The 115343-nt window shown below is 53.2% G+C and carries 108 protein-coding genes, 2 tRNA genes and 1 other RNA gene (2 of these 111 running past the window's edge); 57 read left to right on the top strand and 54 right to left on the bottom strand.

All coding sequences use genetic code 11. From position 1 onward, the window contains the following. The 6 genes from rlmE to KE671_RS12210 form a co-directional block, all read left to right on the top strand. A protein-coding gene (gene rlmE / locus KE671_RS12235; protein ID WP_042291855.1) for a 23S rRNA (uridine(2552)-2'-O)-methyltransferase RlmE crosses the window boundary here: on the top strand, positions 1 to 296 show its final stretch. 334 nt of this gene lie to the left of the window's left edge; only the last 296 of its 630 coding nucleotides appear in the window; its start codon lies off the left edge, out of view; it ends in the stop codon at positions 294 to 296. A gap of 99 nt (positions 297 to 395) precedes the next feature. Then, positions 396 to 2327, top strand: a complete 1932-nt coding sequence (gene ftsH, locus KE671_RS12230) for an ATP-dependent zinc metalloprotease FtsH (RefSeq protein WP_042325087.1) — start codon at positions 396 to 398, stop codon at positions 2325 to 2327. 89 nt (positions 2328 to 2416) lie between these two features. After that, the gene (gene folP / locus KE671_RS12225) at positions 2417 to 3265 is read left to right on the top strand and encodes a dihydropteroate synthase (RefSeq protein WP_206163179.1); all 849 of its coding nucleotides are present in this window, start codon (positions 2417 to 2419) and stop codon (positions 3263 to 3265) included. Then, complete coding sequence (gene glmM, locus KE671_RS12220; RefSeq protein ID WP_206163178.1) at positions 3258 to 4595, top strand: phosphoglucosamine mutase; 1338 nt, start codon at positions 3258 to 3260, stop codon at positions 4593 to 4595. The genes folP and glmM overlap by 8 nt, the downstream gene beginning before the upstream one ends. 227 nt (positions 4596 to 4822) lie before the next feature. Next, on the top strand, positions 4823 to 5155 hold the full coding sequence (gene secG / locus KE671_RS12215) for a preprotein translocase subunit SecG (RefSeq protein WP_206163177.1): 333 nt from the start codon (positions 4823 to 4825) through the stop codon (positions 5153 to 5155). Positions 5156 to 5164: 9 nt separating this feature from the next. After that, positions 5165 to 5251: transfer RNA gene (locus tag KE671_RS12210), tRNA-Leu, on the top strand. Between the two features lie 144 nt (positions 5252 to 5395). On the opposite strand, the gene KE671_RS12205 is transcribed toward KE671_RS12210, so the two are convergent. From KE671_RS12205 to KE671_RS12195, 3 genes are read right to left on the bottom strand one after another with little or no spacing between them, the layout of a single operon-like run. Further along, positions 5396 to 6619, bottom strand: a complete 1224-nt coding sequence (locus KE671_RS12205; protein WP_206163176.1) for an MFS transporter — start codon at positions 6617 to 6619, stop codon at positions 5396 to 5398. Between the two features lie 12 nt (positions 6620 to 6631). Then, complete coding sequence (locus tag KE671_RS12200; RefSeq protein ID WP_206163175.1) at positions 6632 to 7756, bottom strand: mandelate racemase/muconate lactonizing enzyme family protein; 1125 nt, start codon at positions 7754 to 7756, stop codon at positions 6632 to 6634. A 16-nt stretch (positions 7757 to 7772) separates the two neighbouring features. Next, positions 7773 to 8783, bottom strand: coding sequence for a LacI family DNA-binding transcriptional regulator (locus KE671_RS12195; RefSeq protein WP_206163174.1), 1011 nt, complete (start codon positions 8781 to 8783; stop codon positions 7773 to 7775). A 323-nt stretch (positions 8784 to 9106) separates the two neighbouring features. Between KE671_RS12195 and KE671_RS12190 the strand changes: the two genes are divergently transcribed. From KE671_RS12190 to KE671_RS12160, 7 genes are all read left to right on the top strand, one after another. Beyond that, positions 9107 to 10006 (top strand): LysR family transcriptional regulator, encoded by a 900-nt coding sequence (locus tag KE671_RS12190; RefSeq protein WP_206163173.1) that lies wholly within the window; start codon positions 9107 to 9109, stop codon positions 10004 to 10006. 160 nt (positions 10007 to 10166) lie between these two features. Then, entirely contained in the window at positions 10167 to 11222 is a 1056-nt protein-coding gene (locus KE671_RS12185) for a 4-oxalomesaconate tautomerase (RefSeq protein WP_206163172.1), read from the top strand. Between the two features lie 28 nt (positions 11223 to 11250). Next, positions 11251 to 11976, top strand: a complete 726-nt coding sequence (locus KE671_RS12180) for a PIG-L deacetylase family protein (RefSeq protein ID WP_206163171.1) — start codon at positions 11251 to 11253, stop codon at positions 11974 to 11976. Positions 11977 to 12002: 26 nt separating this feature from the next. After that, positions 12003 to 12884, top strand: a complete 882-nt coding sequence (locus KE671_RS12175) for an amidohydrolase family protein (protein WP_206163170.1) — start codon at positions 12003 to 12005, stop codon at positions 12882 to 12884. Positions 12885 to 12968: 84 nt separating this feature from the next. After that, complete coding sequence (gene dctA / locus KE671_RS12170) at positions 12969 to 14267, top strand: C4-dicarboxylate transporter DctA (protein ID WP_206163169.1); 1299 nt, start codon at positions 12969 to 12971, stop codon at positions 14265 to 14267. A gap of 14 nt (positions 14268 to 14281) precedes the next feature. After that, on the top strand, positions 14282 to 14977 hold the full coding sequence (locus tag KE671_RS12165) for an RraA family protein (RefSeq protein WP_206163168.1): 696 nt from the start codon (positions 14282 to 14284) through the stop codon (positions 14975 to 14977). Between the two features lie 190 nt (positions 14978 to 15167). Beyond that, entirely contained in the window at positions 15168 to 15848 is a 681-nt protein-coding gene (locus tag KE671_RS12160) for an oligogalacturonate-specific porin KdgM family protein (protein ID WP_206163167.1), read from the top strand. 183 nt (positions 15849 to 16031) lie between these two features. On the opposite strand, the gene argG is transcribed toward KE671_RS12160, so the two are convergent. Beyond that, the gene (argG, locus tag KE671_RS12155; RefSeq protein ID WP_206163166.1) at positions 16032 to 17375 is read right to left on the bottom strand and encodes an argininosuccinate synthase; all 1344 of its coding nucleotides are present in this window, start codon (positions 17373 to 17375) and stop codon (positions 16032 to 16034) included. Positions 17376 to 17673: 298 nt separating this feature from the next. Here argG and KE671_RS12150 point away from each other — a divergent pair. From KE671_RS12150 to mtr, 12 genes are all read left to right on the top strand, one after another. Continuing rightward, positions 17674 to 17750 (top strand) — tRNA-Met (locus KE671_RS12150). Positions 17751 to 17957: 207 nt separating this feature from the next. After that, on the top strand, positions 17958 to 18410 hold the full coding sequence (gene rimP / locus KE671_RS12145; protein WP_043001756.1) for a ribosome maturation factor RimP: 453 nt from the start codon (positions 17958 to 17960) through the stop codon (positions 18408 to 18410). Positions 18411 to 18437: 27 nt separating this feature from the next. Further along, positions 18438 to 19925: a transcription termination factor NusA gene (nusA, locus tag KE671_RS12140; RefSeq protein ID WP_042325113.1), complete on the top strand. Its 1488-nt coding sequence runs from the start codon at positions 18438 to 18440 to the stop codon at positions 19923 to 19925. 24 nt (positions 19926 to 19949) lie between these two features. Continuing rightward, positions 19950 to 22640 carry a translation initiation factor IF-2 gene (gene infB / locus KE671_RS12135; protein ID WP_206163165.1) on the top strand — a complete coding sequence of 897 codons (2691 nt, stop codon included), beginning with the start codon at positions 19950 to 19952 and terminating at the stop codon, positions 22638 to 22640. A 118-nt stretch (positions 22641 to 22758) separates the two neighbouring features. After that, positions 22759 to 23160, top strand: a complete 402-nt coding sequence (gene rbfA, locus KE671_RS12130) for a 30S ribosome-binding factor RbfA (RefSeq protein ID WP_042998283.1) — start codon at positions 22759 to 22761, stop codon at positions 23158 to 23160. Next, entirely contained in the window at positions 23160 to 24104 is a 945-nt protein-coding gene (truB, locus tag KE671_RS12125; RefSeq protein WP_206163164.1) for a tRNA pseudouridine(55) synthase TruB, read from the top strand. Before rbfA ends, truB begins: the two co-directional genes overlap by 1 nt. A gap of 149 nt (positions 24105 to 24253) precedes the next feature. Next, positions 24254 to 24523, top strand: a complete 270-nt coding sequence (gene rpsO / locus KE671_RS12120; RefSeq protein ID WP_000059465.1) for a 30S ribosomal protein S15 — start codon at positions 24254 to 24256, stop codon at positions 24521 to 24523. A gap of 243 nt (positions 24524 to 24766) precedes the next feature. Continuing rightward, entirely contained in the window at positions 24767 to 26902 is a 2136-nt protein-coding gene (pnp, locus tag KE671_RS12115) for a polyribonucleotide nucleotidyltransferase (protein ID WP_206163163.1), read from the top strand. Positions 26903 to 27011: 109 nt separating this feature from the next. After that, positions 27012 to 27896, top strand: coding sequence for a lipoprotein NlpI (gene nlpI / locus KE671_RS12110; RefSeq protein ID WP_206163162.1), 885 nt, complete (start codon positions 27012 to 27014; stop codon positions 27894 to 27896). Positions 27897 to 28002: 106 nt separating this feature from the next. After that, positions 28003 to 28083 (top strand): protein YrbN, encoded by an 81-nt coding sequence (gene yrbN / locus KE671_RS12105; protein ID WP_010723222.1) that lies wholly within the window; start codon positions 28003 to 28005, stop codon positions 28081 to 28083. Then, entirely contained in the window at positions 28076 to 29953 is a 1878-nt protein-coding gene (gene deaD, locus KE671_RS12100) for a DEAD/DEAH family ATP-dependent RNA helicase (RefSeq protein WP_206163161.1), read from the top strand. Before yrbN ends, deaD begins: the two co-directional genes overlap by 8 nt. Positions 29954 to 30096: 143 nt before the next feature. Then, the gene (mtr, locus tag KE671_RS12095) at positions 30097 to 31341 is read left to right on the top strand and encodes a tryptophan permease (RefSeq protein WP_206163160.1); all 1245 of its coding nucleotides are present in this window, start codon (positions 30097 to 30099) and stop codon (positions 31339 to 31341) included. A gap of 84 nt (positions 31342 to 31425) precedes the next feature. On the opposite strand, the gene KE671_RS12090 is transcribed toward mtr, so the two are convergent. From KE671_RS12090 to ubiU, 3 genes are all read right to left on the bottom strand, one after another. Next, the gene (locus KE671_RS12090) at positions 31426 to 32433 is read right to left on the bottom strand and encodes a luciferase-like monooxygenase (protein ID WP_206163159.1); all 1008 of its coding nucleotides are present in this window, start codon (positions 32431 to 32433) and stop codon (positions 31426 to 31428) included. Between the two features lie 171 nt (positions 32434 to 32604). Beyond that, entirely contained in the window at positions 32605 to 33483 is an 879-nt protein-coding gene (locus tag KE671_RS12085) for a U32 family peptidase (RefSeq protein WP_432759333.1), read from the bottom strand. 8 nt (positions 33484 to 33491) lie between these two features. Next, positions 33492 to 34487, bottom strand: coding sequence for a ubiquinone anaerobic biosynthesis protein UbiU (gene ubiU, locus KE671_RS12080; protein ID WP_206163157.1), 996 nt, complete (start codon positions 34485 to 34487; stop codon positions 33492 to 33494). Positions 34488 to 34707: 220 nt separating this feature from the next. Here ubiU and ubiT point away from each other — a divergent pair, with 220 nt between their 5' ends. Together ubiT and KE671_RS12070 are read left to right on the top strand one after the other, a co-directional pair. Then, positions 34708 to 35232 (top strand): ubiquinone anaerobic biosynthesis accessory factor UbiT, encoded by a 525-nt coding sequence (gene ubiT / locus KE671_RS12075; protein ID WP_042325135.1) that lies wholly within the window; start codon positions 34708 to 34710, stop codon positions 35230 to 35232. After that, the gene (locus KE671_RS12070) at positions 35226 to 35729 is read left to right on the top strand and encodes a GNAT family N-acetyltransferase (protein ID WP_061076194.1); all 504 of its coding nucleotides are present in this window, start codon (positions 35226 to 35228) and stop codon (positions 35727 to 35729) included. The genes ubiT and KE671_RS12070 overlap by 7 nt, the downstream gene beginning before the upstream one ends. Here the strand turns inward: KE671_RS12070 and KE671_RS12065 are convergent. Then, positions 35716 to 36018, bottom strand: coding sequence for a GIY-YIG nuclease family protein (locus KE671_RS12065; protein ID WP_206163245.1), 303 nt, complete (start codon positions 36016 to 36018; stop codon positions 35716 to 35718). The two genes, KE671_RS12070 and KE671_RS12065, sit on opposite strands and share 14 nt — an antisense overlap. A 52-nt stretch (positions 36019 to 36070) precedes the next feature. Here KE671_RS12065 and KE671_RS12060 point away from each other — a divergent pair, with 52 nt between their 5' ends. Next, the gene (locus KE671_RS12060) at positions 36071 to 36514 is read left to right on the top strand and encodes a YhbP family protein (RefSeq protein ID WP_206163156.1); all 444 of its coding nucleotides are present in this window, start codon (positions 36071 to 36073) and stop codon (positions 36512 to 36514) included. Here KE671_RS12060 and yhbO read toward each other — a convergent pair. Beyond that, positions 36494 to 37012 (bottom strand): protein/nucleic acid deglycase, encoded by a 519-nt coding sequence (gene yhbO, locus KE671_RS12055; RefSeq protein WP_042325142.1) that lies wholly within the window; start codon positions 37010 to 37012, stop codon positions 36494 to 36496. The two genes, KE671_RS12060 and yhbO, sit on opposite strands and share 21 nt — an antisense overlap. A 128-nt stretch (positions 37013 to 37140) precedes the next feature. Between yhbO and KE671_RS12050 the strand changes: the two genes are divergently transcribed. Both KE671_RS12050 and KE671_RS12045 read left to right on the top strand, forming a co-directional pair. After that, positions 37141 to 37776 (top strand): NAD(P)H-binding protein, encoded by a 636-nt coding sequence (locus KE671_RS12050; RefSeq protein WP_206163155.1) that lies wholly within the window; start codon positions 37141 to 37143, stop codon positions 37774 to 37776. A gap of 110 nt (positions 37777 to 37886) precedes the next feature. Then, complete coding sequence (locus tag KE671_RS12045; protein ID WP_206163154.1) at positions 37887 to 38924, top strand: permease; 1038 nt, start codon at positions 37887 to 37889, stop codon at positions 38922 to 38924. 146 nt (positions 38925 to 39070) lie between these two features. On the opposite strand, the gene dolP is transcribed toward KE671_RS12045, so the two are convergent. Genes dolP through KE671_RS12025 form a run of 4 tightly spaced genes read right to left on the bottom strand, consistent with a single transcriptional unit; the run spans position 39071 to position 42674 of the window. After that, positions 39071 to 39646, bottom strand: coding sequence for a division/outer membrane stress-associated lipid-binding lipoprotein (gene dolP, locus KE671_RS12040; protein WP_042998268.1), 576 nt, complete (start codon positions 39644 to 39646; stop codon positions 39071 to 39073). A gap of 9 nt (positions 39647 to 39655) precedes the next feature. After that, positions 39656 to 40246, bottom strand: a complete 591-nt coding sequence (gene diaA, locus KE671_RS12035; protein ID WP_023246631.1) for a DnaA initiator-associating protein DiaA — start codon at positions 40244 to 40246, stop codon at positions 39656 to 39658. Between the two features lie 20 nt (positions 40247 to 40266). Further along, positions 40267 to 40662 carry a YraN family protein gene (locus tag KE671_RS12030; RefSeq protein ID WP_206163153.1) on the bottom strand — a complete coding sequence of 132 codons (396 nt, stop codon included), beginning with the start codon at positions 40660 to 40662 and terminating at the stop codon, positions 40267 to 40269. Next, positions 40620 to 42674, bottom strand: a complete 2055-nt coding sequence (locus tag KE671_RS12025) for a penicillin-binding protein activator (protein ID WP_206163152.1) — start codon at positions 42672 to 42674, stop codon at positions 40620 to 40622. Before KE671_RS12025 ends, KE671_RS12030 begins: the two co-directional genes overlap by 43 nt. 64 nt (positions 42675 to 42738) lie before the next feature. Here KE671_RS12025 and rsmI point away from each other — a divergent pair, with 64 nt between their 5' ends. After that, positions 42739 to 43602: a 16S rRNA (cytidine(1402)-2'-O)-methyltransferase gene (gene rsmI, locus KE671_RS12020; protein ID WP_206163151.1), complete on the top strand. Its 864-nt coding sequence runs from the start codon at positions 42739 to 42741 to the stop codon at positions 43600 to 43602. A gap of 49 nt (positions 43603 to 43651) precedes the next feature. Here the strand turns inward: rsmI and KE671_RS12015 are convergent, their stop codons facing one another. From KE671_RS12015 to kbaZ, 12 genes are all read right to left on the bottom strand, one after another. Beyond that, entirely contained in the window at positions 43652 to 44371 is a 720-nt protein-coding gene (locus KE671_RS12015; RefSeq protein WP_206163150.1) for a galactosamine-6-phosphate isomerase, read from the bottom strand. A 53-nt stretch (positions 44372 to 44424) separates the two neighbouring features. Further along, the gene (gene agaD, locus KE671_RS12010; protein ID WP_206163149.1) at positions 44425 to 45216 is read right to left on the bottom strand and encodes a PTS galactosamine transporter subunit IID; all 792 of its coding nucleotides are present in this window, start codon (positions 45214 to 45216) and stop codon (positions 44425 to 44427) included. Continuing rightward, positions 45206 to 46012 (bottom strand): PTS galactosamine transporter subunit IIC, encoded by an 807-nt coding sequence (gene agaC / locus KE671_RS12005; protein ID WP_206163148.1) that lies wholly within the window; start codon positions 46010 to 46012, stop codon positions 45206 to 45208. Before agaC ends, agaD begins: the two co-directional genes overlap by 11 nt. Positions 46013 to 46066: 54 nt before the next feature. Continuing rightward, positions 46067 to 46543: a PTS galactosamine transporter subunit IIB gene (agaB, locus tag KE671_RS12000; RefSeq protein ID WP_206163147.1), complete on the bottom strand. Its 477-nt coding sequence runs from the start codon at positions 46541 to 46543 to the stop codon at positions 46067 to 46069. Between the two features lie 188 nt (positions 46544 to 46731). Beyond that, a complete protein-coding gene (gene kbaY, locus KE671_RS11995; RefSeq protein WP_206163146.1) occupies positions 46732 to 47607 on the bottom strand; it encodes a tagatose-bisphosphate aldolase subunit KbaY in 876 nt (291 codons plus the stop codon). Positions 47608 to 47619: 12 nt separating this feature from the next. Continuing rightward, positions 47620 to 48774 (bottom strand): AgaS family sugar isomerase, encoded by a 1155-nt coding sequence (locus tag KE671_RS11990; protein ID WP_206163145.1) that lies wholly within the window; start codon positions 48772 to 48774, stop codon positions 47620 to 47622. A gap of 297 nt (positions 48775 to 49071) precedes the next feature. Then, a complete protein-coding gene (gene nagA / locus KE671_RS11985) occupies positions 49072 to 50205 on the bottom strand; it encodes an N-acetylglucosamine-6-phosphate deacetylase (protein WP_206163144.1) in 1134 nt (377 codons plus the stop codon). After that, the gene (gene agaF / locus KE671_RS11980) at positions 50202 to 50636 is read right to left on the bottom strand and encodes a PTS galactosamine/N-acetylgalactosamine transporter subunit IIA (RefSeq protein ID WP_206163143.1); all 435 of its coding nucleotides are present in this window, start codon (positions 50634 to 50636) and stop codon (positions 50202 to 50204) included. Before agaF ends, nagA begins: the two co-directional genes overlap by 4 nt. Before the next feature lie 16 nt (positions 50637 to 50652). After that, positions 50653 to 51531 (bottom strand): PTS N-acetylgalactosamine transporter subunit IID, encoded by an 879-nt coding sequence (agaE, locus tag KE671_RS11975; protein WP_206163142.1) that lies wholly within the window; start codon positions 51529 to 51531, stop codon positions 50653 to 50655. Further along, a complete protein-coding gene (gene agaW, locus KE671_RS11970; protein WP_061076209.1) occupies positions 51521 to 52300 on the bottom strand; it encodes a PTS N-acetylgalactosamine transporter subunit IIC in 780 nt (259 codons plus the stop codon). The genes agaE and agaW overlap by 11 nt, the downstream gene beginning before the upstream one ends. A 10-nt stretch (positions 52301 to 52310) precedes the next feature. Next, on the bottom strand, positions 52311 to 52784 hold the full coding sequence (agaV, locus tag KE671_RS11965; RefSeq protein WP_206163141.1) for a PTS N-acetylgalactosamine transporter subunit IIB: 474 nt from the start codon (positions 52782 to 52784) through the stop codon (positions 52311 to 52313). A gap of 19 nt (positions 52785 to 52803) precedes the next feature. After that, entirely contained in the window at positions 52804 to 54099 is a 1296-nt protein-coding gene (gene kbaZ / locus KE671_RS11960; protein WP_206163140.1) for a tagatose-bisphosphate aldolase subunit KbaZ, read from the bottom strand. A 251-nt stretch (positions 54100 to 54350) separates the two neighbouring features. On the opposite strand from kbaZ, the gene KE671_RS11955 reads away from it, so the two are divergent. Both KE671_RS11955 and agaR read left to right on the top strand, forming a co-directional pair. Next, positions 54351 to 55166: a DeoR family transcriptional regulator gene (locus tag KE671_RS11955; protein ID WP_206163139.1), complete on the top strand. Its 816-nt coding sequence runs from the start codon at positions 54351 to 54353 to the stop codon at positions 55164 to 55166. Between the two features lie 310 nt (positions 55167 to 55476). After that, the gene (gene agaR / locus KE671_RS11950; protein WP_206163138.1) at positions 55477 to 56247 is read left to right on the top strand and encodes a transcriptional repressor AgaR; all 771 of its coding nucleotides are present in this window, start codon (positions 55477 to 55479) and stop codon (positions 56245 to 56247) included. Positions 56248 to 56286: 39 nt separating this feature from the next. Here agaR and KE671_RS11945 read toward each other — a convergent pair whose 3' ends face one another. The 7 genes from KE671_RS11945 to garD form a co-directional block, all read right to left on the bottom strand. Beyond that, positions 56287 to 57207, bottom strand: a complete 921-nt coding sequence (locus tag KE671_RS11945; RefSeq protein WP_206163137.1) for an ROK family protein — start codon at positions 57205 to 57207, stop codon at positions 56287 to 56289. Positions 57208 to 57225: 18 nt separating this feature from the next. Then, entirely contained in the window at positions 57226 to 58482 is a 1257-nt protein-coding gene (locus tag KE671_RS11940) for a Gfo/Idh/MocA family protein (protein WP_206163136.1), read from the bottom strand. Positions 58483 to 58587: 105 nt separating this feature from the next. Continuing rightward, complete coding sequence (locus tag KE671_RS11935; protein WP_206163135.1) at positions 58588 to 59700, bottom strand: ABC transporter ATP-binding protein; 1113 nt, start codon at positions 59698 to 59700, stop codon at positions 58588 to 58590. A gap of 11 nt (positions 59701 to 59711) precedes the next feature. Next, positions 59712 to 60536, bottom strand: coding sequence for a carbohydrate ABC transporter permease (locus KE671_RS11930; protein WP_080343276.1), 825 nt, complete (start codon positions 60534 to 60536; stop codon positions 59712 to 59714). Between the two features lie 10 nt (positions 60537 to 60546). Further along, the gene (locus tag KE671_RS11925; RefSeq protein WP_206163134.1) at positions 60547 to 61491 is read right to left on the bottom strand and encodes a carbohydrate ABC transporter permease; all 945 of its coding nucleotides are present in this window, start codon (positions 61489 to 61491) and stop codon (positions 60547 to 60549) included. A gap of 80 nt (positions 61492 to 61571) precedes the next feature. Then, positions 61572 to 62831: an ABC transporter substrate-binding protein gene (locus KE671_RS11920; RefSeq protein ID WP_206163133.1), complete on the bottom strand. Its 1260-nt coding sequence runs from the start codon at positions 62829 to 62831 to the stop codon at positions 61572 to 61574. A gap of 356 nt (positions 62832 to 63187) precedes the next feature. Then, a complete protein-coding gene (gene garD, locus KE671_RS11915) occupies positions 63188 to 64759 on the bottom strand; it encodes a galactarate dehydratase (RefSeq protein ID WP_206163132.1) in 1572 nt (523 codons plus the stop codon). Positions 64760 to 65140: 381 nt separating this feature from the next. On the opposite strand from garD, the gene garP reads away from it, so the two are divergent. The 13 genes from garP to KE671_RS11850 all read left to right on the top strand — a co-directional run bounded on the left by garP (position 65141) and on the right by KE671_RS11850 (position 82297). Beyond that, a complete protein-coding gene (gene garP, locus KE671_RS11910; RefSeq protein ID WP_206163131.1) occupies positions 65141 to 66475 on the top strand; it encodes an MFS transporter in 1335 nt (444 codons plus the stop codon). 28 nt (positions 66476 to 66503) lie between these two features. Further along, entirely contained in the window at positions 66504 to 67274 is a 771-nt protein-coding gene (gene garL / locus KE671_RS11905; RefSeq protein ID WP_206163130.1) for a 2-dehydro-3-deoxyglucarate aldolase, read from the top strand. 29 nt (positions 67275 to 67303) lie between these two features. Beyond that, on the top strand, positions 67304 to 68194 hold the full coding sequence (gene garR, locus KE671_RS11900) for a 2-hydroxy-3-oxopropionate reductase (RefSeq protein WP_206163129.1): 891 nt from the start codon (positions 67304 to 67306) through the stop codon (positions 68192 to 68194). 97 nt (positions 68195 to 68291) lie between these two features. Beyond that, positions 68292 to 69437 (top strand): glycerate 2-kinase, encoded by a 1146-nt coding sequence (gene garK, locus KE671_RS11895; protein WP_206163128.1) that lies wholly within the window; start codon positions 68292 to 68294, stop codon positions 69435 to 69437. Between the two features lie 32 nt (positions 69438 to 69469). Then, positions 69470 to 69846, top strand: an RNA gene (rnpB, locus tag KE671_RS11890) — RNase P RNA component class A. Between the two features lie 991 nt (positions 69847 to 70837). Further along, entirely contained in the window at positions 70838 to 71776 is a 939-nt protein-coding gene (gene tdcA, locus KE671_RS11885; RefSeq protein ID WP_206163127.1) for a transcriptional regulator TdcA, read from the top strand. A 99-nt stretch (positions 71777 to 71875) separates the two neighbouring features. Next, entirely contained in the window at positions 71876 to 72865 is a 990-nt protein-coding gene (tdcB, locus tag KE671_RS11880) for a bifunctional threonine ammonia-lyase/L-serine ammonia-lyase TdcB (protein ID WP_206163126.1), read from the top strand. A 34-nt stretch (positions 72866 to 72899) separates the two neighbouring features. After that, on the top strand, positions 72900 to 74231 hold the full coding sequence (tdcC, locus tag KE671_RS11875; protein ID WP_206163125.1) for a threonine/serine transporter TdcC: 1332 nt from the start codon (positions 72900 to 72902) through the stop codon (positions 74229 to 74231). A gap of 31 nt (positions 74232 to 74262) precedes the next feature. After that, on the top strand, positions 74263 to 75471 hold the full coding sequence (gene tdcD, locus KE671_RS11870; RefSeq protein WP_206163124.1) for a propionate kinase: 1209 nt from the start codon (positions 74263 to 74265) through the stop codon (positions 75469 to 75471). A 33-nt stretch (positions 75472 to 75504) separates the two neighbouring features. Next, the gene (gene pflB, locus KE671_RS11865) at positions 75505 to 77799 is read left to right on the top strand and encodes a formate C-acetyltransferase (RefSeq protein WP_206163123.1); all 2295 of its coding nucleotides are present in this window, start codon (positions 75505 to 75507) and stop codon (positions 77797 to 77799) included. 84 nt (positions 77800 to 77883) lie between these two features. Continuing rightward, positions 77884 to 79248 (top strand): L-serine ammonia-lyase, encoded by a 1365-nt coding sequence (gene tdcG, locus KE671_RS11860; protein ID WP_206163122.1) that lies wholly within the window; start codon positions 77884 to 77886, stop codon positions 79246 to 79248. Between the two features lie 370 nt (positions 79249 to 79618). Beyond that, positions 79619 to 80950, top strand: a complete 1332-nt coding sequence (locus tag KE671_RS11855; RefSeq protein ID WP_206163121.1) for an HAAAP family serine/threonine permease — start codon at positions 79619 to 79621, stop codon at positions 80948 to 80950. A 21-nt stretch (positions 80951 to 80971) separates the two neighbouring features. Beyond that, complete coding sequence (locus tag KE671_RS11850) at positions 80972 to 82297, top strand: serine dehydratase subunit alpha family protein (RefSeq protein WP_206163120.1); 1326 nt, start codon at positions 80972 to 80974, stop codon at positions 82295 to 82297. Positions 82298 to 82586: 289 nt separating this feature from the next. On the opposite strand, the gene KE671_RS11845 is transcribed toward KE671_RS11850, so the two are convergent. Beyond that, entirely contained in the window at positions 82587 to 82748 is a 162-nt protein-coding gene (locus KE671_RS11845; protein WP_206163119.1) for a hypothetical protein, read from the bottom strand. Positions 82749 to 82766: 18 nt separating this feature from the next. After that, positions 82767 to 83468, bottom strand: coding sequence for a pirin family protein (locus KE671_RS11840; RefSeq protein ID WP_206163118.1), 702 nt, complete (start codon positions 83466 to 83468; stop codon positions 82767 to 82769). 104 nt (positions 83469 to 83572) lie between these two features. On the opposite strand from KE671_RS11840, the gene yhaJ reads away from it, so the two are divergent. Further along, complete coding sequence (yhaJ, locus tag KE671_RS11835; protein ID WP_061076228.1) at positions 83573 to 84469, top strand: DNA-binding transcriptional regulator YhaJ; 897 nt, start codon at positions 83573 to 83575, stop codon at positions 84467 to 84469. A gap of 57 nt (positions 84470 to 84526) precedes the next feature. Here yhaJ and KE671_RS11830 read toward each other — a convergent pair whose 3' ends face one another. The 11 genes from KE671_RS11830 to exuT form a co-directional block, all read right to left on the bottom strand. Next, positions 84527 to 84898, bottom strand: coding sequence for a DUF805 domain-containing protein (locus KE671_RS11830; protein ID WP_206163117.1), 372 nt, complete (start codon positions 84896 to 84898; stop codon positions 84527 to 84529). Positions 84899 to 85183: 285 nt separating this feature from the next. Continuing rightward, a complete protein-coding gene (locus tag KE671_RS11825) occupies positions 85184 to 86173 on the bottom strand; it encodes a glutathione S-transferase family protein (RefSeq protein ID WP_206163116.1) in 990 nt (329 codons plus the stop codon). A gap of 69 nt (positions 86174 to 86242) precedes the next feature. Further along, positions 86243 to 86635 (bottom strand): DoxX family protein, encoded by a 393-nt coding sequence (locus tag KE671_RS11820; RefSeq protein WP_040073926.1) that lies wholly within the window; start codon positions 86633 to 86635, stop codon positions 86243 to 86245. A gap of 274 nt (positions 86636 to 86909) precedes the next feature. After that, positions 86910 to 87203: a YqjK-like family protein gene (locus KE671_RS11815; RefSeq protein ID WP_206163115.1), complete on the bottom strand. Its 294-nt coding sequence runs from the start codon at positions 87201 to 87203 to the stop codon at positions 86910 to 86912. Then, the gene (locus tag KE671_RS11810) at positions 87193 to 87597 is read right to left on the bottom strand and encodes a phage holin family protein (RefSeq protein ID WP_206163244.1); all 405 of its coding nucleotides are present in this window, start codon (positions 87595 to 87597) and stop codon (positions 87193 to 87195) included. The genes KE671_RS11815 and KE671_RS11810 overlap by 11 nt, the downstream gene beginning before the upstream one ends. A 2-nt stretch (positions 87598 to 87599) precedes the next feature. Continuing rightward, a complete protein-coding gene (locus KE671_RS11805) occupies positions 87600 to 87905 on the bottom strand; it encodes a DUF883 family protein (protein ID WP_042998228.1) in 306 nt (101 codons plus the stop codon). A gap of 33 nt (positions 87906 to 87938) precedes the next feature. Continuing rightward, positions 87939 to 88307, bottom strand: coding sequence for a DUF1090 domain-containing protein (locus KE671_RS11800; protein WP_061076233.1), 369 nt, complete (start codon positions 88305 to 88307; stop codon positions 87939 to 87941). 148 nt (positions 88308 to 88455) lie between these two features. Further along, a complete protein-coding gene (gene mzrA, locus KE671_RS11795; protein ID WP_206163114.1) occupies positions 88456 to 88839 on the bottom strand; it encodes an EnvZ/OmpR regulon moderator MzrA in 384 nt (127 codons plus the stop codon). 3 nt (positions 88840 to 88842) lie between these two features. Next, entirely contained in the window at positions 88843 to 89505 is a 663-nt protein-coding gene (gene yqjA / locus KE671_RS11790; RefSeq protein ID WP_042998225.1) for a DedA family general envelope maintenance protein YqjA, read from the bottom strand. A gap of 338 nt (positions 89506 to 89843) precedes the next feature. Further along, positions 89844 to 90620, bottom strand: a complete 777-nt coding sequence (gene exuR / locus KE671_RS11785; RefSeq protein ID WP_206163113.1) for a transcriptional regulator ExuR — start codon at positions 90618 to 90620, stop codon at positions 89844 to 89846. Between the two features lie 137 nt (positions 90621 to 90757). Continuing rightward, a complete protein-coding gene (exuT, locus tag KE671_RS11780; protein ID WP_206163112.1) occupies positions 90758 to 92059 on the bottom strand; it encodes an MFS transporter in 1302 nt (433 codons plus the stop codon). A 470-nt stretch (positions 92060 to 92529) separates the two neighbouring features. Here exuT and uxaC point away from each other — a divergent pair, with 470 nt between their 5' ends. From uxaC to KE671_RS11765, 3 genes are all read left to right on the top strand, one after another. After that, a complete protein-coding gene (gene uxaC, locus KE671_RS11775) occupies positions 92530 to 93942 on the top strand; it encodes a glucuronate isomerase (protein WP_206163111.1) in 1413 nt (470 codons plus the stop codon). Between the two features lie 14 nt (positions 93943 to 93956). Then, positions 93957 to 95444, top strand: a complete 1488-nt coding sequence (locus KE671_RS11770; protein ID WP_206163110.1) for a UxaA family hydrolase — start codon at positions 93957 to 93959, stop codon at positions 95442 to 95444. A 98-nt stretch (positions 95445 to 95542) separates the two neighbouring features. Continuing rightward, on the top strand, positions 95543 to 96097 hold the full coding sequence (locus KE671_RS11765; RefSeq protein ID WP_061076238.1) for a YgjV family protein: 555 nt from the start codon (positions 95543 to 95545) through the stop codon (positions 96095 to 96097). Between the two features lie 16 nt (positions 96098 to 96113). On the opposite strand, the gene sstT is transcribed toward KE671_RS11765, so the two are convergent. The 4 genes from sstT to KE671_RS11745 all read right to left on the bottom strand — a co-directional run bounded on the left by sstT (position 96114) and on the right by KE671_RS11745 (position 100417). Next, positions 96114 to 97358 carry a serine/threonine transporter SstT gene (gene sstT / locus KE671_RS11760; protein ID WP_206163109.1) on the bottom strand — a complete coding sequence of 415 codons (1245 nt, stop codon included), beginning with the start codon at positions 97356 to 97358 and terminating at the stop codon, positions 96114 to 96116. A 252-nt stretch (positions 97359 to 97610) separates the two neighbouring features. Beyond that, positions 97611 to 98576: a TerC family protein gene (locus KE671_RS11755; protein ID WP_206163108.1), complete on the bottom strand. Its 966-nt coding sequence runs from the start codon at positions 98574 to 98576 to the stop codon at positions 97611 to 97613. Positions 98577 to 98845: 269 nt separating this feature from the next. Continuing rightward, positions 98846 to 99844 (bottom strand): Gfo/Idh/MocA family protein, encoded by a 999-nt coding sequence (locus tag KE671_RS11750; RefSeq protein WP_206163107.1) that lies wholly within the window; start codon positions 99842 to 99844, stop codon positions 98846 to 98848. 69 nt (positions 99845 to 99913) lie between these two features. Further along, positions 99914 to 100417 (bottom strand): M48 metallopeptidase family protein, encoded by a 504-nt coding sequence (locus tag KE671_RS11745; RefSeq protein ID WP_206163106.1) that lies wholly within the window; start codon positions 100415 to 100417, stop codon positions 99914 to 99916. An 86-nt stretch (positions 100418 to 100503) separates the two neighbouring features. Here KE671_RS11745 and rlmG point away from each other — a divergent pair, with 86 nt between their 5' ends. Further along, a complete protein-coding gene (rlmG, locus tag KE671_RS11740; protein WP_206163105.1) occupies positions 100504 to 101640 on the top strand; it encodes a 23S rRNA (guanine(1835)-N(2))-methyltransferase RlmG in 1137 nt (378 codons plus the stop codon). Between the two features lie 90 nt (positions 101641 to 101730). Here rlmG and KE671_RS11735 read toward each other — a convergent pair whose 3' ends face one another. Continuing rightward, complete coding sequence (locus KE671_RS11735) at positions 101731 to 103749, bottom strand: FAD-dependent oxidoreductase (RefSeq protein WP_206163104.1); 2019 nt, start codon at positions 103747 to 103749, stop codon at positions 101731 to 101733. A 179-nt stretch (positions 103750 to 103928) separates the two neighbouring features. Then, complete coding sequence (gene ygjG, locus KE671_RS11730; protein WP_206163103.1) at positions 103929 to 105308, bottom strand: putrescine aminotransferase; 1380 nt, start codon at positions 105306 to 105308, stop codon at positions 103929 to 103931. Between the two features lie 429 nt (positions 105309 to 105737). Between ygjG and KE671_RS11725 the strand changes: the two genes are divergently transcribed. Continuing rightward, the gene (locus KE671_RS11725; protein WP_206163102.1) at positions 105738 to 107258 is read left to right on the top strand and encodes a methyl-accepting chemotaxis protein; all 1521 of its coding nucleotides are present in this window, start codon (positions 105738 to 105740) and stop codon (positions 107256 to 107258) included. 310 nt (positions 107259 to 107568) lie between these two features. Then, complete coding sequence (locus KE671_RS11720) at positions 107569 to 109134, top strand: methyl-accepting chemotaxis protein (RefSeq protein ID WP_206163101.1); 1566 nt, start codon at positions 107569 to 107571, stop codon at positions 109132 to 109134. Here the strand turns inward: KE671_RS11720 and KE671_RS11715 are convergent. Beyond that, positions 109131 to 109688 carry a helix-turn-helix transcriptional regulator gene (locus KE671_RS11715; RefSeq protein WP_206163100.1) on the bottom strand — a complete coding sequence of 186 codons (558 nt, stop codon included), beginning with the start codon at positions 109686 to 109688 and terminating at the stop codon, positions 109131 to 109133. The genes KE671_RS11720 and KE671_RS11715 overlap by 4 nt on opposite strands. Before the next feature lie 227 nt (positions 109689 to 109915). Here KE671_RS11715 and KE671_RS11710 point away from each other — a divergent pair, with 227 nt between their 5' ends. After that, positions 109916 to 110680, top strand: a complete 765-nt coding sequence (locus KE671_RS11710; RefSeq protein WP_206163243.1) for a siderophore-interacting protein — start codon at positions 109916 to 109918, stop codon at positions 110678 to 110680. Between the two features lie 34 nt (positions 110681 to 110714). Here KE671_RS11710 and KE671_RS11705 read toward each other — a convergent pair whose 3' ends face one another. Together KE671_RS11705 and KE671_RS11700 are read right to left on the bottom strand one after the other, a co-directional pair. Continuing rightward, positions 110715 to 112292: a rhodanese homology domain-containing protein gene (locus KE671_RS11705; RefSeq protein ID WP_206163099.1), complete on the bottom strand. Its 1578-nt coding sequence runs from the start codon at positions 112290 to 112292 to the stop codon at positions 110715 to 110717. A gap of 2 nt (positions 112293 to 112294) precedes the next feature. Further along, positions 112295 to 112894 (bottom strand): cysteine dioxygenase, encoded by a 600-nt coding sequence (locus tag KE671_RS11700; protein WP_206163098.1) that lies wholly within the window; start codon positions 112892 to 112894, stop codon positions 112295 to 112297. Positions 112895 to 113001: 107 nt separating this feature from the next. On the opposite strand from KE671_RS11700, the gene KE671_RS11695 reads away from it, so the two are divergent. The 3 genes from KE671_RS11695 to KE671_RS11685 form a co-directional block, all read left to right on the top strand. After that, positions 113002 to 113895, top strand: coding sequence for a LysR family transcriptional regulator (locus KE671_RS11695; RefSeq protein ID WP_206163097.1), 894 nt, complete (start codon positions 113002 to 113004; stop codon positions 113893 to 113895). A 150-nt stretch (positions 113896 to 114045) separates the two neighbouring features. Then, positions 114046 to 115131 carry an LLM class flavin-dependent oxidoreductase gene (locus tag KE671_RS11690; RefSeq protein ID WP_206163096.1) on the top strand — a complete coding sequence of 362 codons (1086 nt, stop codon included), beginning with the start codon at positions 114046 to 114048 and terminating at the stop codon, positions 115129 to 115131. A gap of 1 nt (position 115132) precedes the next feature. Then, on the top strand, positions 115133 to 115343 hold the 5' portion of the coding sequence (locus KE671_RS11685; protein ID WP_206163095.1) for an acyl-CoA dehydrogenase family protein. 944 nt of this gene lie beyond the right edge of the window; the window shows 211 of its 1155 coding nt (coding positions 1-211); the start codon lies at positions 115133 to 115135; its stop codon lies beyond the right edge, outside the window.

Raw genomic sequence — 115343 nt, 5'->3', positions numbered from 1 at the left:
GCGTGGGTGACAGTAAGGTTCAGGTTGTCATGTCAGATATGGCGCCAAACATGAGCGGAACACCGGCGGTGGATATCCCCCGTGCCATGTATCTGGTGGAACTGGCGTTAGAAATGTGTCGTGATGTGCTAGCGCCGGGTGGCAGTTTTGTTGTGAAGGTGTTCCAGGGCGAAGGTTTCGATGAGTACCTTAGGGAAATTCGCTCCCTGTTTACGAAGGTGAAAGTTCGTAAGCCGGACTCTTCTCGCGCACGTTCGCGTGAAGTGTATATTGTAGCGACCGGGCGTAAACCATAACTGGTCGATTTCAGACGAAAGTTTGAAAGACGCTGGATATAGAGTATCCTGACGCTGTTTTTAACACAGTTGTAATAAGAGGTTAATCCCTTGAGTGACATGGCGAAAAACCTAATACTCTGGCTGGTCATTGCCGTTGTGCTGATGTCAGTATTCCAGAGCTTTGGGCCCAGCGAGTCTAATGGCCGTAAGGTGGATTACTCTACCTTCCTGCAAGAGGTCAACAACGACCAGGTTCGTGAAGCACGTATCAACGGGCGTGAGATCAACGTTACCAAGAAAGATAGTAACCGTTACACGACTTACATTCCGGTAAACGATCCGAAGCTGCTTGATAACCTGCTGACTAAGAACGTCAAGGTTGTGGGTGAACCACCAGAAGAACCGAGCCTGCTGGCTTCCATCTTCATTTCCTGGTTCCCGATGCTGCTGTTGATCGGCGTCTGGATCTTCTTTATGCGTCAGATGCAGGGCGGCGGTGGCAAAGGTGCCATGTCGTTCGGTAAGAGCAAAGCGCGCATGCTGACGGAAGATCAGATTAAAACCACTTTTGCCGACGTCGCAGGTTGTGACGAAGCGAAAGAAGAGGTAGCGGAACTGGTTGAATACCTGCGCGAACCGAGCCGCTTCCAGAAACTGGGCGGTAAAATCCCGAAAGGCGTCCTGATGGTCGGTCCTCCGGGTACCGGTAAAACCTTGCTGGCGAAAGCCATTGCAGGTGAAGCGAAGGTTCCTTTCTTTACGATTTCCGGTTCTGACTTCGTGGAAATGTTCGTCGGTGTGGGTGCATCTCGTGTGCGTGACATGTTCGAACAGGCCAAGAAAGCCGCTCCGTGCATTATCTTCATCGATGAAATCGATGCCGTAGGTCGCCAGCGTGGCGCAGGTCTGGGTGGCGGTCATGATGAGCGTGAACAGACCCTGAACCAGATGCTGGTTGAGATGGATGGTTTCGAAGGTAACGAAGGTATCATCGTTATCGCGGCAACTAACCGTCCGGACGTTCTGGACCCTGCGCTGCTGCGTCCAGGCCGTTTCGACCGTCAGGTTGTGGTCGGCTTGCCGGATGTGCGTGGTCGTGAACAGATCCTGAAAGTCCATATGCGTCGTGTACCGCTGGCGCCGGATATCGACGCAGCAATCATTGCTCGTGGTACGCCGGGCTTCTCTGGTGCGGACCTGGCGAACCTGGTGAACGAAGCGGCGCTGTTTGCGGCTCGTGGCAATAAACGTGTCGTGTCGATGGTTGAGTTCGAAAAAGCGAAAGACAAAATCATGATGGGTGCGGAACGTCGCTCCATGGTGATGACGGAAGCGCAGAAAGAATCGACCGCTTATCACGAAGCAGGCCACGCGATTATCGGTCGCCTGGTACCGGAACACGATCCGGTGCATAAAGTGACGATTATCCCGCGCGGTCGTGCGCTGGGTGTGACCTTCTTCCTGCCTGAAGGCGACGCGATCAGCGCCAGCCGTCAGAAACTGGAAAGCCAGATCTCCACACTGTATGGCGGTCGTCTGGCAGAAGAGATCATCTACGGTGTGGAACATGTTTCTACCGGTGCATCGAACGACATTAAGGTTGCGACTAACCTGGCGCGTAACATGGTGACCCAGTGGGGCTTCTCTGACAAACTCGGTCCGTTGCTGTACGCGGAAGAAGAGGGTGAAGTTTTCCTCGGCCGTAGCGTTGCAAAAGCGAAACATATGTCCGATGAAACCGCGCGTATCATCGACCAGGAAGTGAAAGCGCTGATTGAGCGTAACTACAATCGTGCGCGTCAACTCCTGAATGACAATATGGACATCCTGCACGCCATGAAAGATGCGCTCATGAAATATGAGACCATTGATGCGCCGCAGATTGATGACCTGATGGCTCGCCGCGATGTTCGCCCGCCAGCTGGCTGGGAAGAACCGGGCTCTAACAATTCTGACAACAATGGCACACCTCGTGCGCCGCGTCCGGTTGATGAACCGCGCACGCCGAACCCAGGTAATACCATGTCAGAGCAGTTAGGCGACAAATAAGTCACCGTTGTTGATGACTGCGTTTTTATTGAAAACCCTGGGGCTTGCTCCGGGGTTTTTTATTATTAATTTCTACCAGGGACAACACCATGAAACTCTACGCTCAGGGCACTTCACTGGATCTCAGCCATCCTCATGTGATGGGGATCCTTAACGTCACGCCGGACTCTTTCTCGGATGGTGGAACGCATAACACGCTGATTGACGCGGTGAAGCACGCCAATCTGATGATTAATGCCGGGGCAACCATCATTGATGTCGGTGGTGAGTCTACGCGTCCTGGCGCGGCGGATGTGAGTGTGGAAGAAGAACTCGCGCGTGTTATCCCGGTGGTTGAGGCGATTGCCCAACGTTTTGAAGTCTGGATTTCTGTCGATACCTCAAAGCCTGAAGTGATCCGCGAATCGGCAAGAGTGGGCGCTCACATCATTAACGATATTCGCTCGCTCTCTGAACCCGGTGCACTGGAGGCGGCGGCAGAAACTGGTTTGCCGGTTTGTCTGATGCATATGCAGGGGCAACCGAAGACCATGCAGGAAGCACCCAAATATGAGGACGTGTTTGCAGAGGTGAATCGCTACTTTATTGAGCAAATAGCACGTTGTGAAAGGGCTGGCATCGCAAAAGAGAAATTGTTGCTCGACCCGGGATTCGGTTTCGGTAAAAATCTCTCCCACAACTATACATTACTGGCGCGACTGGCTGAATTTCACCATTTTAACCTGCCGCTGCTGGTGGGAATGTCACGTAAATCGATGGTGGGCCAACTGCTCAATGTGGGGCCATCAGAGCGTCTGAGCGGTAGCCTTGCCTGTGCGGTCATTGCTGCTATGCAAGGGGCGCAGATCATTCGTGTCCATGACGTCAAAGAAACCGTAGAAGCGATGCGTGTGGTGGAAGCCACATTGTCTGCAAAGGAAAACAAACGCTATGAGTAACCGTAAATATTTTGGCACCGATGGGATCCGTGGTCGCGTCGGCGATGCGCCGATTACGCCTGATTTTGTACTGAAGTTGGGCTGGGCGGCCGGTAAAGTCCTGGCGCGCCACGGCTCGCGTAAAATCATCATCGGCAAAGACACCCGTATTTCCGGTTACATGCTGGAGTCAGCGCTTGAAGCTGGTCTGGCGGCGGCAGGGTTGTCCGCCTCCTTTACGGGGCCAATGCCGACGCCTGCGGTGGCTTACCTGACACGTACTTTCCGTGCAGAAGCCGGCATCGTTATCTCCGCGTCGCATAACCCGTTCTATGACAACGGGATTAAATTCTTCTCCATCGACGGCACTAAACTGCCGGACGCCGTTGAAGAAGCCATTGAAGCGGAGATGGAAAAAGAGATCACCTGTGTAGATTCCGCTGAACTCGGTAAAGCCAGCCGTATAGTCGACGCGGCGGGGCGCTATATTGAGTTTTGCAAAGGCACATTCCCGAACGAATTGAGCCTGAACGAACTAAAAATCGTGGTGGATTGCGCCAACGGGGCGACCTACCACATTGCACCGAACGTACTGCGTGAACTGGGTGCGAAGGTGATTACTATTGGCTGCGAGCCGAATGGCGTAAACATTAACGAAGAAGTCGGTGCCACCGATGTACGTGCTTTGCAGGCCCGCGTGGTCGCGGAAAAAGCCGATCTGGGTATTGCGCTGGATGGCGACGGCGATCGCGTGATCATGGTTGACCACCAGGGTAATAAAGTCGATGGCGATCAGATCATGTATATCATCGCGCGTGAAGCGCTGCGTCAGGGACAACTGCGTGGTGGCGCGGTCGGGACGCTGATGAGTAACATGGGGCTGGAACTGGCGCTCAAGCAACTGGGCATTCCGTTTACCCGTGCGAAAGTGGGTGACCGCTACGTGCTGGAAAAAATGCAGGAAAAAGGCTGGCGTATCGGAGCGGAAAACTCCGGCCATGTCATTTTGCTGGATAAAACCACCACCGGCGACGGCATTGTTGCCGGGCTGCAGGTGGTTGCCGCGATGGTGCGTAACCATATGAGCCTTCACGATCTGTGCAGCGGCATGAAAATGTTCCCGCAGATTCTGGTGAATGTGCGTTACACCGCCGGCAGCGGCGATCCGCTGGAAAATGACACCGTGAAAGCGGTCACCGCAGAAGTGGAATCCTCGCTGGGTAGCCGTGGCCGTGTGCTGCTGCGTAAATCGGGTACCGAGCCGCTGATCCGCGTGATGGTAGAAGGTGAAGATGAAGCGCAGGTGACCGAGTTTGCCCATCGAATCGCGGATGCGGTCAAAGCGGTGTAACACAGACTTAACTGCATAAAAAGGCGGCATTTGCTGCCTTTTTATGAAAGGGAAACCCGGCTTTTGCTGTTTTTTTCCGCAGTTGGTACAATGCACTAAAATTGCCCTTGCGAAGGTCATTCGCTTTGGTTAGTATTCACACCCGCTTCAGTGGGAAACAGTAAGTTATCCCGCTTTATTGGTTAGAAGCATTGGTATGCGGCAACTCCGCAAGGAACAGGTTGATTATGTACGAAGCTCTTTTGGTAGTTTTCCTTATTGTGGCAATTGGCCTTGTGGGCTTGATTATGCTGCAGCAAGGTAAAGGCGCTGATATGGGAGCCTCCTTCGGAGCAGGCGCTTCCGCTACGCTGTTTGGTTCAAGTGGTTCTGGTAACTTCATGACCCGTATGACGGCTGTACTGGCGACGTTGTTCTTTATCATCAGTCTGGTGCTGGGCAATATCAACAGCAATAAAACCAATAAAGGAAGTGAGTGGGAAAATTTGAGCGCGCCGGCGAAAACCGAGCAAACTCAGCCTGCTGCTCCGGCTAAGCCGACCAGCGATATCCCGCACTAAGATTTCTGTGCCGAGGTGGTGGAATTGGTAGACACGCTACCTTGAGGTGGTAGTGCCCAATAGGGCTTACGGGTTCAAGTCCCGTCCTCGGTACCAATATTCAAAAAAAGGACATCAACTGATGCCCTTTTTTGTATCTAAAATCTGCCTTCTTTGCAGAGAACGTCGTGAATCCGGAGCGTTCTGAAAAGAAATAAGCGGCAGTCGTGGTATCACGACTGCCGCTTTATGTTTCTACAATTATGCTATAACCAGACGCGCCGCTATAATCCGGCTGTAGGTGTAAACGCTGAGACCGCCCAGGATTGCGACAACGCCAAGTACCGTGAACCCTGGTACATACGATCCGCTCCAGGATTGCAGATACTGTACAACAAACCCGGCCGTCGTTCCTCCGAGACCCGCTCCCACACCGTTTATTACCCCTGCCGCAGGTCCCACCGCTGATTTCTTCACGCTGGAAGTGATAATTGACCAGATATTGGTGGTGTAGCAACTGGTGAACCAGGCAATGGCTAAGGTGATGAGCGCCAGTTTGCCTAACGGGCTGTCGATAAATGGCAATGCGATTAAAAACAGCCCTGCTGAGCCAAGCCCGCAGGCAGCAATGAGCCCCCGTTTTTGCGTTTTATCACTGTACCACGACACCGGGATCGCCAGCAGAATTGCCAGAAAATAAGGTAGCGCGCTTGCTACACCCTGTGAAAATCCGCTGAAACCCAGTGACAGCACTGCCATTGGAATGAACAGTGTGATCCCCCAGAACAGCATGCCATTAGCAAAATAGCTGAACACCAACAGCAGGAACGGTGCGCCGCCGAGATCGCTGAAGCTTATTTTACCCCCAGCGGGTTCCGGTTCTTCCGCTGGTTCGTCTGGAGCAGAAGCCTTGTCCGGGCTGTTTTTCAGGAATGCGAGGAACATTGGCACCACAATAAAGACACCCATGCCACCAGTAATGTAAAACACCCATTTCCAGCCGAGGTGATCGAAGATCGGGGTCAGAATGATAAAGCCCAGACTCAGCGCCAGGAATTGACCGTAAAACTGGATCAGGTTTGTGCCGCGCGTGATTTCATCTTTATTAAACCAGGCCCTGGCGAAGCGAAACTGCTGTGGCCAGTAAATGCCTTCGGCAATACCCAGAATAATACGGAATGCAATCAGTAGCGCTGCTGAGGTGATCCATGCGGTCATAATCTGTACTACTGACCACAGGAACACCATCGTGACAATGGTAATTTTGGGATTCAAACGGTTCGCCAGAAATCCGCCAAAAAAGTTAGCCAGCGCATAGCCAATCAGAAACCCCGTTAAAGCGAGGCTCTTTGTTGCTGCGCCATCAATGCCGAGTTCTTTCTCCATGCCCGGCAGCGCGATAGAGAGGTTTGAACGATCAAGGTAGGCAACAAATAGCCCTACCATCAGCGTGACGCCAATTCTGAACCATTTTGATTTAAACATTTTCTCTACCTTTTATTTCAGCGCGTAATGGTCAAGCATGTCAGGATCGATCTCGATACCCAGCCCAGGTTTATCAGGCACGGACATGACTGGACCAATATCCAGATCGGTTAACTTGTCACGGAAAATATTGGGTGCGCGATCAAGCTCCAGCCGTGCCGGCTCTTTGGCCATCCGTGGCACTGCGGCGGGTAGCGCCGCCATCACGTGCAGCGTGGCCGCTAACGAGATGCCTGATCCCCACTGATGCGGATAGCACTCAACGCCATATGCAGTGGAAAGGGCGGCGATATTAAGGATTTCGCTGATACCGCCGCAGGCGGCGACGTCAGGTTGCGCGATATCTACGCAATCGGCCTCAAGGAAACGACGGAAACCGAAACGGGTGAATTCTGATTCCCCTGCCGCGAGTTTTATCGGGAACTGTTGTTTAAGTTGGTGATAGGCCGCCGTATCGTCGGGTAAGATCGGTTCTTCAAACCAGCTAATGTCATATTGCTCAATCGTCTGGGCGAATTTCAGCGCTTCATGTGTGGTATAGGCACGGTTAGCATCCACGGCGAGTGTAGCGTCAGGGCCAATGAGTTCGCGCACGCGAGCAACGCGCTTTATATCTTCTGGCAGCGTCAGGGCGCCAACTTTCATTTTAAAATGTTGATAGCCTTCATCCAGGCCGCTTCTGGCATCTATTGCAATTTGCTGGAAATCATCCGTGGGCGAATAATAAAAGCTGGAAGCGTAAGCTGTAATCGGTGTTTCAAGATCGGCACCCAGCAGTTCAGCAATGGGTTTACCGGTGGTTTTGCCAAAAATATCCCACAGCGCAATATCAATTCCTGATAATGCGGTAATGGCAATCCCTTTTCTGCCAAACTCCCGCGTGCGATTGTACATCTCTTCCCATATTATTCGGCGTTGTAGCGGGTTTTTACCTTTTAATAACGGTGCGAATAGCTCGTTAATCAGCGCGGCATTCGCCTGTGCTGGGCCAAAACATTCACCCCAACCAGTGATACCTTCATCGGTTTCGACTTCAACGATGCATATTGCTCGTTTATTCCAGAACCATTGCGACATGCCAAATTTCTCTGGCAATTCGTCAGTAATTACCCGGGTATTGATTGATCTAATTTTCATAATATCCTCTCATCCGTCAGGCGGTTTCTCTGACAATCAGTGAAAATGGCAAGAGAGTGATCCTTTCTTGATTGCTTTCATTTTCTTTTCTGAGCGTTGTGATTATTTTTTTCGCTGCGGTACTGCCAATGTCATAGGTTGGTTGCGCCACGACAGTCAGCGGGTTTTTGAGGATCTCCGACCATTCGGTCTCGTCAAAACCGATCAGCGAGAAATCCTCCGGGATCCGCTTACTTAGCGCTTTGGCCGCCTGCACCACATACAGTGACAGCAACCCGTTCCCAGTGATGATGGTATGGTTGGGTGAGGAACGAGGAGTCAACGTTTCCAGTGCTTTTGTCACGTGTTCGCGATCGACTACATCGAACTGGATGCATTCAAAGGCAATATGCGAATAAGCGCTTAATGCGGCAAAACGTTCGAAAGTGTCAACTCTTTCAATACGTGGTGAAACATTCCCTGGTGTTGGTGTTAAATAACTGACACGACTGCAATGCGTATTCAGCAGATGTTCAAGGGCAAGCTTAACCCCCTGGGCGTTATCTGCCGCGACACTGCTGATGTTGCTGTTTTTTATCTTTCTGCCGATTAATACAACAGGGTGTTCTAAAGAAATTCCCTTAATAAAAAGATCGTTTTCGCCGGTAGTGTTGAGGATAAAGCCATCAACTCCCCGGTTAACCATCTCTTCAATGTAGTTACGTTCTCTGGTTCCTGAGTTTTTCGCATCACAAATAAATATTTTGTATCCTTCCTGCGAGCAATATTCCTCAATACCACGTAATACATCCATAGAGTACGGGTTAAAAATATCTGCCATAATGACGGCGATAGTTTTACTTTCCTGTCGACGTAACGACCTGGCAATGTTATTGGGTTGGTAACCAATGCTTTCGATCGTACTGGCAATCTTCTGACGGGTTGTTTCGCTCATAGACTGATATTTCCCATTAAGAAAACGAGAGATTGTTGCCGTTGATACACCCGCCATATTTGCAACATCTTTTATTAGTAATTTCTTTTTCATTTTGTTTAATTTTAGGTAATCGATTACCTAAATATACAGAGAGATGAAGGTTCGTCTGTGATTTTGATCGCAGATCGTGTAATGGTTTCCAAAAGCAGGAGGATCGTCAGTTTCAGTGATGGATCACATGATGACGTCTTCACGTTTGGGATTATGGTTCCATCCGGGAGCCAGAGGACGGTCAGATACGTCGGTGAATCCTGTTTTTGTCAGCGGCGCAACCTCCGCCCAGAGGTATGTTAGCCGATTGCCTGGATTACCTTTTTACGTTAATCCTCTGTTGTCCTTATTCAGAATGAGATGACACGGCGCAGGAGGGATGTGTGGATTTAAAGAAATTACGCAGTTTTATCCGGGTAGCGGAGCAAAGCAGTTTCAGCCAGGCGGCCCAGACACTTGATCAATCTCAGTCGATGGTCAGCCGACAGGTACGTCAGTTAGAACTGGAACTGGGGAAAACATTGCTTAAACGTAACGGTCGTGGCGTGACGCTGACCGCCGAAGGCCGACAACTGTTGGAGCACGGCAAAGGTATTCTACGGCAGGTTGAAATCGCCGAGCAGGCGTTGAGTACAGGTGATGGTATATACCAGGGCAAAGTGACGGTTGGCATGCCTCCTACACTGGGGAAACTCTTAACCGTGGGGCTGGTCACCGATTTTCTTGCTGAATTTCCTGACTGTTCCCTGGCGATTACCGAAAACCTGACGTACTGGCTGCAAAAACGTTTAATTTTGGGGGAACTGGATATTGCAATACTTTATAACCCCTCTCCTGAACGCAGCCTGAAATATCAGCATCTCTGGACTGAAAAATTATGTCTTATTGCGCCGAGTCATTCGCCGGTTGCCTGCAACATGAGTATTCCTCTGCGTGAACTCAGCACCTATCCCCTTATTATCCCGAACCGACAGCAAATGCTGCGCAATCTGGTCGAAATAGAATGCGCCCGTCATGATGTCAGCCTGAATGTCGTTCTGGAGATTGACACGGTTCCCTCAATGCTGGGACTGGTGTCCAGAGGATTTGGGTACGCAGTATTACCGGCGAATTCACTGGAAGTTGATTACCGTCCTGAAGGATTAACGGCTGTGCCCATTACGCCCCCTATCCTGAACCGTGTCATCCTGGCCACATCGAACCAGCATCATTTCTCTTCTCTCGCCCAGCGGACGATGGAACTGCTTCTCCAGCAACGGATTATCAGTCAGCGATTATCCTGAATCTTTTCTTGTCGACAAGAGCGATCGTCATTACGTCACGCTTCCCGACTTCTATGCAAAAAATGCAATTCAGCTATGACCGTTTGCATCTTTTTCATAGCCATCTTCGTTGTTAGCTTAGTCCTCACAGACCTGATGGTTATGACGAAGCGAGAAGATCATGAAGACATTACCCTGCTGGTTTATGCGCGGTGGCACATCAAGAGGACCGTTTTTCCTGGCGAAAGATCTGCCAGAGGATATTGGCGAACGCGATCGTTTAATTCTGTCAGTGATGGGCTCTCCTGATGAAAGACAAATTGATGGTCTTGGCGGTGCCACGACGCTGACGAGTAAAGTCGGCATTATCTCGCTGGCCCCCGATGCTGAGGCTGATATCAACTTTTTGTTTGCCCAGGTCGCCATCAACGAAAGACGCGTGGATACCACGCCCAATTGCGGAAACATGTTGGCCGCGGCAGGTCCGGCGGCGCTGGAGGCGGGTCTGATTGCCGCGCAGGGCGATCAAACGGTGCTGCGTATCCGTACACTCAATACCAACATGATCGCTGAAGTGACGCTACAAACACCCGGTGGACATCCTTGTTACGAAGGGGATGTCAGTATTGACGGCGTTCCGGGAACCTCCGCCCCGGTGTTGCAGAATTTTCTTGATACGGAAGGTTCGGTCTGCGGCGCCTTACTCCCCACGGGTCAACTGTGTGATGTCGTTGATGGCATCCGTGTGACCTGCATCGATAACGGCATGCCGGTCATTATTGTGGCTGCCAGCGATATGGGGATAACGGGTTATGAAACGAAAGATCGGCTTAATGCGGATAATGCGCTGGCGGCGCGTATTGAAAACCTGCGTTTGAAAGCCGGCAAGCTAATGGGTATCACTGATTTAGCCAATAAGTCGGTGCCGAAAATCAGCATGGTTGCCAGAGCACGATCTGGCGGCGCGCTCTGCACCAGAACATTCATCCCTCATACCTGCCATGCCGCCATTGGCGTCCTCGGTGCCGTCACCGTTGCCACCGCTGCCGTTATGCCAGGTTCTGTCGCTCACGCCGTATCACAACTTTCCGGTGGCACTGAACAACGCCTGTCTATCGAGCATCCTTCCGGCGAATTAACGGTGTATCTGCACCTGAATGAAGATGGCTCTGTGGCGCAGGCCGCCTTGATGCGAACGGCACGGTTGATCATGCGTGGCGAAGTGCTCGTTCCTTGATTTGTTAGCTCTTACAGGAGGAAGAAATATGAATACGCAACCTAAAACCGCTTTGGTCGTCAGCGCTCATTCCGCTGATTTTGTCTGGCGCGCGGGTGGTGCCATTGCGCTATATGCCGCTCGTGGCTGGGACATGCATATTGTTTGCCTGTCGTTTGGTGAGCGTGGTGAATCCGCCAAACTCTGGCGTCAGCCAGGCATGGAGATGACCACCGTGAAACAGGAAAGGGAGAAGGAAGCGCGGAAGGCTGCTGGAATCCTGGGTGCCAGAACGATCCATTTTATGGATGTCGGTGACTATCCCATGCGAGTCAATGATGACGTTCTCTTTGCCCTCGCTGATTTGTATCGTGAACTCAAACCTGAGTTTGTGCTGACGCATTCGTTGAAAGATCCCTACAACTTCGACCACCCAATGGCGACGCATATCGCTCAGGAAGCGCGTATCGTTGCCCAGGCGCACGGCCACCATCCTGAAAAGGCAGTGATTGGCGCACCGCCCGTCTTTCTGTTTGAACCTCATCAACCCGAACAATGTGAATGGAAACCAGAAGTGCTGTTGGATATCAGCGAAGTATGGCAAACCAAGCGTGAAGCGATGGAATCCATGGCGGCGCAGGAACATCTTTGGGAGTACTACACCCGAGTCGCGTTGCAGCGCGGCGTGCAGGCGTCGAGAAATTCAGATTTGAAAATCAAATATGCCGAAGGTTATCAGCGTATTTTCCCGCAGGTTACCGCCCAGTTTTCTTGATGAAAAATAATGCCTAAGGAGGCCCCATGAAAAGCTGCAAATCACCCGATCCCAGCCCGATTAAACCGAGGGAGATATTACCGCCCGGTGCGTGTGACGCGCATTGCCATGTGTTTGGTCCTGGCAGTATCTTCCCCTACGGGCCAAACCGGAAATACACCCCGGAAGATGCTCCGTTTGAAAAGCTGATGGCGCTGCATGACTGGCTGGGCATTAGCCGGGCCGTGATTGTCCAGGCCAGCTGTCATGGTACTGATAACAGCGCGATGTTGGATGCTATCGCCCGAAGCAAAGGACGTTATCTCGGCGTTGCCATGGTCAATGGCGATGAAAGTGATGCCGAACTGGAGCGGCTCCATACTGGTGGGGTGCGAGGGGTTCGATTTAACTTCGTTCAACACCTTGGCGGCGCCCCCGATCTCCCCCGTTTTTTCTCGGTTCTGCGCCGTGTTAAAGACCTGGGCTGGCATGTTGTGCTGCATCTGGACGCGCAGGATATCGTTACCTATTCCGACGTGATTAGCAAAATTGATATTCCGTTCATTATCGATCATATGGGTCGCGCGAAAACCGCGTCAGGTCTTGAGCAAAAGCCCTTCCAGCAGTTACTGCACCTCATGCGAGACAATCCGTTTGCATGGGTTAAAGTCAGCGGCTCAGAGCGTATTTCTGCAGGCATTCGGCCATTCAATGATGCCATTCCTTTTGCCCGCGCATTGATTGAAACCGCCCCGGATCGGGTGTTGTGGGGAACCGACTGGCCACATCCCAATATCAGTAATGACATGCCTAACGACGGTGAACTGGTCAATCTGATGCTGGATTTCTGTGAGGATGAGCACATGCGCCGCAAACTGCTCGTCGAAAACCCTGTCCGTATCTATGGTTTTACGCCTGTTGAGGCATAAGCTCGACCAGAGGCTTTGACTTTTTATACGGATTTGAGTGTTCAGAGGTTACTGAAGCCACATTGACATGTGGAGGTGAATAAGATGACCAGCAAACCATTTTATAAAGAGCTTTATTTTCAGGTAATAGTTGGGATTGTGATTGGTGTCTCTCTTGGCTATTTCTTTCCGGATCTGGCAGTAAAAATGAAGCCATTAGGCGATGGCTTCATTAAGTTGATAGCCATGATCATTGGCCCGATCATTTTTTGTACCGTCGTCACCGGTATTGCCGGGATGCGCGATATGAAAGAACTGGGTCGGGTGGGTGGCAAGGCATTGATCTATTTTGCGGTAATGTCGATTGTCGCCTTAATTATCGGTCTGATTGGCGGCCATGTTATCCAGCCTGGCGCCGGATTTAATGTTGAGCTTTCCACTCTGGATACTTCAGCAATAAGTAAATATACCGAGAGCGCCAAAGAAGTGAACGTGGTGACTTTCGTGATGGGTATTATCCCATCAACCTTTGTAAGCGCCTTTTCTTCGGGGAATGTGCTGGCCATTCTGATGGTGTCTATTCTGTTTGGTTATTCTTTGTCAGCCATCGGTGAGAAAGGGCGGCCGGTATTTCAGTTTGTTGAAAGTGCGTCCCGCGTCTTTTTCCATAATGTGCATTTGATCTCCAAACTGTCGTCAATTGGGGCATTTGGCGCCATTGCGTATACCATCGGTGCCTATGGGCTTGCGTCGTTGATCCCGCTGGTCAAAATGGTCTTCGGCTTCTATCTGCTGCTGATTGTTTTTGTGGTCGTTGTTTATGGTGCTGTCGCCAGCGTCTGCCGTTTCAGCCTGTTCGCTTATCTCCGGTATATCAAAGAAGAACTGTTGATCATTCTGGGGACGGGCTCTTCATCGGTCGTCTTGCCTCACCTGATGGAAAAAGTGGAACGAATGGGGTGCCCAAAACCGGTAGTGGCGCTTGTCATACCGTCAGGGTATTCGTTCAATCTTAATGGCACCAATCTGTATATGACGATGGCTATCCTGTTTATCGCCCAGGCGACAAATACGGAACTTTCCTTCTCCAGCCAGATGATCTTGATCCTGGTTGCGATGTTGACCTCTAAAGGTGCAGCAGGCGTGACGGGGGCGGCATTTGTCATGTTAACCAGTACCCTGATTGTTCTGCCCGTAGTGCCTGTCGCCGGGATGGTTCTTATTCTGGGTATCCACCGTTTTGTCGGAACCGGACTGGCGATTGTCAACCTGATCGGTAACGGTATCGCAGCCATTGCGGTGTCTGCATGGGATGGTGTTCTTGATAAAGAACAAATGCGCCAGACGCTTAATACGCAGTCAAAAAACTCAGCGGTGGAATATCGCTCTGAGACACTCAAATAAAAGGAGGAAATAGTATGAGCAATGGATTCAGAGTATTTACTCAGCGTCATCTTCCTGACCCGGAGCTGATTGCTGCATTTAAAGCTATCCCGGCAGCGAATATTGCCGACTGCATGGGAAGACTCAGTGCGATGAACAGCACTATTCGTCGACTGTCTTTGCCATGTAAAGAGAACATGGTTGGGGTAGCTCTGACAGTGAAAGCCCGTGCCGGAGATAACTTAATGGTCCATAAGGCATTAAATATCCTGACTCCGGGTGACGTGCTGGTGGTCTCCAATGATGGCGGTAATAGCCAGGCGCTGATGGGTGAAATCATGATTACGTATGCCCAAACGCGTAAGGCCAGCGGGATCGTTCTGGATGGCCCTGTGCGTGATTTATACAGTATTCAGGCGATGGAATTTCCGGTTTACGCGACGGGAAGTACGCCTGCGGGTCCTTTTAAGGACGGACCAGGGGAGATTAATGTGCCGATATCCTGCGGCGGTATGTCGGTAATGCCGGGGGATATCATTGTCGGCGATGGTGATGGCGTTATTGTTATTGCCCGACAGGATGCGCGAGCACTTCTGGCAGAAGCTGAAAAATATCAGCTTTTTGACAGTAAAAAATTGCTGGCAACCCGGGCGGGTAACGCTGACCGCAGTTGGGTGGACAGGGAGCTCGCCAGTAAGCAATGTGAAATTATTCAAGATATCTGGCGTTAACGGTTGTTGCTGTAAAGGAAACGTCTCCTTATTGAGTGACGATAAGAATAAATACGTCTGGTCGTTTAAGAACGTGAGTCAATAGAATTATTGACGTTATCTGGCAACGGTTTAAATACGGCTGCGTATTTCCCCTGCAACCAATTCTGAAATTGGGATTTTTTAAAAATAAATATCACAGGGTAATATTATGAAAAGGAATCTTGTATTAAGCCTCTTTTTATTCTCGACAGCTTTTTCTTCGACTGCGGTCATGCTTGATTTCAGGCATGAGTATCTCGACGATAACAAAGTTCACCGTGACAGGATTCAGGTTTCGCATCGGTTTGCGAATGGTGTGGGATTCTTTGTTGAAGGGAAATTTAAATCGGGTGGAGATTCAACGGATAAACCGTTATCAGATATTGTTGACAACGGCAGCGAATACTCGCTCAATTACACCTACAAACTGACTCCGGTAATCGATTTACAACCCGGAATAGAGTTCGAAACCACGTCGTCTAAAACAATATATAAACCGTACTTACGCGGTTGGTATAACTTTGATTCGGGATTATATCTTTCCGTACGGTATCGTTATGAGTATGCACGAGATACCAGTGAAGGTAAAGATGACGAACATATTAACCGAGGCGATATCTGGCTGGGATATCGGTGGAAGACGCTCACCTTTGAAACCAATTACGTCTATAAGCACAGTGACGTAATCAAGTATGATAATAAGAAAGAGGATTATGAATATAATGGGCGGATTGCATGGAAAGCCTCTGCGCAATGGACGCCCTATGTCGAGGTGGGAAATGTTGCGGTATCCCCAATACGAGACGATCGCGAAAGTCGATATCGCTTAGGGTTGCAATATACATTCTGATGTCGTTGACATGACTGATAAGCACGCACCTGGAGTCATGCCGATCGGTTAAAGTCTTGTTGAACGATCCGGAAATACCCACCCGTTTGCGGATCTTTTTATACAAATTAAACAGATCAACTGGGTTTTATCAGGGGCCCATAAAAAAGGCCGCGAAAGCGGCCTTTTTAGATTTTAAACCCGTTACTTCGCTTTGTTTTCCAGGTTTTCGACCTGGGGCAAGCCCGTTGCTGAAGAGGCAGAAAGCAGGCCGGACTGCGCGTAGCCAAACAGCTTCTCGCGGGTATCGGTAATATCCAGGTTACGCATGGTCAGTTGCCCAATACGATCGTCCGGCGAGAACACGGAGTCGCCTTTTTCCATGGTCAAACGTTCTGGCTTGTAGGTCAGGTTGTCAGACACGGTATTCAGGATCGAGTAGTCATTGCCGCGACGCAGTTCCAGCGTGACTTCACCCGTTACCTGGCTGGCGACCCAACGTTGCAGACTATCACGCAGCATCAGCGCCTGAGAGTCGAACCAACGGCCCTGGTACAGCAAACGACCTAACTGACGACCATGTGCGTGATACTGCTCAATGGTATCTTCGTTATGAATGCCGGTCAGCAGACGCTCATAGGCGATATGCAGCAGTGCCATCCCCGGGGCTTCGTAAATGCCACGGCTTTTGGCTTCAATAATACGGTTTTCAATCTGGTCACTCATGCCCAGGCCGTGACGCCCGCCAATGCGGTTCGCTTCCAGCATCATTTCCACATCGTCACTAAAGGTTTTACCGTTCAGCGCGACCGGATGACCCTGTTCGAAACGCACGGTGACTTCTTCTGCCGTAATCTTCACGTTCTCATCCCAGAACTTCACGCCCATGATCGGGTTGACGATCTTGACGCTGGAGTTCAGAAACTCGAGGTCTTTGGCTTCGTGCGTGGCGCCGAGCATGTTGGAGTCTGTGGAGTAGGCTTTTTCAACAGACATTTTGTAGTCGAAACCGCAGGCGATCATAAACTCAGACATCTCATGACGACCGCCCAGTTCATCAATAAAATCCGTATCCAGCCACGGTTTGTAAATCTGCAACTCGGCATTGGTGAGCAGACCATAACGGTAGAAACGTTCGATATCGTTTCCTTTATAGGTGCTGCCGTCGCCCCAGATGTTAACGCCGTCTTCTTTCATCGCCGCAACCAGCATGGTGCCGGTCACCGCACGACCCAGCGGCGTGGTGTTGAAATAGGTCAGTCCGCCAGTGGTGTTATGGAATGCGCCACACTGAATCGCTGCGATACCTTCGGCAACCAGTTGTTTACGGCAGTCAATCAGACGAGCATTCTCGGCACCGTATTCCATTGCACGACGAGGGATCTCTTCATAGTCCTCCTCGTCTGGCTGACCCAGGTTCGCAGTATATGCATATGGGACAGCCCCTTTTTGTCGCATCCACAGCAGTGCAGCGCTGGTGTCCAGACCACCGGAAAAAGCGATACCAATACGTTGACCTACCGGGAGATGCTTGAGAATCGTCGTCATAAAATAAAACCCTGCTTGATAGACTGATGGTGAGATCGGCTTTCTACTCTCAGTGCATGTTTATGCAAAATAAATGAGTTTTCATTTAATCATCTTTTTACGGAGACAGGAAGAGTTTCGTGTTTTTTTCCGCAAATTACGCTGGTGACAGCGTGTCAGGTTATGTTGTTAACAAGGTTGACACAATGGGGGGGTAATCAATATAATACGCGCAGATTTTACGTCCCGTCCTCGGTACCAAATCCCAGCAGTATTTGCATCTTTTACCCAAAACGAGTAAAATTTGCCACGTTTCAGGCGCGGGGTGGAGCAGCCTGGTAGCTCGTCGGGCTCATAACCCGAAGGTCGTCGGTTCAAATCCGGCCCCCGCAACCACTTTCCCTTAGAGTTCTTTTTCAAATATACTGTGAAGACTATGGCCTTCGTAGCTGGATTTGAAAAAAATTCTTTTGGAAGGTTCTCCAGACCGCAGTTGCGGTTATAGGGTTCAGTTATCTAAAGCCCCGATTTATCGGGGTTTTTTGTTATCTGACTACAGAATAACTGGGCTTTAGGCCCTTTTTTTATGTCTTGGGGGTGGGCTTGTCCACATTAGAGCAAAAATTAACAGAGATGATTACAGCACCAGTTGAAGCCTTAGGTTACGAGCTGGTCGGCATCGAATTTATTCGCGGTCGCACATCCACACTGCGCATCTATATTGATAGTGAAGATGGCATCAATGTTGATGATTGTGCTGATGTGAGCCACCAGGTGAGCGCAGTTCTGGACGTCGAAGATCCGATTACTGTGGCTTATAACCTGGAAGTCTCCTCTCCGGGGCTCGACCGCCCAATGTTCACTGCTGAACACTATGTGCGTTTCCTGGGTGAAGAAGTGTCGCTGGTACTCCGCATGGCGGTACAGAATCGCCGTAAATGGCAGGGCGTTATCAAAGCGGTAGATGGTGAAATGATCACCGTCACAGTCGAAGGAAAAGATGAAGTGTTCGCGCTGAGTAATATCCAGAAGGCGAACCTGGTTCCCCACTTTTAACAGTCTGGATGAGGTGAAAAGCCCGCGATGAACAAAGAAATTTTGGCTGTTGTTGAAGCCGTATCCAATGAAAAGGCGCTGCCACGCGAGAAAATTTTTGAAGCGCTGGAAAGTGCGCTGGCTACAGCGACAAAGAAAAAATATGAACAAGAGATTGACGTTCGCGTAGAAATCGATCGTAAAAGCGGTGATTTTGACACTTTCCGCCGTTGGGTGATCGTTGAAGAAGTGACCCAGCCGACGAAAGAAATCACGCTGGAAGCTGCGCGTTTTGAAGACGAAAGCCTGAATCTGGGCGATTACGTTGAAGATCAAATTGAATCTGTGACCTTTGACCGTATCACGACCCAGACCGCAAAACAGGTTATCGTACAGAAGGTTCGTGAAGCTGAACGCGCGATGGTTGTCGATCAGTTCCGTGAACACGAAGGTGAAATCATCACCGGCGTGGTGAAGAAAGTGAATCGCGACAACATCTCTTTGGATCTGGGCAGCAATGCAGAAGCTGTGATCCTGCGTGAAGACATGCTGCCGCGTGAAAACTTCCGCCCTGGCGACCGTATTCGTGGCGTTCTTTACTCCGTTCGCCCGGAAGCACGTGGCGCACAGCTGTTCGTCACCCGTTCCAAGCCGGAAATGCTGATCGAACTGTTCCGCATTGAAGTGCCGGAAATTGGCGAAGAAGTGATTGAAATTAAAGCTGCGGCTCGCGATCCGGGTTCTCGTGCGAAAATCGCGGTGAAAACCAACGACAAGCGTATCGACCCGGTCGGCGCATGTGTCGGTATGCGTGGCGCGCGCGTTCAGGCGGTTTCGACCGAACTGGGCGGCGAGCGCATCGATATCGTCCTGTGGGATGATAACCCGGCGCAGTTCGTGATTAACGCGATGGCACCTGCTGACGTTGCATCTATTGTGGTGGATGAAGATAAACACACCATGGATATCGCCGTTGAAGCAGGTAACCTGGCGCAAGCAATTGGACGTAATGGTCAGAACGTCCGCCTGGCTTCGCAATTAAGCGGCTGGGAACTCAACGTGATGACCGTTGATGACCTCCAGGCTAAACATCAGGCTGAAGCACACGCCGCGATCGATACCTTCACTAAATATCTCGATATTGATGAAGAGTTCGCCACTGTTCTGGTTGAAGAAGGGTTCGCAACCCTGGAAGAACTGGCCTACGTGCCAATGAAAGAACTGTTGGAAATCGATGGCCTTGATGAGCCGACCGTTGAAGCACTGCGCGAGCGTGCTAAAAACGCACTGACCACTCTGGCACTGGCCCAGGAAGAAAGCCTCGGTGATAACAAGCCGGCTGACGATCTGCTGAATCTGGAAGGATTAGATCGCGATATGGCCTTCAAACTGGCTGCCCGTGGTGTTTGTACGCTGGAAGATCTCGCCGAACAGGGCATTGATGATCTGGCTGATATCGAAGGGTTGACCGACGAAAAAGCCGGTGAGCTGATTATGGCTGCCCGTAATATTTGCTGGTTCGGCGACGAAGCGTAATAAACTGTAGCAGGAAGGAACAGCATGACAGATGTAACCGTAAAAGCGCTGGCCGCAGAGATACAGACCTCCGTGGATCGCCTGGTACAGCAATTTGCTGATGCCGGTATCCCGAAGTCTGCTGATGACTCTGTGTCCGCACAAGAAAAACAGACTTTACTGGCGCACCTGAACCGTGAAAATGGTTCGGGCCCGGATAAGCTGACGCTGCAGCGTAAAACGCGTAGCACCCTGAACATTCCAGGTACCGGTGGAAAAAGCAAATCGGTACAAATCGAAGTCCGCAAGAAGCGCACCTTTGTGAAACGTGATCCGCAAGAGGCCGAACGCCTTGCCGCGGAAGAGCAAGCGCAGCGTGAAGCGGAAGAGCAAGCCCGTCGTGAGGCAGAAGAACTGGCCAAACGCGAGGCGCAACAAAAAGCTGACCGTGAGGCCGCAGAACAAGCTAAACGTGACGCCGCTGATAAAGCGAAACGTGAAGCTGCGGAAAAAGACAAAGTGAGCAATCAACAGACTGACGATATGACCAAAACCGCCCAGGCCGAGAAAGCCCGCCGTGAAAATGAAGCTGCAGAGCTGAAGCGTAAAGCGGAAGAAGAAGCACGTCGCAAACTTGAAGAAGAAGCGCGTCGCGTAGCGGAAGAAGCTCGCCGTATGGCGGAAGAGAACGCAGGCGTGTGGGCTGAGCAGGAAAAAGTGGAAGAAGATAAGAGCGATTATCACGTCACTACTTCTCAACACGCTCGCCAGGCCGAAGACGAAAACGATCGTGAAGTGGAAGGCGGTCGTGGCCGTGGCCGCAACACGAAAGCTGCGCGTCCGGCGAAGAAAGGTAACAAACACGCTGAATCCAAAGCTGACCGTGAAGAAGCGCGTGCCGCGGTTCGCGGTGGTAAAGGCGGCAAACAGCGTAAAGGTTCCGCGCTGCAGCAGGGCTTCCAGAAGCCAGCACAGGCTGTTAACCGTGACGTTGTGATTGGTGAAACCATCACCGTTGGCGATCTGGCCAACAAGATGGCGGTGAAAGGCTCTCAGGTCATCAAAGCGATGATGAAGCTGGGCGCAATGGCCACCATTAACCAGGTGATCGACCAGGAAACCGCACAGCTGGTTGCCGAAGAGATGGGTCACAAAGTTATCCTGCGTCGTGAGAACGAGCTGGAAGAGGCAGTAATGAGCGACCGTGACACAGGTGCTGCGGCTGAACCGCGCGCGCCGGTCGTGACCATCATGGGTCACGTTGACCACGGTAAAACCTCGCTGCTGGACTACATTCGTTCAACGAAAGTGGCCTCTGGCGAAGCGGGCGGCATTACTCAGCACATCGGTGCTTACCACGTTGAAACCGACAACGGTATGATCACCTTCCTGGATACCCCGGGTCACGCCGCGTTTACCTCCATGCGTGCTCGTGGTGCGCAGGCTACGGATATCGTGGTTCTGGTGGTTGCAGCAGACGACGGCGTGATGCCGCAGACTATCGAAGCTATCCAGCACGCGAAAGCGGCGGGTGTGCCGGTTGTGGTTGCGGTGAACAAAATCGATAAGCCGGAAGCCGATCCGGATCGTGTTAAAAATGAACTGTCCCAGTACGGCATTTTGCCGGAAGAGTGGGGCGGTGAGAGCCAGTTCGTCCACGTTTCTGCAAAAGCGGGCACGGGTATCGACGAACTGCTGGATGCAATCCTGCTGCAGGCCGAAGTTCTCGAACTGAAAGCGGTCCGTAAAGGGATGGCGAGCGGTGCGGTTATCGAATCCTTCCTGGATAAAGGTCGTGGTCCGGTTGCTACCGTACTGGTACGTGAAGGTACGCTGCACAAAGGCGATATCGTACTGTGCGGCTTCGAATACGGCCGCGTCCGCGCGATGCGTAACGAACTGGGCCAGGAAGTGCTGGAAGCGGGCCCGTCCATTCCAGTGGAAATCCTGGGTCTGTCCGGTGTTCCGGCTGCCGGTGACGAAGTGACCGTGGTACGTGACGAGAAGAAAGCACGTGAAGTTGCGCTGTATCGTCAGGGCAAATTCCGTGAAGTGAAACTGGCACGTCAGCAGAAATCTAAACTCGAGAACATGTTCGCCAACATGACCGAAGGCGAAGTTCACGAAGTTAACATCGTGCTGAAGGCAGACGTTCAGGGTTCTGTGGAAGCGATCTCCGACTCCTTGCTGAAACTGTCTACCGACGAAGTGAAAGTGAAGATCATCGGTTCTGGTGTCGGTGGTATCACCGAAACCGACGCGACTCTGGCGGCTGCGTCCAACGCGATTCTGGTTGGCTTTAACGTCCGTGCGGATGCCTCTGCGCGTAAAGTGATTGAATCTGAAAGCCTGGATCTGCGTTATTACTCCGTCATCTATAACCTGATCGACGAAGTCAAAGCGGCGATGAGCGGTATGCTGTCTCCGGAACTGAAACAGCAGATCATCGGTCTGGCTGAAGTGCGTGATGTGTTTAAATCACCGAAATTTGGTGCCATCGCGGGCTGTATGGTTACCGAAGGAACGATCAAGCGTCACAACCCGATCCGCGTCCTGCGTGACAACGTGGTTATCTACGAAGGCGAGCTGGAATCCCTGCGCCGCTTCAAAGATGACGTTAACGAAGTTCGTAACGGCATGGAATGTGGTATCGGCGTGAAGAACTACAACGACGTCCGCGTAGGCGATATGATCGAAGTGTTCGAGATCATCGAGATTCAGCGTACCATCGCATAATCTTCGTTATGTCCGGGTTGTAGGCCTGATAAGCGTAGCGCCATCAGGCTTCAAAGCGCCACCCGGCACTCATTTTTAAAAGGGGCTCAAGGCCCCTTTTTTGTCTGGAGAATTTATTATGGCGAAAGAATTTGGTCGCCCGCAGCGTGTGGGACAGGAGATGCAAAAAGAAATCGCAATCATCCTGCAACGCGAAATTAAAGACCCGCGTCTGGGCATGATGACCACCGTGTCCGGAGTCGAAATGTCTCGCGATCTGGCGTATGCCAAAGTGTATGTCACCTTCCTTAATGACAAAGATGAAGACGCTATCAAGGCGGGCATCAAAGCGTTACAGGAAGCGTCCGGCTTCATCCGTAGCCTGCTGGGTAAAGCGATGCGTCTGCGTATCGTGCCAGAGCTGACCTTCTTCTACGATAACTCGCTGGTGGAAGGGATGCGTATGTCCAACCTGGTGACCAACGTGGTTAAACATGACGAAGAACGTCGTGTAAACCCGGACGACAGCAAGGAGGACTAATGAGTCGTCCTCGTCGTCGTGGTCGCGACATTCACGGTGTCCTGCTGCTGGATAAGCCGCAGGGCATGTCCAGCAATGACGTACTGCAAAAAGTCAAACGCATCTATAACGCCAACCGCGCCGGGCATACCGGGGCGCTGGATCCGTTAGCGACCGGCATGCTGCCGATTTGTCTCGGAGAAGCGACCAAGTTTTCGCAATATCTGCTGGATTCTGACAAGCGTTATCGGGTGATTGCCCGTCTGGGGCAGCGTACCGATACCTCCGATGCTGATGGGCAAATCGTGCAGGAGCGTCCGATCACCTTCACCCCTGAACAGCTGGCTGCCGCGTTGGACACTTTCCGCGGCGATATCGAACAGATTCCGTCGATGTACTCGGCGTTGAAGTATCAGGGTAAAAAACTGTACGAATACGCGCGCCAGGGCATTGAAGTGCCGCGAGAAGCCCGGCCTATTACCGTTTACGAGCTGCAGTTTATCCGTCATGAAGGGGATGAACTGGAACTGGAAGTGCACTGTTCGAAAGGCACCTATATTCGTACTATTATTGACGATCTGGGTGAAAAGCTGGGATGCGGCGCGCATGTGATCTTCCTGCGTCGTCTGACCGTCAGTAAATATCCGGTAGATCGTATGGTCACACTGGAACGTCTGCGTGACATGGTCGAACAAGCGGAACAACAGGGGATCCCGGCAGCACAGTTGCTTGATCCGCTGCTGATGCCGATGGACAGTCCGGCTTCGGACTACCCTGTGGTTAATTTGCCGCTAACCTCTTCGGTTTACTTCAAAAACGGTAATCCGGTTCGCACGAACGGCGCGCCGCTGGAAGGGTTAGTCCGTGTCACGGAAGGTGATGACGCTAAATTTATCGGCATGGGCGAGATCGACGACGACGGTCGCGTGGCGCCTCGCCGATTAGTGGTGGAGTATCCGGCGTAGCACGGGTTCGTCTTGCGATAAGAAGGCGCTACGAGTAGAATACTGCCGCTTAACGTTGCGTGAATTTGTTAACAGTTCGCACAGCGTACACTGGGAACGCTGAATTAGAGATCGGCGTCCTTTCATACTTAATACTTTGGAGTTTTAAAATGTCTCTAAGTACTGAAGCTACAGCTAAAATCGTTTCTGAGTTCGGTCGTGATGCAAACGACACCGGTTCTACCGATGTTCAGGTTGCTCTGTTGACTGCACAGATTAACCACCTGCAGGGCCACTTTGCAGAGCACAAAAAAGATCACCACAGCCGTCGTGGTCTGCTGCGCATGGTTTCTCAGCGTCGTAAACTGCTCGACTACCTGAAACGTAAAGATGTTGCACGCTACACCGCGCTGATCGAGCGTCTGGGTCTGCGTCGCTAATTCCTGCGAGTTTCGTAAAAGGGGGCCTTCATGGCCCCTTTTTTCAAGCAGATGGCAGCAATTCACTGGAAACTATTGTATTGTTGCTATGAATGATCTTCCGTTGCAGAGGTTCGCGCGGCTAATGAGAGGCTTTACCCAATATTGTAAGGGTTAGGGTTGTCATTAGTCGCGAGGATGCGCAGAAGATCGGGTATTAACGGCGACTCAGTCTGTGTCGCCAAAATTTGAAAGGATATTATTTTGCTTAATCCGATCGTTCGTAAATTCCAGTACGGTCAGCATACCGTCACGCTGGAAACCGGCATGATGGCCCGTCAGGCCACTGCCGCTGTTATGGTTAGCATGGATGACACTGCGGTATTCGTGACCGTTGTTGGCCAGAAAAAAGCGAAGCCGGGCCAGGACTTCTTCCCGCTGACCGTTAACTATCAGGAGCGTACCTACGCTGCTGGCCGTATCCCTGGTAGCTTCTTCCGTCGTGAAGGCCGTCCAAGCGAAGGCGAAACCCTGATCGCGCGTCTGATTGACCGCCCGGTTCGCCCGCTGTTCCCGGAAGGTTTCGTGAACGAAGTTCAGGTTATCGCCACCGTCGTTTCCGTTAACCCGCAGGTTAACCCGGATATCGTTGCGATGATCGGTGCCTCTGCTGCGCTGTCTCTGTCTGGTATTCCGTTCAACGGCCCAATCGGTGCGGCACGTGTGGGTTATATCAATGAGCAGTACGTACTGAACCCAACTCAGGACGAGCTGAAAGAGAGCAAGCTGGATCTGGTGGTTGCGGGTACCGAAGCTGCCGTACTGATGGTTGAATCCGAAGCGGAACTTCTGAGTGAAGACACCATGCTGGGCGCCGTAGTATTCGGTCACGAACAACAGCAGATTGTTATCCAGAACATCAACGACCTGGTCAAAGAAGCCGGTAAACCGCGTTGGGACTGGCAGCCGGAAGCGGTGAACGAAGCGCTGAACGCGCGCGTTGCAGCCCTGGCTGAATCTCGCCTGAGCGATGCGTATCGTATCACCGACAAACAAGAGCGTTATGCTCAGGTTGACGTGATCAAATCTGAAACCATCGCGACGCTGGTTGCTGAAGACGAAACCCTGGACGCTAACGAACTGGGTGAAATCCTGCACGCGATCGAGAAAAACGTGGTGCGTAGCCGTGTACTGGCAGGGGAGCCGCGTATCGATGGTCGTGAAAAAGACATGATCCGTGGTCTGGACGTGCGCACTGGCGTACTGCCGCGTACTCACGGTTCTGCTCTGTTCACCCGTGGCGAAACACAGGCGCTGGTTACTGCCACGCTGGGTACCGCACGTGACGCACAGGTTCTTGACGAACTGATGGGCGAGCGTACTGACAGCTTCCTGTTCCACTACAACTTCCCTCCGTACTCCGTTGGTGAAACTGGCATGGTCGGTTCTCCGAAGCGTCGTGAAATTGGTCACGGTCGTCTGGCGAAGCGCGGCGTTCTGGCTGTTATGCCGGAAATGGACAAATTCCCGTACACCGTACGTGTGGTGTCTGAAATCACCGAATCTAACGGTTCTTCTTCCATGGCTTCCGTCTGTGGCGCTTCTCTGGCGCTGATGGATGCAGGTGTGCCGATCAAAGCTGCCGTTGCGGGTATCGCAATGGGTCTGGTGAAAGAAGGCGACAACTTTGTCGTACTGTCTGACATCCTGGGCGATGAAGACCACCTCGGCGATATGGACTTCAAAGTGGCGGGTTCCCGCGACGGTATCTCTGCGCTGCAGATGGATATCAAAATTGAAGGTATCACGAAAGAGATCATGCAGGTTGCACTGAACCAGGCTAAAGGTGCACGTCTGCACATCCTGGGTGTGATGGAACAGGCGATCAACGCGCCGCGCGGTGACATTTCTCAGTTCGCTCCGCGTATCCACACCATCAAGATCAATCCGGACAAGATCAAAGACGTGATCGGTAAGGGCGGTTCTGTGATCCGTTCGTTGACCGAAGAAACCGGCACCACCATCGAAATCGAAGATGACGGTACTGTGAAGATCGCGGCGACCGACGGTGAGAAAGCGAAACACGCTATCCGTCGTATCGAAGAGATCACTGCAGAAATCGAAGTCGGTCGTATCTACAATGGTAAAGTGACCCGTATCGTTGACTTTGGCGCGTTCGTTGCCATCGGCGGCGGTAAAGAAGGTCTGGTTCACATCTCGCAGATCGCAGATAAGCGCGTAGAGAAAGTGACCGATTACCTGCAGATGGGCCAGGAAGTACCGGTTAAAGTACTGGAAGTTGATCGCCAGGGCCGTGTACGTCTGAGCATTAAAGAAGCAACTGAACAATCTCAGCCGGCGGCGGCACCGGAAGCACCGGCTAGCCAACAGGGCGAGTAAGGTTGCCATTTGCCCTCCGCGGTTGCGGAGGGCTTTTAACCTGGCAGGACGCCTTGTTAGCAACCGGGGAACAGGACGTTCAATTAATCGTTGTCTTCGGGAGTGGGAAATGAAGCCTTTTTTGCGCTGGTGTTTCGTGGCAACAGCACTTACGCTGGCTGGATGCAGTAATTCCACCTGGCGTAAGAGTGAAGTCCTCGCAGTACCATTGCAACCGACTTTGCAGCAGGAAGTGATTCTGGCACGCATGGAACAAATTCTTGCCAGTCGGGCTTTAACCGATGACGAACGCGCACAGCTTTTATATGAGCGCGGAGTGTTGTATGATAGTCTCGGTCTGAGGGCATTAGCGCGAAATGATTTTTCACAAGCGTTGGCAATCCGACCCGATATGCCTGAAGTATTCAATTACTTAGGCATTTATTTAACGCAGGCAGGCAATTTTGATGCTGCCTATGAAGCGTTTGATTCTGTACTTGAGCTTGATCCAACTTACAACTACGCGCACTTAAATCGCGGTATCGCATTGTATTACGGCGGTCGCGACAAGTTAGCGCAAGATGATCTGCTGGCGTTTTATCAAGACGATCCCAATGATCCTTTCCGCAGTCTGTGGCTTTATCTCGCTGAGCAGAAGCTCGATGAGAAGCAGGCTAAAGTCGCGCTGAAACAGCGCTACGAGAAATCGGATAAAGAACAATGGGGATGGAACATTGTCGAGTTCTACCTGGGCAACATTAGCGAAGCAACGCTGATGGATAGGCTCAAGGCGGACGCAACGGATAACACCTCGCTCGCTGAGCATCTCAGTGAAACCAACTTCTATTTAGGTAAGTATTACCTAAGTCTGGGGGATTTGGACAACGCTACGGCATTGTTCAAACTGGCGGTGGCTAACAACGTTCATAACTTTGTTGAGCACCGATATGCATTGTTGGAATTATCGCTCCTGGGCCAGGACCAAGATGACCTGGCAGAATCGGACCAGCAATAGCTGACGTACACATCAGCCCGTAATCTTTTTTGATTGCCATCACCTTCGCGGGTGAGGGCGTTGTTGTTCGTTAATACACCTACTTTGAGCCGGTTCACACTTTTCAATGAAAATTGCAGATCAATTTCATGATGAGTTATGTAGACTGGCCGCCATTAATTTTGAGGCACACGTACTACATGGCTGAATTCGAAACCACTTTTGCAGATCTGGGCCTGAAGGCTCCTATCCTTGAAGCCCTTAACGATCTGGGTTACGAAAAACCATCTCCAATCCAGGCAGAGTGCATTCCGCATCTGCTGGGCGGTCGCGATGTTCTGGGTATGGCCCAGACCGGTAGCGGCAAAACGGCAGCGTTCTCTTTACCGCTGCTCAACAATCTTGATCCTGAGCTGAAGGCACCTCAGATTCTGGTGCTGGCACCGACCCGCGAACTGGCGGTTCAGGTAGCCGAGGCCATGACGGATTTCTCTAAACACATGCGCGGCGTGAACGTTGTTGCCCTGTACGGCGGCCAGCGTTATGACGTGCAGTTACGCGCCCTGCGTCAAGGGCCGCAGATCGTGGTCGGTACGCCGGGTCGTCTGCTTGATCACTTAAAACGCGGTACCCTGGATCTGTCTCGTCTGAGCGGTCTGGTGCTGGACGAAGCCGATGAAATGCTGCGTATGGGCTTCATCGAAGACGTTGAAACCATCATGGCGCAGATCCCGGAAGGTCATCAGACCGCTCTGTTCTCTGCCACCATGCCGGAAGCGATTCGTCGCATTACCCGCCGCTTCATGAAAGAGCCGCAGGAAGTGCGCATTCAGTCCAGCGTCACTACCCGTCCGGACATCAGCCAGAGCTACTGGACTGTCTGGGGCATGCGTAAAAACGAAGCGCTGGTGCGTTTCCTGGAAGCGGAAGATTTTGATGCGGCAATTATCTTTGTTCGTACCAAAAACGCGACTCTGGAAGTGGCTGAAGCGCTGGAGCGTAGCGGCTATAACAGCGCCGCGCTGAACGGCGACATGAACCAGGCGTTGCGTGAGCAGACCCTGGAACGTCTTAAAGACGGTCGTCTGGATATCCTGATTGCAACTGACGTTGCGGCTCGTGGCCTGGACGTTGAGCGTATCAGCCTGGTCGTAAACTATGATATCCCAATGGATTCCGAATCTTACGTTCACCGTATCGGCCGTACTGGTCGTGCGGGTCGTGCAGGCCGTGCACTGCTGTTCGTTGAGAACCGCGAGCGTCGTCTGCTGCGTAACATTGAACGCACCATGAAGCTGACCATTCCGGAAGTTGAACTGCCGAACGCAGAACTGCTGGGCAAACGTCGTCTGGAAAAATTTGCGGCTAAAGTACAGCAGCAACTGGAAAGCAGCGATCTGGATCAGTACCGCGCACTGCTGGCGAAACTGCAGCCGACGGCGGAAGACGAAGAGCTGGATATCGAAACCCTGGCGGCTGCTCTGCTGAAGATGGCTCAGGGCGAACGTCCGCTGATTCTGCCGCCAGATGCGCCGATGCGTCCGAAGCGTGAATTCCGCGACCGTGACGATCGTGGCCCGCGTGACCGTAACGATCGTGGCCCGCGTGGCGACCGTGAAGACCGTCCGCGCCGTGAACGTCGTGACGTAGGCGATATGCAATTGTACCGCATTGAAGTGGGTCGTGATGATGGCGTTGAAGTTCGTCATATCGTTGGCGCAATTGCGAACGAAGGCGACATTAGCAGCCGTTACATTGGTAACATCAAGCTGTTCGCTTCGCACTCCACCATCGAACTGCCGAAAGGTATGCCGGGTGAAGTACTGCAGCACTTTACGCGCACTCGTATCCTGAACAAGCCGATGAACATGCAACTGCTGGGCGATGCACAGCCGCACACTGAACGTCGTGGCGGTGGTCGTAGCTTCGGTGGTGAGCGTCGTGGCGAAGGTCGCGGTTTCGGCGGTGAGCGTCGTGAAGGCGGTCGTGGTGATGGTCGTCGTTTCAGCGGCGAACGTCGCGAAGGTAGCCGTGCACCACGTCGTGAAGACGGTCCCAGCCGTCGTCGTGACGCGTAAACTTCTTGTTTACTGACGTAAAGTAATAGATACAGCCCCGGTAAAACTATCGGGGCTTTTTTTATTTCTTTTGTACTATTGTACTGGTACAGTGCAACACATTAAAATGCGGCCACAACATTATTCGCTGGAGAAATCGCTAAATGGCAACACTAACCACCACCCAGACATCACCTTCGCTGCTCGGCGGTGTGGTGATCATCGGCGGCACCATTATTGGCGCAGGGATGTTCTCTCTGCCGGTGGTTATGGCAGGTAGCTGGTTTTTCTGGTCAATGGCAGCGCTGGTCTTTACCTGGTTCTGCATGCTTCATTCCGGTTTGATGATCCTCGAAGCTAACCTGAATTACCGTATTGGATCGAGCTTTGACACGATCACCAAAGACTTGCTTGGCAGAGGCTGGAACGTGGTCAACGGTATCTCGATTGCCTTTGTACTTTATATCCTGACCTATGCCTATATTTCGGCGAGCGGTTCAATTCTCCACCATACCTTCAGCGAAATGTCGCTGAAGGTTCCTGCGCGTGCGGCTGGCTTTGGCTTTGCCCTGCTGGTGGCGTTTGTGGTGTGGTTGAGTACCAAAGCCGTCAGCCGTATGACGGCGATCGTGCTGGGTGCGAAGGTCATTACTTTCTTCCTGACCTTCGGCAGTCTGCTCGGGCACGTCACGCCGACAACGCTGTTTAACGTCGCGGAAAGTCACGCCTCTTATACGCCGTACCTGCTGATGACGCTGCCGTTCTGTCTGGCCTCGTTTGGTTATCACGGCAACGTCCCGAGCCTGATGAAATATTACGGCAAAGACCCGCGCACCATTGTGAAGTGCCTGGTCTACGGCACGTTGCTGGCGCTGGTGCTGTACACCGTCTGGCTGCTGGGGACTATGGGGAATATTCCGCGTCCGGAGTTCATCGGCATCGCGCAGAAGGGCGGCAATATTGATGTGTTAGTGCAGGCGCTGAGCGGCGTGCTGAACAGCCGCAGTCTGGATCTGCTGCTGGTGGTGTTCTCCAACTTTGCGGTAGCGAGTTCGTTCCTCGGCGTTACGCTGGGACTGTTTGACTATCTGGCGGACCTGTTTGGTTTCGATGATTCGGCGATGGGCCGTTTTAAAACCGCACTGTTCACCTTTGTACCGCCAATCGTTGGTGGGCTGCTGTGGCCGAACGGATTCCTGTATGCCATTGGCTACGCAGGACTGGCGGCGACAATTTGGGCGGCGATTGTGCCGGCGCTGCTGGCACGCAAATCACGTCAGCGCTTTGGCAGCCCGAAATTTCGTGTCTGGGGCGGTAAGCCGATGATTGTCCTGATTCTGGTTTTCGGTGTCGGTAACGCGCTGGTACACATCCTGTCGAGCTTTAATTTGCTGCCGGTGTATCAGTAAAACATGTTGCCGGATGGCGGCTGCGCCTTATCCGGCCTACGTGGATTTCCAGGCCCGGTAAGCGTAGCGCCACCGGGCAAAAAACTATCCCAACAACTCTTTTTTCACATCCATCGCCAGATCAAACGAATGCAGGCGCGCCTGATGGTCAAAAATCTGGCCGTTAACCATAATCTCATCGGCCTGGGTTTCCCGCAGGATAGACTCCAGCCCGTGACGCACTTTGGTTTTATCCCCCACCAGCGACATGCTCAGCGCCTGCTGCACACCGTACTGCTCTGACGGCGACCAGAACTGATCCATATTTTGAATCGGCGCCGGGAGTTGGCCCGTTTCGCCACGCCGCAACTTGACGAAAGCCTGCTGCATCGAGGTGAACAGGAACTCCGCATCACGGTTGCTGTCGGCGGCAATGATGTTGATGCACACCATTGCATACGGTTTTTCCAGCCGTGCTGACGGCCGGAACTGCGTGCGGTACAGATGCAGCGCCTGGAACAGCATATCCGGCGCGAAGTGGGAGGCAAAAGCGAACGGCAGGCCGAGCTGTGCGGCTAATTGTGCGCCGTAGAGGCTGGAGCCTAGCAGCCAGACCGGGATCTTCTCGCCGTAGCCAGGCACCGGGCGTACCTGCGGATGGGGATCGCGTGCGTCAAACCAGTCCACCAGCTCAGCGACGTCGCGAGGGAAGTTATCGATATCGCTGCCCATATGACGACGCAGGGCTCGCATTGTCGGCTGGTCGCTGCCCGGCGCGCGCCCTAAGCCGAGATCAATGCGTCCCGGATAGAGCGTATTCAGCGTACCGAACTGCTCGGCGATCACCAGCGGTGAGTGATTGGGAAGCATGACGCCGCCGGAACCGAGATGTAACGTTCGGGTGTTTGCCGCCAGATAGCCAATCAGTACGGAGGTTGCCGCACTGGCGATCCCGGTCATATTGTGATGTTCCGCCAGCCAGTAGCGGTGATAGCCTCGTTTTTCCGCGAGGCGGGCGAGATCCAGCGAGTGCGAGAACGCTTCTTTTGCTGAGGATCCGTCAGGGATCGGTGCCAGATCCAGCACCGAGAACGGAATGGTTTTGTCAGTCATAACGGCTCACTTTGTTACCAGTTAATCTTTTCATACTGCATTAAAGATTAGTTAATGTTGTTAACAAAGTGAGCTTTATAAAGCGAGGGAAAGAGAAATTCCGGGTGACGCTTCGCTTATCCGGCCTGCGGTAGGCCGGATAAGGCGTTACGCCGCCATCCGGCAAAGTTATCAGGACTGCAATTCAAGACCGGCCAGGCGTTTCCAGTAGCCATTACAGTCGCTGTGCGCGGTGAGTGGCAGCGGAGCGCGTCCCGTTTCGTTGGCGCGAAAGGCGTCGAGCATGGCAAATGTCTCGGTTCCCAATGGTGAAAGACGCACGATATCCACCAGTCCCTGCATTGATGTCAGTTCGTTGCCCAGATTGTAGATATAGCCGCTCATGGTCTGAATGCCATTGAGGACGAACACCTGCTGATTCTCCTGAGAGAACACGTCGCGGCCATTCGGATACTTGATGCAGCAGGTTTCGCATTCATCTTTCGGCCGGTCTTCCGAGCGGGCAGTAAAGCAGCGGGCAGAGTAAGCCAGTGGCAGATGCCCGTAGCTCAGAACTTCCACTTCAAACTGCTGGCGAATGCCCAGCTCATCGCACTGGTTAAGAAGATTGATCAGCCAGTCGCGGGAAAGCTCTACCGGCATGCACCAGCGCACCATCCCGTGTTTGAGCAGCAGGCGCAGCGTGACCGCGTTGTAGCAGTTCAGCGCGTGTCCGGCGACAAACGGCAGTTTGCGGTCGGCGCACATATTCACCACGCCAAGATCGCTGGCCTCCAGCAAAAAGTCGCCATTTTCCACGTAGCGTTTTAGTTCATTAAGCTCGGAGGACGCCTGGACCAGCGCCAGCGTCGAAAGCACGACCTGCTTACCGCTGGCGGCAAGCCCTTTCGCCATGTCCAGCCAGTCGCCGACTTTCGTGGCGCGGCGTTTGCTACACACCGCTTCGCCAAGATAGATAACATCCGCGCTGCTGCTGACGGCCTGCTTATAGAAGTCTTCCAGCGTCTCTTTCGGCCAGTAGTAGAGCACCGGCCCTAAGGAATATTTCATTGCTTTTCTCACTGCCATTTACGGTGATACGCGCCAAGCGTCGTCTGGGTGCCTTCGGACATCGCGCCGAGCGTCTCCATCCAGGTAGCCTGCGGCGCATAATTTTGCGGGTCGGCCATGCAACGGTCGATCGCCTGACGCCACACTTTCGCGACCTGGCTGACATAGGCCGGACTACGCTGACGGCCTTCGATTTTCACCGAGGCAATATTCGCCGCCAGCAGTTCCGGCAGCAGTTCCAGCGTGTTCAGGCTGGTGGGTTCTTCCAGCACGTGGTAACGCTCGCCGTCGACCAGATAGCGACCTTTACACAGCGTCGGGTAACCGGCATTTTCCCCGTCCTGATAGCGGTCGATCAGCACTTCATTCAGGCGAGATTCCAGTCCCTGCGGCGTCTGCTGCCAGCGTACAAACCGGGCAGGGGAACAGGCGCCTACCGTATTGGGGGATTCACCGGTTAACCAGGACGAGAGGTAACAGCGGCCTTCGGCCATAATGCACAGACTGCCGAAAGCAAAAACCTCCAGCGGTACCGGCGTCACACGGGCAAGCTGTTTCACCTGATGGATCGAGAGCACGCGTGGCAGGACGACGCGGGCAACATCAAAATTACGGTGATAAAAGTGGATCGCTTCTTCATTGGTGGCCGATGCCTGAACAGAGACATGACGCTCAATATGCGGATAACGGCTTGCGGCATACTCAAGCATGGCGAGATCGGCGAGGATCAGCGCATCCGCACCCAGTTGCGCGGCCATATCCACCGCACGTTGCCAGCGGGCATAGCCATCCGGATGCGCAAAAGTGTTAATGGCGATGTGTAATTTGCGGCGGTGTTGATGGACAAAATTCACCGCTTCCTGCAATTTCTTCTCGGTAAAGTTAAGGCCGGCGAAGTGGCGGGCGTTGGTATCATCTTTAAGCCCGATATAAACAGCATCAGCGCCGTTTTCGATGGCCGCCTTAAGCGCCGGGAGATTTCCGGCAGGGCAGAGCAGCTCCATAATTTATCCTGAAGATTGCGCCGCCTGGGACGCATAATTGTTAACGAACAGGGATTTTAGTTAACCTTGCTGCGACAATTTTTGATTTAAGGCAGTTAAAGTCGTATTGGTAACACCAATAAAGAGGTAACAATTTCATATCGAATTGTTGATTTACGCCGCTATGTCGTTTATCTGATATGGCACAATAACAGGACAACTGAAACAGGGAGTAAAGCTCGTGTTAGATAAGCTGCGTTCACGCTTAGTACATTTCGGTCCGTCTCTGATGAGTGTGCCAGTTAAACTGACGCCTTTTGCACTGCAACGCCAGGTTCTGGAACAGGTCCTGAGCTGGCAGTTTCGCCAGGCCCTGGCAGACGGAGAACTGGAATTCCTGGAAGGCCGTTGGTTGAGCATTACGGTTCGCGATATCGGCCTGAAGTGGTATACCTCGGTCGAGAATGACAAACTGATCGTCAGCGAGGATGCGCAAGCCGACGTGAGTTTTAGCGCTGATGCCAGCGATCTGTTGATGATCGCCGCGCGTAAGCAGGATCCGGATACGCTCTTCTTCCAGCGCCGCCTGGTGATCGAAGGGGATACGGAGTTAGGGTTGTATGTAAAGAACCTGATGGATGCCATTGAGCTGGAGCAGATGCCAAAAGCGTTACGCGTTATGCTGTTGCAACTGGCGGATTTTGTTGAGGCGGGCATGAAATACTCGCCCGAAACCAAACAGACATCGGTAGGTGAACCATGCTGATTCGAGTAGAAATTCCCATTGACGCGCCCGGTATTGATGCCCTGCTGCGTCGTTCATTCGAAAGCGATGCGGAAGCGAAGCTGGTTCACGATCTCCGTGAAGATGGTTTTCTGACGCTCGGTCTGGTCGCCACTGACGATGAAGGTCAGGTGGTGGGTTACGTGGCATTTAGCCCCGTCGACGTGCAGGGTGAAGATCTGCAATGGGTCGGCATGGCGCCACTGGCGGTCGATGAAAACTACCGTGGGCAAGGTCTGGCGCGGCAACTGGTCTATGAAGGACTCGATTCGCTCAACGAATTTGGCTATGCCGCCGTGGTCACCCTGGGCGATCCAGCACTCTACAGCCGCTTTGGTTTTGAACTGGCTGCGCATTACGATCTGCATTGTCGCTGGCCCGGCACCGAAAGCGCGTTCCAGGTACATCGTTTAGCGGAAGACGCGCTAAGCGGCGTTACGGGACTGGTTGAGTACCACGATCACTTCAATCGTTTTTAAGCGTCGGGGTTTGCAGGTCGTGCAGTAACGCTGCAAACCCTCCGCCTTCGGCAACCAGCCGTTCTTTCTGCCGCTTAGTGAGTCTTTTGACCCGGTATTCTGCGCGTAGCGCCAGAGAACGATCGCCAACCGGAGCGGAAAACGCCAGTGTCAGTTCCCCTTTTCCCCGTAGCGCCTTCGCGCCTTTACCACATTGATGTTGCTGATAGCGACGTGCCACATCGGTGGTGATCCCGGTGTAGAGGGCATTATCGGCAGTGCGAATCAGATAGAGATACCAGGGTGTCATCATGGCCTTCGGCGTGTTACGTTTCTGGCATCCAGTATAAAAGAGAACCGAGATGGAAACACTCACTGCGATCAGTCGTTGGCTGGCGAAACAACACGTTGTGACCTGGTGCGTGCATCATGAAGGTGAGCTGTGGTGTGCAAATGCGTTTTATCTCTTCGATGCCAAAAAGGTCGTTTTTTATCTGCTGACGGAAGAGAAAACACGCCATGCACAGATGTCAGGCCCGCAAGCCCCCGTTGCCGGGACGGTAAACGGCCAACCGAAAACGATCGCATTGATTCGCGGCGTGCAGTTTAAAGGCCAGATCCGCCAACTGGCAGGAGAGGAAAGCGACGTAGCGCGACAGGCTTATCTCCGCCGCTTCCCGGTCGCCAGAATGCTGTCCGCGCCGGTATGGGAAATCCGCCTTGATGAACTCAAGTTTACCGACAACACCCTGGGCTTTGGTAAAAAGTTGATGTGGTTACGTCAGTCAGGCACCGAGGATACGTAGTGCTTCACGATTGAACGCAGGCAGATCGTCAGGCGTACGGCTGGTGACCAGTTGGTCTTTATCAACCACCACTTCCTGATCGTAAAATTCCGCACCCGCGTTTTTCACATCGATAATGATGGGTTTCACCGCGGTGAGTTTACGACCGCGAATGACATCGGCGCTGATCAGTAGCTGTGGGCCGTGGCAGATGGCGAAGACCGGTTTACCGGTATTCACGAAATCGCGTGTAAAGGTGACAAAGCGATCGTCGCCTCGCAGGTAATCCGGGGAATGACCACCGGGTAACAGCAGGGCATCAAAGTCAGCAGGCCGGACCTCATCAATCGCTTTATCAATGGTGACGCTGGCCTCGCCTTTTTTGCCTTTTACCGTTTTACCCGCCTGTTTTTCAATCGTAATGACCTCATGCCCGGCCTGGCGAAATTCTGCAGCAGGTGAGGTGAATTCTGAATCTTCAAACTCGTCAGTGATCAAAACGGCTATCTTCTTACTCATGCGTCCTCCGCGATATTGGCATTGGATAAGGCAATTTTCCCATGATGATGGATAATTACACTGTGAACTAATAAGCCTGGTCGATGAGACTGAGGGCGCAAGACGGACTATTCTGGAAAGGAGCGAGGATGAGACAGGTACTGATTACCGGGGCGACCGGGTTGGTGGGGGGGCATTTACTGCGGATGCTGCTTAATGAACCGAAGATCCATTCCATTGCCGCGCCGACGCGACGTCCGCTAGCGGACATGCCTGGCGTCTATAATCCCCACGATCCGCAACTAACCGATGCGCTGGCGCAGGTCACCGATCCTGTCGATATCGTTTTTTGCTGTCTGGGCACGACCCGCCGGGAAGCGGGCAGTAAAGAGGCGTTTATCCATGCCGATTATACGCTGGTGGTTGACACCGCGTTAACCGGTCGCCGTCTGGGCGCACAGCATATGCTGGTGGTAAGCGCGATGGGAGCCAACGCCCATTCGCCGTTTTTCTACAACCGGGTAAAAGGCGAGATGGAAGAGGCGCTGATTGCGCAAAATTGGCCAATGCTGACGATTGCGCGCCCGTCGATGCTGCTCGGCGACCGGAGCCGACAGCGGTTCACTGAAACCCTTTTTTCGCCGTTGTTCCGGCTACTCCCGGGCAACTGGAAGTCAATTGACGCGCGGGACGTGGCGCGCGCGATGCTGGCTGAAGCGCTGGCGCCTGAACACGATGGTGTGACTATCCTCACCTCCTCTCAACTGCGGGAACGCGCTGTCTGACGCGTAAATCGCAGGCCATGTAAGGCATCCGGTAAATATAACGTTTCCAAACATTTCCCGAAGGCGTAGTATTCTCCGGCTTATTACTCTCACACTCCCTGGGGAATGCTATGGCTGGTCAGTCTTCATCTCAGGCGGCAACACCGTTTCAATGGTGGAAACCCGCTCTTTTCTTTCTCGTCGTGATCGTCGGTCTCTGGTATGTAAAATGGCAGCCTTATTACGGGAAAGCCTTTACCGCCGCAGAAACACACAGTATCGGTAAATCTATTCTGGCGCAGGCCGATGCGAACCCGTGGCAGGCGGCCTGGGATTATGCAATGGTCTATTTCATTGCGGTCTGGAAGGCCGCGGTGTTGGGGGTGATCCTCGGTTCGTTGATTCAGGTTTTGATCCCGCGTGACTGGCTGTTGCGCACGCTCGGGCAAGCGCGTTTTCGCGGAACGCTGTTCGGGACGCTTTTCTCCCTACCCGGCATGATGTGCACCTGCTGTGCCGCACCGGTGGCGGCGGGGATGCGTCGCCAGCAGGTTTCGATGGGCGGTGCGCTGGCTTTCTGGATGGGGAATCCGCTGTTAAATCCGGCGACGCTGGTGTTTATGGGCTTTGTCCTCGGCTGGCATTTCGCGGCGATCCGTCTGGTTGCCGGGCTGGTGATGGTGCTGGTGGTGGCGACGCTGGTACAAAAATGGGTGAAAGAGCCGCCGCAGACGGCGTTGCCGGTGGAAATTACGCAACCAGACGCCCAGGACGGGTTCTTTATTCGCTGGGGCCGCGCGCTGTGGACGCTGTTCTGGAGCACCATCCCGGTCTACATCCTGGCGGTGCTGGTGCTGGGGGCGGCGCGCGTCTGGCTGTTCCCTCATGCGGATGGGGCGATCGATAACAGTCTGCTGTGGGTGATTGCGCTGGCGGTAGCCGGTTGTCTGTTTGTGATCCCGACCGCGGCAGAAATCCCGATTGTGCAGACCATGATGCTGGCAGGGATGGGGACTGCGCCTGCGCTGGCGCTACTGATGACATTACCCGCCATCAGCCTGCCGTCGTTGATCATGCTGCGTAAAGCGTTCCCGGCAAAAGCGCTGTGGTTAACGGCGACGCTGGTGGTCATCTCTGGCGTAATAGTGGGAAGTATTGCGTTGTTGTAAAAGAGGACTGCCGGTGGCGCTTCGCTTGCCCGGCCTACGATAGTGCATCCTGTGGACTGCCGGGGGCGCTTCGCCTGCCCGGCCTACGATAGTACACTCTGTAGGCCGGATAAGGCGTTTACGCCGTCATCCGGCACACAGTGTACTTACTTGATGAACGTAAACGCGGTGGTTACACGTTTCACGCCGCTGACCCGGCTGGCGATATCCGCAGCCGCTTTCGCTTCACGTTCGGTCACCAGGCCTAACAGGAACACCTCACCGTTTTCAGTTGTCACCTTCACGTTGGAGGATTTCACCTGGTCGCTGGTCAGCAATTGAGAGCGCACTTTGGTGGTGATCCAGGTATCGTTCGACGCGGTGCCCATGCCAATCGGCTCACCCTGACGGATCTCGTTATAGACTTCAGTGGTTCCATCAACGCCCATGGCAATCTGTTTGGCGCGTGAAGATAGCTCGCTATTTGGCGACTGACCAACCAGCAACACTTTACCCTGATAAGCCGTCACGTTAATTCGCGTTTCTTTCTTGATCTGCGCATCTTTCGACAGCGCACTGTTGACGCGCAGTTCCAGGGTTCCATCGTCCACCTGAGTGCCTACACTACGGGGGTCTGTTGCTGCTTTGGTACCAACGGCGGCTGTACCGACAACAGCGGCGGCTACGCAACCTTGCAACAGCAGAGCAGAAATAAGGACTGCGATTGGCGATAAAGCCTTCATGTGTACTCCTTAATCATCCTGGTGGGGGAAAAGCGTGTTATCGATCAGATCGCACAGGCAGTTTACCGTCAGCATATGCATTTCCTGAATGCGTGCGCTGTGATGCGAAGGAATGCGGATCTCAACATCCTGTGGCCCTAACAGTCCAGCCAGTTCGCCTCCGTCATACCCGGTCAATGCCACAATCGTCATGTCTCGCGTGACCGCTGCTTCCACGGCCTTCACGATATCGCGGCTGTTACCGCGCGTCGAGATGGCCAGTAAGACATCACCCGCATGACCCAACGCCCGAACCTGTTTTGCATACACTTCGTCATGCAGACGGTCGTTGGCAATCGCTGTTAAGACCACATTATCCGTATTTAGTGCAATCGCAGGTAAACTGGGGCGTTCTGTTTCAAAACGGTTGATCATGCTGGCAGCAAAATGCTGTGCGTTGGCAGCGGATGTCCCATTACCACAACAGAGAATTTTGTTGCCATTGAGCAGTGAATGAACCAGCGTCATGGCGGCGCGAGAGATAGCATCCGGGAGGGCTTCTGCCGCTGCAATTTGAGTTTGAATGCTTTCGGTAAAGCAGACTTTAATTCTGTCTAACACGCTAATCCTTAAATCTTCAATTATGAGCAGTCGGTAAACGCATTCCTGAACCACTCAACATCATTTCCGGTGAAGGCTAACACATCGAACCGGCAATCCACAGTATCAAAACTCCCATTGTGGCGCGCAAGCCACAAGCGGGCAGCCTGTAATAATTTACGTTGCTTGTTGCGTGTCACACTGGCAGCGGCGCCACCGAACGCCGAAGAGCGGCGGTACCGGACCTCAATAAAGACGGTTGTTTTGCCATCACGCATAATCAGATCAATTTCGCCGCCTCGTTCACGCACGTTGGCCGCGATGAAATACAATCCCTTGCGTTCCAGCCAGCGACGCGCGGTGGTTTCCCACGCGTCGCCGGACTGTTTGCTCGTTAACTGGCGGGAACAATCTGCCCTTGCTGGTACTGGAGCCATGATAACTTCCTGTTAATCACACAATCCTGACTGGCGGTCAGGGCGCCGGTATTCCCATTAATTTCGAAGCCTTGTACCTGACGCATCTGGGAGAAATGGTTTGCCAGCGACCAGGCGTCCACGCCCATCGCATACATGCGCGCCAGCGAGTAATCGTTATTCACTGCGCCGAGCGCCTGCTGCATTAGCGACGGGTTTGCGCCCGCTAACATCGGGATTTCGCTGTACTGCAGGCCATCCATTTCCAGACGGAAGTCCGGACCGGCATTCCCCTGCGCGCTGCGTGAACTGGCGTACAGCGTAGCACCGCTCTGACTGCCATTGCGCATGGCGATCATCGGTTTGATAAAGGCGATCTCATTCGGCGTTGCCAGAATATACACGGCATCCACGCGACCACCGTTACCGCTGATTTGCGCATCCGTTGGCGGCGCCGGAATCGTTAAATTACCAATGGTGACACCTGGTTGAGACGGTACGCTCGCGGCAATCGGGCTACCGGTTAAGGCAATGCCGGAACCGCCGTTAACGCCCATGCGCAGTTCTGCTGTAGAACCAAATTTCTGCTGCAATACGGTTCCACCGCCCAGCTTCTGCCACTCCTGAGCAAACGCATTGGCAACACGATCGCCAAGCGCACTACGCGGGATTAATAGCAGCGGAGACTGTTTACCCTGCTCATGGATATGGCGCGCCGCATCGCGCGCTTCATCTTCTGGTGAGAGGGCGAAGTAACAGATGTTAGCGCGGTTTTGCAGCGATTCCGGCTGGTTAAGCGCCAGTACGTTAAGCGGGGTGTTGCTTTTGACCAGTTCGTCGACGTTGTTTTTCAGCAGCGGACCGACCACGATGCTCGCGCCGTCCTGCTGAACCTGTGCCAGGATCTGATCGAGCGGTTGAGCGCTGGTGTCGTAAATTTTCAGTTCTGCAGAAGGATTTGCCGCCGCACTTGCCGTGGCGGGTTGCGCAGGCGTTGTTGGCGGCGCGCTGACCACTGCAGGTTGTTCGGCCTGTTCGTCGCGAGTTAAATCGCTTACTGACGCCTGAGAAGGACTGGCGACGCCATCTGTTGTCTGCGGCTGTGGGGCTGGCTGCGTTGGCGCGGCGGCCGGAGCCGGTTGCGCGGCAGACTGCACGTCAACAGGCTGCGTACCGAGGTTCTTGGCCGCTTCAAAGCCCTGCTGGATCGTGCGACCGAATACGGCAGCCTGGCCGTTCAGCGGCAGTAGCAGAGCAATTTTGCTGGTCGAGGCGGGTTTAAAACTCTGCACATTAACCAGTTGGGTTGGCAGCAGTTTTGCTCCCGGATTCTGCGGATAACGTTTTTGCCAGTCGGCGATACCCGCTTTCATCATGTCCGGATCGCTGCGGTTATCAAACCAGACGCGTTGCAAATCCAGCCAACCCTGCAGCACGTTTTCATCGGCATTGATCACCAGCGCTTTAGCCTGATCCTGCGTCATTGCAGACAGTGCTTGCCAGGTGGCATCGATATTGGCTTGTTTCTCTTTGGCGTCGAGCAACGGCTCCTGAGCAATCAGGGCGCGCAAAAGCGTAAGGGAAGGGCGTCCCTGTTCGGCGGCGATGCCAATTTGCCAGAAGCGGATTTGCTGGTTTTTATCCAGCGCGGCAAGGTCAAGAGTCCCTAACTGCTTCGTTGCACCTGCATAATCCTGCTGTAGGACTTTTATTTCCGCCGCCAGTAACGCCTGTTCCCGGCGCTGGGGATCATTCAGATCCTGCGGCAACTGGTTGAACAGGTCGATAGCCTGCTGGCTTTTGCCTTCTTTCAGCAGTGCACGAATGGCAAGTAATTGCCAGTTGGTCTTGCTATCATTTGCGCTTTGCTGCATCTGTTGCAGATAAAAGCCGGAATCAGCTTGTGCTGTGCCCTGCATATGGGCAGTGCTCTGATCGGGCGCCTGGGTGCCACAGCCGGCGAAAATCAGGGCTGCCAGAACGATGGGCAAACAGCGCGCGGCTTTTAAACGAGAGAATGTTAAGGGTACCATACTGTATCCAGTGATATTTTTTATACGCAATGCTCAATATTAAATCGGCAATACGGACGACACAATGACACAACACGAATCGGCGGAGAATTCTCGCGGCCAACTCTTTATTGTACCTACTCCAATCGGGAATTTGTCTGATATTACCCAACGTGCGATCGAAGTATTACAAGCCGTTGATTTAATTGCCGCGGAAGATACTCGTCATACCGGATTATTATTGCAGCATTTCGCGATCAATGCCCGATTGTTCGCTCTGCACGATCATAACGAACAGCAAAAAGCGGAAACGCTGGTGGCGAAACTGAAAGAGGGGCAGAACATTGCATTGGTATCCGATGCCGGAACGCCGCTGATCAACGATCCGGGCTACCACCTGGTGCGTACCTGTCGTGAGCAGGGCATCCGTGTCGTGCCGTTGCCGGGGCCCTGTGCGGCGATTGCCGCATTAAGCGCGGCGGGATTGCCGTCCGATCGCTTCTGCTATGAAGGTTTTTTACCGGCAAAATCCAAAGGACGCCGTGATGCGCTGAAAGCTATTGAAACCGAACCGCGTACGCTGATTTTCTATGAATCCACCCATCGCCTGTTAGACAGTCTGGAAGATATGGTCGCGGTGTGGGGCGAATCCCGCTATGTGGTGCTGGCGCGTGAACTGACCAAAACCTGGGAAACCATTTACGGCGCGCCGGTTGGAGAACTGCTGGCGTGGGTGAAAGAAGATGAAAACCGGCGTAAAGGCGAGATGGTGCTGATTGTAGAAGGGCACAAGGCACAGGAAGACGAACTCCCCGCCGATGCCCTGCGCACCCTTGCGCTGTTACAGGCCGAGTTGCCGTTGAAGAAAGCAGCGGCGCTGGCGGCCGAAATCCACGGCGTGAAAAAGAATGCCCTGTACAAATATGCGCTGGAGCAGCAGGGAGAGTAAATTCAACAGATACGCTGCAAAGTTGCAGCGTATCTGTTGAGGTGAGTTGTTACCGATCAGAATAACGCGAGCCATCCAGTAAGCATGTCGTATTGTCATGCAGCCATAAAAACGAGGCCGGAATCGTCGTCGTCACGGTGGCGGAAAGATATTTTTCGACAGCGGCCTGCTTTCCTTCTCCGGCAACCAGCAACAAAATTTCTTTTGCATTGAGGATCTCCTTCAGGCCCAGCGTGATACCGTGCGTTACCGGAAGACCGGCCGTTTTTAGCATGTCGTGGTGGCGCGTCTGATCATCAAGTCTGCTGATATGACAAAACGGCTCCAGCGCGGTTCCCGGCTCGTTTAGCCCCAGGTGACCATTTTTGCCGATGCCCAGGACGCATAAATCGAGACCGCCCCGGCTGGCAATCAAATTCGTCACGCGTTCGCACTCCGCTTCATCGATATTTTCCGACTGAAAACCGATCAGCTGTTCCGGGCGTAGACCAAGCGGTTGCACAATGTGCTGTTGCAGGAACGATTCGCAGGTTCCAGGCGCGTGTAAGGGCATTCCCACCCACTCATCGAGCTTCACGAAGGTCACGTTGCGAATATCAACGCGATGCTGCTGGATTTTCTCGACAAAGAAACGGTAGGTCAGTTCTGGTGTGGCACCGGTCGCCAGGCAAATCGTCGCGTCAGGTTTATCCTGTATGACCTGAATCAATCGTTCACTGGCACGCTCGCTGAGCGCATCGTAATGATCGCAGTACTGTATGCATTGCATTGGTCAGTCATCCTTTTGACGAGGGGCGCACGTAATGTCGCGCCCCGTGCGGTTTACAAAATGCCGAGCGCGGAAGAGACGATAGAAAGCACAAAAGTGACGCCAATTAACAATACCGGATGTGCTTTTTTCACCCGCAGCAGATAGTACATCAGCAGCGTGTAACCCATCGGTAAAATGTTCGGGAAGACCTTGTCAAAGAAATCCTTTTGCAGCGCAACGTTGTGCGTGCTGTCGATGGCAAACGAGGTCACGACATCAATATGGACGTAAGACGCGATCAGACCGCCAATCACCGTGATCCCAAGGATCGTCGCCGAGCGGGCGATCATCTGCGAGTTTTCCCTCACCTTATCAATGGCCTTTACCCCGACCGAATAACCGACATGAGTCCAGCCGACGCGCAGGAAAAAGATCATCAGATAGACGGCGAAAAACAGAATCGGCCCCAGCACATTACCCTGGCTGGCGAAAGAGGAGCAGATCCCCGCCATGATCGGCAGCAAGGTGAACCAGAAAATGGCATCGCCAATCCCGGCAATAGGACCAAACAGCGCCACTTTCAGACCTTTAATGGTGTCGCGGTTTTCTCCTTTCTCTTCCATGGAGATCAGTAACCCCATCAGGAAACCGACGAGGTTCGGGTGAGTATTGATAAATTCCAGATGATCTTTCATCGCCGCACTCAGGCCTGGCTTATCATCTTTATAGATTTTTTTCAGAATCGGCAGCATCGCCCAGGTAAAGCCGCCCGCCTGCATCCTTTCATAGTTAAAGCTCGCCTGAAGAAGGGAAGAGCGGAAGCCAAGACGGGTAATGTCTTTTTTACTGATTTCAGATCCCATTGCTGTAATCCTCTTCATCATCATTTTTATGGGCGACAGGCTGCGGTTGCGACTGCTGTTTAGCTTTGGCATTGAAAAATTCGTACACGGCGAAACCCGCGCCGAGGACAGCGACCGGGAGGAGGTTGTTGACCTGGATGTAGCAGACAAAGAGGAAGCCGGCGATCAGGTAAGGAATGTACTGTGCTTTAAACATCACGCGCAGCAGCAGACCAAAACCGACGGCAGGCAGAATACCGCCCGCGACTTCAAAACCATGGGTGAGCCAGGCGGGCATGGCTTTCACCAGTGCCTGCATGGCGCCCTGCGCCAGATAGGTACACAGAAACGCGATAATGGCGTATGAGCAGGCGACAATCAGCGTCGTCAGCCAGTTCAGACGGGCAAATGCGCGGGTGTTGGCTTCTTTCGCGCAGTTATCGGCCCTGGACATAAACAGGGAGAAAGCGGAATAGAAAAACAGAATCACATATTGCATCAGCAGGCTGAACGGCAGGCCAAGGCCGATGGCGGTTTTGGCATCCACGCCGGTAGACCAGGCGATCACCGTGGTCATCAGTCCCGCCATGATCGGGTTTGGCGGTTGTACACCGCCTGCGGGCGTCAAGCCCGCAAAAGCCAGTTCGGTCAGACCGCCGGTAATCAGACCAATATGAATGTCGCCAAGAATGGCGCCAGTGAGCGTACAGACAATGATCGGTCTGAATAAAAACAGGGCTTCGAGCCAAAAATCGATTCCCAGAAAGAAGACTAATGCCGCGAGGGATATCCCTTGTAAAAGCGTTATTTCATGCATTTTGAAGACCTCATGTAAATAAGTCCCTTTAATATGAAAATATTGGCTTGTTATTTACGCCGGGATCGCTTCTTTTTGATCGCCAGGGACATCCTGAATAAAAATGTTTACGCCGTGTTTCTTAATGAACTGCAGGTCCTGAAGATCCTGCTCATTGACATAAACTTTGCTGCTGATCTGCTTTTTGCCTTCCGAAAAATGCATATTGCCGACGTTCACGTCGTTGAGCGTGATACCGCCTTCGAGCAGCTTTCTGACCGTTTGCGGGGTGCGGCAAATCAGGAAGATTTTCTGATGTGGCGCGGCCTTCCCGATGACGTTAATGGTTTTTTCTATAGAAAAGAATCGGATACCGAAACCGTAGGTTTCTGCGGTGATGCCCATTAATTTCTGCTGAATCTCATCCTGAGCGACATCATCATCCACGACAACCAGCAGATTAGCACCGATCGTTGATGTCCAGGTGACACCCACCTGACCATGCACCAGTCGGTTATCAATACGCGTTAACAGGATATTTGGACTTCCCATACTTAAATCCTCACCATAAAATAATTGAATGACTGAGCTTGTTGAAATATATTATTCTTACCGTATCGCATTCATTAATTAATTCAGCATGATGTAATCTCGTTATTCTCCTCCGCTATTTGGCCAGAAAGCGCTACCTGATATTAATCAGATAACGCTTCTGAATATTGTGTTGAAACAGTATGGTTTTAAGTTAAATCGGAATCAGCCACTAATTTATTGGCCGAACCGCAAACCGTGATTTTACTTCTCACGACCTCTTTCATCGCATCCATACCGACACGCATGTAGTAGCGCGGATCGTTGCCCTGTGGGTTGTCGGCAAACCACGCTTTCACGGCATCGGCAAAGGCAATTTTCAGTTCAGTGGCGACGTTAACCTTACAGACGCCCAGTTCTATCGTACGGCGTACATACTCGTCAGGCACATCGCTCGCGCCATGTAACACCAGCGGAATATCCACTACTTCTCGGATTTCAGCCAGACGCTGGAAATCGATTTTCGGTTTTTTGGTGTAAAGGCCGTGCGCGGTACCGATGGCGACGGCAAGGCTGTCGACGCCGGTCAGCTCAACAAAGCGTTTGGCCTCCTGCGGATCGGTCAGAAAGGCGCTTTCTGCATCAACGCTCATGTCGTCTTCAACGCCACCCAGTCGTCCTAACTCGGCTTCTACGCTGCAATCGCGGGCGTGGCAGAAATCCACCACCGATTTCACCAGCTTCACGTTTTCGTCAAACGGGAAATGGCTACCGTCGATCATGGCGCTGCGTACCCCGGCGTTCACTTTATGGCGAATGTCGTCCAGCGATTCATGATGATCGAGGTGCAGCGCCAGCGGCATGCCATAGGTGGTCGAGTAGGCGGTGCACAGCGCGTAAAGCTCTTCCAGCGCGATATGTTTAAAGGTACCAGGCGTACCAGCGAGGATCACCGGTGATTGCATTTCGCTACACACTTCGAGGATCGCCTGGATCGTCTCGGCATTATGGATATTGAAGGCCGGCACAGCGTAGCCTTTTGCCTGGGCATCCTGCAGAAGATACTTCGTGGAAATGATACTCATGATCGGATCCTCTTAAGCCTGCCACGGGTGAATAACGACGCCCTGCACCACGCGGTTGACCGTACCGCTGCGGGAAGGGGTATCCGGCGTATTACCGACATTAATGGACTGGGTGAGCGCAAAGACCTGGGCATACATCAGATAGCAGAATGCCAGTTCGGTATCGATGAAATGACGCGCAGACGGCAGCAAAATGTGCGGGCCAGCTTCGATAATGGAATCGCTTTCGGCTGCAATGGCAACAACGCGCATGGCCTGATTATCGCGACGTAGCTCCGCCAGTAGATCGAGATCGTATTGCCGGGTGTAAGGGTGGCTGGAGATATACACCACGATCAGCGTTTCGTTATCCACCAGTGATTTCGGGCCGTGACGAAAGCCAGTCGGTGAATCGTAAAACGCTGCCAGCTTACCGGCGGTCAATTCCAGCACTTTCAGGGCCGATTCACGCGCCGCACCCTGCAATCCTCCGCTGCCGAGGTAGACGATTCGTTTCCAGCTTTCATTGCCAAACACGCCGTGGCTGAAATCCCCCAGTGACGACAGGATCGTCTGGCAGCGATCCGCGACATCGCGGAAGGTCTGGCTGTTGATGAGTTGCGGTGCGAACACCGCCAGGCAACTGGCCATCATAGTGGTAATACTGCTGGTCATCGCAAAACCGCGATCGTGCGTTTCTGCCGGCATCAGCAGGGCAAAGGCGTTATCGCTTGCCACCGCGTTCTGGTACAGGCTACCCGCTTCATTGCAGGTGATCGAAAGGTGATAGCACTCAGGGACGAACTGGTTTGCCAGTTCCACTGCGGCGACGCTTTCCGGACTGTTGCCGGAACGGGCAAACGAGACCAGCAGTAGCGGATGTGCCGGATTCAGATAATCCATCGGATTAGTGACCAGATCGGTGGTCGGTACCGCGCTGATGTTTTGCCCGGTATGGCTGGCAAGCCAGGGAGAGATGATCTCGCCGATGAATGCCGAGGTACCCGCCCCGGTCAGAACGATCCGCAGATCGTCTTTGCGCAGTAATGGCGCGAGAAAGTCATCGATCGCGGTACGGATCGCGTCGATGTTAGTCAGCGAGCGGATCCAACTGGCAGGCTGCTGGCGGATCTCTTCTTCAGTCCAGGTTCCGGTTGTTGCCGCTGCAGGGGTATAGGTTTCTGGCATAACGTAAGTCCTTAGTCTTGTGAATTCCACATCAGACGCTGGCAAAATGTCGCTATCTTTCGTTTCGTTTCACTTGTTCACATGATCGATTGATTAAAATCTATAGGAAAGAAATCGAAAGTTCAATGATGCAAAATGAAATAAAACGAAAAGTGTGATCGATTGTACGGGGAGTGTTTTTATCTTATTGATCTGTAATAAGTCTCTGTGAGCATGCTGAGATGAAGGTTTTCTTAAGCGAAAGGAAAAGAAAGGCCTTACGATTCATGATCGAAGGCCAGAAAAAGAAAAGAAGGGTCAAAGGGGGAGGAGCTGACCCTGAATCCAGATCTGTTGTAAATGCAGTCCGCCGTCGAGGGCGATCATGCTGGCGCGTTTGCCTGGGGCTAACGATCCTACGTGGTTGTCGATCCCAAGCAGTCGTGCCGGATGGAGCGAGGCCATATGGATCGCCTCTTCAGGGGCGATTCCTGTCAGCTCAACCATATTGCGCACTGCTGCATCCACCGACAACGTACTGCCCGCCAGACCACCCGATGCGGTCCGCACAATTCCGTCGTGCATGTCGACTTTTTCACCGCACAGCGTGTAATTTCCGTCGGGCATACCGGCAGCCTGCATCGCATCAGTGATCAGCACCAGCCTCTCTTTGGCACAGCAGCAACAGAGCTTCATGGCGGCTGGATGCACATGGTGTCCGTCAGCGATGAGCTCCAGCCACGCGCGTGGATCGGTGAGTCCTGCGCCGACCATTCCTGGCTCCCGGTGATGGAGCCCGGTCATGCCGTTGTAGCAGTGCACAAGTCCGTTCGCGCCTGCGTCAAAAGCGGCCTGGGTTTGCGCCCAACTTGCCGCGCTATGTCCCAGCATCACCCGCACACCCTGCTGCCTGAGATGGCGAATCGCCTGCAATGCGCCCGGTTTTTCCGGTGCCAGCGCAACCACGCGCAGGGTCTGCCGGGAAATGGCGATCAGCTCGTCCAGCTCCGTGAGATCCAGTTCCCGGAACAGTTCCGGGGGATGGGCGCCTTTATTCTGCGGCGTAAAGTACGGCCCTTCCAGATAACTTCCGAGCACCTGTGCGCCAGGCCCGCCGGAATGACAGCGTTGCGCGATGCGCTCCAGCGCACGGTGAATCATCTTCAACGGCGCGGTGACGGTGGTGGGGAGCCAACCGGCAACCCCTTCACGCGCTTTGTGCATCGCCAGCCTGTCGAGTGCGTCCGGTTCATCGTCCATCACATCGACCCCTGCGCCACCGTGAACGTGGGTGTCGATATAGGCAGGACACAGTAACTCGGCGTCGCGCACGGTAATGCCCGCAGCAATCGGTTCGATGGCCGTGATAACGCCTTCTTCAACACGCAACTGATGATCGTCCAGCCAGCCCTGTTCGGTGAGCAGGCGTCTGGCGCGCAAAACCTGCGTCATATTCCTTCCTCGATAGGGTGCTCCTCGCGACAACGTCCCAGCTCATCGACCAGGCTGGTCAGGCCGCGATGCCCGCACTCCAGCGCTTGCACGCGAAAAGCTTCGCTGCTGAGACCTTCGCGATCCAGCACCATCTCCAGCAGCAGCTGCAGGTTTGTACCGGTGATCACTTCCCGGCCAGGTTTCAGCATTGCCAGCGTAGAGGCAACGCGAAACGGTGTGCCGCCGAGCAGGTCGGTCAGGAAAACGATATCTTCTTCGCCGTCCAGTTGTTCAATCGCCTGCTCAAGCTGCGAGGTGAGCAACGCAGTGGTGGAGGTTTCCGGAAAGTCGATGGCGATAAACTGCGACTGTTCGCCGAGGATCTGTTGCATCGCTTTTTCCATACCGCTGGCAAACCCACCGTGCCCCGTCAAAATAATACCTAACATCGAAGACCTCTTTGCTTTACAGGAAGTGACAGAACTTGCCGACGACACCCAGTACCACGGTGATACCGATGAGGCGCAGCGGACTCCAGCCGCGACGGACTAACCAGAACATCGTCAGGGTATAGACCAGCGGTAAAAAAGCAGGCATCAGTTTGTCGATAACATCAGCCTGCAGTTTGACGACCGCATCACCCGCCTTGATTTCAAGCGTGGTGTTCAGACGCACATAGGTTGCCACGAGCGCGCCAATGACCGTCATCCCAACGATAGACGCCGCGTGGCCCACTTTCTTCGTATTGGCCTTGATGAGCGGAATGGCGGCAACCCCCATACGGTAAGCATAGTGCGCCAGCCCAAAACGCAGACCCAGGTGCACCACGTTGAACAGCACAATGAAGACCACCGCGCCGAGGATAGAGCCCTGCAAGGCCAGACTGGCCCCGATGCCGCCGCAAATAGGTAACAGCGTCAACCAGAACATTGCATCGCCTATCCCGCCGAGCGGTGCGCCAACGGCAATTTTGGTGCTCTGAATACTGTTAACGTCCTGTTTTGAGCGCTCCATCGCCAGAATGATGCCAATGACAAACGTCACCAGGAAGGGGTGGGTATTGAAGAACCCCATGTGGCCTTTCATGGCGCGCGCCAGGTCGCGTTTATTGGTGTGGATCTTTTTCAGCGCAGGCAGCAGTCCGTACAGCCAACCGGAAGCTTGCATACGTTCATAGTTAAAAGACGCCTGCAACAGCATGGAACGCCACGCTACCCGGTTGATATCTTTTTTGGTCAGCTCTGCGCCAATGTTCTGATCTTCATAAATGTTTTCGTTTACGCCGGAAAGCAGCGTTTCTTCGCTGTCGGAAACAGTCGGAAGAGTTTGTTGATTAGATGCCATCTTCGAATTCCTCTTTCTGAGCCGCAGGTTGGGTCGGTTCTGGAGATTTACGCAGCAGGTCGATCAGCGCCATGGCCAGTGCCGCAGCGGCGATCGCCAGTACTGGCAGCTTGAGCCAGGCGGCTCCCACGAAACCGATGATAAAGTAAGGGATATAGACGTTTTTCATCATGATTTTCAGCAGTACGGCAAAGCCGATGGCTGGCATGATGCCGCCCGCGACGCCGAGACCGTCAATCAGACGTTCCGGCAGAACATCAATGGCCGTTTTTGCGTGCTCTGCACCGAAGTAAATCGGCAGGAACGCACACAGGAAATAGAAAATGCCGAGTGCCAGTAACGCCAGATAGTTGACCCGTTCAATGCCAGCGGTGTCGGCATTCGCCGCCATGCGATCGCAGCGGGACATTACCCCGGACATCACGGAGAAGAGGAACGTAATTCCCATTTGCACCGCCACGGCAAACGGCACAGCAACGCCCACGGCGACATCCGGTTTCACGCCTGTTGTAATGGCGAACGTCGTACCCACGATGGTGCCGATAATGACGTTTGGCGGTTGTGCGCCTGCCAGCGGCGCGAGTCCCATCCACACCAGTTCCAGCGTACCGCCGGTTAAAATACCGGTATGCAGATCGCCCAGAATCAGGCCAACCAGCGGCCCAAGCACCACCGGGCGGTGCATATGTGTTAATCCGTTGAACATATCCAGGCCGGCAATAAAGGCGAGGATACCTAATGCAAAAGCCTGTAACAGACTAATTTCCATGGTGAAGGCCTCAGATGAGTTTAAAGAGATCCTGCGCGGGTTCTGTTGGAACGCCCTGAACGAAACATTCCACCCCGGCGGCTTTCAGGCCGTTAAACGCCGTAATGTCGGCCGCGTCGACAGAGACCGTTTTGGCAATCTGTTGTTTGCCATTGGCGTAGTGCATATTTCCGACGTTGATGCGTGTCACTGGAACCCCACCTTCGACCAGCCTGAGGAAATCGGTGGGGGATTTGCAGACCAGCAAAATTTTCTGCCGGTCAGCGGCGCGGTGAATGTTGTCGATCACTTTTTGCAGCGACCAGAAACGCACGGCGATCCCTTCCGCCAGCACCATCTCCATCAGGTTCTGTTGTACGGTGTCTTCAGCTACTTCATCGTTGGCGACCAGGACCAGATTTGCCCCTGCAAACCCGACCCACTGCACCCCGACCTGACCATGAATGAGCCTTTCGTCAATACGGCTGAGTACAATATTTGGCATAGCGTGTTCCTCTTTTTTGTTATCCGTTCTGGGACGTTACGCCCTGGCAGGCGGCATGGTACTGCTGCAGTATGTCCTGAATGTGGTTGATGATGAGTTCTCGCGGTGTGGCAGTGAGATCCCCCTCGCGCACTTTTACGTACTGTAACGGCATATACTGGCTAATGAGCGGCAGGGGAATCGGCTCATCCGCCAGATTGCGCACCAGTCGTTCAAACGCGTCATCAATCTGGCTGTCCGGCCAGTAGTAACGAACACGATCGGAATAGCTATAGCCGCGCGCCAGGCGACGGGTATTGCCATCGCCGTGGTAGTGGCTTTGCCAGTATTCCGGGCGATCGAGCATGACGCTCTCAAGGACATGACGCAGGTCGGAACAGGCTTTTGCCGGGAGCAACTCTTCTTCAATGGCAGCCAGCGAGAACAGCGCTTCGCGCAGGGCGAAGGTCAGCGCCGGACCGACTTTCAGGATGGCAAAATGATCTTTCACTAACTGGCGCAGCGACTGCGGTGTCTGGTAGTCCGTTGAGTGCGCCTCAAAAACCAGCGTGTCATACGCTTCCACCATCTTGCTTAACGCGACGGCTTTCTGTGGCTGATAATCAATGATGTGGGTATGGTCGAATTCAACACCCGGTTGCACCACCAGCGCGATAATGCGTGGCCAGATGGCATTGAGTCCCTGTTTTTCAAAGGCGTGACGATGGGCTTCCAGCGTCGCTCGCGCGGCCTCAGGCGTGGTGACCGCCAGTTTGGTCAGCGTCTCATGGGCTCCGCCCGGTACCGGTACTTCCGTGCCAATCACATACACCAGATCCGACTCGCCAAAATGGGCAATGCAGGTCTCTTCGGCGATCTTCGCCAGACGCGCGGCACGTTCCGCGACAATGGCATCGGTCAAGGGCACAGGATCGCCCTGGCAAGACATGCTGCAATCAAGGTGGATTTTTTTGAATCCGGCGGCGACATAGCTTCTGATCAGTTCGTCGGCATTGGCCATTGCCGGTTCTGCAGTCAGATTTTGCCAGCGGTTCGGTCCGAGGTGGTCCCCCCCCAGAATCAGTTGCTCCTGAGGGAATTCAAGTGAGTCGGCCAGTTGACAGACAAAATGGCGAAAATCGGCAGGGGTCATACCCGTATAACCGCCAAACTGATCAACCTGATTTGAGGTTGCTTCAATCAGCAGCGGCGAGTGATTTGCCTGCGCGTAACGTATTGCGGATTCCAGCACCAGCGGATGTGCGGAACAAACGGCGTAAATTCCGTTTGTCTTACCTCGTTTATGCTGTTCCACCATATCAGTCAGATGTTTCACTTTCCTCTCCAGGTCAGATAACTGCGACACGTAATCTTTCGTTTTGTTTCACTTGATACTGCACTATGGTCTTATAAAAATAAAACGAAAGATAATAGTTTTCCGATCTGTTTCACAAAAGAAACATAATGAAAGCATTCAGCCGGGGTTTTCGCCCCTCAGGCCGGCTTTTTTCGGCTTGCATTCCGATAAAAGAAAGGCGTTAATAGGCAAAACGAAATGAAACGAAAGAATTAGCCAAAGGATTTCTTATGAGTAATACCGATGCTTCTGGAGACAAGCGGGTGTCAGGCACCAGCGAAAGGCGTGAGCAGATTATCCAGCGGTTGCGGCAGCAAGGAAGCGTACAGGTGAACGATCTTTCGGGATTGTTTGGCGTTTCCACGGTGACGATCCGCAACGATCTGGCGTTCCTGGAAAAGCAGGGGATCGCCGTTCGCGCCTATGGCGGCGCATTGATTTGCGACAGTAATACGCCAGGCGCGGAGCCTTCCGTCGAAGATAAAAGCTCACTGAACACGGCGGTGAAACGCAGTATTGCTAAAGCGGCCGTGGGGTTAATCAAGCCGGGTCACCGCGTGATCCTGGACTCCGGTACCACGACCTATGAGATTGCGCGCCTGATGCGCCAGCATAGCGATGTGATTGCGATGACCAACGGAATGAACGTCGCCAATGCCTTACTGGAAGCGGATGGCGTGGAGTTGTTGATGACCGGTGGGCATTTGCGTCGTCAGTCGCAGTCGTTTTATGGCGACCAGGCCGAGCAGTCGTTGCAGAATTATCACTTCGACATGCTGTTTCTGGGCGTCGACGCCATTGATTTAGAGCGCGGCGTCAGTACTCATAACGAAGACGAAGCCCGACTTAACCGCCGGATGTGTGAAGTGGCGGAACGGATTATTGTGGTCACTGACTCCAGTAAATTTAACCGCTCGAGCCTGCATAAAATTATTGATACCCAGCGTATTCATACCATCATCGTCGATGAAGGCATTCCTGAAGAGAGCCTGAAGGAGTTCCATCGCAGCGGCGTTGAGGTCATTATCGTCCAGGCGGCATCGTGAAAATTACAAAAATGTGATGTTCTTCAATTAAGCAAAAAGAAAAATATCAGCGGGTTTTTGCCGTACCCGCTTTCGTTTTTTCACTGATTTTTCGTTCCGCTCTCCCGCTCACCTGTCCTGCACGCTTTTCGATCTTTCGCATTCTTCATTTTCGGTTTCGATAAAACGAAAGAAAACGAGGCTTTTTTGCCAAAATCCGCGCTGCGGACCTGTTCACAAATTCGCCTTAAGTCTTCTGATTTAATATATTAAAAAGAAAACGAAAGCGATAAATCGCTAAAACATAACAATATGCAATGGAGCAAAAGCAATGCTGGATAACTTAAGACGTCGCGAGCAAATTATTGATCTGTTATGCGATCAAGGTAGCGTTCGTGTCGAACCCCTGAGTGTGCATTTCGGCGTCTCAAGCGTCACGATCCGCAATGATTTACGTTATCTCGAGCAAAAAGGCTGCGTCATGCGTTCCTATGGCGGTGCGGTATTAAATCAGCACTTTGCCCTCGATCGTCCTTTACAGGATAAAGACCGGCTCAACCGTGATGTGAAATCACGGATTGCAGAAAGAGCGGCCAGTTTTGTGAAAGATGGCGACACGCTGATCCTCGACTCAGGCTCGACCACCACGCTGATTCCTCCGTTGCTTAAAAGTCGCCGCGATCTGGTGGTGATGACCAATGCCCTTAACATTGCCTGGGAACTCGCCAATTTTGAACGTGTGGATGTCATGATAGTAGGGGGAAACGTCAGGCAAAGCGTTTATTCGCTGTATGGCCCTTCGGCGGAACATCAGCTCAGACAGTATCGGTTTGATAAGCTCTTTTTGGGCGTCGATGGATTTTGTCTGGAAGCCGGAATTACCACGCCGCATCCAGGAGAAGCACACCTTAACCAGGTGATGTGTCAGGTGGCGCAGGAGGTCACAGTCGTCGCGGATTCCAGTAAGTTTGGTCGCAAGAGTTTTTGTATGATCAGTGAAATCAGCGGCATTGACCGGGTGATTACCGACAGCGGCATACCGGAACATTACCATCAGGCGCTGAGCCAGATGGGCGTGGATGTCGTTATCGTGGATGAATAAGAGAGCACGCCGGCAAAAGCGCGTTTTGCCGGCGATCGCTTAGTGCATCAGCGCATCCTGTTCGACCAGCAACAGTGCGGCGCCGCGTACGCCGCTGGATGCACCATGCACGGCCGGGAAGACGTGCGCGGGGGCAAGCCCAGGGAAGAGATAGCGCGACATGGCACCCGGCAGTAGGGTGTAAATTTCCTCAATGTTGGAGACGCCGCCGCCCAGCACAAAGGCGTCGACATCCAGAATGAGCTGCAACTGCGCCAGCGTACAGCCCAGCATATCAATCCATGCCTCAACCGTGGCGACGGCGCTGGCGTTGCCATGACGGTAATTTTCCAGCAGCGTCTCTATTTTGAGCTGTTCCCCGCTGAAGTGCTTATGCAGCCAGAGCAAACCTGGCCCGGACTGATAGCGCTCCAGACACCCCCGCAGGCCGCAGCCGCACGCGATCTCTGGAAGGTTATAGCGACGCATAAAGGTAGCCGGCAGCGGGAGATGGCCAAACTCGCTGGCCATCCGGTTGCGTCCACGATACAACTGCCCATCGATCACCAGTCCTCCGCCCATGCCGGTACCGATAATGGCGCCAAAAATTCGCGAGAACTGACGAGCCTGCTGGGTATGCGCCTCCGACAGCGCGAAGCAGCAGCAGTCATTATCCAGGGCCACCGAGCGGTTGAGCCGGTGTGCCAGATCGTCCATCACCTGCCGTCCGGTCAGGCAGGGGACATTTGATGACAGCAGCTTTCCGGTATGTCTGTCCATCAGCCCTGGCATGCCAATGCCGATTTTGCCCTGCATCCCCGTAGCCCAGTCGGCAGTATCGATGAGCGAGGTAAAGGTCGAGAGAAAGAGTTCGTAATCCTGAACCGGCGTGGCCACGCGCTTGCGCCAGCAAACCTGCATTTCCTTATCAAAGGCGACAATTTCAGTTTTTGTGCCGCCAATATCAACACCGTAAAACATGCCACATCTCCTCGAACTTCACAGTGTAACCAGACAGTTTTCCTTGCGAGCGCGCTCTGCGGCAAAGACCATTAAGTGACTTTCCAGTGATTCATCGGGGCCGGAGAGAATCATACTTTGATCGCCCGCCATCACGGCGTGAATAAAGCGATCCATCAGATAGTAATCTCCGCCGCCGTGACCACCCATCTGGGTCTGCGTGCCTGCGGCGATCTCATCGATTTCGTAGACCGTCTCGCTGTCCGTCAGAAAATCAAACACCCGGATCTGCTCGCCATTGCCCTCGAGATAGCCTTTCGTACCGAAAAGACGCGTCTTTCGATCTTCCATACGGGTAAAGGCGGTCATGGTGAACGTCACGGTTTGCTGATGGGCGAAGCGCAAGTTGACCACCTGATGATCCACCACGTCGTTATCACAGCGATAAACGCAGCGGCCATACGGACCCTCGCGCAGCGCCTGACGGACGTTTTCTTCGGTGGGATCCGCCGTCAGCACGCGACGGAAATGTGGCGTGCATTTGTGATCTTCGCCGAGATAAATTTTGCAGGCTGACCAGGGGCAGGTCGCCTCGACCTGGCAATCCAGACAGCGGTCGGCGCCACCCTCCGGTTGGTTCTCCTTCACGAAATGACTCAGGCTGCCAAATGAGGTCACATCCTGACAGTGGTCGCCCATGATGTAGCGGATCCAGTCCATATCGTGGCAGGATTTCTGTAACAGCATGAACGATGATTCCGCTTCATTACGCCAGTTACCGCGAACGAAAGAGTGCGCCTGGTGCCAGTAACCCACCGGCTCGAGATGCTGCATGCTGACGATATCGCCAATAAGTCCGCTGTCGAGCAGGGACTTGAGTTTTTGCGTGTAGCGGGTGTAGCGCAGAACGTGGGCGACACCCAATAACACATTGTTGCGCTTCACCGCAGCAATGATGGTGCGACAGTCTTCCGGCGTGGGGGCGATCGGTTTTTCCAGCAAAATATGATAGCCGAGGTCGGCAAACGCGATGGCAGGCGCTTTGTGCATCGTATCCTGAGTACAGATCAGCACGACGTCTGCCATCCGTGGGCGGGCCGCCGCCTCTTTCCAGTCGCGAAAGATGTTTTCCTGCTCAATGTTATGCTGAGCGACAAATTGTTGGCGATATGCCTCTCTGGGTTCCGCCACGCCGACCACCTGCATGCGGTCCGGATGCTCAAGCGCGTAGCGAGAATATATTTCACCGCGCGCGCCTGCGCCCACCACTAACACGGTCACTTTCTTTGCACACATATAAACCTCTCATTTTGCCCTCGTCTGAGTTCGCGTTGCTCTGCGCTGTGGGGCATTAAAAAAACAAACTGAAATTCCTTGTGCCTGCTGCTGACGTCCGCGACATCAGGCTCCGGCTAAATTTTCTTCATCCTGCTTATCGAATAAAAAGGCGGCGTCGAGATTGAATTTCACCTTGATCGATTCGCCGGGCAGCGGACTCCAGTCCGGTGATGAATTGACACGCAGGATCATTTGCTGCTCGCCGATATCGAAATGCAGGAGATCTTCATTACCCATTCTTTCCACGTTGGTGATCCTGGCGTCGAAAGCCGCAGGATCGTTGTGCGGTGCCAACTGAATCGCCTCTGGACGAATGCCAAACCAGACGCTGTCGTGCGGATAATTCGTCAGTTGGGAGGCCAGCCGTGCGGTTAAGGGCAAGGTTAGCGCGTCACCCAGACGGAGTCCGTGGGTTTGCGGGTCGAGTGCCAGAAGATGAATATTCATCGCCGGGTTACCAATGAATCCCGCCACGAATTTATTTTTCGGCTGATGGTAGATGTTGCCCGGCGTGTCGACCTGCATGATTCGTCCACCGTTGAGCACACAAATGCGGTCACCCATGGTCATCGCTTCAATCTGATCGTGCGTGACGTACACCATCGTCGCGTTCACCCCTTCATGACGCAGCTGGCGGTGAAGTTCCGTCAGGCGCACGCGCATCGACACGCGCAGTTTGGCATCGAGATTGGACAACGGCTCATCAAATAAAAACACTTCAGGTTTGCGCACAATAGCCCTGCCGACGGCAACGCGCTGGCACTGCCCCCCTGAAAGTTGACCGGGTTTCTTGTCGAGTAGCGTTTCGATTTCCAGTTTGCGCGCGGCTTCCCGCACGCGAACATCTATCTCCTGCTTGTCCATTTTGCCTTGCAGGCTGAAGGCCATATTTTTGTAGATCGTCATGTGCGGATAGAGAGCGTAGTTTTGAAAAACCATCGCCACGCCACGCTCTTTTGGCAGCAGGTCGTTAACGCACCGTTCGCCAATTGAAATATGACCATGCGTAATGTCTTCCAGCCCGGCGATCATGCGCAGTAACGTTGATTTGGCGCAGCCGGATGGCCCGACAAAAACCATAAATTCGCCATCGTGAATTTCAAGATCAATGCCATGAATCGCCTGAAAGCCATTCGGATAGATTTTGCCTACTGACTGTAATTGAATACCTGACATAACAATGCCCCTTATCCTTTAATTCCGGCACCGGCGATGCCACGAATGAAATAGCGCTGGAAGAAAATATAAAGTAACAACATGGGGATAATCGCGAGCAACGCTCCCGCCATGAGCATGGGATACTCCACTCCGGCGCGACCTGAGAGCGAGGCCAGGCCCACTGGCAGCGTCATTTTGTCCATTGAGGTATTGACGATGAGCGGCCACATTAAGTTATTCCAGCTCCACAACCCGTTAATAATGACGCAGGCGATAAGCCCCGGTTTAATCAGCGGCAGCATGATTTTGAAAAAAATCGTTAAATGGTTATAGCCGTCCATGATGGCCGCTTCTTCCAGCTCTTTCGGTACGGACAGAAAAAACTGACGCAATAAAAAGGCGCTATAAATACTGAATAATCCCGGCAGTACCAGGCCTGGAATGGAGTTCAGCAGACCTATTTTCTCGATCGTTAAAAACTGCGGGATCAAAAAGATCTGTCCGGGAACCATCAGAATCGAAATGCAGAGCATGAAAAGGAGATCGCGTCCTTTAAAACGCAGACGGGAGAAACCATACGCCGCCATTGCGGCAATCAGCGTCTGTAAGATGACGATAACCAGCGTGGAAACGATCGAGTTAAAATAAAAGCTGCCAAACGGCATCTCATGCAAGATTTTATCGTACGCCTGAAACCCCGGATTGGCGGGCAGCAGGATCGGCGGAAAGGCAATACTTTCCGCCTGGGTTTTAAACGAGGTGATGATCATCCAGAGAAAGGGAACCACCGTGACCAGCGTCGCCAGAATCATCAGGCCATAAATTAGCCATTTTTCACGTTTTGTCATGAACATAGTGGTTGCCTTACTGTGCTTTAAGCCGTTTGCCTATCCATATCTGCAGCAGGGTCAGTACCATCGTGATAACGAAAATCACCACGGCAATCGCGGAGGCGTACCCTTTTTCATGGTAGATAAAGGCATATTTATAAAAGAGATAAGCGATGGTCATGGTCTGATCGTCCACCATGGAAGAACTGCCAAACAGCAGATACACCACATCGAATATTTGCAGCGTTTCGATAAACGAAATCACCAGAACAAAGAACAGCGTCGGGATCATTAATGGTAAGGTAATCGACCAGAAGCCGCGCAGTTTACTGATGCCATCCAGGGACATGGCTTCATAAATCTGCTTCGGGATCCCCTGCAAGCCGGCGAGCAGAATGATCATCTTCAGGGCGATAGCCGACCAGATAATGACCAGAGACGCGCTCAGGCGGACAATATCCGGATCGGATAGCCAGCCGATGGCAGGGATATCGAAATAGGCCAGGATCTGATTGAGCAAACCGAAATTACGATTCATCAACCATTGCCAGACCATCGCAATGGCGGCAGGCATCGTGACGGCCGGAAGAAATAGCAGCGTACGGAACAACCACTGACCGCGAATCGCCTGGTTTAACCCCACCGCCAGCAGTAAAGACAGGATCGTGATCACCGGCACACAAATAAACACATAGGCCAACGTGTTAATTATCGCCGAACGGAATTCATCATCGCTGAATAAATTAATGTAATTATCCAGACTGATGGTCGTCCAGATTTGAAACTCACCCAGATCGGTAAAACTGTAAAATACGTTCTGGAAGAACGGCGTAAAGTAAAAAATAACTAACCCTGCCAACAGCGGCAGAATCATTATCCACCCCCAGAAACGTTCTTCCTTTTCCAGTCGGGTCAGGGATTTTTTATTAGGTTCCCTTGCCGATAACGGCGGGGATGCCGCTTCATCTGAATAGCTCATACAGACTCCGGGATGCTCACTTTACAAACAATAAATGGGTTAACGCAGGAGAGGTGAGAGGGAGCAAGGCTCCCTCACTATTATTTCTGCATTTCACGCTCGACGCGTTTTGCAACACCGGGCATAACCTCTTGCGGATCATTTCCCATCCAGACTTTCTTCAGTCCGTCGTTAAGAATGCTATTCCATTTCGCGGTATTCGAACCGGCGGTGGGATATTTATGAGAAAACGCCAGTGAATCGATATAGGCAGAGACATCGACATTCTTAAAGCCTTCCGCCCACGCTTTGGCGACTTTCTGATTGGCCGGAATCACCACTTTGCCCGCCGCCAGCGTTTGCTGCGCATGTTCTGAACTCATAAATTCAATGAATTTCCAGGCGGCCTCTTTATGCTGGCTTTTGGCCGACATGGCGAATGCCAGGCTATGAGAGACGCCAGCCTGTTCTGCCATTTTGGGCATCGGAACGACGCCGACATGATCGTTAATCAGTTCGTTTTGCGAGAACGGCAGCGCCCACCAGGAGCCCGCGTAGATCATCGCCACCCGATTGGACTGGAAGACATCGGCGGCTTTCATTTCGCCTGGCGGCTGGAGCAATCCTGCCTTCAGCATCCCCTGAACGTCGCGATACATGGCGACAGCGTTGTCGCTGGCAACATCCGTTTTTCCCTCTGGCAGGACAATCTGCGAACCGGCCTGTAGCAGCAGGTTAAAGTAGCTGTCCTGACCGCTGCCAAGATCCATCGCCAACGGATATGAATGCTGATCCAGATTTTTACGTAACTGTTCCGATTTCTGTTTTAAATCGTCCCACGTCCAGTTTTTGTCGGGATAGGTCACGCCAGCCTGATCAAACAATTTTTTGTTATACCAGACGGCAATCGCGTCGATATCACGTGGAATAGCGTATTGCGCAGACTGGTACTGATAAGCATCGACAGAGCTTTTTACAAAATCATCAAGGTGGGGCGATGATTTGTCTTTTAAATAAGGGGTCAGCGGTTCCAGCATACCGTTTTTAACGTACTGCTGAAAATTCGGCATATTCATCCAGAATACATCCGGCGCCACATTTCCCCCGACCGCTGAACTGAGTTTTATGAAATATTGATCATAAGGCGTTAACTCGATTTCAACTTTCACACCGGGGTTATTTTTTTCAAACTCATTAACCAATTGCTGTTCGCCGGGAAGTTGATTTCGATCCCATAGCGTGTAGCGTAATTTAACGGGGTTATCTGTCGTCTGGCCTTCAGCACTGGCGATAGCTGGTGCCGCCAGTAAACAGGAAAAAAGGCATGCCAGGGCGACATTATTTTTATTCAAGGTATACATAACTTCCCTCTTTATTCGGGTCAGAATGTCGGTGAGGTAAATTACAGAAGCCATTGAATCTTCTGTTTAACAAAGGGGAAAGTCAAAGGGGGAAAAATGAGCAGATTATCGCATTAAAACGGGTGACGCTTTCGGTAGGTTTCTCTTTTATCAAAACGAAAAGGGGGCAGAAAGAGAGGATTCAGGTATTGCTCTTTCTTTCAATGGGTTAGTTTTTTCATACTCACGAAAATCGATAAATGGCGAGCGAAAAATTAACCTTCAAAACTGCGAGCACTATCACTTAATCTTTCGCGACCAGGAAAGAAAAACGGGGAGTACTCCCCGTTTTCTCAGATGCTTTCGTTTCGAAAATATCAGGTCACTGGCGCGGGGTTAAATACGGCCAACTGATTATGTAGTCCCCATTGATCGGAGAAGGTTTTCTTACGACCGCTGGCGACATCGAGAATAAACTCAAACAGCTTCTGGCCGACTTCCTCAATCGTCTCTTCGCCTGTGGCGATAGTGCCCGCATTGATATCCATTAAATCGTACCAGCGATTTGCCAGTTCGGTACGCGTCGCCATCTTAATCACCGGTACGGCCATCAGGCCATACGGGGTACCGCGACCGGTGGTGAACACCTGAACGGTGATCCCGGACGCGACCTGCTGTGTGCCGCAGACAAAATCGCTGGCAGGCGTTGCGGCGTAAATCAGACCGCGTTTGGTCGGGCGTTGGCCTGGAGAGAGCACTTCGACAATCGCGCTTTTACCGGATTTCGCAATTGAGCCCAGCGCTTTTTCCACCACATTCGCCAGTCCCCCTTTTTTGTTCCCCGGAGAAGGGTTAGCGCTACGATCGGTTTTACCCATATCGAGATAGTTATCGTACCAGGCCATTTCTTCCAGCAGACGTTTACCCACCTCTTCGTTGATGGTGCGAGGCGTCAGCAAATGAATCGCATCACGCACTTCGGTGACTTCGGAGAACATCACCGTGGCGCCACAGCGTACCAGCAGATCAGAGGCATAGCCCACCGCCGGGTTCGCCGTCACGCCGGAAAACGCGTCGCTGCCGCCGCACTGCATGCCGACGACCAGTTCAGAGGCCGGGCAGGTTTCGCGCTGGCGCAGATTCAGTTTCGACAGATGGCGCTCAGCGACCTGGAGGATATCCTCGACCATGGAACGGAAGCCCACATGCTTTTCGTCCTGAAGACTGATGATACTGGCGCTATCTACCGGGATACTTTGCACATCGTCAGTGCCTTCCAGTAAACGTTCCGGCTGCAGTTTTTCGCAACCCAGACCAATGACCATTACTTCGCCGCCAAAGTTTGGGTTCAGCGAGATGTTATGGATGGTTCGGATCGGCACCACGGCTGCCGGAGCGTTAATCGCTACACCGCAACCGTACAGGTGATTAAGCCCGACCACACCATCGACGTTCGGGTATTTGGGCAGTAGATCGCGCTCAATGATTTTGACGACATAATCCACCACGCCCGCTACGCAGTGTACGCTGGTAGTAATGCCGAGCAGATTCTTGGTGCCCACGCTGCCATCGGCGTTACGGTACCCTTCGAAGGTATAGCCTTCCAACGGCGGCAACGGTTCCGGTACTTTGGTCGCTAGCGGCAGGGAGTTCAACGGCGGGGCTTTCGGTAGCTCAACCATGGATTCATCAATCCAGCTTCCGCGTGGAATGTCGCGCATGGCGTAGCCGATCACCTCACCATAACGTACGATTTCGCCATGAACCGGAATATCCACCAGCGCGACTTTATGCCCCTGTGGAATATGTTCAATCAGCTCCAGTCCATCCGGGAATCGCGTCCCGGCTTTCAAACCATTGTCATTAACAATGATCGCCACATTATCTGTTTCGTGGACCTTTATATAAAATGCGCTCGGCGATTCTTGTCTGATTTCGATGTTGGCCATTATCCAGTATTCTCCAGCCGGGGTGATATTAATATAGAGAGTTCTGTGAATCTGATTATTAAAATAAGGAAGACCTGTCGTGAAATAAGGATGTCAGGAGTTCAAAAATAAGAATGTGATCCAGATCACTCGTTATGGCGAAAGCCCTGCCATCAGGGGTAGTAAAGCGTAAATATGTGCATCAGCGCCCAGCGTTATGTGCATATGCTCAATATATTATTTGTAATAAGTATTGTTAATGAGCATTTGCACAATGCTTAATGCTTCCCACCTGATTATACTGAATCACGAAATGAGTATCTGTATTTATTAATAAGCGATAGCGTCTGTCATCAATAAATAATAATAAAAATGTCTGCTTAAGTTCCTGAGGTAAATAAAATGATCCTGGATACAGTTGTAGAAAAAAAGAAAGGTACGCATACCCGCTATTTAATTCTGCTGATAATTTTTATTGTCACTGCGGTTAACTATGCGGACCGGGCGACGCTATCCATTGCCGGTACCGAAGTTGCGAAAGAGTTGCAGCTGAGCGCGGTGTCGATGGGCTACATCTTCTCTGCATTTGGCTGGGCCTACCTGCTGATGCAAATCCCCGGCGGCTGGCTGCTCGATAAGTTTGGTTCGAAAAAAGTTTACACATACAGCCTGTTCTTCTGGTCGCTGTTCACCTTCCTGCAGGGCTTTGTGGATATGTTCCCGCTGGCCTGGGCGGGGGTTTCCATGTTCTTTATGCGCTTTATGTTGGGGTTCTCGGAAGCACCGTCGTTCCCGGCAAACGCCCGTATCGTCGCGGCCTGGTTCCCGACCAAAGAGCGTGGAACCGCGTCGGCAATCTTTAACTCTGCTCAGTACTTTTCACTGGCACTGTTCTCGCCGCTGCTGGGTTGGCTGACCTTTGCCTGGGGCTGGGAGCACGTCTTTACGGTGATGGGGGCAATCGGGTTTGTCCTGACGGCGCTGTGGGTCAAACTGATTCATAACCCTACCGACCACCCGCGGATGTCCGCTGAAGAGTTGAAGTTCATCTCTGAAAACGGTGCGGTTGTGGATATGGACCACAAAAAACCGGGCAGCGCGGCGGCCAGTGGTCCGAAACTGCATTACATCAAACAGTTATTGACTAACCGCATGATGCTCGGTGTGTTCTTCGGACAGTATTTCATCAACACGATCACCTGGTTCTTCCTGACCTGGTTCCCGATTTACCTGGTGCAGGAAAAAGGAATGTCGATCCTGAAAGTGGGTCTGGTCGCTTCGATTCCGGCGCTGTGTGGCTTCGCTGGCGGTGTACTGGGCGGCGTGTTCTCCGATTATCTGATTAAGCGCGGTTTTTCTATCACCGTTGCACGTAAGCTGCCGATTGTGCTGGGAATGCTGCTGGCCTCCACCATAATTTTGTGCAACTACACCGACAACACCGCGCTGGTGGTGACGCTGATGGCGCTGGCCTTCTTTGGGAAAGGATTTGGCGCACTGGGCTGGCCGGTGATTTCAGACACCGCGCCGAAAGAGATTGTGGGCCTGTGCGGCGGAGTATTTAACGTGTTTGGCAACGTGGCGTCTATCGTCACGCCACTGGTGATCGGTTACCTGGTAAGTGAACTGCATTCCTTCAACGCCGCGCTGGTATTCGTTGGCTGTTCCGCGCTGATGGCAATGGTGTGCTACCTGTTTATTGTCGGTGACATTAAACGTATGGAACTGCAGAAATAATTAACGGTTAAGTGACAAGGTAAAAGTGATGAATAACGACATTTTCCCGAACAAATTCAAGGCAGCGCTGGCTGCCCATCAGATTCAGATTGGCTGCTGGTCAGCACTGGCAAGCCCTATCAGCACCGAAGTTTTAGGACTGGCGGGCTTCGACTGGCTGGTGCTGGATGGCGAGCATGCGCCAAATGATGTCTCCACCTTTATTCCGCAGCTGATGGCGCTGAAAGGCAGTACCAGCGCGCCGGTTGTGCGTGTACCGACCAATGAGCCGGTCATTATCAAGCGTCTGCTGGATATCGGTTTTTACAACTTCCTGATCCCGTTTGTTGAAACGCAAGAAGAAGCGGCGAATGCCGTTGCGTCGACGCGCTATCCGCCGGAAGGGATCCGCGGTGTGTCCGTATCGCATCGCGCCAACATGTTTGGCACCGTCCCGGATTACTTCGCGCAGTCCAACAAGAACATCACCATCATTGTGCAGATTGAGAGCCAGCAGGGTGTGGATAACGTCGATGCTATCGCTGCCACCGACGGTGTCGATGGTATTTTCGTTGGCCCAAGCGATCTGGCTGCGGCGTTAGGCCATCTCGGCAATGCGTCTCATCCTGAGGTGCAGAAAACCATTCAGCACATCTTTGCTCGCGCGAAAGCGCACGGCAAACCAAGCGGAATTCTGGCGCCGGTTGAAGCCGACGCACGTCGCTACCTGGAATGGGGGGCCACGTTTGTTGCTGTAGGCAGCGACCTGGGCGTGTTCCGTTCCGCCACGCAGAAACTGGCAGATTCCTTTAAGAAATAACCGCCACCGAAACAAGAGAGATAATTGATATGACGATGAAAGTTGGTTTTATTGGCCTGGGTATCATGGGTAAACCAATGAGTAAAAACCTCCTGAAAGCAGGTTACTCGCTGGTGGTTTCTGACCGTAATCCTGAAGCGATCGCTGACGTTATCGCGGCAGGCGCAGAAACCGCGTCTAATGCTAAAGCGATAGCTGAGCAGTGTGATGTGATCATCACCATGCTGCCGAACTCTCCACACGTGAAAGAGGTTGCGCTGGGCGAAGGCGGCATTATTGAAGGGGCGAAACCGGGTACGGTACTGATCGATATGAGTTCCATCGCGCCGCTGGCGAGCCGTGAGATCAGCGATGCACTGAAAGCTAAAGGCATCGATATGCTGGACGCGCCGGTTAGCGGCGGTGAGCCGAAGGCGATTGACGGTACGCTGTCGGTGATGGTCGGTGGTGACAAGGCGATTTTCGATAAATACTACTCCCTGCTGAAAGCAATGGCGGGATCTGTTGTTCATACCGGTGATATTGGGGCGGGAAACGTCACCAAACTGGCGAACCAGGTGATCGTGGCCCTGAACATTGCAGCGATGTCTGAAGCGTTAACCCTGGCAACCAAAGCCGGCGTGAATCCGGATCTGGTTTATCAGGCGATCCGTGGCGGCCTGGCGGGTAGCACCGTACTGGATGCGAAAGCCCCGATGGTGATGGACCGTAACTTTAAACCGGGTTTCCGTATCGATTTGCACATTAAAGATCTGGCTAACGCGCTGGATACGTCTCACGGGGTTGGTGCTCAGCTTCCGCTGACCGCAGCCGTTATGGAGATGATGCAGGCGTTACGTGCTGACGGCCTGGGCACCGCCGACCACAGTGCGCTGGCATGCTATTACGAAAAACTGGCAAAAGTGGAAGTCACTCGCTAATGACCTTATGCCCGGATGGCGCGTCGCGATCCGGGCCTGGATTGTTGGCCGGATAAGTAAAACGCCATTTGGCGTTGTGCAGTAACAGGCGATCATCATGAAAATCGTAATTGCCCCAGACTCTTATAAAGAAAGCCTTTCTGCTACTGAGGTAGCGCAGGCGATAGAAAAAGGATTTCGGGAAATTTTCCCCGATGCGCAGTATGTTTCCGTTCCGGTCGCCGATGGGGGGGAGGGGACGGTTGAAGCTATGATTGCCGCCACGCACGGTTCTGCACATTCCGCTCTGGTAACCGGGCCACTGGGTGAAAAAGTGAATGCCAGTTGGGGTATGTCAGGCGACGGAAAAACCGCGTTTATTGAAATGGCGGCCGCCAGCGGACTGGCGTTGGTGCCTCCTGATAAACGTAACCCACTGATCACCACTTCGCGCGGTACCGGGGAGCTTATTTTGCAGGCGCTGGACAGTGGGGCGAGCAATATTATTATCGGCATTGGCGGCAGCGCCACCAATGACGGCGGTGCCGGGATGGTTCAGGCGCTGGGCGCGAAGCTGTGTGATGCCAACGGAACTGAAATTGGTAATGGTGGCGGTAGCCTGAACACTCTCAACACCATTGATGTGTCCGGTCTGGATCCGCGCATTAAACATTGTGCTATCCGTGTTGCTTGCGATGTGACCAATCCGCTGGTGGGCGAGCAGGGAGCCTCGCGGATCTTCGGTCCACAAAAAGGGGCAACGGAGCCGCTGATCCTTGAACTGGATGAGAATCTGGCCCACTACGCGGATATCATTAAAAAATCACTGGGTGTGGATGTGAAAAACGTCCCTGGCGCAGGTGCAGCAGGCGGGATGGGAGCGGCGCTGATGGCATTTCTCGGCGCGGAGTTAAAAAGCGGGATCGAGATAGTCACCCAGGCGCTCAACCTGGAAGAACATATTCACGACTGTACGCTGGTGGTCACCGGTGAAGGGCGTATCGACAGCCAGAGCATTCACGGCAAAGTGCCGGTGGGCGTGGCGAACGTGGCGAAGAAATACCACAAGCCGGTGATTGGTATTGCGGGCAGTCTGACGCGCGATGTCGGCGTGGTGCATCAATATGGTATCGATGCTGTATTCAGCGTGTTGACCAGCATTGGTACTCTGGAAGAGGCCTTCCGCAGCGCATTTGACAACATTTACCGTGCGTCGCGAAACATTGCGGCTACGCTGGCGGTGGGAATGCGCAGTGCGGGGTGACAAGGACGTGCAAACCCTCTATACTGCGCGCCGAAGCTGACCAGACAGTCGCCGCTTCGTCGTCGTCCCTTTCGGGGGAGACAGGCGGAGGGGAGGAAAGTCCGGGCTCCATAGGGCAGGGTGCCAGGTAACGCCTGGGGGGGAAACCCACGACCAGTGCAACAGAGAGCAAACCGCCGATGGCCCACGCAAGTGGGATCAGGTAAGGGTGAAAGGGTGCGGTAAGAGCGCACCGCGCGGCTGGTAACAGTCCGTGGCACGGTAAACTCCACCCGGAGCAAGGCCAAATAGGGGTTCATAAGGTACGGCCCGTACTGAACCCGGGTAGGCTGCTTGAGCCAGTGAGCGATTGCTGGCCTAGATGAATGACTGTCCACGACAGAACCCGGCTTATCGGTCAGCTTCACCACTTAAAAGAACCCCGCCACCAGGCGGGGTTTTGCTTTTATAGGTAGCTGTATCGCTGTTGCCTGATGGCGCTTCGCTTATCAGGCCTACGAATGTCGGACTCGTTCCTGTAGGCCGGATAAGATGCGACAGCATCGCCATCCGGCATGATTTTGAGCTGCACGCAGAATGACTGTCCACGACGCTATACCGGAAAGAAAGCGGCTTATCGGTCAGTTTCACCACTTTTCACGTAAAAACCCGCTGCGGCGGGGTTTTGCTTTTATAGGTAGCTGTATCGCTGTTGCCTGATGGCGCTTCGCTTATCAGGCCTACGAATGTCGGACTCGCTCCTGTAGGCCGGATAAGATGCGACAGCATCGCCATCCGGCATGGTTTTGAGCTGCTCGCAAATAAGAGATTTCTTGTTCTGTGAGCGTCGACACAAAACGCTGTCAGTTATGATTTTGGCAATAGAAACTAAAAGCAAACGTTATCTTACCTAAAATTACTCGCTGTAAAAAAGGAAAATGGCAGTGTTAATGCATTGTTGTAAATGATAATTCTTTGTGTGCTTATATTTAATTAATGATAAATTCAATGTTTCTTTACAAACAAATAAGGCAAAAAAACGTGATGTATAACGTTTTTTAACCCAACTTACGTCCTGAGTATAATTATATTTGATAAATTACTTTTAAAATTTAATGATAAAATTGACCATTAACTGCACGATAATTGCTTGAAATATCATCATTCCTCATTTTTAAATGTGATGGAAAAATAACGTGTGTTATCGCCATAAAATATTGTTATCCCCCCCTATTTTTTTGACAAAAATCAGACTAAAGTGACATCGTTTTTGTGTAATGTGTTGAATTAAAACAAATTATTTATTTTAAAATAACCACTTTAAATATAGGTGAAGGTAATTTGTGAGTGGTCGCACATATCCTTCTCTACGTATTTTGTTACACTCCACGCCGTCAACAAACTTATTAACGCAGGTCGATATGAATACGTTTGCTCTCCCTAAAACACAGCAACTGGTGGTCTTTCAGGAAGTGATCAGAAGTGGTTCTATCGGTTCTGCTGCAAAAGAATTAGGATTAACTCAACCGGCAGTCAGTAAAATCATTAACGATATTGAAGGTTATTTCGGCGTTGAGTTGGTGGTGCGGAAAAATACCGGTGTCACCTTAACCCATGCCGGGCAGGTTTTACTCTCCTGGTCCGAGTCCATCACCCGTGAGATGAAAAACATGGTGAATGAGATGAACAGCATGACCGACAACACGGTAGTTGATATCTCATTCGGGTTTCCTTCGCTTATTGGCTTTACCTTTATGTCCGATATGATTCAGAAGTTCAAAGAGGTCTACCCAAAATCACAGGTCTCCATGTATGAGGCGCAGCTCTCCTCATTCCTGCCGGCGATTCGTGATGGGCGGCTGGACTTTGCTATCGGCACTCTCAGCGATGAAATGAAATTGCAGGATCTTCACGTCGAGCCGCTCTTTGAGTCAGAGTTTGTTCTGGTGGCGAATAAGTCCCGAACATGCACCGGCACCACCACACTGGAATCGTTACAAAACGAACAGTGGGTGTTGCCACAAACCAATATGGGCTACTACAGCGAACTCCTTACTACCCTGCAAAGAAATGGCATTAGCATTGAAAACATCGTTAAAACCGACTCGGTTGTCACCATTTATAATCTTGTTCTCAATGCCAATTTTCTGACCGTTATCCCATGTGACATGACGGCACCCTTTGGGTCCAACCAGTTTATTACTCTCCCTGTAGAAGAATCATTACCCATTGCGCGTTATGCCGCGATATGGTCAAAAAATTATCGTATTAAAAAAGCAGCTTCTGTTTTGGTTGAATTAGCCAAAGAATATTCATCCTATAAGGGTTGCAGACGAAAGCAATTAATTGAAATTAACTAACCGATTAAATTTAATTTAATCCTCAATTCATACCATCGTTCTTAATATTAGACGTTGGTTACGGCTATCTATTACTTTACTATCAGGTAAGAGGTTACAATGCACATTACTTACGATCTCCCGGTTGCCATTGAAGATATCCTCGAAGCAAAAAAAAGACTGGCGGGGAAAATATATAAAACAGGCATGCCTCGCTCTAATTATTTTAGTGAGCGATGCAAAGGGGAAATATTCCTTAAGTTTGAAAACATGCAGCGTACCGGCTCATTTAAAATTCGTGGCGCCTTTAACAAACTCAGTTCATTAACGGATGCGGAAAAACGCAAAGGCGTTGTCGCTTGTTCAGCGGGTAACCACGCTCAAGGGGTTTCTCTCTCCTGCGCGATGCTGGGCATTGATGGCAAAGTGGTGATGCCGAAGGGCGCGCCGAAATCGAAAGTGGCCGCGACCTGCGACTACTCCGCGGAGGTCGTGCTGCACGGCGATAACTTCAACGACACCATCGCCAAGGTTAGTGAGATTGTCGAAATGGAAGGGCGTATTTTTATTCCACCGTATGACGATCCGAAAGTCATTGCCGGACAGGGCACCATCGGTCTGGAAATTATGGAAGACCTGTATGATGTCGATAACGTGATCGTTCCCATCGGTGGCGGTGGCTTAATTGCCGGTATTGCTATTGCCATTAAATCTATTAACCCGACCATTAAAGTGATTGGCGTGCAGTCTGAAAACGTACACGGCATGGCGGCCTCTTATCAGGCTGGAGAAATAACCACGCACCGAACGACCGGCACCCTGGCGGATGGTTGCGATGTTTCCCGCCCGGGTCAATTAACTTACGAAATTGTGCGTGAATTAGTGGATGACATTGTCCTGGTCAGCGAAGACGAAATTCGTAACAGCATGATTGCTTTAATTCAACGCAACAAAGTGGTGACAGAAGGTGCCGGTGCACTGGCATGTGCTGCTTTATTAAGCGGGAAATTAGATGGCTATATCCAGAACAGAAAAACGGTCAGCATTATTTCTGGCGGCAATATCGATCTTTCTCGTGTATCGCAAATTACGGGTTTAGCAGACGCGTAAATCCGGTTATTAATCTCTTCGTTGAGGATAGGATATGAGTACTACTGACAGCATTGTATCCAGCCAGACAAAACAGTCGTCCTGGCGTAAATCGGACACCACGTGGACACTGGGTTTATTTGGTACTGCCATCGGCGCCGGGGTGCTGTTCTTCCCCATCCGCGCAGGGTTTGGCGGCTTAATCCCCATTCTTCTGATGTTGGTACTGGCGTACCCCATCGCCTTTTATTGCCACCGCGCTCTGGCGCGTTTGTGTCTGTCCGGCTCAAACCCGTCCGGTAACATCACGGAAACGGTAGAAGAGCACTTTGGTAAGACGGGCGGCGTGGTTATCACGTTCCTCTATTTCTTCGCGATTTGTCCGCTGCTGTGGATTTATGGCGTCACCATTACCAACACCTTCATGACCTTCTGGGAAAACCAGCTGCAGATGCCGGCGCTGAACCGCGGTTTTGTGGCGCTGTTCCTGCTGCTGTTGATGGCGTTCGTTATCTGGTTTGGTAAGGATCTGATGGTTAAAGTGATGAGTTACCTGGTATGGCCGTTCATTGCCAGCCTGGTGCTGATCTCGCTGTCGCTGATCCCTTACTGGAACTCTGCGGTCATTGAGCAGGTTGATCTCAGTAATATCGCGCTTACCGGTCATGATGGCATTCTGGTCACCGTGTGGTTGGGGATCTCCATCATGGTGTTCTCATTCAACTTCTCACCCATCGTCTCTTCTTTCGTGGTCTCTAAACGTGAAGAGTACGAGAAAGATTTTGGTCGTGATTTTACTGAGCAGAAATGTTCCCAGATCATCTCTCGCGCCAGCATGTTGATGGTCGCCGTGGTGATGTTCTTCGCCTTTAGCTGCCTGTTCACGCTCTCTCCGGCAAACATGGCAGATGCGAAAGCACAGAACATTCCGGTGCTGTCTTATCTGGCAAACCACTTCGCTTCCCTGTCCGGTACGAAGTCGACTTTCGCCACTGTGCTGGAATACGGCGCCTCCATTATTGCGCTGGTGGCTATCTTTAAATCCTTCTTCGGCCACTACCTGGGAACGCTGGAAGGGCTGAACGGTCTGGTGCTGAAGTTTGGTTACAAAGGGGATAAGACCAAAGTCTCCATGGGTAAGCTCAACACCATCAGCATGATCTTCATCATGGGTTCCACATGGGTCGTTGCCTACGCCAACCCGAACATTCTGGACCTGATTGAAGCGATGGGTGCGCCGATTATTGCCTCTCTGCTGTGCCTGCTGCCGATGTATGCCATCCGTAAAGCACCGTCGCTGGCGAAATACCGCGGTCGTCTGGATAACGTGTTTGTCACCGTTATCGGTCTGCTGACCATTCTGAACATCGTGTACAAATTGTTTTAATCCTTAAGCTCAGGATGAGCGGAGTAGTGAAATGAATGAGTTTCCGATAGTTCTGGTGATTAATTGCGGATCGTCTTCAATTAAGTTTTCAGTACTGGATGCAAATAACTGCGACGTCTTAATGGCGGGTATTGCGGATGGTATTAATTCGGAAAATGCGTTCTTATCGGTAAATGGAGGTGAGCCAGTCACACTGGCTCACCACAGCTACGAAGGCGCATTAAAGGCGATTGCTTTTGAACTGGAAAAACGCAATTTAAATGACAGCGTGGCCTTAATTGGCCACCGTATTGCCCACGGTGGAAATATCTTTACTGAGTCCGCGATTATTACTGATGAGGTCATTGACAATATTCGCCGTGTTTCACCACTGGCGCCGTTACATAATTACGCGAATCTGAGTGGGATTGAATCCGCACAGCATCTGTTCCCCGGCGTCACACAGGTGGCGGTATTTGATACCAGCTTCCACCAGACCATGGCGCCAGAAGCTTACCTGTATGGTCTGCCGTGGAAGTATTTCGAAGAACTGGGCGTGCGGCGCTACGGTTTCCACGGAACGTCGCACCGCTATGTTTCTCAACGTGCCCATGAGCTACTAACACTGTCCGAACAGGATTCTGGCCTGGTGATTGCCCACCTTGGCAATGGTGCGTCAATTTGCGCCGTCCGTAATGGCCACAGCGTTGACACCTCAATGGGGATGACACCGCTTGAAGGGCTGATGATGGGGACGCGCAGCGGTGACGTGGACTTCGGCGCGATGGCGTGGGTCGCCAGCGAAACCCATCAGACGCTGAGCGATCTGGAGCGAGTAGTGAATAAAGAATCCGGTTTGCTCGGAATTTCTGGCCTGTCGTCCGACTTAAGGGTGCTGGAAAAAGCCTGGCATGAAGGACACGAGCGCGCACAACTGGCGATTAAAACCTTTGTTCACCGTATTGCCCGTCATATTGCCGGGCATGCCGCTTCATTGCATCGTCTGGACGGCATTATTTTTACCGGCGGTATTGGTGAGAACTCGGTATTAATTCGTCGTCTGGTGGTTGAGCATCTGGCGGTATTAGGGGTGATTATCGACAGCGATAGAAATAGCCTGTCGAATTCTCATGGCGAGCGCATTATTTCCGCTCACGATACCCGGGTTATTTGCGCCGTGATCCCGACGAACGAAGAAAAAATGATTGCGCTCGATGCGATTCAATTAGGCCGCATTAACGCAGCCGTGGAATACGCCTAATTTATTTGTTGTTCTGTAGAGAGATTATTTTTCATGAAGGTAGATATCGATACCAGCGATATGCTGTATGCCGAAGCATGGCTTGGCTTTAAAGGTACGGACTGGAAAGAAGAAATTAATGTCCGTGATTTTATTCAGCACAACTATACGCCTTATGAAGGGGATGAATCCTTTCTGGCTGATGCAACGCCTGCGACCACGGCATTATGGGAAAAGGTGATGGCGGGCATTCGTATCGAAAACGCGACCCATGCGCCGGTCGATTTTGATACCAATATTGCGACCACCATTACCGCGCACGATGCGGGTTATATCGAGCAAGAGCTGGAGAAGATTGTCGGTCTGCAAACGGATAAACCGCTGAAGCGCGCGCTGCATCCGTTTGGCGGCGTCAACATGATCAAAAGCTCGTTCGATGCTTATGACCGTGAGATGGATCCGAACTTCGAGTATCTGTTCACTGAACTGCGTAAGACCCACAACCAGGGCGTTTTTGACGCCTATTCTCCGGACATGCTGCGCTGCCGTAAATCCGGTGTGTTGACCGGTTTGCCGGACGGCTACGGTCGTGGGCGCATTATCGGCGATTACCGCCGCGTGGCGCTGTATGGCATCCGCTATCTGGTGCGTGAGCGTGAACTGCAGTTTGCCGATCTCCAGTCAAATCTGGAGTGGGGACAAAATCTGGAAGCCACGATCCGCCTGCGTGAAGAACTGGCGGAGCACCGTCGCGCGTTGCTGCAAATGCAGGAGATGGCGGCGAAATATGGTTGCGATATCTCTCGCCCGGCACGTAACGCGCAGGAGGCGGTGCAGTGGGTCTACTTTGCCTATCTGGCGGCGGTGAAATCGCAAAACGGCGGCGCGATGTCGCTGGGCCGCACCGCATCGTTCCTCGATATCTACATTGAGCGCGACTTCAATGCCGGGATCCTGACAGAGCAACAGGCCCAGGAGTTGATCGACCACTTCATCATGAAGATCCGGATGGTGCGTTTCCTGCGTACGCCGGAGTTTGACACGCTGTTCTCCGGTGACCCGATCTGGGCGACCGAAGTCATCGGCGGGATGGGGCTGGATGGCCGCACGCTGGTGACCAAAAACGCCTTCCGTTATTTGCATACGCTACACACGATGGGACCGGCACCGGAGCCAAACCTCACCGTGCTGTGGTCAGAAGCGTTGCCAGTCGCGTTTAAAAAGTATGCCGCACAGGTCTCTATCGTCACCTCGTCGCTGCAATATGAAAACGACGATCTGATGCGGACCGACTTCAACAGCGACGACTACGCGATCGCCTGCTGCGTGAGCCCGATGGTGATCGGCAAGCAGATGCAGTTCTTCGGTGCGCGCGCCAACCTCGCCAAAACGCTGCTGTACGCGATCAATGGTGGTGTGGATGAGAAGCTGAAAATCCAGGTGGGTCCGAAAACCGCGCCGTTGCTGGACGACGTGCTTGACTACGATACGGTGATGGACAGTCTGGATCACTTTATGGACTGGCTGGCGGTGCAGTACATCAGTGCGCTGAACATCATCCACTACATGCACGACAAGTACAGCTACGAAGCATCGCTGATGGCGCTGCACGATCGCGACGTCTATCGCACGATGGCGTGCGGGATTGCCGGGCTGTCGGTAGCGGCGGATTCGCTCTCTGCAATCAAGTACGCGACGGTGAAACCGGTGCGCGACCACAACGGACTGGCGGTCGATTTTGTAATTGAAGGGGAATATCCGCAGTACGGGAATAACGACGAGCGCGTGGACAGTATCGCCTGCGATCTGGTTGAACGCTTTATGAAGAAAATTAAAGTGTTGCCGACCTACCGGAACGCGGTACCGACGCAGTCGATTCTGACTATCACCTCCAACGTGGTGTACGGACAGAAAACCGGCAATACCCCGGACGGACGCCGCGCCGGAACGCCATTCGCGCCGGGCGCTAACCCGATGCACGGGCGTGACCGCAAAGGCGCTGTCGCCTCGCTGACTTCCGTGGCGAAACTGCCGTTCACCTACGCGAAGGACGGGATTTCATACACCTTCTCGATTGTACCCGCTGCACTCGGCAAAGAGGATCCGGTGCGGAAAACCAACCTGGTCGGGTTGCTGGATGGTTATTTCCACCATGAAGCGCATGTGGAAGGTGGTCAGCACCTGAACGTCAACGTAATGAACAAGGAGATGTTACTGGATGCCATTGAACATCCGGAAAACTATCCGAACCTGACGATCCGCGTCTCCGGCTACGCTGTGCGCTTCAACGCGCTTACCCGCGAGCAGCAGCAGGACGTCATTTCGCGTACTTTCACCCAGGCGATGTAACGTTATCGGGGCGGTCTGATGATCGCCCCGATGCACTAGGCGTATGAAAACCTGGCTCCACTGAACGAGTCCGAGGGTCTAAAAATGATTAGCGCATTCGATATTTTCAAACCTGGCATTGGTCCATCAAGCTCCCATACCGTAGGGCCAATGAATGCAGGAAAACGGTTTATCGATCAACTGGTCAGCAGTGGACGCTTATCGCGCACGACGCGCATGTCGGTTGATCTGTATGGTTCACTGTCGCTGACCGGAAAAGGCCATGCGACTGATACCGCCATTATGATGGGGCTGGCCGGAAACAGCCCGCAAAGCGTCAACATTGACGCTATCCCCGCGTTTATTGACGAGGTGGTCCGTACTGGCCGTTTGCCGGTGGCGGAAGGTACGCATGTCGTTGATTTTCCGATGACCGACAGTATTATTTTTCATGATGAAACGCTGCCACGGCATGAAAATGGTATGCGGATCACTGCCTGGGAAAACCAGGAGACGCTGCTATGTAAAACCTATTACTCGATTGGTGGCGGGTTTATCGTGGAGGAAGAGCGCTTTGGTCAGGCGCATGACGTGGAAACACCGGTTCCTTATGATTTTCATTCCGCCAGCGAACTGCTGAAACTGTGTGAGCGCAATGGCCTTTCGGTCTCCGGACTGATGATGCAAAACGAGCTGGCGCTGCGCAGCAAGGCGGAGATTGATGCCGGATTTGCTCATATCTGGGAAGTGATGCACGCTGGTATCGAACGCGGAATGAATACCGAAGGCGTCTTACCTGGTCCGCTGAATGTGCCACGCCGTGCGGTGGCGTTACGTCGTCTGCTGGTCTCTAGTGACAGCCTCTCCAGCGATCCGATGAACGTCATCGACTGGATTAACATGTTTGCGCTTGCAGTCAGTGAAGAGAATGCGGCGGGCGGACGCGTGGTGACGGCGCCAACCAACGGCGCATGCGGTATTATTCCGGCGGTACTCGCCTATTACGATAAATTCCGGCGTCCGGTGAATGCCAATTCGATTGCCCGCTATCTGCTGGCGGCCGGGGCCATTGGTGCGCTGTACAAAATGAATGCGTCAATTTCCGGGGCGGAAGTAGGTTGTCAGGGGGAAATCGGTGTGGCCTGTTCCATGGCGGCAGCAGGATTGACTGAACTGTTGGGCGGTAGCCCGGCGCAGGTTTGCATCGCGGCCGAAATCGCCATGGAGCACAACCTCGGCTTAACCTGCGACCCGGTGGCAGGACAGGTTCAGATCCCGTGTATTGAGCGTAATGCGATCAACGCAGTCAAAGCGGTCAACGCCGCACGTATGGCACTGCGTCGTACTTCCGAGCCGCGTGTCTCACTGGATAAGGTCATCGAAACTATGTACGAGACGGGTAAGGACATGAACGATAAGTACCGCGAAACGTCGCGCGGCGGCCTGGCTATCAAAGTGGTGTGCAGTTAGCGAACGCCAGAAAGCTTGCCGGATGACGGCTGTCGCCTTATCCGGCCTAAATGTTCATCGTTCGTAGACCCGGTAAGCCTGCGCCATCGGGCATTTCGTCCATCGTCAGCCATCAAAAAGCACACTTCGGTGTGCTTTTTTGTTGTGATCTTCTTCAATATTAGAAAAAAATAACACAACAATGCTTTTTAATAGAAAATATTTCTTAACTTATAGAAAATATCAGGGATATTTTGTGACGTTTTTCTCTGCGCCTGAGCGTATGCTTTTTTCCATTCTAATGACTCGCCTGCATACCCCGTACCGCGTATCGCCTTGATGCGGCACGACAAAAAATAAAAATATACCCTACACAATGAGCGAGAATTTTATGGAAACGGCAACGAACAGTAGCGTCATTCTCGACGCCAGCGCCCCAGCGCGCCGGGCTGGAATGACAGAGAGTGAGTGGCGGGAAGCGATTAAATTCGATAGCACCGACACCGGTTGGGTCATTATGAGTATCGGGATGGCGATTGGCGCAGGGATTGTTTTTCTCCCGGTTCAGGTCGGTTTGATGGGACTGTGGGTCTTCTTGCTCTCATCGATTATTGGTTATCCCGCCATGTATCTGTTTCAGCGTTTGTTTATCAATACGCTGGCGGAATCCCCGGAATGTAAAGACTATCCCAGCGTCATCAGCGGGTATCTGGGGAAAAACTGGGGCATCCTGTTAGGCGCGCTGTACTTCGTGATGCTGGTCATCTGGATGTTCGTCTATTCCACGGCTATCACCAACGACAGCGCTTCCTATTTGCATACTTTTGGTGTGACAGAAGGACTGCTATCCGATAACCCGTTCTATGGCCTGGTGCTGATCTGCATTCTCGTGGCTATCTCTTCACGCGGTGAGAAACTGTTGTTCAAAATCTCTACCGGTATGGTGCTGACCAAACTGCTGGTCGTGGCGGCGCTGGGGGTCTCGATGGTTGGCATGTGGCATCTGTACAATATTGGCGCGTTGCCGCCGATGGCGCTGCTGGTGAAGAACGCGATTATCACGCTGCCGTTTACCCTGACCTCGATCCTGTTTATCCAGACCCTGAGCCCGATGGTAATTTCCTACCGCTCCCGTGAGAAATCCGTCGAGGTAGCACGTCATAAAGCGCTACGCGCCATGAACATTGCCTTCGGCATTTTGTTTGTTACCGTCTTCTTCTACGCCGTCTCCTTTACGCTGGCAATGGGACACGATGAAGCGGTTAAAGCCTATGAGCAGAATATCTCCGCGCTGGCGATTGCCGCACAGTTCATCAGCGGCGCAGGCGCCGGTTGGGTGAAAATCGTGAGCGTCATCCTGAACATTTTCGCCGTGATGACCGCGTTCTTTGGCGTCTACTTAGGTTTCCGCGAAGCAACGCAGGGGATTGTGATGAACATTCTGCGTCGCAAACTGCCGGCTGAGAAGATCAATGAAACGCTGGTACAGCGCGGCATCATGCTGTTTGCCATTTTACTGGCCTGGAGCGCTATCGTGCTCAACGCGCCGGTTCTGAGTTTTACGTCGATTTGTAGTCCCATATTCGGCATGGTGGGATGTTTGATCCCCGCCTGGCTGGTCTACAAAGTGCCTGCGCTGCACAAATACAAAGGGGCGTCGCTGTATCTGATTATCGTCACCGGTTTGCTGCTGTGCGTATCTCCGTTCCTCGCTTTTTCCTGATTTATCCTGAAGGTTGTTGTTATGTCTGAGAAGATAAAAAATCCGTTGTGGTCGCGTTTCATCCGCGCAGTACAGGAAGAGGTGAAACCGGCTTTAGGTTGTACGGAGCCGATCTCCCTGGCACTGGCGGCAGCGGTTGCGGCCGCTGAACTGAATGGCACGGTGGAACGTATTGATGCCTGGGTCTCGCCCAATCTGATGAAAAACGGATTGGGGGTAACGGTGCCGGGAACCGGTATGGTTGGGTTGCCAATCGCCGCTGCGCTGGGGGCGCTGGGTGGGGATGCGAATGCCGGACTGGAGGTGCTGAAAGATGCCTCCGCGCAGGCCATTGCCGATGCGAAGGCGATGCTGAAAGCCGGCAAGGTATCGGTGATGTTGCAGCAACCCTGTGATGACATCCTGTTTTCCCGGGCGAAAGTCTATAGCCATGACGGCTGGGCGTGCGTCACTATTGTCGGCGGCCATACCCACATTGTGCGGATCGAAACCCATACCGGCGTGACGTTTACTCAGCAAGCGAACGCGGGCGATGAGGCGCAGGAATCGCCGCTGGCGGTGCTCTCTGAAACCTCGCTGGAAGAGATTCTGGCGTTTGTGAATACCGTACCGTTCGATGCTATTCGTTTTATTCTTGACGCTGCCCGACTCAACGGCGCGCTGTCACAGGAAGGGTTACGGGGAAACTGGGGGCTACACATTGGCGCGACGCTGGAAAAGCAGTGCGCACGCGGTCTGCTGGCAAACGATCTCTCGACGGCAATCCTCATCCGCACCAGCGCGGCGTCGGATGCGCGCATGGGCGGTGCGACGCTGCCTGCCATGAGCAACTCCGGCTCAGGCAATCAGGGGATCACCGCCACGGTACCGGTGATGGTTGTCGCCGAGCACTTTGGCGCGGACGACGAGAAACTGGCGCGTGCGCTGATGCTTTCCCATCTGAGTGCTATCTATATACATCATCAGCTCCCGCGTCTGTCGGCGCTGTGTGCGGCAACGACCGCTGCGATGGGGGCCGCGGCAGGGATGGCCTGGCTGGTGGACGAAGGGCGCTACAGTACGATTTCGATGGCGATCAGCAGCATGATTGGCGATGTCAGCGGAATGATTTGCGACGGGGCATCCAACAGTTGTGCGATGAAAGTCTCTACCAGTGCTTCTGCGGCGTGGAAGGCGGTCTTGATGGCGCTGGACAATACGGCGGTTACGGGTAACGAGGGGATTGTTGCGCACAATGTGGAACAATCTATTGTCAACCTGTGCGCGCTGGCTTGCCATTCAATGCAGCAAACGGACAAGCAGATCATCGAGATCATGGCCCGTAAAGCATATTCACTGGATGGCTGAGTGCCCGATGGCGCTTCGCTTATCGGGCCTACGTAAAGCATCTATGTAGGCCGGATAAGGCGCTTCGCTTACCGGGCCTACGGTAAAGCATCTATGCAGGCCGGATAAGGCGCTTTTCGCTTATCGGGCCTACGTAAAGCATCTATGCAGGCCGGATAAGGCGCTTCGCTTACCGGGCCTACGGTAAAGCATCTATGCAGGCCGGATAAGGCGCTTCGCTTACCGGGCCTACGGTAAAGCATCTATGTAGGCCGGATAAGGCGCTTGCGCCGTCATCCGGCAACGGAGGTCAGGCGATTTCGTCCTCTTCGGCTAACCGAACTTCGGCATCGGAAACAATCGCTTCCAGCTCAGTCAACATCTCCTCGTAGCCAAAAGCACGAGGGGCGGGAGGCGTCTGCGCCACTTCGGATTTGACTGTCGGGGCCTGTTTTTTCGCTTTCTTGCTCATATGTCACTCCATTACCCATTACACCGGCAAATCTATCAGCAAAGCACGCAACGGCGTATCGGCAACGAGCGTTATGTTAGCTTCATCACGAATAAAAGCCCCGTCGCCGCAGGATAGCGCTTCTCGCGCTTCATCGTGGGTAACGGCGTGAAAGGTGCCGTGAATGGACTGCAAATAGGCGCGTGGGCCGTGCAACTGAAAGCTTAACGACTCGCCCTGATTCAGCTCAATATGGTGAACCCACGCCTGCTGGCGCAACTGCAGACTGCCGTTCTCACCGTCGGGGGAAGCGATTAGCTGTTGTTTAGCGTTGGTCAGTTTTGCTTTCTGTACCAGGGCATTCTCGCGCTCAGGGCAGGCGTCGAGCCAGAGCTGCATACGCGTAAGCGGTTTGTCTTTGCTGATATTATGCTCGCTGTAGCTGATACCCGGCTGTGCCGCGAGCAGCAACGCTTCACCCGCCTGGGCCTGCACATGGTTGCCTTCGCTGTCACGATACTCAGCAACGCCTTCAAGGATCAGATTAAGCACATCCACCTTTGGCCAGGTGCGCGGCTGGAAGGACGCGCCGGGCGCCAGTACTTCCTGATTGAGCACGCGCAGCGACGCGAAGCCCAGCAGTTTTGGGTCGAAATAGTGTCCAAAGGAGAAGGTATAACGGGCCTGCAGCCATCCGTAGTCTGCTTGTCCGCATTGTTTGGCTGTTCGGGTAGTAATCATAGTTCTTGACCTCTCTTTACTTCCTTTTATGTTAAGGGGCTGGACGCTGCATTGTTAGCCAGATATTCTGCCCGGTATGTTCAAATTTCCTGAATGAGAACGATATGGCCAAAGAAAGGGCGTTAACGCTTGAGGCATTACGCGTGATGGACGCGATAGATCGCCGCGGTAGCTTCGCTGCAGCGGCGGATGAACTGGGACGCGTGCCGTCTGCGCTCAGCTACACCATGCAGAAGCTGGAAGAAGAACTGGATGTGGTGTTGTTTGACCGCTCCGGACACCGAACAAAATTCACTAACGTTGGGCGCATGCTGCTGGAAAGGGGGCGGGTGCTGCTCGAGGCGGCAGATAAGCTCACCACGGACGCCGAGGCGCTGGCACGAGGGTGGGAGACGCATCTGACGATTGTGACCGAGGCGCTGGTGCCGACCCCGGCCTTTTTCCCGCTGATCGACAAACTGGCTGTCAAAGCCAATACGCAGCTTTCGGTGATCACCGAGGTGCTGGCGGGAGCGTGGGAACGCCTGGAGCAGGGGCGGGCGGATATTGTGGTTGCTCCGGACATGCACTTCCGTTCGTCGTCAGAAATTAACTCCCGTAAGCTGTATACCCTGATGAACGTCTATGTTGCTGCGCCGGATCACCCGATTCATCAGGAGCCGGAACCGCTGTCGGAAGTGACGCGCGTGAAGTATCGCGGCGTTGCGGTTGCGGATACCGCACGTGAGCGCCCGGTGTTAACAGTGCAACTGCTGGATAAACAAGCGCGTCTCACCGTCAGCACCATCGAAGACAAGCGTCAGGCGTTACTGGCAGGATTAGGGGTGGCGACGATGCCATATCCGCTGGTGGAACAGGATATTGCAGAAGGGCGGCTGCGCGTGGTCAGCCCGGAATCAACCAGCGAGATTGACATCATTATGGCCTGGCGGCGAGACAGTATGGGTGAAGCCAAAGCCTGGTGTCTGCGTGAAATTCCAAAACTGTTTGCCAGGAAATAAGCGACGACTGTGTTCAGAACGATCGTTTTCGGGGCGAACCGATTGCCCCGAAGCCGATCAACGCATTTCGTTTTGCTTCGGGTTCGGTCCGAAGCGATTTTCGCCGGGCGTACCGTCCTGACAGCTAAAAATGAGGATCACCAGCCAGCCGATTACGGGAATAACTAACAATAACAGCCACCAGGCCGTTCGATCGGTGTCGTGCAGGCGCCGGAACTGAACGGCCCAACTGGGTAAAAAGACGAGGATCGCGTAAATCGTCGTCAGTACACCCTCTCCTCCGGCACGCTGCCAGCCCAACATCTTATCCAGTACGCCCAGAACGAACGCGAAGATGATGTTGACCAGCACAAACATCCAGAATTCTTTACGACGGGCCCGACCGCCGAAGCCGACATAATTGCGTAAAACCTTTATATACCAGTCCATTTTCGCCTCAATCTTATGACAATCACTTGTTTTAAAAGCAATCAGAATAAGAATAGATGCGAATGATTTGGTGGTAAATATTTGAATAGTGAATTAATAAGGCACCCTGAAGGGTGCCTTGAGAGTGATGACAAACCTCATCCCTCTACCGGACAAGCAGAAATCGCCTAATTAAAAACCAGGAAAATCAATTTATTGATTTTCGACTGATAACCGCAAAGAAGGAAAAACCACGTTTTTTCCTTCTTTGTCAGCGGCCTGAGGCACCCTGAAGGGTGCCCTGATTTACGCTTTGAAACGGCTGTCACGGCCGTGCGGTTCATCGAGATCCTGCCACGGGCCAATGGAAATAATGCCCGTCGGGTTAATGGTTTTATGACTGCGGAAATAGTGATTGCGGATATGGTCAAAGTTGACCGTGTCTGCGATGCCTGGCATCTGATAAATATCGCGCAGGAAACCATACAGGTTGAGGTAGTCGCTGATGCGATGCTTGTCGCATTTGAAATGCGTGACATAGACCTGATCAAAGCGGATGAGCGTTGTCCACAAGCGAATATCTGCCTCTGTGAGCCGATTACCCGTCAGATAGCGATGCTGACCGAGGATCTGCTCCAGTCGCGCCAGCGCGGTAAAGACGTTTTCTACGGCGTCGTCATAGGCTTGCTGGCTGGTGGCAAAGCCCGCTTTATAGACGCCATTATTAACGTTGTCATAAATCCAGCCATTCAGTTCGTCGATCTCGTTGCGCAGTTCAGGCGGATAATAGTCCCCGGCTTTTGCGCCCAGCGCATCAAAAGCCGTATTGAACATGCGAATGATTTCAGCAGATTCATTACTGACAATCGTATGGTTCTTTTTATCCCATAAGACGGGGACGGTGACGCGGCCGCTGTAATGAGGATCGGCGTGCAGGTAAAGCTGATACAGAAACTCGTGCTGATATAAAGTATCGCCCGTGGCCGCCGGAAAATCATCGTCAAAGGTCCAGCCGTTTTCCAGCATCAGTGGATGCACAACCGAAACGGAGATAAACGGCTCCAGTCCCTTAAGCTTACGCAGGATTAACGTACGGTGCGCCCACGGACAGGCAAGAGAAACATACAGGTGATAGCGGTCTTTTTCTGCCGCAAAACCGCCTTCGCCGGAGGGACCCGGCGCGCCATCCGCCGTGAGCCAGTTGCGAAATGCCGATACAGAACGTTGAAATTTTCCCCCGGTGGATTTGGTGTCGTACCAGGTGTCATGCCAGACGCCGTCGATCAGTTGTCCCATGATTTCTTTCCCTCAGATAGCAAAAACGAGGAGAAGATCCCCTCGTTCTTTTCATTCATTATAGAGCGCTTACCACTTTTTGTTCAGAACACGGTCGATACTGAATGCGCCCGGACCAGTGATGCCCAGCAGCAGGAAGCCGCCAGCGATGGTCAGGTTTTTCATGAACATCAGTGAGTTCACGCCTTCCGCAAAGTTGCTGTGGAAGATAAACGCGGTCAGCAGCGTGAAGCCTGCGGTAAACAGCGCGGTGGTACGGGTCAGGAAACCGAACAGAATTGCCAGACCGCCGCCAAACTCAAGCAAAATGGTCAGTGGCAGCAGGAATCCCGGAACGCCCATCGCTTCCATATACTGTTGGGTACCTGCGTAACCAGTGATTTTCCCCCAACCTGCGGTAATAAACAGGATTGGCATCAGAATACGCGCTACCAGTACACCAACATCTTCTAATTTTTTCATTCTTCTCTCCAGGAACTACACAAACTGCTGATTTTGTTTTTTGGTGCAATTTCGCGGTGTTCCGCGTCATTGCTGTCGATGGAGAGAATCATAAGCGTGGAGGATGAGAATTGTTAGCAAGGAAAACTGTCAATATTTATCAAAAATTTTGATTTTGCGGTGGGGTGGTATTGACGATCGGGTAAGCGAGGCGCTCCCGGTATAGCTGCCGGATGGCGGCTACGCCTTATCCGGCCTACCTATTGAGTGTGAGAGTCGGATGAGAGAAGCGCCATCAGGCAACTGATGAGCGCAGCGTTTTTTTAACCAGCCGCCAGACGCTCCAGACGCCGACCCCGCGCTTTGCCCAGCGCACGAGCAGGTTAGGGTGGCGAATTGTCCACACCGCCATCACGCTGCTGCCGACCAGCGCCCAGGAGCGTAGGCTCAACAGCGTGTTCCAGCCACGATCGTAAGCGCCCGTGGCTTCCAGCCAGTCACGACGACTGGCTGAAAGATCCAGCCGTTGCTGTTGGATCTCACGAAGCAGTCGGGCCTTACGTTGCACACGTTCGACTTTACCGCTCACGGCTCTCCTCCTCGAGCAATTGACGGTCATTCGCCAGTTCCTGGCGGGTATGACGTAACAATGTGGAACGCCGCGCTTTTCGCAGCGTCCATATTCCGCCAATGAGTGCCAGAACCAGCAGAACGACCGTGGTGGCAATCATCGCATTGAGCCGATACTGCGGATCGACGGCCCAGATGATTAACACCATCAGGCTCATCAAACCAAATGCAGCGAAGAGCATGGTGAGCCCCAGCATCAGCAGAAGCTGAAAAAGGTTCGCCTTTTCTTCTTCAAGCTCGACGACGGCCAGACGTAACCGCGTTTCCACCATCTCAACGAGAAGAGTGACAATCCGCTGCCCGATGCCCAGAACGCTTTTCCCGGGCCCTTGTGCGTGATGAGGATCCGCCATCATTAACGACGCGTCAGCAGAACGCCCAGCACGACACCCACGGCCGCGCCAATCCCGACGCCGGTCCACGGATTTTCGCGCACATAGTCGTCAGCACGCGCAGCGGCTTCACGGGTTTGTTTGGCAATGGCATCACCCGTTTCACCGAGACGATAGCGGCTCTCTTTCAGGGCGCGCTCGGCTTTGCTGCGGATCTTACTTAACTCTTCTTTCGATTTATCACCAGAGGAGTTCAGTACCTCTTCCAGCGTATCGGCCAGGGACTTCAACTCAGCGCGCAGATGTTCCGATGTGTTTTCTTTCGACATAGTTTTCTCCAGGTGAGTAAGTGGTACTGATACTTAGTAGTCGCGAGCCTCGAGCTCTTTCAGTTCCGCTCGCGCTTCAGCCAGTTTACGCTCGCGTTTGGCAATTTTGTCCGCATCGCCTTTTTGCTTTGCTTCGGCGAGATCGCGCTGACGTTCGGCGATCTCTTCCTTCTGCTCAGCAATTTTTTCCTGATGATCGGCACGCAGCTTGCTGTCAGTACAGTGGGCTCTGACTTCGCTGAGCGCTTTTTTCAGCCCATTGATGCGATTCTGGTTATTGTGCTTCTCGGCGTAGCTGATTTCCCGTTGAATATCCTGCTCTTTTTCCTGACAGAGCGTGTTAGCGTAGCTGCCAGCACTGAGAGCGAAAAGGGAGATAGCGAAAGCGATGCGGTATTTCATTCTTGAACCTTCCATTGTGACTCGTCCCCATGAATTCAGGAACGATGATCCAGTGATAAAGCGACAGGGTTACCCCATCGCTTCATTAATCATAGACATTAATCGCAGAAATCACCAAAGTGGGTGATATGATTCGGATTCCTGGAGATTACCCTACCCGATGCGGGGCATCGCGTAAACGTGACAACCACTGAACGGCCTGATTGTTATCATCCTGTTGGGCAATGATGTAGCCGTGTGGCAGCGTTTTGTCGAGCACCGCTTTGGCCGCGGCGCTCTGGGCGCTGGAATCGAAAGTGATAAGAAGAGTGTCATTCTTCGGTGTAATGCTTTTAAAACGAATGCCGTTAGCATCGAGGTGATGCCAGATCGAGAAGCCGTCCGGCATGCTGGCCCCCTGGTGGACGGCACGGATCGCCAGCGTGGATTCTTGCTGACGAACCGCTGACCAGACCAACAGCATGGCGCTCAACGCCAGCAGAAAGGCGGTGCTCCAGGCCAGTTGTTTAAGCGTTATGCGCGGTTTCAACATCCCTCACCCTCGATTCCCGTATTTCTTTTTCCACAGGACGACCAGCGAGCCGCCCAGGCCAAAAACCAGCAGCACGACGGGTAACAGCATCAGGCATGACATCAGCTGATCTTCATACTTCAGAAATACCGGCGTTTTCCCCAGCAGATAACCCAGGCTGGTTAAAATCAGCACCCACAGCAACCCACTCATCCAGTTGAAAAATTGAAAGCGGGCATTATTCAGGCCAGATAAGCCAGCGATAGTAGGCAGCAAGGTACGAACAAACGCGATAAAACGGCCAATCAGCAGGGCGGAAAGGCCATGCTTATGGAACAAATGGTGGGCGCGTTGGTGATAGTGGGCAGGCAGGTGCGATAACCAGTTTTGGACGATGCGGGTATTACCCAGCCACCGGCCCTGAATATAGCTCAGCCAGCAACCGAGGCTTGCCGCCGCAGTCAGCAACAGAATGGTTTGCGGAAAACCCATTGCACCTTTGGCAATCAGTACGCCTACTAACACCAGCAAACTGTCGCCAGGCAAAAAGGCGGCTGGCAGCAACCCGTTCTCCAGAAACAGAATCATAAATAAAACAAAATACAGCATGCCAATCATGGAAGGATTGGCCAGTGTTTCAAAATCCTGCGCCCACAGGGCATGCAGTAATTGAGTCAAAAGTTCCATTCAGTATTCCAGGTCGAATTGGTTAACGTCACGCCGGGTTTAACAGTTTGCTACGCCGCATCATTGTTAGTGTTTTACATGGTGTGCGGGCGGCGCAAAGCCGCGGCCTGAACTATTCCCTGTTAAAAGTTATGAAGTAAGCAAGCACTGACAAACATAAATTCGAATTGCATCTAATTGTAACAAAGGTCAACGTAGTCCGTTATAGAAATTACACGTCCGTGAAAGGTGATTTTGCTGATCGCAGGAGAGGGTGGCGAGAGGATTTACACAGGCTGACACTTTATACCTTTCGCTTACTGACAGGCGCAGCGGCGCGCCTGTCGTATCAAGAACGATTATTTTGTCGCGTTAGCCGCTGTATCGAGATGAACAACCGGATTTTCGGCAAACAGGTAACGGTCGGCATTAAATTCAAAATCGTCGCTGGTTTCATTGAACAGCATGATTTTCGTGTTTTCGAGGTGCTGCCACATCGCCAGTTTTGCCGCGTGCGGATCTTTACGGATCAGCGCCTTAAGAATTTGATCATGGTCGTCGCACCAGTTATCCACGGTACGCGCATCAATATGTTCGTGCAGTTTCTTCCAGTACGGGTTGTGACTGCGCTGAGTCCACATTTTTTCCACGATAGCGGCCAGTGCGGAGTTCTGCGTGGCTAACGCTACCTGAATGTGGAATTGCAGGTCCCATTCTGAGTCGCGGAAACATTTTTCGTTGCGCGCCTGTTCCTGGATCGCCATCAGCTTCATGATGTCCTGCTTGGTGACCTGGGTTGCGGCAAACTCCGCAATGTTGCTTTCGATAAGCTGACGCGCCTGGAGCAATTCAAAAGGACCGTAGTTGGCAAATTCCAGCGACTCGTCAGTGGCCTGCTGGTAGCGCGGTTGATTGGAAATCACGTGAATTCCGGAACCCTTACGGACCTCAACAAACCCTTCGACTTCCAGCATGATGATGGCTTCACGAACCACGGTACGGCTGACATTTTTTTCATCGGCAATAAAACGCTCTGCAGGCAATTTATCACCCACCAGGTAAACGCCCTGTTCGATGCGCTCTTTTAAATCAGCAGCAAGTTGTTGATACAAACGTCGTGGTTCAGTGATTTCCATATGCACTCCAGGCATGATACGGCAGACTGTATTTGTTATACCACTTTCGCGAGTTTGGCTCTATACGCAGAAACGAAAAAGCCGCCTGCGAGTGCCAGCAGGCGGCTGAGATTGCTTACGCGTTATCCGTCGGCAGACTAACTTTGCGGCGCTGGTTCATCGAACTGCGGGCCAGAATCGACGTCACTGGCCGGTTTGTTTTGCAGCACGGTCCAGATAACCAGCGCGCCCAACAGGTCGAACACGGCCAGTACCGCAAACAGCGGGCTGAAGCCAATGGTGTCTGCCAGCGCACCGACCACCAGGGCGAACAGCGTACTCGCCAGCCAGGCAGACATCCCGGTCAGACCGTTCGCCGTTGCCACTTCGTTACGGCCAAAGACGTCAGAAGAGAGGGTAATCAGCGCGCCGGACAGGGCCTGGTGAGCAAAACCACCGATACACAGCAGCATGATGGCGATGTACGGGCTGGTGAACAAACCGATCATCCCAGGGCCAATCATCAGCACGGCACCCAGCGTAACGACCATTTTACGCGAGACAATCAGGTTGACGCCAAACCAGCGCTGGAACAGCGGTGGCAGGTAACCACCTATGATGCAACCGAGGTCAGCAAACAGCATCGGCATCCAGGCGAACATGGCAATTTCTTTCAGGTTAAAGCCATAGACTTTAAACATGAACAGCGGGATCCAGGCGTTAAATGTCCCCCAGGCTGGCTCTGCCAGGAAACGCGGCAGAGCGATACCCCAGAACTGGCGGTTACGCAGGATCTGCGCGAGTGACATTTTCTTTTTGGTGCTGTTTTTGTGCTGTGCTTCCTGACCATTAATAATGTAGTCGCGCTCTTCGTCCGTCAGTTTTTTCTGGTCACGCGGATGCTTATAGAAGATAAGCCAGGACATGGCCCAGACGAAGCTCAGGGCGCCAGAGATGATAAAGGCCATCTGCCAGCTGTGCATCACGATCGCCCAGACAACCAGCGGCGGGGCGATCATCGCACCGATAGAGGAGCCGACGTTAAAGTAACCGACCGCAATGGAACGCTCTTTCGCCGGGAACCATTCGGAACTGGCTTTCAGGCCTGCAGGGATCATCGCGGCTTCTGCCGCACCAACCGCGCCACGCGCCAGCGCCAGTCCACCCCAGCTTCCGGCCAGCGCGGTTGCGCCACAGAAAACGGCCCACAGCACGGCAAACATGGCATAGCCAATTTTGGTACCCAGAATATCCAGCACATAGCCGGCAACAGGTTGCATGACAGTGTAAGCAGCAGAATAGGCTGCGATGATATAGGAGTACTGTTGGGTGGAGATGTGCAACTCTTCCATCAGAGTTGGCGCAGCTGCCGCCACAGTGTTACGCGTCAGGTAACCCAGCACGGTGCCAAGCGTCACCAGTGCAATCATGTACCAACGTAACCCTTTAATTTTACGCATGTAAAACCTCATCGTTTTGTTATTTCCGCAAAGATCGCGGTCATCTTCCTGCCAATGGCAGAGGATGCTGTTTACGACGGGGTAACCAAAAAAAGCCGGTACGCCCGAACGTTGCCATAAATAAATTTTGCTAATTCGGTTTCCGTACCGGTCAATCCGATGATGAATCATCGGTAACTTTGCATTCCGTCGGCTTATGTATCGCGACGGCAGAAAGATAACTTGTCATACAGCTTTAAAAGGTGAGTGCCATCACAAAAGTGTGAATCTTAGCGTGGTTATTATTTCGATTCAGCGATGTCAGAGCTGGCGCGGGATGGGGCGCTGTTTACCTCTTCGAGGGTAAATAATTTGTCAGCATTTATTGATCTATCTCACGAAAATATCTACAGGCTATGGAAATTGGTGTGATAACTTTGTCAGCATCGCTACATAAGCAATCAGACGCACTCGTTGAGAGGAAGACGATAATGACCCCGTTTATGACAGAAGATTTTCTACTTGATACTGAATTTGCCCGCCGTCTGTATCATGATTACGCCAAAGACCAGCCCATCTTCGATTACCATTGCCATCTGCCGCCGCAGCAAATCGCCGAAGATTACCGATTCAACAACCTGTATGACATCTGGCTGAAAGGTGACCATTACAAATGGCGCGCAATGCGCACTAACGGTGTCGCAGAGCGCCTGTGTACCGGCGACGCTTCTGACCGTGAAAAGTTTGACGCCTGGGCGGCGACGGTTCCGCATACTATCGGCAACCCGCTATACCACTGGACACACCTTGAACTGCGCCGTCCGTTCGGCGTGACGGGAAAACTGCTTTCTCCGTCAACGGCGGACGAGATCTGGAATCAGTGCAACGAGCTGCTGGCGCAGGATAAATTCTCCGCGCGCGGCATCATGCTGCAGATGAACGTGAAAATGGTTGGTACGACTGACGATCCGATCGATACGCTGGAGCATCATGCCACGGTCGCAAAAGACAGCAGCTTCTCCGTGAAAGTCTTGCCGAGCTGGCGTCCGGATAAAGCCTTCAATATTGAGCAGGCTACCTTCAACGATTACATGGCGAAACTGGGTGAAGTGTCTGACACCGACATTCGTCGCTTTACCGATCTGCAAAGCGCGCTGACCAAACGTCTGGACCACTTCGCGGCGCACGGCTGCAAAGTTTCCGACCACGCGCTGGATGTCGTGCTGTTTGCAGAGTCCAGTGACGCTGAACTGGATAGCATTCTGGCACGTCGCCTGGCGGGCGAGACGCTGAACGAACATGAAGTGGCGCAGTTCAAAACGGCTGTGCTGGTGTTCCTGGGCGCGGAATATGCGCGTCGCGGTTGGGTACAGCAGTACCATATTGGCGCCCTGCGCAATAACAATCTGCGTCAGTTCAAACTGCTGGGGCCGGATGTGGGCTTTGACTCCATCAATGACCGTCCGATGGCTGAAGAGCTGTCAAAACTGCTCAGCAAGCAGAACGAAGAAAACCTGTTGCCGAAAACCATTCTCTACTGTCTGAACCCGCGCGATAACGAAGTGCTGGGCACCATGATCGGTAACTTCCAGGGGGAAGGGATGCCGGGCAAAATGCAGTTCGGTTCCGGCTGGTGGTTCAACGATCAGAAAGACGGCATGGAACGTCAGATGACGCAGTTGGCGCAATTGGGTCTGTTAAGCCGCTTTGTCGGCATGTTGACCGACAGCCGCAGTTTCCTCTCCTACACCCGTCATGAATACTTCCGCCGCATTCTGTGCCAGATGATTGGCCGTTGGGTGCAGGCTGGTGAAGCGCCGGCGGATATTCAACTGCTGGGCGAGATGGTGAAAAACATTTGCTTTAACAATGCGCGTGATTACTTCGTCATTGAACTGAACTAAGGTCCGGGGTTGATATGCAATACATCAAAATCCATGTGCAGGATAACGTTGCGGTCGCGCTGGCTGATCTGGCACAGGGAACCGACGTCACAGTGGACAATCACACCGTAACGCTTCGCCAGGATGTCGCTCGCGGACATAAATTTGCCTTGAGTGACATCAAGAAAGGGGCGTACGTGATTAAGTATGGCCAGCCTATCGGCCATGCTTTGGCGGACATTGCGGCGGGTGAACATATTCACGCCCACAATACTCGCACCAATCTGAGCGATTTGGATGAGTATAGCTATCAACCTGATTTTCAGGATCTCCCTGCCCAACCTGCGGATCGCGACGTGCAGATTTATCGTCGCGCTAATGGGGAGGTTGGGGTACGAAACGAACTCTGGATCCTGCCAACCGTTGGCTGCGTCAACGGGATTGCCCGCCAGATCCAGAGCCGTTTCCTGAAAGAGACCCATGATGCCGAGGGCACCGACGGTGTCTTCCTGTTCAGCCACACTTACGGCTGCTCGCAGCTTGGCGACGATCACATTAATACCCGGACGATGCTGCAAAACATGGTTCGTCACCCGAATGCGGGCGCTGTGCTGGTCATTGGCCTGGGGTGTGAAAACAACCAGGTCGATGCCTTCCGCGAAACGCTGGGCGATTTCGACCCTGAACGTGTGCACTTTATGATTTGTCAGCACCAGGACGATGAAGTAGAGGCCGGACTGGAGCACCTCCATCAGCTTTATGAGGTGATGCGTCACGACAAACGCGAACCGGGGAAACTGAGCGAGCTGAAGTTTGGTCTGGAGTGTGGCGGTTCTGACGGGCTTTCCGGGATCACGGCGAACCCGATGCTTGGCCGCTTCTCTGACTATATGATTGCCAACGGCGGCACCACCGTGCTGACCGAGGTACCGGAGATGTTCGGTGCGGAGCAACTGTTGATGAGTCACTGTCGCGATGAAGAAACGTTCGGCAAACTGGTTACGATGGTCAATGACTTTAAGCAGTACTTTATCGCCCATAACCAGCCGATTTATGAGAACCCTTCGCCGGGTAATAAAGCCGGTGGGATCACGACGCTGGAAGATAAGTCGCTGGGCTGCACGCAGAAAGCGGGCTCCAGCCAGGTGGTTGACGTGCTGCGCTACGGGGAGCGTCTGAAAACTCACGGACTGAATCTGCTGAGTGCCCCGGGTAATGATGCGGTTGCCACCAGTGCGCTGGCGGGTGCCGGTTGTCATATGGTGTTGTTCAGCACCGGTCGTGGTACTCCTTACGGCGGGTTTGTGCCGACGGTGAAAATCGCTACTAATAGCGAACTGGCCGCGAAGAAAAAGCACTGGATCGACTTTGATGCTGGTCAGTTGATCCACGGCAAAGCGATGCCACAACTGCTCAATGAGTTTGTGGATACCATTGTCGATTTTGCCAACGGTAAGCAGACCTGCAACGAACGTAATGATTTCCGCGAACTGGCTATCTTTAAAAGCGGCGTAACGTTGTAAAAAGTGCCGGATGACGGCGAAACGCCTTATCAGGCCTACGCTGCCAGGCCTGATATGCGCAGCGCCATCAGGCATTGTTAATGGAGTTGATGTCGTTTATGACCGCGTATTGGCTGGCTCAGGGCGTAGGCGTGCTCGCGTTTCTGATCGGCATTACCACGTTTTTCAACCGCGATGAGCGTCGCTTCCGACTCCAGCTTGCCGTCTATAGCGCCACGATAGGCGTACACTTCTTTCTGATGGGCGCCTGGCCTGCCGGGATGAGCGCGGAACTCAATACCGTGCGTACCCTGGTGTCGATGCGCACCCGCAAACTGTGGGTGATGGCGCTGTTCATTATCCTCACGCTGGTGCTTGGGCTGGCAAAACTACAGCACGCGATGGAAATTCTGCCCATCATCGGCACGCTCGCCAGTACCTGGGCGCTGTTCCGCTGTAAAGGATTAACCGTACGCTGCGTGATGTGGTGTGCGACAGCCTGTTGGGTGGTGCATAACTTTTGGCTGGGATCGATCGGCGGCACACTGATCGAAGGCAGTTTTTTGGTGATGAACGGGCTGAACATTATCCGGTTCTGGCGCATGAAACGCCGGGGAATCGATCCGTTCAAAATAGAGAAAAGCGTACAGGAAGAGAACCCTTCCGCCAGATGACGGAAGGGTCAGGCGCTTAGCTGCGCAGAGGATTATTCGCCAGACGTTCGTCTTCAGCCTGACAGGCCGCAGCGGTAAACAGGACGTCAGTTGACGAGTTCAGTGCGGTTTCACAGGAATCCTGCAGTACGCCGATGATAAAGCCGACAGCAACAACCTGCATGGCGATATCGTTCGGGATACCAAACATATTACAGGCCAGCGGGATCAGCAGCAGCGAGCCACCCGCAACACCCGATGCGCCACAGGCACACAGAGAAGCGACAACGCTCAGCAGCAGCGCGGTAGGCAGATCCACCGGGATCCCCAGCGTATTAACCGCCGCCAGCGTTAACACCGTAATGGTGATCGCGGCGCCCGCCATGTTGATGGTTGCACCCAGCGGGATAGAAACGGAATAGGTGTCGCGATCCAGATTCAGTTTTTCACACAGCGCCATATTCACCGGAATATTCGCCGCAGAACTGCGGGTGAAGAAGGCGTAGACGCCGCTTTCACGCAGGCAGGCAAAGACCAGTGGGTATGGGTTGCGACGAATTTTCCAGAACACCAGCAGCGGGTTGATAACCAGCGCGACCAGCGCCATACAACCGACCAGCACGATCAACAGTTGCGCGTAGCCCCACAGTGTCTCGAAACCGGTGGTTGCCAGGGTGGAAGAGACCAGACCAAAAATACCGATCGGCGCAAAACGAATCACCAGTTTCACCATAAAAGTGACGGCGTTCGACATATCATTGACCAGATTTTTGGTCGTGTCGTTGCCGTGACGCAGGGCAAAACCGAGGCCGACTGCCCACACCAGGATGCCGATATAATTGGCATTCAGCAGCGCATCAATGGGGTTGGAAACCATGCTCATCAGCAGACCACGCAGCACTTCTACGATGCCCGACGGCGGCACGATATCATGCGAACTGGTGACCAGATGCAGCGTGGAAGGGAAGGCAAAACTGAAGACCACCGCGGCAAGCGCAGCGGAAAATGTTCCCAGCAGATAGAGAAACAGAATCGGGCGAATGCTGGTTTTCTGTCCGTGCTGATGGTTTGCGATCGACGCCATCACCAGCATCAGAACCAGCACCGGTGCGACGGCTTTTAACGCGCCGACGAACAGCGTGCCGAGCAGGCCCATGGCGACCGCCGCCGGTTTTGATATCCATGCCAGTAAGATCCCCAGTACGAGACCCACCAAAATTTGTTTTACCAGGCTTCCTTGAGCCAAACGCTGTAGCAGCCCCGGAGAACGTTGCGTAGTCATTTCTTGATCCTTTCATTGTGTTATTGCTCATCCTTTGGACGTTCTGGAGACGTCTCTTTCTGGATGTAACAAAGTGTTTGCCTGGTTGAGTATAAGGAAAGATAACGCTTCGGGAAGCGAAATATGCTGGATTTTATGTTGCGGTCATATTTTATAACTTTGCATTAACAATGGTGTGACATGTTCTGCAAATAGCAGACGTCAGATTATCTATTAGCGGGGGACGCGCTAGCGCCCCCCGGCACGACAGAATTACGCCTGTTGTTTCTTATCATGCTGGTAGTTGACCCAGGCATTGACCAGTAACGTCACGACGAGGATGCCAAACACCACACCGAGCGAAATCGCAATTGGGATATGGTAGAAGTCGACGATCAGCATCTTTATACCGATAAACACCAGGATCACCGCCAGACCGTATTTCAGCATAGAGAACCGCTCTGCAACCCCCGACAGCAGGAAGTACATGGCACGCAGGCCCAGGATCGCGAACAGGTTCGAGGTCAGCACAATGAACGGGTCAGTGGTGACGGCAAAGATGGCCGGAATACTGTCGACCGCAAAAATAACGTCGCTCAGTTCCACCAGAATCAGCACCAGCAGAAGTGGCGTGGCATACAGCAGACCCTTTTTACGCACGAAGAAATGTTCGTTCTCGATGGTATCCGTCATCCGCAGATGTCCACGCAGCCAGCGCACCAGCGGCCGATCGCCAATACCGGAATTGTCCTCTTTCGCCAGCGCCATTTTCACCCCGGTGAACAGGAGGAAGGCGCCAAACAGGTAGAGGATCCAGTCGAACTGGGTGATAAGCCAGGTGCCGGCAAAAATCATTATCGTACGCAGGATGATTGCGCCCAGTACGCCATAGACCAGCACACGACGCTGCAGGGCAGGTGGCACCGAGAAGTAGCTGAATAACATTAGCCAGACAAAGACGTTATCGACGGCGAGGGATTTTTCGATCAGATAACCGGTGAGAAACGCCAGCGCCTGCGGATCGGCGACGGCGCGGCCTTCGGTTTGTACCAGGTACCACCAGAATGCGGCGTTAAACAGCAGTGAGAGTGTGACCCAGACGACGGACCAGGCGGCCGCTTGCTTCATGGTCATCGTATGTACGCCACGACGCCCCTGCAAAAAGAGGTCGATAGCCAGCATGATCACCACAACAACAGCGAATCCGCCCCATAACAACGGTGTGCCGACAGTATTCATAAACATTCCTTACGCATAAAAAAGGCCAACGTCGGAAGACGTCAGCCGCTGCTTTTTTATGCATAGACCTCGCCTTCCGGCAAGGTCTCACTTACAACAAAAAAAGAATGCGTTAACGCATTCCTTTTTCGTTGCCCGGTAACCGGATGTGGTTATTCACACATCGTAATGACGATCGACCGACAATGAAGTTACTCCCCTTTGCAGGTAACAAAATATGACAGGCCACGCATTCCGTCAATGGCCTGTAACATCTGTTTTACAATGTTTTACGCAGTGGCTGCGCGGCTGACATCGTCTGCCGGAAAGATGACGCCGGTCTGGCGACGAATCTCGGTTAACAGTTTTGCCGTGATGCGACTGTTGGACAACCCAGGGTGATTCACTTCATTGGCGTCTACCAGTGCTGCGAACGCCTCTGCCTCATACAGCATAGTATTGATGTGCTGCGGTTGTGTCAGATCCTGGATTTTCCCGCCGCGCGGAACAAAGCAAACTTTCTGGCATTCGGAGATTTTTTCGATCGCCAGCGATCCGGCTTCGCCCTGAATTTCACTGTCGACAACGGAATCACTCACTTTGGAATGCTGGAGGGTGACGCTAAAATCACCGTAGTCCATCACTACCACGCCGTGGGCATCCACGCCGCTCTCCAGCAGGCTGGCAGAGGCCTGTACGCTGTGCGGTTCACCCCACAGCGCCACGGCAGAGGCCAGACAGTAGAAACCAATGTCCATGATCGAGCCGTTAGAGAAGGCCGGGTTAAAGGTGTTCGGATTTTCGCCGTCAAGATAGCGCTGATAGCGCGACGAGTACTGGCAGTAATTGAGGAACGCTTTGCGCACCTTACCCACTTTCGGCAGCGACTGCTGTAACAGCAGGAAATTAGGCAGACTGGCGGTTTTAAAGGCTTCGTAAAGTACCACCTGGTTTTCCCGCGCGCAGGCGATGGCGGCTTCAACTTCGGCCAGATTCGACGCCAGCGGCTTCTCGCAGATCACATGCTTTTTATGGCTCAGAAAGAGTTGAGTCTGAGGAAAGTGCAGTGAGTTCGGGCTGGCAATGTACACGGCGTCAATCGCATCGCTTTGCGCCATCGCATCCAGCGAGGTAAACAGATGCTCGACGAGGTAATCATTGGCGAAGGTTTGCGCCTGTTCGAGGCTGCGGGAATAGACTGCGGTTAACTTATATTTGCCGGTCTCATGGGCGGCATCCACAAACTGGCGGGTGATCCAGTTTGTGCCAATCACTGCGAAACGTATCATAAATGCCTTCAGGCTCCATAAAGGGATTCTGTCGTCAATTTAGCACGCCTTTATGACAAAGCCAGTGCGCTACTGCGCAGTTTCCTTTAATGACAACTGCGTCAACCAGAGCCGCGTATCAAATTCCAGCTGGTGATAGTGCGGTTCCATGTGACAGCAAAGCTGATAAAACGCCTTGTTGTGCTCCTTTTCCTTCAGATGCGCCAGTTCGTGGACGACGATCATTCGCAAAAAGGGTTCTGGCGCGTTGCGAAACACGGTGGCAACGCGGATCTCGGCTTTCGCTTTCAGCTTGCCGCCCTGCACGCGAGAGACTGCCGTGTGCAGGCCGAGCGCATTCTTCAGCACGTGGATCTTGTTGTCATACATCACTTTATTGACAGGCGGGGCGTTACGCAGAAACTGACTTTTCAGATCCTGGGTGTATTGCCAGAGTGCTTTATCCGTTGCGAAATCATGCGTTCCCGGATAGCGCTTTTCCAGCACCTTGCCCAGTCGTTGCTCGGCAATCAGCGTGCGCACCTGTGAAATCAGGTTTTCCGGATAACCCTGGAGGTAGTTCAGTACGTTCATCTCTGTCCACGCCAATCCACAAAATTGAGGTATACTCACGCACCCTTTTACGGGATACGCCAAAATTTTACCATTCAGGAGGGCCGATGAGCCACACAGACAACGGTTTCCGTTCACTGACACTAAAACGTTTCCCGGAAACGGACGACGTTAACCCACTGCTGGCGTGGGAAGCGGCGGATGAGTATCTGCTGCAACAGTTGGACGATACGGAGATTCGCGGCCCGGTACTGATCCTGAATGATACCTTCGGCGCGTTGAGCTGTGCGCTGGCGGAGCAGTCGCCCTACAGTATTGGCGATTCTTATTTAAGCGAACTGGCAACGCGGGAAAACCTGCGTCATAACGACATCGCCGAGTCCAGCGTCAAATTCCTCGACAGCACGGCGGAATATCCCCAGGCGCCAGGCGTAGTGCTGATTAAAGTACCCAAAACGCTGGCCTTGCTTGAGCAACAGCTGCGCGCGCTGCGAAAAGTGGTAACCCCGCAAACCCGGATCATTGCTGGCGCGAAGGCGCGGGATATCCATAACTCCACGCTGGAGCTGTTTGAGAAAGTGCTCGGGCCAACGACCACCACGCTGGCGTGGAAAAAGGCGCGTCTTATCAATTGCACCTTCAGTGAGCCAACTCTGGCCGATGCGCCGGAAACGCTGAGCTGGACGCTGGAAGGCACCGACTGGATCATCCATAACCATGCCAACGTCTTCTCCCGTACCGGGCTGGATATTGGCGCCCGCTTCTTCATGCAGCACCTGCCAGAGAATCTGGAAGGGGAGATTGTCGATCTCGGCTGTGGCAACGGCGTGATTGGCCTGACACTGCTGGAAAAAAATCCGCAGGCGAGCGTGGTCTTTGTGGATGAGTCACCGATGGCGGTGGCATCGAGCCGCCTTAATGTGGAAACTAACCTGCCCGAAGCGCTCGATCGCTGCGAGTTTATGATTAACAACGCGCTGTCCGGTGTTGAGCCTTTCCGTTTTAACGCCGTATTGTGCAACCCACCGTTCCATCAGAAGCACGCGTTGACGGATAACATCGCGTGGGAAATGTTCCACCACGCCCGTCGCTGTCTGAAGATCAATGGCGAGCTGTATATCGTTGCCAACCGTCACCTCGACTACTTCCACAAGCTGAAGAAGATCTTCGGCAACTGCGCCACCGTTGCAACCAACAATAAGTTTGTGGTGCTCAAAGCGGTGAAAGTTGGCCGTCGCCGCTAATGCGTGTGCCGGATGGCGGCTTCGCCTTATCCGGCCTACGTATTGGGAGGCTATCCTGTAGGCCTGATAAGCGTAGCGCCATCAGGCAGATTAAATGTCCAACGCCAGACGGGTTCCCTGGGCAATAGCCCGGCGGGCATCCAGTTCCATCGCCACATCGCAGCCGCCGATTAAGTGCACCGTTTTCCCTGCCGCCTGCAGCGGTTCTGCCAGCTCACGTCGCGGTTCCTGACCGGCACAAATAATGACGTTATCGACTTCCAGCGTCTGCGCTTCACCACCGATCAACACGTGCAGACCGATATCGTCGATCTTCTGATAGCTGACTGCCGGGATCATCTTCACACCGCGTGAAAGCAGGGTCGTGCGATGGATCCAACCAGTGGTTTTCCCCAGTCCTTCGCCGGGTTTGCTGGTCTTACGCTGGAGCATCACAATCTGGCGCGGGCTGCGAGCCAGATGCGGTCCTTCCGGACGTAATCCGCCGGCCTGTTGCAGGCTGGTGTCGATACCCCATTCCACACAGAAATCGGCAATGCTCTGGCTGGTGGGTTCGCCGGGTTGGCTCAGGTACATCGCGGTATCAAAGCCAATCCCGCCGCAGCCAACGATAGCCACCCGACGTCCCACCGGGGTTTTATCGCGCAACACGTCGAGATAGGTTAAGACCTTCGGATGATCGATACCGTCGATTGGTGGCCTGCGCGGCTCGATCCCGCTGGCGAGGATCACCTCATCAAATGGCAGGAGATCGTCTGCCGCCACGCGATGATCCAGCTTCAGGGTTACTCCGGTGATGTCGATCATCCGGCGGTAATAGCGGAGCGTTTCATAAAACTCCTCTTTGCCGGGGATCTGTTTGGCAATGTTGAACTGCCCGCCGATCTCGCCCTGTGCGTCAAAGAGGGTGACGTGATGGCCACGTGCCGCCGCGTTGATGGCAAAGGCAAGGCCTGCCGGGCCCGCGCCGACGACAGCCAGATTTTTTATTGTGGTAGCCGGAACGACAGGCATTTTGGTTTCGTGGCAGGCGCGGGGATTCACCAGGCACGACGTGACTTTGCCGACGAAGATCTGATCCAGACACGCCTGATTACAGCCGATACAGGTATTAATTTCATCGGCACGCCCCGATTGTGCTTTTGACAGCAGTTCGGCATCCGCGAGGAACGGGCGCGCCATCGACACCATATCGGCATCACCGCGCGCCAGAATCTCATCGGCAACCTGAGGATCGTTAATGCGGTTGGTGGTGACCAGCGGTAGCGAAACGTGACCTTTTAGTTTACGCGTCACCCAGCTAAACGCACCGCGCGGCACTGGGGTCGCGATGGTGGGAATGCGTGCTTCGTGCCAGCCAATCCCGGTGTTGATTAGGGTTGCACCTGCGGTTTCGATGGCCTGCGCCAGTTGCACGGTCTCTGCGAAGGTGCCGCCGTTTTCCACCAGATCGAGCATCGACAGGCGGTAGATAATAATAAAGTCATTCCCCACCCGCTGACGCACTGCACGTACAACTTCAACGGCAAAGCGCATACGTCTGACATAATCACCCCCCCAGGCGTCGTCACGCTGATTGGTCCGCAGGGCGAGAAACTCGTTAATCAAATAGCCTTCTGATCCCATGATTTCGACGCCGTCGTAACCGGCTTCCCGCGCCAGTTGGGCACAGTGAGCGAAGTCTTCTATCAGTTGCAGAATTTCTTCGTGGCTCAGGGCATGCGGGGTAAACCGGTTGATTGGCGCCTGAATTGCGGAAGGGGCCACCAGTTGTGGTTGATAGCTGTAGCGTCCGGTATGGAGGATCTGTAGGGCAATTTTTCCGCCTTCGTTGTGAACCGCATCGGTAATGACGCGATGATGCGCCACCTGGCGGACGTCATTAAGCGTGGCACCGCCTTCCATTCCTACACCAGACTCGGCAGGCGCAATACCTCCCGTGACAATCAGCGCGACGCCGTGCCGGGCGCGTTCAGCGTAGAACGCAGCCAGGCGCTCCGCTCCATCTGGGTACTCTTCCAGTCCGGTGTGCATTGAACCCATCAGCACGCGGTTTTTAAGCTGAGTAAAGCCGAGATCGAGCGGGGCGAACAGCGACGGATAGCTCATAAGATTGTCCAGTATGTAAAATTATTGTTATGTGGTCGGATGAGTGTCTAATTTAGCCGTCGACGAGTAAAAGGGAAAAGGGGAATGCGATGATTGTGATGGGATTCAAAAAAGTGTGGGTCGTTGTAGGCCGGATAAGCGTAGCGCCATCCGGCGCTACGCTTATCCGTTGCTATGATTTACACCTCTTCGACACTTACCCTAAGTGCCGCCAGCGCTTTACGCGCCGCTTTTAGTACCAGTTCGCACTGCTCAATGGTTAGCGTTAACGGCGGTTCGATACGGATCGTTTTCGAGTTGTTTAGCGTCCCGGCAACCAGAACCCGCTGGCGGAACATCTCGCTGGCGAAACGGTAGCCCGTTTCATTGTCGACAAACTCGATTGCCATCAGCATCCCTTTTCCGCGGGCATCCTGCACCAGGTCCGGGTACTCCCGCGCCAGTTGGCGGAAACCGTCCAGCAGGATATCGCCTTTCTGCTCCGCTTGTGCCGGTAAGTTCTGCTCCAGCAGCACATTGATGGTCGCCAGCGCGGCCGCGCAGGCCAGCGGATTGCCGCCAAAGGTGGTGGTGTGCAGGAACGGGTTATCGAACAGTACCGAGAAAACCTCTTCGGTGGCGATCGTCGCGCCTATCGGCATCACGCCGCCTCCCAGCGCTTTTGCCAGGCAGAGAATGTCAGGCTGTACGTTTTCATGCTCGCAGGCGAACATCTTGCCGGTACGTCCCATGCCGGTCTGGACTTCATCGAGGATCATTAGCGCGCCAAATTCGTCGCAGAGTTTACGCACGGCGGTGAGATACCCCTGCGGCGGCAGGATCACGCCGCCTTCACCCTGGATCGGTTCCAGTATCACCGCCGCCACATCGTCTCCGGTTTTTTTGCACTCGCTGAGCGCGGTGCGCATGGCCTCAATATTGCCGAACGGCACATGACGAAAGCCCGGCAGCAGCGGCATAAATGGCTTACGGAAGGTGGATTTAGCGGTGGCGGACAGCGCGCCCAGCGACTTACCGTGGAATGCGCCGCTGGTGGCGATAAAGGTAAACTTGCCCCGCGGTGACTGATACGCCTTCGCCAGTTTCAGCGCTGCTTCGACCGATTCAGTACCACTGTTGCAGAAGAAGCTGTATTTCAGTTTTCCGGGTGCCAGGGCTGCAAGGGTTTTTGCCAGCATGGCCCGCAGTGGGTCAAGCAGTTCCTGACTATGCAGAGGTTGTTTCGCGAGTTGATTCTGTACGGCGGAAACCACAACTGGATTACGGTGCCCCACGTTGAAAATTCCAAAACCTCCCAGGCAGTCAACAAACTCCTGTCCCTGGGTGTCGACAAGCGTATTCAGACCTCCCGCTTGCCACTCTACGGCTCCGTAATCCCCGCCGGCGGTAACAGATTTGCGATACTCTAAAAAGCCCGGATTGACATGCTCTTTGAAGTAATCAATCACCTCTCGGTTAAGTGCTTTCATCTCCTCATGATCAAGCGTTCGCTTTTCAATGAGATTCAGTGCGTGCGCACTACAGGCCAAAGCCGATGCGCTGGAAGGTAACCTGTTCAAAATATGCTCCCGGAGATCGCGTATCACATGATACCGATTTAAGTATTGCAGGGATTGCGCCATCCCGGCAGCGCTGATGAAAATCGGGATAAACACCAGGGAGAACTGTTATTGCGCAACATTTAATCTCATTTGTTAACAGCTACCGGTTTTTTGCGCAAAAAAAGACCGTGCGAGAGCGGCGTCAGAAGGGGCGATTGCGCAAAAATAGTGCGAAAGTTGCGCGATAACAGTGCGTGTCTCGCCGTGTAATTTTATAGTTGCAAAGCGAAAGTATTTTAAATCAATCAATTAGAATTCGTACAAATTATGAGGTTTAATCGCAAATTGCGATCTAAATCAAATTTAACATCTAAAGATAAATCTGTTAGCGCCGAAATAACATCTGACAAGAAGTTAACAACCAGATAACTTGCACAGGACGCGACTATGTCTTTTCAGCTCTACGTTACCCAGCAAAATACACCGCTGGATGACGATACGACCCTCATGTCAACTACCGATCTCCACAGCTATATCACGCACGCCAACGATACGTTCGTCAATATTAGCGGTTACTCACTCAATGAATTGCTGTCGCAACCGCACAACCTGGTGCGTCACCCGGATATGCCGAAAGCGGCCTTTGCCGACATGTGGTACACCCTGCAACAGGGCGAGCCGTGGAGCGGCATCGTCAAAAATCGCCGTAAAAATGGCGATCACTACTGGGTTCGGGCGAACGCGGTCCCGATGGTGCGTGAGGGAAACGTGACGGGGTATATGTCAATTCGCACCCGCGCGACCGACGCTGAGATCGCCACGGTTGAGCCGCTTTACAAGGCGCTCAATGAAGGTCGTTGTCGACGCCGAATCCACAAAGGACTGGTGGTGCGTAAGGGATGGCTCGGGAAACTGCCGGCAATGCCGGTGCGTTGGCGGGTCCGCAGTGTGATGGTGCTGATCACCGCGGCACTGGCGGCGGCGCTACACCTGTCCGGCGCGCCGTGGCTCGCACAACTGATGTGTGCGCTGGTGATGCTGTTGGGTACGGCGGCTTTTGAGTGGCAGATTGTCCGTCCGATTGAAAACGTGGCGAAGCAGGCGCTGAAGGTGGCGACCGGTGAGCGGAACAGCGTTGTGCATCTCAATCGCAGTGATGAACTGGGGTTAACGCTACGCGCCATCGGGCAACTTGGCCTGATGTGCCGCTGGCTAATCAACGACGTTTCAAGCCAGGTGTCGAGCGTCAGAAGCGGTAGTGAAACCTTAGCGAAAGGGAATGAAGATCTGAATAAGCACACGCGCCAGACGGTCGATAACGTGCAGCAGACGGTGACCACCATGAATCAAATGGCAGCGTCGGTAAAACAAAACTCAGAAACCGCGTCCGCCGCCGATAAGCTGTCGATTGCCGCCAGTAGTGCGGCGACGCAGGGCGGCGAGGCGATGGACACCGTCATTAAAACCATGGATGACATCGCCAACAGCACGCAGCGCATCGGCACTATCACCACGCTGATTAACGACATCGCTTTCCAGACCAATATCCTGGCGCTGAATGCCGCGGTTGAAGCGGCCAGGGCGGGTGAGCAGGGCAAAGGATTTGCCGTCGTGGCGGGTGAAGTGCGCCATCTGGCCAGCCGTAGCGCCAGCGCGGCGAATGATATCCGTAAGCTGATCGATGCCAGTGCGGATAAAGTGCAGTCGGGTTCTCAACAGGTCCATGCGGCGGGGCGTACGATGGATGACATTGTCTCTCAGGTACAAAACGTCACCCAGTTGATTGCACAGATCAGCCATTCAACGCTTGAGCAGTCCGACGGATTGACCAGTCTGACGCGTGCGGTAGGCGAACTTAACGACATCACGCAGAAGAACGCCGAGCTGGTTGAAGAGAGCGCGCAGGTCTCCGCCATGGTTAAACACCGTGCCAGTCGTCTGGCCGATGCCGTGACGGTGCTGCACTAATCCTGTTCTTTATCCTCATCAACGCTTACTGGTAATGGTAAGCGTTATTGTAATAACAATGTTAATGATATATTAAATATTACCACCTGCGGGTGGTTTTTTTATTTTATTTGTGTCTTTCAATTTCTCTCTTTTGGCTATTTAGACATTATAAAAAATCGTTTATATAACGATCGGTCTTCCTCTATTCATCGTTAAAAACTATTTACTGGTAATTATTGATAATAAAAAGCGATCAATATCATAAAGTTAGTGAGTTTGTTACCGATAAAGGAATCTGTCTGAAGAAAACTGTCTCCAGGGAGAATATATGTTTTTGCGTAACATGAAAATTCGCTCAAAATTATTTATCGCGTTTGGATTGTTTATTGTACTGATGATGGTGAGTTCGGGCCTTTCATTATTTAGCCTGGACCGCGCGAACAGCGGTATGCAAAACATCATCACCAATGACTATCCCGTCACGGTAAAAGCCAATAAGCTCATCGATCATTTTCAGGATTTTGTCAGCACGCAGCAGCTGATGTTGATGGATGAAGAGGGACGCTGGGCCCAGACGTCACAGAAAAAGCTCGACACCATTAGCCAGCAGATTACGGTGCTGCTCGATGAACTTGACGCTGCGCCGCTAAACGCCGAATCGAAAAAGGTCATCGCCGGGATCCGCGACGTGCGCGAGCAGTATCTCGCCTCCCGATTCCGCATTCTGCAGGAACTGCAAAACCACAACCGACAGGCGGCCATGCAGGAAATGATGACCACGACGGTCAATGTACAGCAGGCCTATAAAGAGAAAGTTCAGGCGCTGATCGCCATTGAAGATACACAGATGCTGCGCGCTGGCGCGCAGGTGGCAGGCGACTTTACCGCGAACCGGGCGCTGCTTATCGCGCTGGCGCTCATCGGTATTGCTGCGGGCTGTATGATGGGCTGGTATATCGTGCGATCCATCACCCGCCCGCTGAATGAAGCGGTGCAGTTTGCCGAAGCGATTGCCGAGGGCGACCTGACCCGCAATATCCTCACCACGCAGAAAGACGAGACCGGCGAACTGCTGCATGCGCTGATGGTAATGAAAACTCGCCTGCTGGAGATCGTCCAGGAAGTCCAGAACGGGTCGGAGAATATCTCCAGCGCGGCGGCGCAGATCGTCGCCGGGAACCAGGATCTGGCTGCACGTACTGAAGAACAGGCGAGCTCCGTCGAGCAGACGGCCGCGTCAATGGAGCAGATCACCGCCACGGTAAAAAACACGGCCGAACATACCGGAGAAGCGACGAAGCTCTCGGCGGGGGCGGCGACCGTTGTGAAGAACAATGGCGAGATGATGAATCAGGTGACGCAAAAAATGCGCGTGATTAATGAAACATCTAACCGCATGTCGGACATCATCAACCTGATTGACTCCATTGCATTCCAGACCAATATTCTGGCGCTAAATGCGGCTGTCGAAGCCGCGCGAGCCGGTGAGCATGGCCGTGGGTTTGCCGTGGTGGCAGGGGAAGTACGCCAGTTGGCGCAGAAAAGCGCATCCTCTGCCAGCGAGATCCGCCATCTGATTGAGGATTCCACCGGTCAGACCCAGGAGGGGATGCTACTGGTCGAGAAGGCGAACAGCCTGATAAATGGCATGGTCAACAACGTCGAGGAGATGGATGTGATCCTGCGTGAGATAGGCCAGGCCAGCCGCGAGCAGACCGAGGGGATTTCGCAGATCAACAGCGCGATTGGCCTGATCGACGCCACTACCCAGCAGAACTCCTGTCTGGTCGAGGAGTCTGTTGCGGCAGCGGCGTCACTGAATGAGCAGGCGTTACACTTAAAAGAGATGGTGAAAGTATTCCGCGTTCGAGACGGTGACGCCTTGCCTGCTTAATCAAGCTGAGTGATTTCCAGCGCCGCGCGGTCGATCACGCCAATGATCTTTTTTAACTGTGCGTCGCTGATGTCAGCCTGATTCACCCTCAGATCCAGCACCGCCTTGAAGTTTTCCAGTGCTCGCTTCATCTGCGGGTTCTTACGCAGTTCAAAGCCGACATTGCGCGCGTTGACGCGTTCCTGAATGTGGCCGAGATGTTCACGATTTTCTTCCAGCCATTGCGCGCCGGTGGCAGTAATGGTGATTTTTTTACGCCCGCCATCCTCTTCGCTGATCGTAATAAAGGCCTGATCCTGGAGGAAATCCAGCGTTGGGTAGATCACGCCCGGACTCGGCGTATAGTTGCCCTGCGTCAGATTCTCGATGGCTTTGATTAACTCATAACCGTGGCTGGCTTCGCGAGAAAGAATATCCAGAATCACCAGACGCAGCTCCCCATGGCCAAAAAAGCGCTGACGCCGTCCGCCCCCGCCACCTCTACCGTGACGATGTTCGCAACCGCCGTGATGATGCCCTTCGCCTTTACAGCAACCTTCATGATGATGTCGCATGATAATCTCCTGTTATTTAGATATATCTAATTTATATCTAAAATGAAGACTTTGACAAGGGAAGTATTGGAAATATTTATAACTATATAAATTTAAATGAAAAATATTTAAAGACGTAACGTTCCAGACGCTATCAAAAAATGACTTGCAATTCTGGCTATTAACAATCATTATCATTTGAAAACCATATTTAGATATATCTTATTATAACGAGAAGGTCAAAAATGATGGATAAAACTACACGTTACCCTCAGCGCGTGCGTAATGAACTGCGCTTTCGCGAACTTACCGTTTTGCGCGTAGAACGTATCGGAACGGGGTTTCAGCGTATTGTCCTCGGTGGCGAGGCGCTGGAAGGCTTTAACTCACGAGGCTTTGACGACCATAGCAAGGTTTTTTTCCCGCAGCCTGGCAGCCAGTTTGTTCCGCCAACGGTAACGGATGAGGGCATTGTTTGGGGGGACGGAGTACGTCCGGCCTCTCGCGACTACACTCCGCTGTACGATGAAGCCTGTCATGAACTGGCGCTGGATTTCTTTATTCACGACGGCGGTGTGGCGAGCGGCTGGGCTATGAAGGCGCGCGAAGGCGATACGCTAACCATCGGCGGGCCGCGTGGTTCGCTGGTGGTGCCGGAAGACTACGCTTACCAGCTCTATGTGTGTGATGAGTCCGGTATGCCAGCGTTGCGGCGTCGTCTTGAGGCGTTGAGTCGCTTACCGGTAAAACCGACGGTGACCGCGCTGGTGAGCGTCGCCGATCCGGCGTATCAGGATTATCTCGCGCATCTGGGCGATTTTGCCATCGAATGGCTGGGACACGATGAGCAGGCGGTTGCCGCACGGCTGGCGCAGATTGAGGTACCGGAAGACGATTACTTCATCTGGATCACCGGCGAAGGGAAGGTGGTAAAAAACCTCAGCCGCCGCTTTGAGCAGGCGCCGTTTGATCAGCAGTTAGTCCGTGCGGCGGCGTACTGGCATAAGAAATAAGCGGTCGCCAGGCGCCCCGGCAACGTGTGCGCCCTCAGACGGTGTAGAAACCGTGCGTACCGTCGCGCTCAAGCTGGGCTACCAGGCCGTACTCCCAGTCGAGATAAGCCTGCGTCGCGCGTGCAGAGTTATCCGTTCCTTCATAAGGGCGACGATAGCGATCGCGACGAGCAACAGCAAGCCGTTGTGCCCCGTGTTCCAGTGGACGGTTCTGTGCAATCCATGCCTGGGTGCCGCCTGCCAGGAGCTGCACCGGTTTGCCGGTCAGCGCGGCGACGTCTGCTATTGCATAACGGGCAAGCAGACTACTGCCGCAGGTCAGAACATAGCGCCTGGCTTCTGGCACGTTTTCCAGCGCCTGCGGGAGCTGTGAGCGCGTCAGCCACCACGCGCCAGGAATATGCCGGGCGATATAGTTCGCGCTGGTGGTGAAATCAAGCAACACCGTGCTGGCCTGGGTTAAATCTTCAGCCAGTTGCTGCGGGGAGATCTCTTCGGCGCTCGGCGCGGGCGGCAGCGCAGCGACGGCTGCGCCCGATGCTGTGAACGCTGCCGGGTTGGCATTTAACACGGCCACTTCCCACCCCATCTGCGCCAGCCAGGAGGCTGTCATCGCGCTGCGCACCCCGTCATCATCAATCAGCACAATCCGCGCTCCGCGAACGCTGGCGAAGTGGTCGGTCTCCTGGATCAGTTGCCCGCCGGGTGCGCTGATGCTGCCCGGCAGATGCGCGGCCTCGAACTCCTGCTGACTGCGAACATCAAAAAGATAGGTGGTGCGCGAGTCATCCTGTCTCCAGCGGGCAAGCGTGGCGCTGTCGATGAAAATGACCCCGGCACGTTCAGCCAGTTCCCGGGCCTGCAGGCGCGTAGCCTCGGGGGCGACGGCGGCATCGTCATAATGGCGCTGCTGCTGGTGCTCCAGCGTAAAGCCCGCCAGCGTCCAGCCAATCGTGCCATTACGCAGCGCGAAGACCGGATTCTCGATACCGGCGTTAATCAGTGACTGGGCGCCGATAATACTGCGGGTGCGTCCGGCGCAGTTCACAATCACCTGCGTTTCGCGATGAGGGGCGAGGGCGGCAATGCGCTGCGCCAGTTCTGCTCCCGGTACGCTAATACTGCCGGGAATGCTCATCGTCTGGTACTCATCAAATCGTCTGGCATCGACGATAACGATGTCCGCCTGCTGGTCGATTAACGATTTCACAGCCTGCGCGCTGAGCGAGGGCGTGGCTTTATGCGCTTCGACAAATTCACCGAAGGCCTTACTAGGGGAATTCACATCCTGGAACAGTTCACCGCCCGCCGCTTTCCAGCCAGCAAGCCCTCCTTCCAGTTGTGCGACATCAGTATAGCCCCATTGTTGCAGTCGCGCGATCGCCAGCGCCGCTAATCCTTCGCCATTGTCATAGACCGTGATGGCGGTGTGGCGACGGGGTATGCGGCGAAAGATCTCCAGTTCGAGTTTGCTCAAAGGCAGATTCGCGGCAAACAGCGGGTGATTTTGGGCGAAGTCGGCCTCTTCACGGACATCGATAATCGCGACTTCTTCTTTCGCCAGCAACTGCTGTCGCAACTGGCTAAAACGACGGGTCTGAAAACGGGCCATGATCAATTTTCCTTTGAAAGATCCCAGATATTGGGGATGTGGCTGTTGGAGTATCCGGAGATAAACGGTTTAACTGTACCGTCAGGCGTGTAGACGGCGCGTCTGACGGCGCCGATATTGCCGCCATAAACGTGGATACTGATCGAGGTGCGATCGGCATAGGCGTTGCTGACCCGATGAATGTCGCCATCCCATTGCGAGACGGTTTCGACCTGTCCAGCGTGGAGTGTTTCCTCGCCACCGAAGGGAAGGGGAACGCCGTAACGGTCCAGCCGAAAGCGCTCATTTTTTTCTGCTCCGCGCAGCATGCCGATCGCTCCCCACACCCGATGATCGTGAATCGGCGTGGCTTGTCCCGGCCCCCAGACAAAACTGACAACAGAAAAGCGCTGCGCCGAATCCACATGCAGTAAATACTGCTGGTAGTGCTGCGGATGCGGGAGGCTGTACGCCTCAGGCAGCCAGTCGTCGTATTGCACCAGTTCGGCAACGTAATTTGCCGCTGTTGCCAGGCGTGCGGGTTCATCAACAGTATGCGAAGTGAGGTGCGCCAACTGTTCGATGAGCAGGCGTAACCGATCGAGTCTCAGAGGTGTTGTCATGGTGAATTCCTTACTGAAGCACTGGTCAACACCATAACAAAGGCCTTAATATTATATAAATGCATTTAATGCATATTCTAATATGCAAAATAGACATTAAGGAAACCATGCGTACTGATGACATTGATGCACTGCTGGCGGTTGTGCAGTTCTCCTCACTCAACCAGGCGGCAGAATATCTGGGTATTACGCAGTCGGCGATCACCCGCCGTTTGCAGCGCCTGGAACAAACTCTCGGCGCGACGCTGCTGGACAGACAAACCAAACCCCTGACGCTGACTGCAGTAGGACACCGGGTTTATGAGCAGTGTCTGACCATTAAACGTGAAACGAAACGACTCGAAAGTCTACTTAACAGCGATGCGGAACCCAGCGGCGCGCTGCGTCTGGGCGTCCCGCAGAGTATCAGCGAGCTGGCCCTGCAGTCCGCACTGACAGCATTGCAGGCGCATTATCCTCTACTGGATATCCGCGTCACCTGCGGCTGGAGCGGGCAGCTTCAAAAACGGCTGGAGAATGTAGAACTGGACAGCGTGCTGGCGATGGGCCCGGCGCAGCAAACTTTCCGGGAGGGGCTGCACGGGCGTGCACTCTGTCCCCTGGACATCGTTGTCATTGCCGGTAAAAACCTGCGTCTGCGCGCCCAGGATTTGCGGGACTGCGCTGCGCACGGCTGGCTGTTAAATCCGGACGGCTGTGGTCTGCGTGCGGGCCTGATTCGCACGCTACAGGCGCAAGGGCTGAGTCTACCCCTTAGTGTCGAAACGCCTTCGGCACAACTGCAAATTTCGCTGGTTGCGCAAGGGCTGGGATTAGGGCTGGTGCCAAAAGCAGCCCTAATGAAGCATCCGCTCCGCGATGAGATTGACATCCTGACGCTGGCAGATTTTCAGCCGCAGGTGCACATTTGGCAGGTCAGCACACATGATCTCGGCAGTCTTCAGCATCCGGTGACTTTTTTTGCCGGGAAAGTGGTCCAGGCGCTGTCAGTAACTGACTGAAATTCTTTATTTATCTCTTAGTATGCGCATATGGCATATTAAGTTATGATAAAAATGCATTTAGTTCATTAGAACGTTGCGTATAGGGTAATTCTACATCGCCGCAGCTTGCGGCTTCCTGTACCCGACATCCTGACAGAAGGAGTTCTAATGAGCGTTCAGTTCATCGGCATGATAGGTCATCGCCTCTCTTCAGAAACTATCGCCCCCGTCGGCCCGATTTTCGATCGTGATTATATTGTGCGTTTTGCACAGACTCATGAGGCGGCGGGCTTCGATCGCCTGCTGGTCGGACACTGGTCCGATCAACCGGACGGCTTTCTGGTTACCGCGCTGGCGGGGTTGTCCACGCAAAAAATACATTTTCTGCTGGCGCACCGCCCCGGGTTTGTCTCCCCGACGCTGGCGGCACGTAAACTGGCGACGCTTGAGCATCTGCTGGACGGACGACTGGCGGTGCATATTATCACCGGTGGAAATAATGCAGAGCAGCGCCGCGACGGCGATTATCTTGACCACGACCAGCGTTATGCGCGTACCGACGCCTTTCTTGAGGTGGTGCGCCAGACCTGGACGCAGTCTGCGCCATTTGATGTTAACAACGCCTTTTATCAGGTAGAGCAGGCGTATTCCGCGATTCGTCCTCTCCAGCAACCGCATATCCCGATTTACTTTGGTGGTTCTTCCGATGCGGCCATCGCGGTTGCCGGTAAGCATGCCGACGTCTTCGCTTTGTGGGGCGAATCGCTGGCGCAGACGGAAGAGACGATTCACCGCGTGCGTGCAGAAGCCGCAAAACATCAGCGCGAAATAGATTTCAGCGTCTCGTTCCGCCCCATCATCGCGGATACCGAAGCGCAGGCCTGGGAAAAGGCGGAAGAGATCCTCCACATTGCCACCGAGCGTGCCGACAAAGTCGGCGGTGGTTACAACATCAAACCTGACAGTGTGGGTGCGCAGCGTTTGCGCGATACCGCCGCGCTGGGCCGTGTAGTGGATAAACGTTTGTGGACCGGCATCGCCAGCCTGGTCGGCGGTGGACAGAACTCCACGGCGCTGGTGGGAACGCCGGAGCAGGTCGCCGACGCGCTGCTGGATTACTACGATCTTGGCGTGCGTAATTTCCTGATCCGCGGCTTCGACCCGCTTAACGATGCGCAGGACTACGGTAAAGCGCTGCTGCCGATCACACGTGAGAAAGTGGCGCAGCGTGATGCTCAGGAAAAGGCGTCCTGATATGCGCCCGTTCGTCACGCCTCCCACACCGGACGAGCTCACTCGCCTGACCGCTGAACTGGCTGAACAGGCAGGAGCGCTCGATAAAAAGGGTGCTTTTCCGCATGACAATCTGGCCCGCCTGCAACAGCTTGGCTGGCTCAGCCTTGCCTGTGATGAAGACACGGATCTCGCAACGCTCCAGCGGGTGATTAGCGCAATTGCTCAGGGAG

The sequence above is a fragment of the Citrobacter amalonaticus genome (assembly GCF_018252635.1).
Lineage (GTDB): Bacteria > Pseudomonadota > Gammaproteobacteria > Enterobacterales > Enterobacteriaceae > Citrobacter_A > Citrobacter_A amalonaticus_E.
The sequence above is the reverse complement of the archived record's forward strand: the minus strand, read 5'-3'. Positions and strand labels throughout refer to the sequence as shown.

Excerpts from the sequence above, each read along its gene's own strand:
- ftsH (WP_042325087.1), top strand. The coding sequence starts at position 396 with ATGGCGAAAAACCTAATACTCTGGCTGGTCATTGCCGTTGTGCTGATG.
- folP (WP_206163179.1), top strand. The coding sequence starts at position 2,417 with ATGAAACTCTACGCTCAGGGCACTTCACTGGATCTCAGCCATCCTCAT.
- glmM (WP_206163178.1), top strand. The coding sequence starts at position 3,258 with ATGAGTAACCGTAAATATTTTGGCACCGATGGGATCCGTGGTCGCGTC.
- secG (WP_206163177.1), top strand. The coding sequence starts at position 4,823 with ATGTACGAAGCTCTTTTGGTAGTTTTCCTTATTGTGGCAATTGGCCTT.
- KE671_RS12205 (WP_206163176.1), bottom strand. The coding sequence starts at position 6,619 with ATGTTTAAATCAAAATGGTTCAGAATTGGCGTCACGCTGATGGTAGGG.
- KE671_RS12200 (WP_206163175.1), bottom strand. The coding sequence starts at position 7,756 with ATGAAAATTAGATCAATCAATACCCGGGTAATTACTGACGAATTGCCA.
- KE671_RS12195 (WP_206163174.1), bottom strand. The coding sequence starts at position 8,783 with ATGAAAAAGAAATTACTAATAAAAGATGTTGCAAATATGGCGGGTGTA.
- KE671_RS12185 (WP_206163172.1), top strand. The coding sequence starts at position 10,167 with ATGAAGACATTACCCTGCTGGTTTATGCGCGGTGGCACATCAAGAGGA.
- KE671_RS12180 (WP_206163171.1), top strand. The coding sequence starts at position 11,251 with ATGAATACGCAACCTAAAACCGCTTTGGTCGTCAGCGCTCATTCCGCT.
- KE671_RS12175 (WP_206163170.1), top strand. The coding sequence starts at position 12,003 with ATGAAAAGCTGCAAATCACCCGATCCCAGCCCGATTAAACCGAGGGAG.
- dctA (WP_206163169.1), top strand. The coding sequence starts at position 12,969 with ATGACCAGCAAACCATTTTATAAAGAGCTTTATTTTCAGGTAATAGTT.
- KE671_RS12165 (WP_206163168.1), top strand. The coding sequence starts at position 14,282 with ATGAGCAATGGATTCAGAGTATTTACTCAGCGTCATCTTCCTGACCCG.
- KE671_RS12160 (WP_206163167.1), top strand. The coding sequence starts at position 15,168 with ATGAAAAGGAATCTTGTATTAAGCCTCTTTTTATTCTCGACAGCTTTT.
- argG (WP_206163166.1), bottom strand. The coding sequence starts at position 17,375 with ATGACGACGATTCTCAAGCATCTCCCGGTAGGTCAACGTATTGGTATC.
- nusA (WP_042325113.1), top strand. The coding sequence starts at position 18,438 with ATGAACAAAGAAATTTTGGCTGTTGTTGAAGCCGTATCCAATGAAAAG.
- infB (WP_206163165.1), top strand. The coding sequence starts at position 19,950 with ATGACAGATGTAACCGTAAAAGCGCTGGCCGCAGAGATACAGACCTCC.
- rbfA (WP_042998283.1), top strand. The coding sequence starts at position 22,759 with ATGGCGAAAGAATTTGGTCGCCCGCAGCGTGTGGGACAGGAGATGCAA.
- truB (WP_206163164.1), top strand. The coding sequence starts at position 23,160 with ATGAGTCGTCCTCGTCGTCGTGGTCGCGACATTCACGGTGTCCTGCTG.
- rpsO (WP_000059465.1), top strand. The coding sequence starts at position 24,254 with ATGTCTCTAAGTACTGAAGCTACAGCTAAAATCGTTTCTGAGTTCGGT.
- nlpI (WP_206163162.1), top strand. The coding sequence starts at position 27,012 with ATGAAGCCTTTTTTGCGCTGGTGTTTCGTGGCAACAGCACTTACGCTG.
- yrbN (WP_010723222.1), top strand. The coding sequence starts at position 28,003 with ATGAAAATTGCAGATCAATTTCATGATGAGTTATGTAGACTGGCCGCC.
- deaD (WP_206163161.1), top strand. The coding sequence starts at position 28,076 with ATGGCTGAATTCGAAACCACTTTTGCAGATCTGGGCCTGAAGGCTCCT.
- mtr (WP_206163160.1), top strand. The coding sequence starts at position 30,097 with ATGGCAACACTAACCACCACCCAGACATCACCTTCGCTGCTCGGCGGT.
- KE671_RS12090 (WP_206163159.1), bottom strand. The coding sequence starts at position 32,433 with ATGACTGACAAAACCATTCCGTTCTCGGTGCTGGATCTGGCACCGATC.
- KE671_RS12085 (WP_432759333.1), bottom strand. The coding sequence starts at position 33,483 with ATGAAATATTCCTTAGGGCCGGTGCTCTACTACTGGCCGAAAGAGACG.
- ubiU (WP_206163157.1), bottom strand. The coding sequence starts at position 34,487 with ATGGAGCTGCTCTGCCCTGCCGGAAATCTCCCGGCGCTTAAGGCGGCC.
- KE671_RS12070 (WP_061076194.1), top strand. The coding sequence starts at position 35,226 with ATGCTGATTCGAGTAGAAATTCCCATTGACGCGCCCGGTATTGATGCC.
- KE671_RS12065 (WP_206163245.1), bottom strand. The coding sequence starts at position 36,018 with ATGACACCCTGGTATCTCTATCTGATTCGCACTGCCGATAATGCCCTC.
- KE671_RS12060 (WP_206163156.1), top strand. The coding sequence starts at position 36,071 with ATGGAAACACTCACTGCGATCAGTCGTTGGCTGGCGAAACAACACGTT.
- yhbO (WP_042325142.1), bottom strand. The coding sequence starts at position 37,012 with ATGAGTAAGAAGATAGCCGTTTTGATCACTGACGAGTTTGAAGATTCA.
- KE671_RS12050 (WP_206163155.1), top strand. The coding sequence starts at position 37,141 with ATGAGACAGGTACTGATTACCGGGGCGACCGGGTTGGTGGGGGGGCAT.
- KE671_RS12045 (WP_206163154.1), top strand. The coding sequence starts at position 37,887 with ATGGCTGGTCAGTCTTCATCTCAGGCGGCAACACCGTTTCAATGGTGG.
- dolP (WP_042998268.1), bottom strand. The coding sequence starts at position 39,646 with ATGAAGGCTTTATCGCCAATCGCAGTCCTTATTTCTGCTCTGCTGTTG.
- KE671_RS12030 (WP_206163153.1), bottom strand. The coding sequence starts at position 40,662 with ATGGCTCCAGTACCAGCAAGGGCAGATTGTTCCCGCCAGTTAACGAGC.
- KE671_RS12025 (WP_206163152.1), bottom strand. The coding sequence starts at position 42,674 with ATGGTACCCTTAACATTCTCTCGTTTAAAAGCCGCGCGCTGTTTGCCC.
- rsmI (WP_206163151.1), top strand. The coding sequence starts at position 42,739 with ATGACACAACACGAATCGGCGGAGAATTCTCGCGGCCAACTCTTTATT.
- KE671_RS12015 (WP_206163150.1), bottom strand. The coding sequence starts at position 44,371 with ATGCAATGCATACAGTACTGCGATCATTACGATGCGCTCAGCGAGCGT.
- agaD (WP_206163149.1), bottom strand. The coding sequence starts at position 45,216 with ATGGGATCTGAAATCAGTAAAAAAGACATTACCCGTCTTGGCTTCCGC.
- agaC (WP_206163148.1), bottom strand. The coding sequence starts at position 46,012 with ATGCATGAAATAACGCTTTTACAAGGGATATCCCTCGCGGCATTAGTC.
- agaB (WP_206163147.1), bottom strand. The coding sequence starts at position 46,543 with ATGGGAAGTCCAAATATCCTGTTAACGCGTATTGATAACCGACTGGTG.
- kbaY (WP_206163146.1), bottom strand. The coding sequence starts at position 47,607 with ATGAGTATCATTTCCACGAAGTATCTTCTGCAGGATGCCCAGGCAAAA.
- KE671_RS11990 (WP_206163145.1), bottom strand. The coding sequence starts at position 48,774 with ATGCCAGAAACCTATACCCCTGCAGCGGCAACAACCGGAACCTGGACT.
- nagA (WP_206163144.1), bottom strand. The coding sequence starts at position 50,205 with ATGACGCAGGTTTTGCGCGCCAGACGCCTGCTCACCGAACAGGGCTGG.
- agaF (WP_206163143.1), bottom strand. The coding sequence starts at position 50,636 with ATGTTAGGTATTATTTTGACGGGGCACGGTGGGTTTGCCAGCGGTATG.
- agaE (WP_206163142.1), bottom strand. The coding sequence starts at position 51,531 with ATGGCATCTAATCAACAAACTCTTCCGACTGTTTCCGACAGCGAAGAA.
- agaW (WP_061076209.1), bottom strand. The coding sequence starts at position 52,300 with ATGGAAATTAGTCTGTTACAGGCTTTTGCATTAGGTATCCTCGCCTTT.
- agaV (WP_206163141.1), bottom strand. The coding sequence starts at position 52,784 with ATGCCAAATATTGTACTCAGCCGTATTGACGAAAGGCTCATTCATGGT.
- KE671_RS11955 (WP_206163139.1), top strand. The coding sequence starts at position 54,351 with ATGAGTAATACCGATGCTTCTGGAGACAAGCGGGTGTCAGGCACCAGC.
- agaR (WP_206163138.1), top strand. The coding sequence starts at position 55,477 with ATGCTGGATAACTTAAGACGTCGCGAGCAAATTATTGATCTGTTATGC.
- KE671_RS11945 (WP_206163137.1), bottom strand. The coding sequence starts at position 57,207 with ATGTTTTACGGTGTTGATATTGGCGGCACAAAAACTGAAATTGTCGCC.
- KE671_RS11940 (WP_206163136.1), bottom strand. The coding sequence starts at position 58,482 with ATGTGTGCAAAGAAAGTGACCGTGTTAGTGGTGGGCGCAGGCGCGCGC.
- KE671_RS11935 (WP_206163135.1), bottom strand. The coding sequence starts at position 59,700 with ATGTCAGGTATTCAATTACAGTCAGTAGGCAAAATCTATCCGAATGGC.
- KE671_RS11930 (WP_080343276.1), bottom strand. The coding sequence starts at position 60,536 with ATGTTCATGACAAAACGTGAAAAATGGCTAATTTATGGCCTGATGATT.
- KE671_RS11925 (WP_206163134.1), bottom strand. The coding sequence starts at position 61,491 with ATGAGCTATTCAGATGAAGCGGCATCCCCGCCGTTATCGGCAAGGGAA.
- KE671_RS11920 (WP_206163133.1), bottom strand. The coding sequence starts at position 62,831 with ATGTATACCTTGAATAAAAATAATGTCGCCCTGGCATGCCTTTTTTCC.
- garD (WP_206163132.1), bottom strand. The coding sequence starts at position 64,759 with ATGGCCAACATCGAAATCAGACAAGAATCGCCGAGCGCATTTTATATA.
- garP (WP_206163131.1), top strand. The coding sequence starts at position 65,141 with ATGATCCTGGATACAGTTGTAGAAAAAAAGAAAGGTACGCATACCCGC.
- garL (WP_206163130.1), top strand. The coding sequence starts at position 66,504 with ATGAATAACGACATTTTCCCGAACAAATTCAAGGCAGCGCTGGCTGCC.
- garR (WP_206163129.1), top strand. The coding sequence starts at position 67,304 with ATGACGATGAAAGTTGGTTTTATTGGCCTGGGTATCATGGGTAAACCA.
- garK (WP_206163128.1), top strand. The coding sequence starts at position 68,292 with ATGAAAATCGTAATTGCCCCAGACTCTTATAAAGAAAGCCTTTCTGCT.
- tdcA (WP_206163127.1), top strand. The coding sequence starts at position 70,838 with ATGAATACGTTTGCTCTCCCTAAAACACAGCAACTGGTGGTCTTTCAG.
- tdcB (WP_206163126.1), top strand. The coding sequence starts at position 71,876 with ATGCACATTACTTACGATCTCCCGGTTGCCATTGAAGATATCCTCGAA.
- tdcC (WP_206163125.1), top strand. The coding sequence starts at position 72,900 with ATGAGTACTACTGACAGCATTGTATCCAGCCAGACAAAACAGTCGTCC.
- tdcD (WP_206163124.1), top strand. The coding sequence starts at position 74,263 with ATGAATGAGTTTCCGATAGTTCTGGTGATTAATTGCGGATCGTCTTCA.
- pflB (WP_206163123.1), top strand. The coding sequence starts at position 75,505 with ATGAAGGTAGATATCGATACCAGCGATATGCTGTATGCCGAAGCATGG.
- tdcG (WP_206163122.1), top strand. The coding sequence starts at position 77,884 with ATGATTAGCGCATTCGATATTTTCAAACCTGGCATTGGTCCATCAAGC.
- KE671_RS11855 (WP_206163121.1), top strand. The coding sequence starts at position 79,619 with ATGGAAACGGCAACGAACAGTAGCGTCATTCTCGACGCCAGCGCCCCA.
- KE671_RS11850 (WP_206163120.1), top strand. The coding sequence starts at position 80,972 with ATGTCTGAGAAGATAAAAAATCCGTTGTGGTCGCGTTTCATCCGCGCA.
- KE671_RS11845 (WP_206163119.1), bottom strand. The coding sequence starts at position 82,748 with ATGAGCAAGAAAGCGAAAAAACAGGCCCCGACAGTCAAATCCGAAGTG.
- KE671_RS11840 (WP_206163118.1), bottom strand. The coding sequence starts at position 83,468 with ATGATTACTACCCGAACAGCCAAACAATGCGGACAAGCAGACTACGGA.
- yhaJ (WP_061076228.1), top strand. The coding sequence starts at position 83,573 with ATGGCCAAAGAAAGGGCGTTAACGCTTGAGGCATTACGCGTGATGGAC.
- KE671_RS11830 (WP_206163117.1), bottom strand. The coding sequence starts at position 84,898 with ATGGACTGGTATATAAAGGTTTTACGCAATTATGTCGGCTTCGGCGGT.
- KE671_RS11825 (WP_206163116.1), bottom strand. The coding sequence starts at position 86,173 with ATGGGACAACTGATCGACGGCGTCTGGCATGACACCTGGTACGACACC.
- KE671_RS11820 (WP_040073926.1), bottom strand. The coding sequence starts at position 86,635 with ATGAAAAAATTAGAAGATGTTGGTGTACTGGTAGCGCGTATTCTGATG.
- KE671_RS11810 (WP_206163244.1), bottom strand. The coding sequence starts at position 87,597 with ATGGCGGATCCTCATCACGCACAAGGGCCCGGGAAAAGCGTTCTGGGC.
- KE671_RS11805 (WP_042998228.1), bottom strand. The coding sequence starts at position 87,905 with ATGTCGAAAGAAAACACATCGGAACATCTGCGCGCTGAGTTGAAGTCC.
- KE671_RS11800 (WP_061076233.1), bottom strand. The coding sequence starts at position 88,307 with ATGAAATACCGCATCGCTTTCGCTATCTCCCTTTTCGCTCTCAGTGCT.
- mzrA (WP_206163114.1), bottom strand. The coding sequence starts at position 88,839 with ATGTTGAAACCGCGCATAACGCTTAAACAACTGGCCTGGAGCACCGCC.
- yqjA (WP_042998225.1), bottom strand. The coding sequence starts at position 89,505 with ATGGAACTTTTGACTCAATTACTGCATGCCCTGTGGGCGCAGGATTTT.
- exuR (WP_206163113.1), bottom strand. The coding sequence starts at position 90,620 with ATGGAAATCACTGAACCACGACGTTTGTATCAACAACTTGCTGCTGAT.
- exuT (WP_206163112.1), bottom strand. The coding sequence starts at position 92,059 with ATGCGTAAAATTAAAGGGTTACGTTGGTACATGATTGCACTGGTGACG.
- uxaC (WP_206163111.1), top strand. The coding sequence starts at position 92,530 with ATGACCCCGTTTATGACAGAAGATTTTCTACTTGATACTGAATTTGCC.
- KE671_RS11770 (WP_206163110.1), top strand. The coding sequence starts at position 93,957 with ATGCAATACATCAAAATCCATGTGCAGGATAACGTTGCGGTCGCGCTG.
- KE671_RS11765 (WP_061076238.1), top strand. The coding sequence starts at position 95,543 with ATGACCGCGTATTGGCTGGCTCAGGGCGTAGGCGTGCTCGCGTTTCTG.
- sstT (WP_206163109.1), bottom strand. The coding sequence starts at position 97,358 with ATGACTACGCAACGTTCTCCGGGGCTGCTACAGCGTTTGGCTCAAGGA.
- KE671_RS11755 (WP_206163108.1), bottom strand. The coding sequence starts at position 98,576 with ATGAATACTGTCGGCACACCGTTGTTATGGGGCGGATTCGCTGTTGTT.
- KE671_RS11750 (WP_206163107.1), bottom strand. The coding sequence starts at position 99,844 with ATGATACGTTTCGCAGTGATTGGCACAAACTGGATCACCCGCCAGTTT.
- KE671_RS11745 (WP_206163106.1), bottom strand. The coding sequence starts at position 100,417 with ATGAACGTACTGAACTACCTCCAGGGTTATCCGGAAAACCTGATTTCA.
- rlmG (WP_206163105.1), top strand. The coding sequence starts at position 100,504 with ATGAGCCACACAGACAACGGTTTCCGTTCACTGACACTAAAACGTTTC.
- KE671_RS11735 (WP_206163104.1), bottom strand. The coding sequence starts at position 103,749 with ATGAGCTATCCGTCGCTGTTCGCCCCGCTCGATCTCGGCTTTACTCAG.
- KE671_RS11725 (WP_206163102.1), top strand. The coding sequence starts at position 105,738 with ATGTCTTTTCAGCTCTACGTTACCCAGCAAAATACACCGCTGGATGAC.
- KE671_RS11720 (WP_206163101.1), top strand. The coding sequence starts at position 107,569 with ATGTTTTTGCGTAACATGAAAATTCGCTCAAAATTATTTATCGCGTTT.
- KE671_RS11715 (WP_206163100.1), bottom strand. The coding sequence starts at position 109,688 with ATGCGACATCATCATGAAGGTTGCTGTAAAGGCGAAGGGCATCATCAC.
- KE671_RS11710 (WP_206163243.1), top strand. The coding sequence starts at position 109,916 with ATGGATAAAACTACACGTTACCCTCAGCGCGTGCGTAATGAACTGCGC.
- KE671_RS11705 (WP_206163099.1), bottom strand. The coding sequence starts at position 112,292 with ATGGCCCGTTTTCAGACCCGTCGTTTTAGCCAGTTGCGACAGCAGTTG.
- KE671_RS11700 (WP_206163098.1), bottom strand. The coding sequence starts at position 112,894 with ATGACAACACCTCTGAGACTCGATCGGTTACGCCTGCTCATCGAACAG.
- KE671_RS11695 (WP_206163097.1), top strand. The coding sequence starts at position 113,002 with ATGCGTACTGATGACATTGATGCACTGCTGGCGGTTGTGCAGTTCTCC.
- KE671_RS11690 (WP_206163096.1), top strand. The coding sequence starts at position 114,046 with ATGAGCGTTCAGTTCATCGGCATGATAGGTCATCGCCTCTCTTCAGAA.